The 105661-nt window shown below is 32.5% G+C and carries 100 protein-coding genes, 1 other RNA gene and 2 pseudogenes; 46 read left to right on the forward strand and 57 right to left on the reverse strand.

What is annotated here, in order from left to right; genetic code table 11:
• Positions 1–112: 112 nt before the first annotated feature.
• The 5 genes from KO494_RS08945 to typA all read right to left on the reverse strand — a co-directional run bounded on the left by KO494_RS08945 (position 113) and on the right by typA (position 6633).
• Positions 113–1603 carry a sulfatase-like hydrolase/transferase gene (locus KO494_RS08945; protein WP_215967263.1) on the reverse strand — a complete coding sequence of 497 codons (1491 nt, stop codon included), beginning with the start codon at positions 1601–1603 and terminating at the stop codon, positions 113–115.
• 9 nt (positions 1604–1612) lie between these two features.
• Positions 1613–3094: a sulfatase-like hydrolase/transferase gene (locus KO494_RS08950; RefSeq protein WP_215967264.1), complete on the reverse strand. Its 1482-nt coding sequence runs from the start codon at positions 3092–3094 to the stop codon at positions 1613–1615.
• A gap of 1 nt (position 3095) precedes the next feature.
• Entirely contained in the window at positions 3096–4484 is a 1389-nt protein-coding gene (locus KO494_RS08955; protein WP_215967680.1) for a class I SAM-dependent methyltransferase, read from the reverse strand.
• 6 nt (positions 4485–4490) lie between these two features.
• Entirely contained in the window at positions 4491–4685 is a 195-nt protein-coding gene (locus tag KO494_RS08960; RefSeq protein WP_215967265.1) for a hypothetical protein, read from the reverse strand.
• A gap of 148 nt (positions 4686–4833) precedes the next feature.
• Positions 4834–6633: a translational GTPase TypA gene (gene typA, locus KO494_RS08965; RefSeq protein WP_215967266.1), complete on the reverse strand. Its 1800-nt coding sequence runs from the start codon at positions 6631–6633 to the stop codon at positions 4834–4836.
• Positions 6634–6950: 317 nt separating this feature from the next.
• On the opposite strand from typA, the gene KO494_RS08970 reads away from it, so the two are divergent.
• The 3 genes from KO494_RS08970 to KO494_RS08980 are packed head-to-tail and all read left to right on the forward strand — an operon-like array spanning position 6951 to position 9041.
• Positions 6951–7310, forward strand: a complete 360-nt coding sequence (locus KO494_RS08970) for a hypothetical protein (protein WP_215967267.1) — start codon at positions 6951–6953, stop codon at positions 7308–7310.
• 33 nt (positions 7311–7343) lie between these two features.
• Positions 7344–8162, forward strand: a complete 819-nt coding sequence (gene kdsA / locus KO494_RS08975; protein ID WP_215967268.1) for a 3-deoxy-8-phosphooctulonate synthase — start codon at positions 7344–7346, stop codon at positions 8160–8162.
• Positions 8163–8183: 21 nt separating this feature from the next.
• Positions 8184–9041, forward strand: a complete 858-nt coding sequence (locus KO494_RS08980; protein ID WP_215967269.1) for a hypothetical protein — start codon at positions 8184–8186, stop codon at positions 9039–9041.
• 21 nt (positions 9042–9062) lie between these two features.
• Here KO494_RS08980 and KO494_RS08985 read toward each other — a convergent pair whose 3' ends face one another.
• Positions 9063–9431, reverse strand: coding sequence for a DUF1801 domain-containing protein (locus KO494_RS08985; RefSeq protein WP_215967270.1), 369 nt, complete (start codon positions 9429–9431; stop codon positions 9063–9065).
• A 26-nt stretch (positions 9432–9457) separates the two neighbouring features.
• Between KO494_RS08985 and KO494_RS08990 the strand changes: the two genes are divergently transcribed.
• The 10 genes from KO494_RS08990 (at position 9458) to KO494_RS09035 (ending at position 19205) form a co-directional block, all read left to right on the forward strand.
• Entirely contained in the window at positions 9458–10450 is a 993-nt protein-coding gene (locus tag KO494_RS08990; RefSeq protein ID WP_215967271.1) for a transglutaminase domain-containing protein, read from the forward strand.
• Between the two features lie 69 nt (positions 10451–10519).
• A complete protein-coding gene (locus KO494_RS08995) occupies positions 10520–11128 on the forward strand; it encodes a hypothetical protein (RefSeq protein ID WP_215967272.1) in 609 nt (202 codons plus the stop codon).
• Entirely contained in the window at positions 11125–11445 is a 321-nt protein-coding gene (locus KO494_RS09000; RefSeq protein WP_215967273.1) for a hypothetical protein, read from the forward strand. The genes KO494_RS08995 and KO494_RS09000 overlap by 4 nt, the downstream gene beginning before the upstream one ends.
• Positions 11446–11901: a hypothetical protein gene (locus KO494_RS09005; protein ID WP_215967274.1), complete on the forward strand. Its 456-nt coding sequence runs from the start codon at positions 11446–11448 to the stop codon at positions 11899–11901.
• Positions 11902–11936: 35 nt separating this feature from the next.
• Complete coding sequence (locus KO494_RS09010; protein WP_215967275.1) at positions 11937–12230, forward strand: transcriptional regulator; 294 nt, start codon at positions 11937–11939, stop codon at positions 12228–12230.
• 89 nt (positions 12231–12319) lie between these two features.
• A complete protein-coding gene (creD, locus tag KO494_RS09015) occupies positions 12320–13690 on the forward strand; it encodes a cell envelope integrity protein CreD (RefSeq protein ID WP_215967276.1) in 1371 nt (456 codons plus the stop codon).
• 458 nt (positions 13691–14148) lie between these two features.
• A complete protein-coding gene (locus KO494_RS09020; protein WP_215967277.1) occupies positions 14149–14556 on the forward strand; it encodes a DUF2809 domain-containing protein in 408 nt (135 codons plus the stop codon).
• Between the two features lie 176 nt (positions 14557–14732).
• Entirely contained in the window at positions 14733–16676 is a 1944-nt protein-coding gene (locus KO494_RS09025) for an adenylate/guanylate cyclase domain-containing protein (protein WP_215967278.1), read from the forward strand.
• Between the two features lie 41 nt (positions 16677–16717).
• Complete coding sequence (locus KO494_RS09030) at positions 16718–18283, forward strand: hypothetical protein (protein WP_215967279.1); 1566 nt, start codon at positions 16718–16720, stop codon at positions 18281–18283.
• 31 nt (positions 18284–18314) lie between these two features.
• A complete protein-coding gene (locus KO494_RS09035; RefSeq protein WP_215967280.1) occupies positions 18315–19205 on the forward strand; it encodes a YitT family protein in 891 nt (296 codons plus the stop codon).
• A 53-nt stretch (positions 19206–19258) separates the two neighbouring features.
• On the opposite strand, the gene KO494_RS09040 is transcribed toward KO494_RS09035, so the two are convergent.
• The 5 genes from KO494_RS09040 to KO494_RS09060 form a co-directional block, all read right to left on the reverse strand.
• The gene (locus KO494_RS09040) at positions 19259–20680 is read right to left on the reverse strand and encodes a Dyp-type peroxidase (protein ID WP_215967281.1); all 1422 of its coding nucleotides are present in this window, start codon (positions 20678–20680) and stop codon (positions 19259–19261) included.
• A 6-nt stretch (positions 20681–20686) separates the two neighbouring features.
• Positions 20687–22021, reverse strand: coding sequence for a hypothetical protein (locus KO494_RS09045; RefSeq protein ID WP_215967282.1), 1335 nt, complete (start codon positions 22019–22021; stop codon positions 20687–20689).
• Positions 22022–22037: 16 nt separating this feature from the next.
• Positions 22038–23024 carry a patatin-like phospholipase family protein gene (locus tag KO494_RS09050; RefSeq protein WP_215967283.1) on the reverse strand — a complete coding sequence of 329 codons (987 nt, stop codon included), beginning with the start codon at positions 23022–23024 and terminating at the stop codon, positions 22038–22040.
• Positions 23025–23162: 138 nt separating this feature from the next.
• Positions 23163–23945 carry an SDR family oxidoreductase gene (locus KO494_RS09055; protein ID WP_215967284.1) on the reverse strand — a complete coding sequence of 261 codons (783 nt, stop codon included), beginning with the start codon at positions 23943–23945 and terminating at the stop codon, positions 23163–23165.
• A gap of 18 nt (positions 23946–23963) precedes the next feature.
• Positions 23964–25166 carry an NAD(P)-dependent oxidoreductase gene (locus tag KO494_RS09060; protein ID WP_215967285.1) on the reverse strand — a complete coding sequence of 401 codons (1203 nt, stop codon included), beginning with the start codon at positions 25164–25166 and terminating at the stop codon, positions 23964–23966.
• Positions 25167–25498: 332 nt separating this feature from the next.
• Between KO494_RS09060 and ssrA the strand changes: the two genes are divergently transcribed.
• Positions 25499–25892: a transfer-messenger RNA gene (gene ssrA, locus KO494_RS09065) on the forward strand.
• Positions 25893–25934: 42 nt separating this feature from the next.
• Here the strand turns inward: ssrA and KO494_RS09070 are convergent.
• From KO494_RS09070 to KO494_RS09090, 5 genes are all read right to left on the reverse strand, one after another.
• A complete protein-coding gene (locus tag KO494_RS09070; RefSeq protein ID WP_215967286.1) occupies positions 25935–26390 on the reverse strand; it encodes an SHOCT domain-containing protein in 456 nt (151 codons plus the stop codon).
• A 136-nt stretch (positions 26391–26526) separates the two neighbouring features.
• Positions 26527–26919 carry a rhodanese-like domain-containing protein gene (locus KO494_RS09075; protein ID WP_215967287.1) on the reverse strand — a complete coding sequence of 131 codons (393 nt, stop codon included), beginning with the start codon at positions 26917–26919 and terminating at the stop codon, positions 26527–26529.
• A gap of 13 nt (positions 26920–26932) precedes the next feature.
• The gene (locus tag KO494_RS09080; protein WP_215967288.1) at positions 26933–27244 is read right to left on the reverse strand and encodes a rhodanese-like domain-containing protein; all 312 of its coding nucleotides are present in this window, start codon (positions 27242–27244) and stop codon (positions 26933–26935) included.
• A 102-nt stretch (positions 27245–27346) separates the two neighbouring features.
• The gene (locus tag KO494_RS09085) at positions 27347–27967 is read right to left on the reverse strand and encodes a thioredoxin family protein (protein ID WP_215967289.1); all 621 of its coding nucleotides are present in this window, start codon (positions 27965–27967) and stop codon (positions 27347–27349) included.
• 12 nt (positions 27968–27979) lie between these two features.
• A complete protein-coding gene (locus KO494_RS09090) occupies positions 27980–28513 on the reverse strand; it encodes a TlpA family protein disulfide reductase (protein ID WP_215967290.1) in 534 nt (177 codons plus the stop codon).
• 399 nt (positions 28514–28912) lie between these two features.
• Between KO494_RS09090 and KO494_RS09095 the strand changes: the two genes are divergently transcribed.
• The 9 genes from KO494_RS09095 (at position 28913) to KO494_RS09135 (ending at position 36585) form a co-directional block, all read left to right on the forward strand.
• Positions 28913–30322, forward strand: coding sequence for an anthranilate synthase component I family protein (locus KO494_RS09095; protein ID WP_215967291.1), 1410 nt, complete (start codon positions 28913–28915; stop codon positions 30320–30322).
• A complete protein-coding gene (locus KO494_RS09100) occupies positions 30319–30888 on the forward strand; it encodes an aminodeoxychorismate/anthranilate synthase component II (protein ID WP_215967292.1) in 570 nt (189 codons plus the stop codon). Before KO494_RS09095 ends, KO494_RS09100 begins: the two co-directional genes overlap by 4 nt.
• A gap of 328 nt (positions 30889–31216) precedes the next feature.
• Positions 31217–32209, forward strand: coding sequence for an anthranilate phosphoribosyltransferase (trpD, locus tag KO494_RS09105; protein WP_215967293.1), 993 nt, complete (start codon positions 31217–31219; stop codon positions 32207–32209).
• A gap of 58 nt (positions 32210–32267) precedes the next feature.
• Positions 32268–33053, forward strand: a complete 786-nt coding sequence (gene trpC / locus KO494_RS09110; RefSeq protein ID WP_215967681.1) for an indole-3-glycerol phosphate synthase TrpC — start codon at positions 32268–32270, stop codon at positions 33051–33053.
• A gap of 87 nt (positions 33054–33140) precedes the next feature.
• On the forward strand, positions 33141–33776 hold the full coding sequence (locus tag KO494_RS09115) for a phosphoribosylanthranilate isomerase (protein WP_215967294.1): 636 nt from the start codon (positions 33141–33143) through the stop codon (positions 33774–33776).
• 21 nt (positions 33777–33797) lie between these two features.
• Positions 33798–34979, forward strand: a complete 1182-nt coding sequence (gene trpB / locus KO494_RS09120) for a tryptophan synthase subunit beta (RefSeq protein WP_215967295.1) — start codon at positions 33798–33800, stop codon at positions 34977–34979.
• 171 nt (positions 34980–35150) lie between these two features.
• Entirely contained in the window at positions 35151–35915 is a 765-nt protein-coding gene (trpA, locus tag KO494_RS09125; protein WP_215967296.1) for a tryptophan synthase subunit alpha, read from the forward strand.
• A 3-nt stretch (positions 35916–35918) separates the two neighbouring features.
• Positions 35919–36143 carry a hypothetical protein gene (locus KO494_RS09130; RefSeq protein WP_215967297.1) on the forward strand — a complete coding sequence of 75 codons (225 nt, stop codon included), beginning with the start codon at positions 35919–35921 and terminating at the stop codon, positions 36141–36143.
• Positions 36133–36585 (forward strand): tRNA (cytidine(34)-2'-O)-methyltransferase, encoded by a 453-nt coding sequence (locus KO494_RS09135; protein ID WP_215967298.1) that lies wholly within the window; start codon positions 36133–36135, stop codon positions 36583–36585. Before KO494_RS09130 ends, KO494_RS09135 begins: the two co-directional genes overlap by 11 nt.
• A 69-nt stretch (positions 36586–36654) precedes the next feature.
• Here KO494_RS09135 and KO494_RS09140 read toward each other — a convergent pair whose 3' ends face one another.
• The 4 genes from KO494_RS09140 to KO494_RS09155 all read right to left on the reverse strand — a co-directional run bounded on the left by KO494_RS09140 (position 36655) and on the right by KO494_RS09155 (position 40022).
• A complete protein-coding gene (locus KO494_RS09140) occupies positions 36655–38205 on the reverse strand; it encodes a T9SS type A sorting domain-containing protein (protein WP_215967299.1) in 1551 nt (516 codons plus the stop codon).
• 96 nt (positions 38206–38301) lie between these two features.
• Complete coding sequence (lipB, locus tag KO494_RS09145) at positions 38302–39018, reverse strand: lipoyl(octanoyl) transferase LipB (RefSeq protein WP_215967300.1); 717 nt, start codon at positions 39016–39018, stop codon at positions 38302–38304.
• Between the two features lie 13 nt (positions 39019–39031).
• The gene (locus tag KO494_RS09150) at positions 39032–39817 is read right to left on the reverse strand and encodes a lipoprotein (RefSeq protein ID WP_215967301.1); all 786 of its coding nucleotides are present in this window, start codon (positions 39815–39817) and stop codon (positions 39032–39034) included.
• Positions 39818–39863: 46 nt separating this feature from the next.
• On the reverse strand, positions 39864–40022 hold the full coding sequence (locus tag KO494_RS09155; protein ID WP_215967682.1) for a YqaE/Pmp3 family membrane protein: 159 nt from the start codon (positions 40020–40022) through the stop codon (positions 39864–39866).
• 219 nt (positions 40023–40241) lie between these two features.
• On the opposite strand from KO494_RS09155, the gene lysS reads away from it, so the two are divergent.
• The 6 genes from lysS (at position 40242) to KO494_RS09185 (ending at position 46509) form a co-directional block, all read left to right on the forward strand.
• Positions 40242–41936, forward strand: a complete 1695-nt coding sequence (gene lysS, locus KO494_RS09160; protein ID WP_215967302.1) for a lysine--tRNA ligase — start codon at positions 40242–40244, stop codon at positions 41934–41936.
• A 211-nt stretch (positions 41937–42147) separates the two neighbouring features.
• Complete coding sequence (locus KO494_RS09165) at positions 42148–42672, forward strand: YceI family protein (protein WP_215967303.1); 525 nt, start codon at positions 42148–42150, stop codon at positions 42670–42672.
• Positions 42673–42736: 64 nt separating this feature from the next.
• Entirely contained in the window at positions 42737–43267 is a 531-nt protein-coding gene (locus KO494_RS09170; protein WP_215967304.1) for a YceI family protein, read from the forward strand.
• A 39-nt stretch (positions 43268–43306) separates the two neighbouring features.
• Positions 43307–44467, forward strand: a complete 1161-nt coding sequence (locus KO494_RS09175; protein ID WP_215967305.1) for a M28 family peptidase — start codon at positions 43307–43309, stop codon at positions 44465–44467.
• A gap of 113 nt (positions 44468–44580) precedes the next feature.
• Entirely contained in the window at positions 44581–45822 is a 1242-nt protein-coding gene (locus KO494_RS09180; RefSeq protein WP_215967306.1) for a fibronectin type III domain-containing protein, read from the forward strand.
• Between the two features lie 249 nt (positions 45823–46071).
• Positions 46072–46509: a hypothetical protein gene (locus KO494_RS09185; RefSeq protein ID WP_215967307.1), complete on the forward strand. Its 438-nt coding sequence runs from the start codon at positions 46072–46074 to the stop codon at positions 46507–46509.
• Between the two features lie 67 nt (positions 46510–46576).
• Here KO494_RS09185 and hemL read toward each other — a convergent pair whose 3' ends face one another.
• Genes hemL through KO494_RS09200 form a run of 3 tightly spaced genes read right to left on the reverse strand, consistent with a single transcriptional unit; the run spans position 46577 to position 49555 of the window.
• On the reverse strand, positions 46577–47863 hold the full coding sequence (gene hemL / locus KO494_RS09190; protein ID WP_215967308.1) for a glutamate-1-semialdehyde 2,1-aminomutase: 1287 nt from the start codon (positions 47861–47863) through the stop codon (positions 46577–46579).
• A complete protein-coding gene (locus KO494_RS09195; RefSeq protein ID WP_215967309.1) occupies positions 47864–48664 on the reverse strand; it encodes a glucosaminidase domain-containing protein in 801 nt (266 codons plus the stop codon).
• A 3-nt stretch (positions 48665–48667) separates the two neighbouring features.
• On the reverse strand, positions 48668–49555 hold the full coding sequence (locus tag KO494_RS09200) for a 1-aminocyclopropane-1-carboxylate deaminase/D-cysteine desulfhydrase (RefSeq protein WP_215967310.1): 888 nt from the start codon (positions 49553–49555) through the stop codon (positions 48668–48670).
• Between the two features lie 215 nt (positions 49556–49770).
• Between KO494_RS09200 and KO494_RS09205 the strand changes: the two genes are divergently transcribed.
• The 3 genes from KO494_RS09205 to KO494_RS09215 all read left to right on the forward strand — a co-directional run bounded on the left by KO494_RS09205 (position 49771) and on the right by KO494_RS09215 (position 60163).
• On the forward strand, positions 49771–50223 hold the full coding sequence (locus tag KO494_RS09205) for a hypothetical protein (RefSeq protein WP_215967311.1): 453 nt from the start codon (positions 49771–49773) through the stop codon (positions 50221–50223).
• Between the two features lie 15 nt (positions 50224–50238).
• Positions 50239–54699, forward strand: a complete 4461-nt coding sequence (locus KO494_RS09210; RefSeq protein WP_215967312.1) for a CUB domain-containing protein — start codon at positions 50239–50241, stop codon at positions 54697–54699.
• A 661-nt stretch (positions 54700–55360) separates the two neighbouring features.
• Positions 55361–60163: a GEVED domain-containing protein gene (locus KO494_RS09215; RefSeq protein WP_215967313.1), complete on the forward strand. Its 4803-nt coding sequence runs from the start codon at positions 55361–55363 to the stop codon at positions 60161–60163.
• Here the strand turns inward: KO494_RS09215 and KO494_RS09220 are convergent.
• Positions 60160–60483 (reverse strand): hypothetical protein, encoded by a 324-nt coding sequence (locus tag KO494_RS09220; RefSeq protein ID WP_215967314.1) that lies wholly within the window; start codon positions 60481–60483, stop codon positions 60160–60162. The genes KO494_RS09215 and KO494_RS09220 overlap by 4 nt on opposite strands.
• A 47-nt stretch (positions 60484–60530) precedes the next feature.
• Between KO494_RS09220 and KO494_RS09225 the strand changes: the two genes are divergently transcribed.
• The 3 genes from KO494_RS09225 to KO494_RS09235 are packed head-to-tail and all read left to right on the forward strand — an operon-like array spanning position 60531 to position 63292.
• Positions 60531–60704 (forward strand): DUF5522 domain-containing protein, encoded by a 174-nt coding sequence (locus KO494_RS09225; RefSeq protein ID WP_215967315.1) that lies wholly within the window; start codon positions 60531–60533, stop codon positions 60702–60704.
• Positions 60705–60718: 14 nt separating this feature from the next.
• Positions 60719–62737: a urocanate hydratase gene (locus KO494_RS09230; protein WP_215967316.1), complete on the forward strand. Its 2019-nt coding sequence runs from the start codon at positions 60719–60721 to the stop codon at positions 62735–62737.
• 21 nt (positions 62738–62758) lie between these two features.
• The gene (locus KO494_RS09235) at positions 62759–63292 is read left to right on the forward strand and encodes a DUF4136 domain-containing protein (protein ID WP_215967317.1); all 534 of its coding nucleotides are present in this window, start codon (positions 62759–62761) and stop codon (positions 63290–63292) included.
• Between the two features lie 54 nt (positions 63293–63346).
• Here the strand turns inward: KO494_RS09235 and KO494_RS09240 are convergent, their stop codons facing one another.
• Together KO494_RS09240 and KO494_RS09245 are read right to left on the reverse strand one after the other, a co-directional pair.
• Positions 63347–63694 carry a hypothetical protein gene (locus KO494_RS09240; RefSeq protein WP_215967318.1) on the reverse strand — a complete coding sequence of 116 codons (348 nt, stop codon included), beginning with the start codon at positions 63692–63694 and terminating at the stop codon, positions 63347–63349.
• Between the two features lie 160 nt (positions 63695–63854).
• Positions 63855–64148: pseudogene (locus tag KO494_RS09245) on the reverse strand (transketolase C-terminal domain-containing protein); the annotation flags it as partial.
• A 302-nt stretch (positions 64149–64450) separates the two neighbouring features.
• Between KO494_RS09245 and KO494_RS15995 the strand changes: the two are divergent.
• The 4 genes and pseudogenes from KO494_RS15995 to KO494_RS09260 form a co-directional block, all read left to right on the forward strand.
• Positions 64451–64554 (forward strand): annotated as a pseudogene (locus KO494_RS15995) (cold-shock protein); the annotation flags it as partial.
• Between the two features lie 92 nt (positions 64555–64646).
• Complete coding sequence (locus KO494_RS09250; protein ID WP_215967319.1) at positions 64647–65030, forward strand: hypothetical protein; 384 nt, start codon at positions 64647–64649, stop codon at positions 65028–65030.
• 12 nt (positions 65031–65042) lie between these two features.
• On the forward strand, positions 65043–67628 hold the full coding sequence (locus KO494_RS09255) for a DUF4132 domain-containing protein (protein WP_215967320.1): 2586 nt from the start codon (positions 65043–65045) through the stop codon (positions 67626–67628).
• Positions 67628–68323 (forward strand): HesA/MoeB/ThiF family protein, encoded by a 696-nt coding sequence (locus tag KO494_RS09260; protein ID WP_215967321.1) that lies wholly within the window; start codon positions 67628–67630, stop codon positions 68321–68323. The genes KO494_RS09255 and KO494_RS09260 overlap by 1 nt, the downstream gene beginning before the upstream one ends.
• A 1-nt stretch (position 68324) precedes the next feature.
• Here the strand turns inward: KO494_RS09260 and KO494_RS09265 are convergent, their stop codons facing one another.
• The 17 genes from KO494_RS09265 to KO494_RS09345 all read right to left on the reverse strand — a co-directional run bounded on the left by KO494_RS09265 (position 68325) and on the right by KO494_RS09345 (position 86169).
• On the reverse strand, positions 68325–70403 hold the full coding sequence (locus tag KO494_RS09265; RefSeq protein WP_215967322.1) for a thiamine pyrophosphate-dependent enzyme: 2079 nt from the start codon (positions 70401–70403) through the stop codon (positions 68325–68327).
• 223 nt (positions 70404–70626) lie between these two features.
• Positions 70627–71898, reverse strand: a complete 1272-nt coding sequence (locus tag KO494_RS09270; protein WP_252730362.1) for a 2-oxo acid dehydrogenase subunit E2 — start codon at positions 71896–71898, stop codon at positions 70627–70629.
• Between the two features lie 166 nt (positions 71899–72064).
• Positions 72065–72661, reverse strand: coding sequence for a transferase hexapeptide repeat family protein (locus KO494_RS09275; RefSeq protein ID WP_215967324.1), 597 nt, complete (start codon positions 72659–72661; stop codon positions 72065–72067).
• An 82-nt stretch (positions 72662–72743) separates the two neighbouring features.
• Entirely contained in the window at positions 72744–73496 is a 753-nt protein-coding gene (locus tag KO494_RS09280; protein WP_215967325.1) for an enoyl-CoA hydratase/isomerase family protein, read from the reverse strand.
• A gap of 94 nt (positions 73497–73590) precedes the next feature.
• On the reverse strand, positions 73591–76128 hold the full coding sequence (gene paaZ, locus KO494_RS09285; protein ID WP_215967683.1) for a phenylacetic acid degradation bifunctional protein PaaZ: 2538 nt from the start codon (positions 76126–76128) through the stop codon (positions 73591–73593).
• A gap of 162 nt (positions 76129–76290) precedes the next feature.
• Positions 76291–77505, reverse strand: coding sequence for a 3-oxoadipyl-CoA thiolase (pcaF, locus tag KO494_RS09290; RefSeq protein ID WP_215967326.1), 1215 nt, complete (start codon positions 77503–77505; stop codon positions 76291–76293).
• Between the two features lie 129 nt (positions 77506–77634).
• Positions 77635–78495 (reverse strand): neutral zinc metallopeptidase, encoded by an 861-nt coding sequence (locus tag KO494_RS09295; protein WP_215967327.1) that lies wholly within the window; start codon positions 78493–78495, stop codon positions 77635–77637.
• Positions 78496–78515: 20 nt separating this feature from the next.
• The gene (locus tag KO494_RS09300) at positions 78516–78926 is read right to left on the reverse strand and encodes a PaaI family thioesterase (protein WP_215967684.1); all 411 of its coding nucleotides are present in this window, start codon (positions 78924–78926) and stop codon (positions 78516–78518) included.
• 13 nt (positions 78927–78939) lie between these two features.
• Entirely contained in the window at positions 78940–79323 is a 384-nt protein-coding gene (locus KO494_RS09305; RefSeq protein WP_215967328.1) for a four helix bundle protein, read from the reverse strand.
• Positions 79324–79360: 37 nt separating this feature from the next.
• Positions 79361–80533, reverse strand: coding sequence for a 3-hydroxyacyl-CoA dehydrogenase NAD-binding domain-containing protein (locus KO494_RS09310; RefSeq protein WP_215967329.1), 1173 nt, complete (start codon positions 80531–80533; stop codon positions 79361–79363).
• A 98-nt stretch (positions 80534–80631) separates the two neighbouring features.
• The gene (locus KO494_RS09315) at positions 80632–81414 is read right to left on the reverse strand and encodes an enoyl-CoA hydratase-related protein (protein ID WP_215967330.1); all 783 of its coding nucleotides are present in this window, start codon (positions 81412–81414) and stop codon (positions 80632–80634) included.
• A gap of 151 nt (positions 81415–81565) precedes the next feature.
• On the reverse strand, positions 81566–82066 hold the full coding sequence (paaD, locus tag KO494_RS09320; RefSeq protein WP_215967331.1) for a 1,2-phenylacetyl-CoA epoxidase subunit PaaD: 501 nt from the start codon (positions 82064–82066) through the stop codon (positions 81566–81568).
• A gap of 103 nt (positions 82067–82169) precedes the next feature.
• Entirely contained in the window at positions 82170–82925 is a 756-nt protein-coding gene (paaC, locus tag KO494_RS09325) for a 1,2-phenylacetyl-CoA epoxidase subunit PaaC (RefSeq protein ID WP_215967332.1), read from the reverse strand.
• Positions 82926–83069: 144 nt separating this feature from the next.
• Positions 83070–83357 carry a 1,2-phenylacetyl-CoA epoxidase subunit PaaB gene (gene paaB / locus KO494_RS09330; protein ID WP_215967333.1) on the reverse strand — a complete coding sequence of 96 codons (288 nt, stop codon included), beginning with the start codon at positions 83355–83357 and terminating at the stop codon, positions 83070–83072.
• A 48-nt stretch (positions 83358–83405) separates the two neighbouring features.
• The gene (gene paaA / locus KO494_RS09335) at positions 83406–84362 is read right to left on the reverse strand and encodes a 1,2-phenylacetyl-CoA epoxidase subunit PaaA (protein ID WP_215967334.1); all 957 of its coding nucleotides are present in this window, start codon (positions 84360–84362) and stop codon (positions 83406–83408) included.
• Positions 84363–84457: 95 nt separating this feature from the next.
• The gene (locus KO494_RS09340) at positions 84458–85531 is read right to left on the reverse strand and encodes an FAD-binding oxidoreductase (RefSeq protein WP_215967335.1); all 1074 of its coding nucleotides are present in this window, start codon (positions 85529–85531) and stop codon (positions 84458–84460) included.
• Between the two features lie 68 nt (positions 85532–85599).
• On the reverse strand, positions 85600–86169 hold the full coding sequence (locus tag KO494_RS09345) for a TetR/AcrR family transcriptional regulator (protein WP_215967336.1): 570 nt from the start codon (positions 86167–86169) through the stop codon (positions 85600–85602).
• Between the two features lie 88 nt (positions 86170–86257).
• Here KO494_RS09345 and KO494_RS09350 point away from each other — a divergent pair, with 88 nt between their 5' ends.
• Complete coding sequence (locus tag KO494_RS09350) at positions 86258–86563, forward strand: rhodanese-like domain-containing protein (protein ID WP_215967337.1); 306 nt, start codon at positions 86258–86260, stop codon at positions 86561–86563.
• Between the two features lies 1 nt (position 86564).
• On the opposite strand, the gene KO494_RS09355 is transcribed toward KO494_RS09350, so the two are convergent.
• From KO494_RS09355 to alaS, 4 genes are all read right to left on the reverse strand, one after another.
• A complete protein-coding gene (locus KO494_RS09355; protein WP_215967338.1) occupies positions 86565–87170 on the reverse strand; it encodes a DUF4230 domain-containing protein in 606 nt (201 codons plus the stop codon).
• 185 nt (positions 87171–87355) lie between these two features.
• The gene (locus tag KO494_RS09360; protein ID WP_215967339.1) at positions 87356–88315 is read right to left on the reverse strand and encodes a GSCFA domain-containing protein; all 960 of its coding nucleotides are present in this window, start codon (positions 88313–88315) and stop codon (positions 87356–87358) included.
• Between the two features lie 2 nt (positions 88316–88317).
• A complete protein-coding gene (locus tag KO494_RS09365; RefSeq protein ID WP_215967340.1) occupies positions 88318–88695 on the reverse strand; it encodes a hypothetical protein in 378 nt (125 codons plus the stop codon).
• Between the two features lie 5 nt (positions 88696–88700).
• Positions 88701–91316 (reverse strand): alanine--tRNA ligase, encoded by a 2616-nt coding sequence (alaS, locus tag KO494_RS09370; RefSeq protein WP_215967341.1) that lies wholly within the window; start codon positions 91314–91316, stop codon positions 88701–88703.
• Positions 91317–91449: 133 nt separating this feature from the next.
• Between alaS and KO494_RS09375 the strand changes: the two genes are divergently transcribed.
• Genes KO494_RS09375 through KO494_RS09395 form a run of 5 tightly spaced genes read left to right on the forward strand, consistent with a single transcriptional unit; the run spans position 91450 to position 94619 of the window.
• Complete coding sequence (locus KO494_RS09375) at positions 91450–92421, forward strand: M23 family metallopeptidase (RefSeq protein ID WP_215967342.1); 972 nt, start codon at positions 91450–91452, stop codon at positions 92419–92421.
• Positions 92421–92750, forward strand: coding sequence for a MerR family transcriptional regulator (locus tag KO494_RS09380; protein WP_215967343.1), 330 nt, complete (start codon positions 92421–92423; stop codon positions 92748–92750). Before KO494_RS09375 ends, KO494_RS09380 begins: the two co-directional genes overlap by 1 nt.
• Before the next feature lie 11 nt (positions 92751–92761).
• Positions 92762–93361 (forward strand): LemA family protein, encoded by a 600-nt coding sequence (locus tag KO494_RS09385; RefSeq protein WP_215967344.1) that lies wholly within the window; start codon positions 92762–92764, stop codon positions 93359–93361.
• A gap of 5 nt (positions 93362–93366) precedes the next feature.
• The gene (locus KO494_RS09390) at positions 93367–93807 is read left to right on the forward strand and encodes a TPM domain-containing protein (RefSeq protein ID WP_215967345.1); all 441 of its coding nucleotides are present in this window, start codon (positions 93367–93369) and stop codon (positions 93805–93807) included.
• A complete protein-coding gene (locus KO494_RS09395; RefSeq protein WP_215967346.1) occupies positions 93807–94619 on the forward strand; it encodes a YgcG family protein in 813 nt (270 codons plus the stop codon). Before KO494_RS09390 ends, KO494_RS09395 begins: the two co-directional genes overlap by 1 nt.
• Positions 94620–94655: 36 nt before the next feature.
• On the opposite strand, the gene KO494_RS09400 is transcribed toward KO494_RS09395, so the two are convergent.
• A complete protein-coding gene (locus tag KO494_RS09400; protein ID WP_215967347.1) occupies positions 94656–95240 on the reverse strand; it encodes an OmpA family protein in 585 nt (194 codons plus the stop codon).
• Between the two features lie 137 nt (positions 95241–95377).
• Positions 95378–96691: a ribosome biogenesis GTPase Der gene (gene der, locus KO494_RS09405; protein WP_215967348.1), complete on the reverse strand. Its 1314-nt coding sequence runs from the start codon at positions 96689–96691 to the stop codon at positions 95378–95380.
• 241 nt (positions 96692–96932) lie between these two features.
• Between der and KO494_RS09410 the strand changes: the two genes are divergently transcribed.
• Positions 96933–97448, forward strand: a complete 516-nt coding sequence (locus KO494_RS09410) for a GTP-binding protein (protein WP_215967349.1) — start codon at positions 96933–96935, stop codon at positions 97446–97448.
• A gap of 240 nt (positions 97449–97688) precedes the next feature.
• On the opposite strand, the gene era is transcribed toward KO494_RS09410, so the two are convergent.
• The 8 genes from era to KO494_RS09450 form a co-directional block, all read right to left on the reverse strand.
• Positions 97689–98567 carry a GTPase Era gene (gene era, locus KO494_RS09415; RefSeq protein WP_215967350.1) on the reverse strand — a complete coding sequence of 293 codons (879 nt, stop codon included), beginning with the start codon at positions 98565–98567 and terminating at the stop codon, positions 97689–97691.
• A gap of 75 nt (positions 98568–98642) precedes the next feature.
• Complete coding sequence (locus KO494_RS09420) at positions 98643–99614, reverse strand: DUF3179 domain-containing (seleno)protein (protein ID WP_215967351.1); 972 nt, start codon at positions 99612–99614, stop codon at positions 98643–98645.
• 260 nt (positions 99615–99874) lie between these two features.
• Positions 99875–100333 carry an RNA methyltransferase gene (locus tag KO494_RS09425; protein ID WP_215967352.1) on the reverse strand — a complete coding sequence of 153 codons (459 nt, stop codon included), beginning with the start codon at positions 100331–100333 and terminating at the stop codon, positions 99875–99877.
• 36 nt (positions 100334–100369) lie between these two features.
• On the reverse strand, positions 100370–101149 hold the full coding sequence (locus tag KO494_RS09430; protein ID WP_215967353.1) for a patatin-like phospholipase family protein: 780 nt from the start codon (positions 101147–101149) through the stop codon (positions 100370–100372).
• Between the two features lie 42 nt (positions 101150–101191).
• Positions 101192–101782, reverse strand: a complete 591-nt coding sequence (locus KO494_RS09435) for a DUF6134 family protein (RefSeq protein WP_215967354.1) — start codon at positions 101780–101782, stop codon at positions 101192–101194.
• A gap of 187 nt (positions 101783–101969) precedes the next feature.
• Positions 101970–102623 (reverse strand): fructose-6-phosphate aldolase, encoded by a 654-nt coding sequence (gene fsa / locus KO494_RS09440; protein ID WP_215967355.1) that lies wholly within the window; start codon positions 102621–102623, stop codon positions 101970–101972.
• A gap of 10 nt (positions 102624–102633) precedes the next feature.
• Positions 102634–104670 (reverse strand): transketolase, encoded by a 2037-nt coding sequence (locus KO494_RS09445; RefSeq protein ID WP_215967356.1) that lies wholly within the window; start codon positions 104668–104670, stop codon positions 102634–102636.
• A 270-nt stretch (positions 104671–104940) separates the two neighbouring features.
• The coding region (locus KO494_RS09450) for a T9SS type A sorting domain-containing protein (RefSeq protein WP_215967357.1) at positions 104941–105661 on the reverse strand (721 nt) is incomplete at its 5' end.

Consider the following 105661-nt stretch of genomic DNA (forward strand, 5'->3'; position numbering starts at 1 on the left):
GCTTTGGCAACAAAGTTGTTCCAAAGTGCTTTATTTTCTGGACTATATTTATGGACTATAAAACTAATTTGATTTCTTTTTATAAGGCTGAAAGTACTAATTTTATTAGTATTTATTTAGATAATTCTTTAAAAACAACTTCTCCTTTTTCATTTATTAGTTCATAAACTCCAAAAGGCGCTCCTTTTTCAATAAAAGTATAGCTTTTATCTTCTTGCAAATTTTCTAAATAGGATTCATTTTCAGATAAATAGGAGAATAAAATTCTGAAAAGATTAACTGGCGTTTTTAATTTAGCGTCAAATTCAGGAGTATTTTCTGGCCATTTTATTGCTAATTGCGAAGTGAATATAGAATATACTAAATCTCTTTCTTCGCTTTTAACTAAACTCTCTTTTGTAGTATTCATACCTACAAAACCACCATGATCTGCTGCAATGATTATCAAACTATTTTTATCTTTTGCAGATATGTAATCTATAATTTGCTTTAGCCATATATTGGTTTCTTCAAGTTTAGACAAGTATTTTTCGCGTTCTGATTTTGCAATATCTCCAGGTTCTCTTCTATTAGTAATATGACTTGGCGACATTTGTTCTATAAAGTAGAAATTATTAGCTTCTTTATTAATAGACATATTTGTCTTAAAATCTTTTAAAACATCTTTGTTTACAGCTAACCATTTTGAAAAAAACGGTAGTTCCTTTAAGCTAATATTACAAGTATCATAAAACAATTTTGGCCTATTGTATAGCAAATAGGACTTATCTAGTAATAGATGTGTTTTATAATTATTGTTCTTTAATATTTTTAATACAGGATTTTCTCCAACAATAACATCTCTTGCATTATACAGTTCGGTAACCTTATTTACAGGAGCATTATGATAGTGATGTTTCATAGCAAACAAAGAACTATTAGAACTTAATGTAGAATAATAATTGCTTCTATAATCTGCATAAATTTTAAAATCTTTGTTTTGTAAATAAGTTTCAAATTGGCTGTTATCAAAATTATAATAACCTGTATTTAGTTCAGAAATATTAGCATAGCCATCTGGCTGAATTAAATAAATGTTTGGTTTTTTCTTAAAAACTACTTCTTCAATAGCATCTGGTTGTACAAGCCATTTTTGGGAATTCTTTACATTAAAAACGAAAAAATTCAAAAAAGAAATAGCACTTACAATTGCTAAAACAAATTGAAAAACGATTACTTTATTAAAGTATTTATAAAGCAAAAATGTAGCTAGCAAAACCAATAAAATTGAAATAAAAATTATTTTAATGCGAAACCCAATACTAACATGAATTAGCAAATAAGTTGCCCAAGAAAAATTTAAAAAAGGTAATGCAAACTTTTTTGCTGGTTTAAAAAAAGAAATTTTATTGCATAAAAGATATGCAAGTTTAAAAACAACAATTGGTATTACTAAAAAGTAGACTAAGAAATATAAAAACTGACTCCAAGAATTAATTAAAGTAAAGTTTCTGGAATAATAAAAAACGAACGGAAATAATCCTGCAGCTACAGCAGCAATAATAGGATATTCTATTTTGCTCTGCATAAAAGCAATAATTTTATTTCTTAAATTATTAATCATAAAAATTTATTACTTATTCTTTAAAGCTTTATAAACCACAGCACCTTCTTCATCTATTAATTTAAATACTCCTTTAGGATTATTTCTTCTTATTACTGTAAAGCTTTCATTGGGTTGTAAGTTTTTTAAAAGCGAATCATCTTCACTTAAATAAGAAAACAAGGTTCTAAATAGGTTTACAGAAGACTGTAATTCACTATCAAATTCTGGAGTTGTATCATTCCATTTTATTGCTAATGCAGCAGAAAACATAGAATACACAATATCTCTATCTGTTTGTTTTGCTTCGTTTTGCAACATCGAACTTAAACCAACATAACCACCATGATCTGAAACTATTAAAACAATAGCATCTTTATCTTCATTACTAATATAAGTTATTAAATCTGTAAGCCAAATATTTGCTTTTTGAAGCCTTTTTAAATATAATTCTCTTTCCTTTTCTATATTATTATTTGGATTGTCATGTGTAATTATATGACTTGGCAACATACTTTCTATAAAGAAAAAATTGGAAGTATTTTTATTTTCTTGAATTGCTGTTTTTACATCTTTACTTAAGTCTTTATCTTTACTAAATCCTCTTGCTATATAGGAAACTTCGTCTAAAGAAATATTACAGAAATCGAAATCTATTTTTGGTCTATTAACTAGCAAATATGGTGTTTGTAATAGTAAAAATGTTTTGTAATTATTATTCTTAAAAGTTCGTAAAACAGGATTATCTTCTACAATTTCATTTCTAGAATTATGAGAAGGATTAATACCTAAAGTACTGTTACCATAATAATGATGCTTCATACCAAACAAGGAACTATTTGAGCTTAATGTAGAAGTATAATTGCTTCGGTATTTTGGATAAAACGTGAATTTATTTTCTTTTAAAAAACCTTCAAAAATATGATTATCAAAATTATACAGCCTATTATTTAATTCTGAAAAATTCACATAACCATCAGGTTGTATCACATAAACATTTGGCTTCTTTTTAAAAACTGTTTGTTCAATTGCATCTGGTTGCTGCATCCAAGCATCAGAATAAAAAACCTCTCTATATATATCTGGAATTAATTTTGGAAGGATTAAAAAAGCAAGTATTAACTGAAATAGTATCACTTTATTTCTGTGCTTATAGAGAATAAAACCCAATAACAAACCAATAACTAAAGCTAGTAATAGTTTAATAAAATTAAATCCGAAAAGTGTTATTACAATGAATACTAAAAAAAAAGTGATGCTGAAAATAGTCGATAAAACAGCTTTTGCTTTTGCTGAAAAATTTATTTTTTTAGATAAAAAATGTAAACTACAAAATGCAATTAGCGGAATAATTATATAACTACAAACAAAAAAAACAAATTGCGATTTGGAGTTAATTAATGCAAAATTAAGATCGTAATAATATAGTAATGGATATAAACCTACAGCTATTGCAGCAAGAACAGGAAAGTCTTTTTTGCTAGTAAGAAAAGTAATTACCTTATTTTGCAAACTACTTAACATGTTTTGGTTTTAGTAAATACATTACGCGTTCACTATTGGCAATTGGCTTTTTTTCAATAACTTCAAAATAAGTTGTATAAGCTGTTTCAAAATTTTCTAAAGCATACCAATTAAAATGGTCTTTAAAATCTACTTTACTATTTAATAAACGTTGTACCCAAGAATCGTTTCGTTTAGGAAACTCAATAACCAAATGTTTTGAAAACGAAGCGAAAAATTTTGCAGACATATCAAAAGTTACATTGCCAGATAATGACATATGGTGAATTACTGCTAAAGCCAAAGTAACATCTGGAGCAAAATCTTTCATTCTATTAATAAAAGAATCACGTTCTGTATTTTGAAAACCAATTGCTGCAGAAGGGTTTAAAACATCTAAAACAAAAGGCGTAATAAAGCTTTCTTTGTTTTCCTTAATGGTTTTATAGTTAAAATCTACTGCGTTATTATCAATATCACAAACCAGAGCTTGTTCTAAGTTTGTATTTATTTTTCTAACAAAAGTGCCATCATTTCCACCAACATCAATTAATGTTTTTGCTTTTATATTTTCTATCCACGTATCAATTATTGCAGATTTTTGTACAAATGCATCGTTACTATAATTGGTTTTATCGTAATAATTTCCCCATTCGCTATGCTCTTTTAAAGTTAGTTTTTTAATATAATCATACAAAGATTGAATAATATTTAACTGTCCCTTTTTAGATAATACGGAAGCTTTAGACTCGCCTTTATAGTCTTCGTTATGCTTGTCTTCAAATTTGGCTAACAAATGAATATTAGAATACAAAAACGGATTCATTTTGGTTTTAAACGGAAGCATAGAAGCTAACATTTTAATAGGAATACCATCTATAAAATTGCTCATCAACTTTAAAGATTGTGCACCATGATAATGCGCTAAAACTAAAGGTGCTAAAAAATGTGTAATAAATTGCTTGTAAGCTCGCCAAGGTGTGTTCTCTTGATAAAAATCAAAAGAAAGCGTATCTATAAAAATAGCTTTTCCTTCATGAAAAGCAACATTAAAAGCTGTTGCATCTTTAAGAGTAAACCCTTTTTCTAAACTGTATTTTTGAAGCTTTAATGTTAATAACGCTGCTTCTTTATACATATTAAAACTCCATTCATAAGGATAGGTTATAAACGAAATATTCTCAGGTTGTATAACAATTTTATCTACCGCATTTGTAATTTCGCTATGCGGAATTAGAAGTTTGTTTTTAAATAAACTGTCAAAAAAACCAGAGGTTGTTAAAGCGTTGTATTGCTTAAAATATATAGGAAATATTGCACGCTTAATAACACCTTCTTCCGTAAAAATATAACCTGAAGGATCTCGAAAGGATGAAGCGTGCTTACTGTTATCTACCACCAACTATTATTTATTTTCTGTATCTTGATCTTTAATTTCAATATCATCAAACATGTCGTCTTCCTGATTTTTAGAGAAACCTAAAAGCGTTTTAATCTTATACATTAAACCTTTAGAGAATAATACAACTCCAGCAACTGCAGCTACAATTGCTTGCACTATCATAGCGCCTAAACCTGGATCGAAATATAAAAAATGCATATAAAAATTTTTGTAAATATACTAAACTTAAACTTTACAATTATGCTTAATCCTTAGATTTAATAGCTTACCTAATTCTGTAGTTTAAAAAACAAAAAAAAGGAACCCAAAATGGATTCCTTTTTAATATTATAATCAAAACTATTACTTAAACAATCTTGTTTCTTTTACGATCTGTTTCAGACAACCAAATTTTACGTAAACGTAAGTGGTTTGGTGTTACTTCAACATACTCATCTTTTTGTATGTACTCTAAAGCTTCTTCTAAGCTAAATTTAATAGCTGGTACAATTTTAGCTTTATCATCTGCTCCAGAACTACGTACATTACTTTGCTTTTTAGCTTTAGTAATATTTACAGCCATATCATCTTGACGAGAGTTTTCACCAATTACCTGACCTTCATAAACACTTTCTCCTGGCTCAATAAAGAACTTACCTCTATCTTGTAATTTATCAATAGAATAAGGAATAGCTGTTCCGTTTTCCATAGATATTAAAGAACCAGAAACACGTCCAGGAATTGCTCCTTTTAATGGTTGGTATTCTTTAAAACGGTGTGCCATAATAGCCTCTCCTGCAGTTGCAGTTAGTAATTGGTTACGTAAACCAATAATACCACGAGAAGGAATCATAAATTCACAGATCATACGCTCTCCTTTAGCTTCCATACTTAGTAACTCTCCTTTACGTAAAGTTACAAACTCAACAGCTCTACCAGAAACGGTTTCAGGAAGATCAATAGTTAATTCTTCTATTGGCTCACATTTAACACCATCAATTTCTTTAATGATTACTTGTGGTTGCCCAATTTGTAATTCATAACCTTCACGACGCATGGTTTCAATTAATACCGATAAGTGTAATACACCACGACCAAAAACCATAAACTTATCTGCAGTAGCAGTTTCTCCTAAACGAAGTGCTAAGTTTTTTTCTAATTCTTTTTCTAAACGATCTTTAATATGACGAGAAGTAACAAACTTACCATCTTTACCAAAGAAAGGAGAATCATTAATTGTAAACAACATACTCATTGTAGGCTCATCTATAGCAATAGATTTTAAACCTTCAGGATTTTCTAAATCTGAAATAGTATCTCCAATTTCAAATCCTTCAACACCAACAAGTGCACATATATCTCCTGTTTGTACGCTTTCTACTTTTTTACGTCCTAGACCTTCAAAAACAAAAACTTCTTTTACTTTACTTTTTATAACAGTTCCATCTCTTTTTACTAAAGCGATTTGTTGTCCTTCAACAATAGTTCCTCTCTGTACTCTACCAATTGCAATACGACCAGTAAAAGAAGAGAAATCTAAAGATGTAATTAACATTTGCGTTGTTCCTTCTTCAAAAACTGGAGTTGGTACATGCTCGATAACCATATCTAATAATGGTTCAATGTTATCGGTTTCGTTTTTCCAATCATCACTCATCCAGTTGTTCTTTGCAGAACCATATACTGTTGGAAAATCTAGTTGCCATTCTTCAGCACCTAATTCAAACATTAAATCAAAAACTTTTTCATGTACTTCGTCTGGTGTACAGTTTTCTTTATCTACTTTATTTACAACTACACAAGGCTTTAAACCTAAGTCAATCGCTTTTTGTAATACAAAACGCGTTTGTGGCATTGGGCCTTCAAAAGCATCTACTAACAATACTACACCATCAGCCATGTTTAATACACGCTCTACCTCTCCACCAAAATCGGCGTGACCAGGAGTATCTATAATATTTATTTTTGTGTCTTTATAAACTACAGATACGTTTTTTGAAGTAATTGTAATCCCTCTTTCTCTTTCTAAATCATTGTTATCTAGAATTAAATCACCTGTGTTTTGGTTTTCTCTAAAGAGTTGACAATGGTACATGATCTTATCTACTAATGTAGTTTTACCATGATCTACGTGTGCAATAATTGCAATGTTTTTAATATTAGCCATAATTGTGCCTTATTTTAAGCGTGCAAATGTACATTATTTTCTTGTAAAATACGCATCTTATAAAGTATTTATAATTTCAATAAAATAAACTGAATTTCAACCTGTTAATAATCAGCTCAAAAAAAAGCCTGATTTTACCATATTAAAAACCACCTACACATTCTTTTAACATATGTGTTATTTTTTAGTTAATTATTTGTTATAATTCAAAATCACTGTAATTTTTATTACTACATTTCGTTCTAATAAAAAGAATAAATAAGTATCAAATTAGATTATCAAATTGCAAATTCCCCCTAACTAAAAAATTGAACATTATGAACCTAATTAATAAGTATTCAAAATTTATCCCTTATCTATACTACCTAACAATAATAGCATATTGGTTTACCTATATTAATAAAAGTGAAGGTCTTTCGGCTTACCCTATTTTATTATTTGGTATTCCTTTTATATTACAAATACTAAAACCTAACAAAAGACTTAATTTTGGTTTAGGGATTACTTTTGTTTGCTTATCTTCTTACATGATAATAGCATACGTTTCTGATTTTTTACAAATTATACAATTTTCTAATGCAACAAAACAACTTTTAGTTAACAGTGGTTTAATTGCCGTTGCTAACTTTATTATGGCGTTATGGATTATGAGAAATAGTATGAAAAAAAGTTTTTAATTTGATTACCTTTGTCGCTTAAATTTTAAGTAGATGAATCTTCAAGATATTCCAAAGATAAAACACACTAATTCTAACAATTTCTTTCTTTTAGCAGGACCTTGTGCTATTGAAAGTGAAGAAATGGCTTTTCGTATTGCCGAAAAAGTAGTAGAAATCACAAATAAACTAGAAATTCCTTACATCTTTAAAGGAAGTTTTAAAAAAGCAAACCGAAGTAGAATTGACAGTTTTACAGGTATTGGAGACCAAAAAGCTTTAGAAATTTTAAAGAAAGTTTCTGAAAAATTTGATGTACCAACAGTAACCGACATTCATGAAGCTAGCGATGCTGCTTTTGCTGCAAAATATGTAGATGTTTTACAAATTCCTGCTTTTTTGGTGCGTCAAACAGATTTGGTAGTTGCTGCTGCTAAAACAGGCAAAGTGGTAAACTTAAAAAAAGGACAATTTATGAGTCCGGAAGCCATGAAACATGCTGTACAAAAAGTAAAAGATTCTGGAAGTGATAAAGCTTGGATTACAGACAGAGGTACTATGTTTGGTTACCAAGATATGATTGTTGATTTTAGAGGCATACCAACCATGCGTCAATACGCACCTACTGTTTTAGATGTAACACACTCTTTACAACAACCAAACCAAAGTGTTGGTGTAACAGGAGGTAGACCAGAAATGATAGAAACTATTGCCAGAGCTGGAATTGTAAATAATGTAGATGGTTTATTTATTGAAACCCATTTTGATCCTGCAAATGCTAAAAGTGATGGCGCAAATATGTTGCATCTAGACAATTTAGAAAAGCTACTTACCAACTTGGTTGCTATTAGAAAAACCATAAATACATTATAATTCCCCAAAATTTTACTTACCATGAAGATTGCAACGCTAAGAACATTAGCTATATTAAGTCTTACACTATTTTCAATAACAACACAAGCGCAAGAAAAAACAGAAAGATATACCGCAAACAATAAAGGCAAATTTTTTATAAGCTGGGGTGGAAACAGAGAAACCTTCTCTAAGTCTGATATAAGATTTAAAGGAGACGGCTATGATTTTACCATTCATGATGCTTCTGCTGTAGACAAACCTAAAGGTTGGCATATAGATTACATAAACCCAACCAGAATGACAATACCACAAACCAATTTTAAAATTGGTTATTTTATTTCTGACAAATACAATATTTCATTAGGTGTTGACCATATGAAGTATGTTATGAAAGAAGATTTATATAAAAATGTTAGTGGATATATTAATTTACCTGCAGAGGAAGAAGGCAGTATTTTTAATCAAGAGTTTACCGGAGATCCTTATTTTGTTTCTGAAGAGTTTTTACAATTTGAACACACTAATGGTTTAAACTATGTGTATCTAGAACTAAATAGGTTTGATGATATTTCTGGCCTATTTAAAGTTAGTAATACCGATAAATTTCAACTAAACCTTACCGAAGGTTTAGGAGCAGGAATTTTATACCCAAAAACAAATACTACCCTTTTACAAAAAGATAGGTATGACGAGTTTCATTTAGCAGGTTATGGTATTTCTGCAAATGTTGGTCTTAACTTCACCTTTTTTAAATACTTTTTTATGGAAAGCTCTTTAAAAGGTGGTTTTATTAATATGCCAGACATAAGAACCACAAGCAATACTAACGAAAGTGCTTCACAACATTTTTGGTTTTTACAACGTATAATTTCGTTTGGAGCAAGGTTTAGAGTATAAATCAAAAGCCGTACTTTAAAATTATGTATAAAAGCTTTTATCTTTATGTGCATACACCTCTTGAAGAATTGCTATAAAAACAGCATCCTCAATATCTACTAAGGTTTTATAGCGTAGAGACTTTACTAATTTACGGTTTTCACTAACTAAATAGCTTTCATATTTTTTAGATAAATAAGCCGAATGCCAAAAACCAACATCTACAAATGCTTTTTTGTGGCTTGCATTTAAATAACATATTGGTTTGTTATTAATATAATAACAAGGAATTCGCCATTTATATTTTAATTCTACTTCTGGCAATGTATGCTCTATAACTGCTTGCAAATGCATTAAAATAGAACGATACGGCTCTGGTTGATTAACTATATATTGTGCTGCAGGATTCATATTCTTATTTTTTGTAAATTGCTATTATGAAGTTACTAATATCTACATTTTTATTTCTAATTACTTTAGTATGTTATTCTAATGTATACGAATACAATCCTATTGACAAAAAAGTAGCAAGCTATCCAGCTTTTACAGACACTCAAACTTTAGCCATTAGAATTTCTAACGATTTTAAAACAGACATCGAAAAAGCTAGAGCTGTTTTCACCTGGATTGCATTAAATATAGAATACAATGATGACTATAACAGCATCTATAACAATAATATTTATAAGGTTTACTATTCAGACTATCAAAAAAGTAGAGAACTAAAGAAAAAAGAAATAAATATAATAGAATATGTTTTAAATTCTAAAACCGCAAACTGTTATGGATATTCCATTCTTTATAAAACAATATGCAATAAACTAAATATAGAATCTCAAATAATTTATGGTTTAACAAAATCAGATATAAACGATATTGGTATTGACAGAGTTATTAAAGATCACGCTTGGAATATTGTAAAAATAAATAACAAATGGGAGCTTATTGATGTCACCTGGTCTGCAGGTTATCAAGACATGCAAACTAAAAAATTTATTAAAAGTTTCAACGATTTCTATTTCTTTACTGCTCCAGACAAATTTATAAATCACCATTTCCCTGCAAAACAAGAATGGCAATTAACACAGAAACCAGTGAAGTTAAAAGATTTCTTCGCTACTCCTATCTTCTACTCGCATTATTTTGATTCAAACCTAAAAATAGCAAAACAACATAGTGGTATAATTTATACCTCTAAAGATCAAAAGACTATTACTTTATATTTTGACGAGGTACCAAAGAAACCAATCTTGCACTATTTATTAGATAAAGATTTAAATGCAAAAAAAATATTCCTTAGAAAAAGTAAAGACAATAAATATTTTACAACAATAAGAGTTAAAAACAAAAATGCCAAGAACTTAACCGTCTTTAGTAACACAGAAGCGTGTATTGGTTTTAAAATTGAAACACAAAACAACAATCCTTAAATCTTAACAAAAAATTATGTTGGTAGTTTCCTTTAATTATATTTACTTTGTATTTCAAAGTACTTTTATATGGAAGCTAAAGATTATTTAAAAGATATTAGTGAGATTAAAAACCTAATGAATAAATCGTCGCGGTTTATTTCATTAAGCGGTTTATCTGGAATATTAGCAGGTATTTACGCACTTATTGGTGCAACTATTGCCTATTGGTTGGTAAAGAACCATAGTTATGGCACATTACTTTTAGATGGTTGGGTGTTTAGAACCTGCCTTTTAATCTTAGCTTTGGTTGCATTGTTTAGTATTGTAACTGCAATTTTTTTAACCACTAGAAAAGCAAAAAAAAATAATGAGAAAATCTGGGATGGCACTTCTAGAAGACTCATTCTTAATTTTTTAATTCCGCTAGTTACAGGTGGTCTTTATATATTAATTATTTTAGCACAACAAAAATACGGACAAGCAGGAGCCTTGATGTTACTATTTTATGGTCTTGCGTTAGTAAATGCTTCCAAATACAGTATTGGAGACATTAGATATTTAGGTTTTATAGAAATTATTTTAGGCTTAATTGGTGCGTTGTTACCAGGTTATGGATTTATCCTTTGGGTACTTGGCTTTGGTGTATTACACATTATTTACGGAACCATCATGTATTTTAAATACGATAAAAAATGAGCAAAGCAATAAAAACAGGAGTAATTGCAACAATATTAGTTTATGTTCTTGGTGTAACCTATACCTATTATTCTAATCAAAAATTTAGTCAAACTTTTGAAAAATTTGATATAAACAAAAATGGTTCTATAGATACTAGTGAAAAATCGGTACAAGCAGAATTATACCTTAGCCAAATGGCGAAACGAAAAACAAGCAACCAAGCTATTATTATACTAATACCTGTTTCTATACTAATTGGCTTTATTTGTTTTGCAATGGCTATTCTTTTTAACAAGATGAAAACCATTGACGATAATGAAATTAATTACCAATAGATGAGCATTCTAATAATTCTGATTCTAGCTATTCCATCCTACTTTTTATCGAAGTGGGTTTTAAAAAAGCGAAATCTAGGAAACGATAAAAACAGAAAACTAATAGCCATAATTCCAGCTATATTTTTGAGTCCTATAATTTATTTGGGATTAATTTATTTATGGATATTTTCAGTTTCGTATTACCCTTCCAATGATTTTGATAAACAAGAATGGGAAACAAATATTGAGGAAAGATATAAAATGTCTGAAGATATCATTGAAAGTAAAATATTAATAGGAAAAACAAAAGAAGAAATAATCGAATTATTAGGAAAAGATTTTTACACGTACAACCAAAATCACATGGCGTATGTAATTGGATTTGTTCCCAGACTTTTTAATATAGATCCAGACGTATTAGACATCTATTTTAAAAATGGAAAAGTAACTAAAGTAACGCAACACCAAACGTAACTTAAATAAAAAACTCCTGCCTATACAGTAAATACATGAGCATAATAACCAACATAAATAAAGCATTTGACCATAGAATTAGATTAGGCATCATGTCTATTTTAATGGTAAATGATTATGCCGATTTTAAAATGCTTAAAGAACTTCTAGACGTTACAGATGGTAATTTAGCAAGCCATACCAAAGCGCTTGAAAAAGTAGACTACATAACAGTAGAAAAACAATTTATTGGCAGAAAACCAAACACACGTTATGCTACCACTAAACAAGGTAGATTAGCATTTAAAAAACATATTGAAGCACTAGAAAAATTAATTAACAAACAATAACTTCCCTCCTTTGAGGGTACAATAAAAAGGGTTTTCCTTTTTTTTAATCTTTTGCTTTGAAATTCAAAGTACTTTTAAAATAATTAACTATGGAAGAAACACAAAAACAAAACACAAACAGATTTGGTAATTGGATAAAAACCTCTATTACCGCTAGAATGCTCATGATTGGTTTTTTAAGCATCGTATTACTTATTCCGCTATCATTTATAGAAAGTTTAATTACAGAACGTTCCTTTAGGCAACAAGACGTTGTAAATGAGATAAATCAAAAATGGGGAAATCACGTTTTAGTTTATGGCCCAATTTTAAAACTTCCGTATAAAACCTACAGCGAAACAAAAACCTACAACGAAAAAACAAAAACCTACTTTAAAGAAACCCAAACACATATTAATTATGCCTATATTTTTCCCGAAAAACTTAACGCAAAAACAACAGTAGAGTCTAAAACACTAAACAGAGGAAACTTTGAATCTGCAGTATTTTCAACAAATATGGATTTCACAGGAAATTATATCCCTACAGATCTTACTGCAAAAGGAATAAAAAAAGAAGACATCCTTTTTAATAAAGCAAGCATCATCATTAAAACCTCTAACCTAAAAGGAATTAAAAGTGAAATACTTTTAAAACTAAACAACAATACCTATTCCTTTCAAACCAATTTTAATGATTCCAACAAAAATAACCATCTCGATGTTTTAGAATCTGGCTTTATAAAAGAAGAAGATATTACCAAAACCCAAAACACCAATTTTAGTATCTCCATGTCCTTTAATGGTAGTAAGCAAATAGAAATCATCCCGATTGGTAAAACTACAACCATGCACATGACTTCTAATTGGGCAGACCCTAGTTTTATTGGCAACTATTTACCTAATGACGAAACCAAAACCATTACCAAAGACGGTTTTAAAGCAGATTGGAAAATATTACACATTAACAGAGCATTCTCACAACAACACCTTAACAAAATACCAAACCTCAATGCTTTCGCCTTCGGAACCAAATTTATGGTCATGGTAGACGAGTACCAAAAATCACAGCGTTCTGCTAAATACGGCTTTCTAGTCATAGGCTTAACCTTTCTTATTTTCTTCCTCATACAAACCATGAGTAAAATAAACATTCACCCATTTCAATATTTAATGATTGGTATTGCACTCACCATGTTTTATACCTTACTCGTTTCCATTTCAGAACACAGCAACTTTTTAAAAGCTTATCTCATTGCAGGAATTTCGGTAATTGCCCTAATCACACTCTATGCTAAATCCATTCTAAAAACATTAAAATTCCCACTATTTATAGGTGTGTCATTAACCGCATTATACACCTTTATTTATGTAATTATTCAACTAGAAAACTATGCACTATTGGTTGGTAGCATTGGTTTATTCTTCATACTAGCAACAGTCATGTTTGTATCTAGAAAAATAGATTGGACCAACGGATAATAAAATAATAATAATTTTGGCGTTACCCGCTTTCGCGAAAAGCTTCAGAGGGTCGGGCTCTCACTACTCGCTTTTTTGTATGGCAACTTTAGCGTAATCCATGATCTTGTATCACAAAAAGAGCTCAAACAAACCGTTTCATCCCTAACGCAAATAGTAACAAACTAGAAGCTGCAGAACAAGAAAAACCACCTCCTATTCCATTTTCAAAAGAAAAACGGAATCCAATCCTTCCTTAAAAAAAGGAAGAGAATTAAAATTAGAAGTCTTATTTAAAATAGAAGAAAAACAAATACCAATGTTGTTCTAAAACAAAGAATTAAATAATAGAAATAAATCAAGAACAAAGTAACATCATAAACACCTTCCTTTTTTCAAGGGAAGGTGAATTTGATTTCTAAAAAGAAATCAAAGACGGAAAAACTCAAAAATTAAAAACTAACACATAGTGATGTAAAATGAAACTACAATTAAACAAAAACTACCTAATCGCTTCCATAATCTTTTTTATAATAGAAGCTTTAATTGCAATCTTTTTAAAAGAAGGCTTTATTCGCCATACTTTTGGAGATTATTTAGTCGTCATGCTTCTCTATTGTATATTTAAAAGTTTCCTTAAAACCAAGCCCTTTTACCTTGCAACAGTAGTTTTAATAATAGCATTTAGCATTGAGTTTTTACAACTAACAAGCTTTTTAACTATTTTAAAACTTCAAAATAACACTATAGCCAAACTAATTTTAGGAAGCACCTTTAGCGCATCAGACTTAATAGCCTATACACTTGGTGTAATTTCTATTCTTATTTATGAAAAGGCTGCTAATTTTAAAACATCATTTAAAAATATGTATACAAATCATTTTTAAAACCTATTGCATCATCAAACACAACTCTCCTTTTTATTAAATATATATTATAACTAGTTTTTACGTATATTTACATTGTATTGATTAATAGCAAATTATACCTCTATCTACTCGTAGACAAATTATTATGTTAGAATAAATTAAATAACAAATATTTAATTTAATCTATAATTTCTATGACCAATACCCTAACAAAAAAGAGACAACTAGCTTGTATCATGTTTACTGATATTGTTGGCTATACTTCATTAATGAGTAAAGATGAAGGCATAGCACTTAAAACACTTGATGAAAACAGAATAATTCATCGTTCAATAATTAAAAAATATGATGGCGAGTGGATTAAAGAGTTAGGAGATGGTATACTAGCTATCTTTTCTACTGCTACAGATGCCGTTTCTGCTGCTTCAGAAATACATATTGCCACAAAAAACAATCCAAACCTTAACATAAGAATTGGGTTACACCTAAGCGAAATTATTTATGAAAATGGCGATATTTTTGGAGATGGTGTTAATATAGCTTCCCGAGTAGAACCTACTGCTCCTTCTGGTGGCACACATATTACACATGCTGTACAAAGTAACCTCTACAACAAAAAAGGTATTGAAACCAAGTTTATTGGTGCGTTTAAATTAAAAAACGTCAAAGAAGACATAAAAATTTACCAAGTAGTAGTAACCGATGCTTTTGAAAGTAGCATCAATATACAAGCAGATGGTTTCTTTACAAATACCAACGACATATTAAAAAAAAGCATTGCTGTAATGCCTTTTACCAATATGACAAATGATCCTGATCAAGAATACTTTTGCGAAGGGATAGCAGAAGATATTTTAATTGTACTTTCTAACATAAAAGACTTAAAAATTACGGGAAGAAGTTCTTCTTTTAGATTTAAAAACAGTGAATTATCACAAAAAGAAATAAGTAAAATACTAAACGTTAACCATATTCTAGAAGGTAGCGTTAGAAGAAGCGGAAACAGACTCAGAATAAATGCTCACTTAATAAATGTACAGGAAAACAGTCAAATTTGGGCAGAACGCTATGATAGAGAATTAACCGATATTTTTGAAATACAAGATGATATCGCTAATAAAATTTCAAAAAATCTTAAAGTTACCTTATTAGAAAACACCAATAAAGTAAACCCTGTAAATATGGAAGCGTATGAAATGCTTTTAAAAGGCAGGTATTACGAAGAAAAATTTATTCAAGGTTTTGATAAAGCCCTTACCTGTTACTCCAGAGCCATAGAGCTAGAACCCAATTATGCAGAAGCCTATGCTGCTTTGGCAAATATTCATTTTCTATTTACTATGTATCTTATTCACTCTCCAAGAAATGGATTTAGTAAAGCGCAATATTATGCAGATAAAGCATTATCTATAAATAATGAAATTGCAGCAGCCCATTTTTTAATTGGTCAGATTAATTTTTGGTACCATTGGGATTTCCAGAAAGCAAAAGACCATTACATAAAAGCTTCACAAGCAAGTGTACCTTTTTATTTTACAGGTGTTGCTATAGACCCATGGTATCATGCCTTTGCTAAAGGAGATTTTGAAGCTGCTGTAAATGCAACGTTAACCATCATGGAAACCAACCCGCTTTCTTATTTCTATCAATTTTTATTAGGCTGCTTTTATACTTGGGGAAAACAAGCACATAAAGCTAGAAAAGTACTAGACAACTTGCTTTTAGCTATTCCTAACCACTCCGATGCCCAACGTTTATTAGCCTATAATAGCTTACTGGAAAACGATAGCAAAAGAGCTGTAACCGAAGCCAGAAAAGCTGCAGATTTAGCACACGGACTAGGGTGGTCGCAAATAACCTTAAGTATTGCATTAGCACAAAATGGAGACCATGAAGAATCAATAGCCATTTTAAACAATTTGCAATCTAACCAAGAACAAGTAAATATTTCTCCTCTAGGCATAGGACTTATTTACGCGTATTTAAACGATTTTGACAATGCCTTTTTATACCTCAACAAAGCAATTACATATAAAGACAGCTGGATAATTGCTTTAAAGTATGGTCCTGAATTTAATCCGCTACGTAGCGACGCAAGATTCGCTACCCTTTTAGAGCAAATTAATTATCCTAAATAGACCTATTGTAGATATAACAAGAATTATCAAGACATTGTATTATGACAAAGCTACCAACCAACCATTTAAAACTAGGACAGGAATATATTGCTGCAGATGAAGACGCTATCATTAAAGAAATGATAAATGAAATGCAAGCACAAATGAACAGATTGTATGCCAATAAAAAAATGCTACGCCAAATACACACCAAAATGCATGGCTGTGTTAAAGCTAAATTTATTATTGAACCAAACTTAGATACCAAGTATAAAGTTGGTGTTTTTAAAGAACCTAAAACCTTCGCTAGTTGGGTGCGTTTTTCTAATTCGCAATCACAACCTAAACCAGATAAGAAAAAAGATATTCGTGGTATAGCTATTAAACTAATGGGTGTTGCTGGTGAAAAAATACTTAATGATAAAAGACACGAAACAACGCATGATTTTTTATTAATGAGTAGCGAAACCTTTTTTTCAAAAAACATTAAAGAATTTAGAGGTACATTAAAAGCATCTACTGCCAAAAGCAAATTAAAACTCGCACTATACTTCTTAAATCCAAAACACTGGAGCATTCTTAAAAGACTCATGAAAACCTTTGTAAAATGTAACAACCCTTTAAGTATTCCGTATTGGAGCACACAGCCATATCGTTTTGGTCTAAAAAAGGAAACTGTTAAGTATTTTTTAAAACCATCTGCAGATAATATCTATATAAATGAAAATATAAAAGAGCCTGATTATTTAAAAATTAATATGGCACAAACTCTAAACAATCATGCAGCTAAATTTGATTTCTATGTGCAATTTCAAACAGATGCTACTAGCATGCCTATTGAAGACCCAACAGTACCATGGACTTCAGAATTTGTAAAACTAGCCACCTTAGAAATTGTACCTCAACAGTTTGACACCAACAAACAAATAAAATTTGGTGAAAACCTTTCTTTTAATAGCTGGCATGCACTACCAGAGCACAGACCTTTAGGTAGTTTTAATCGTGCTAGAAAGCGTGTGTATGAATACATGTCTGCTTATAGACATAGTAAAAACGGCGTTTTAGAAGTAGAACCCAAAGAAGATGCTTCTTTTTTTAAAGACACTTACAAACATAAAGAACATACTATTCCTCAAGAAATACCAAAGAAAAAGATATTAAAAAGATCTGCTCAAGTACTTGTAAACTGCTCTAAACCTGCTGCTTTTACATTTATTTCTAGCAATAACGAATTGCCTAACTGGTTAAAAAAATATGCTACCATTCCTGCTGTTATTAATACCGAAGTTATAAAAGGCCCTTACAATCAAATTGGAGCAAAACGAAAAGTTTTTTTTGACCATAAGCAGTCTACTATAGAAGAGCTTATAAAGTATAATCCTTATGCTAATTACGCTTATAGAATTACAGAATTTAATAACTCTATAAAACACTTTTCTAAACTAGCCTATGGCCAAATTTGGTTTGATACCATTGACGATAAAACTAGAATTACTTGGGATTATTCTTTTACCTATAAAAACATTTTTGCCAGAATAATGTTAAGCATCATACTCTCTCTTGTTTTCAAAAAATTTATGCAAGCAAGCTTGATACACGCTAAAGAATATATTGAAAATGGCGATTAAAAATTAATAATAATAATTAAATCTTTTTCCTATGAACAACTCTAAATCAAACACTATTAACCTAACAAATATCTTATCTTTAAAATCTTTACTTTGGAAAATATTTGGAGTAGTTTTTGCTGTTATTGCTATTAAAGGCTTTATGATTCCTAATCATTTTCTAGATGGAGGTTTGCTAGGAATCTCTATCTTGATTCATGAGTTTTATCATATTAATGTTGGTATACCTTTAATTCTTTTAAATATACCTTTTGTAATATTAAGCTATAAAAAAATAGGCAAAAATTTTGCAATACATTCATTATTATCTCTTTTCTTTCTGGGTATATTTCTAAGTGTTCTACCTGTTCCTGCAGTAACACATGACCATTTTTTAACCGCAGCCTTTGGAGGTGTTTTTGTTGGTCTTGGCATAGGTTTTGTAATTCGTGGTGGAGGTGTAATTGATGGTCTTGAAGTGTTGGCAGATTTTACACATAAAGAGTTTGGTTTAAGCACTTCAGAAATAATAATAGCCATTAACACTGTAGTGTTTTTAGTCATTGCCCTTTACTTAGGAATTGAAAAAGCAATGTACTCAATACTTACTTTTTTCACTGCTGTTAAAGTTTCGGATTATGTAGTAGATGGGTTTGAAAAACTAATTTCTTTAACTATAATTTCTCCTAACCCAGAAATAATAAAAAAACTTATAGTAAACGATTTTAATAAAGCTATAACTGTGTATAAAGGAGAGCGTGGTAATTTACCTGGCTCTTATGGTATAAAGCACGATTGTGACATTGTAGTTACTGTAGTAACAAGATTAGAAGTGCATAAAATAAAAAAGGCTATTAAACGCATAGACCCAAAAGCATTTATGTTTGTTTTAAACATTAAAGAAGTTGGTGGCGGAATTACCAGTAAAAAGAAACACCACTAAATAGTATAATATTATAAAGATAAAAAAAAGAACCTAGTATAAATTTAAGTAATTTACAAACTACAAATATAACGTATGCTTGTAATAGAAGGAAAGAAAAAATAAGCACCTCCTTTTATGGTTATAAATCTTTTTAAATTTTTTTCTGTTTTATTAATTGGATCTCCTTGCTGTGTAAATTGTTGCTCCTGGCCTTTCTTAGGGTTTTCAACCACACCAATTATAGGATCTGGATCACTATACAATTGTTTTATTTTTGGGTAATTAGACCAAGTGTATTGTAAAAACTCAAACTGCCTACTTATATCTGCACTAAAACAATTAAAGTATAAACCAACATCTCCTTTAGGTTTGTTATTTGTTGGTGTACCTATAATTTGATCTCCATACAATCTTGCTCTACGTATTAAACGATGACGATTACTTAATAACAGTGATTTTTTTGGCGTATCTGTTTCAAAACTATCTCTAGGATTCATTCTGCGTAAATGCGAGCCAAACGGACATTTTAAACCTTTAGGATCATCTTTAGCATATAAAAAATCATTTTCATCACTAGTACCACCAGGATCTTTATCTGGAAATTTAGAAAGAGGAGCACCACTTGGCCATCTACCTACCATTTTAGATGCCAGTTTTGTACTTTCTGCTTCGTTTATTGATCCATCTGCATTGCGTGTTCTATCATTCATAAAATTCCAAAAGCCTTCTACATCTTGTTGCATTTGCCTAATAATAAAATAGCTTCCGTTTTTACCTAAATCTTTTTTTCCTGTTTTTAAAGGGCTTGGTGGCAATAAATTCATATTCCCTTGAGGTTTTTCAATGGTTGGAGAATCTGGATATACCTTATAATTATTTTTATATCCTAAAACAAACTCACCAGGATTAACACTGTTGTGCTCTGGACCTATTCTTCCGCTTCCCTTAATTATTGGTTGCGCTATACCATCTCTAAAACCAAAATGCTCTTTATTATCTTTTAAAGTAAGTCCGTCTAAATTTCTATATTCTTCTAACCCATGAGACTCAAATTCATCTTTAAGCGAGTTATAATACGCTAAACAAGTGGCTTCATCTTTTCCAAAAACCAAAAGCACAAGTTGTACAGGTTCATTTTTTAATCCTCCCCAAAGCCAATTTTCTGGTGAACTACTATCAATATCACCTAACAAACTTGTTCTGTGTACCGTTGTCATACCTTCTTTAAAAGGAGGTGAAAAAGTGTTTATATTTTCTTGTGAAAGCCCTAATGCTGAAAGCCCGTTAGGAGCAAAAGCAATATTAAGACAAGTATCTGGCAATTCATCTTTTGCAACTATAGAGGCATTTGTAATTTGATTACAAATAGAGTTTATCCACTTTTTAGCAGCCTTAGGATTGTTTACTTTTAGTAAAGTAAATCTAGAATATTTCATATTACCATAGGCTCTAAAAATATACCCTTGCACGTCTTTTAATTCTATTGTTTGCATTTTTTTTTAAATTAGTTCGAATAGTTTTTTTGCTTTTTTATTATTCAGGTTTTTAGAAAACAATACTCTTATTTGGCTGTTATTATTTACATTTTTTATAGATAAACTTGGGTAGGCAGAATACCAAATTTGCGTTGGCAATTCAGAATCTCTACTCCATGCTAAAAAATGTTCTTCATCATAAGCGCCACCTGTTAACAAAAAGCGTGTTTTAGGAAACACTTTGGTATTAGAAAAAATACCTGTAAGTCCCCAGCCGCTTTGATCTATAAAATCTCCTAAGTATTGCTGCCAGCTACCATCAAAATTGCTAAAAAAGAGCACTCTTTTATTATCATCAAACAATACCCAACGTGCAAAATGTATAGTAGGAATACCCATAAGTTCTCCTTTTACAAACTTTATTGGTATTAAGGTTTTAGCAAAAAGCATCATTGCTTTAAAGGTTATTAAACGTACTGTACCTTCTTTCATTTCTACCAACTGCGAAAACTGATTTTGGTAATTAATTACTTTATCTTTTACTAAAACACCAGCTACAGATTGCTCTTCTTTACTTAAATCTTCACCACTAGTTAGGTCTTCATACTCTTCCAAGATTTTAATTTTATCTGCATTTAAATCACTTCTAGTTTTGGTATAATGTTGGTCTTTTCTTTCATAAGCAAACTCTACTATTAAAATCCAGACAATAATTAATGGCAATAAAGCAAGCAAAACAATTACTAGTAAAGCAAACTTAAACCAATTGGTTTTTGGCATACTGTACTTTGTATTAAGGATGGAAAAAGCCGCATTAGCACGCGTTTCCTTTTTTAATTGTTGATGAATTTGTTGTGCGGTTAAACCCTTCCAGTTTTCTGTATCTAATTTTTTTCGCAAATACATTCTTAAATCTTGCTCTTCTCTTATTTGTTTTAGGCTTCTACCTGGACTTCCTTTATAAAAAGCAGAAACTTTTATCATGTGTTTCTTAAAAAAAACAGCTCTTGTTTTTGGAGTACAATCCTTTGGTTCAGGATAACCTATACAACAAGAATATATTTCATCAATTAACTGGTGATCCATATCACTACTTAAATCAGTAATATGTGCTAATACCTTACCATCAAAATTAGAAGAAAAGACTAGTTTAGGGTTTCTTTTTGTTTCGTTAAAAAAAACAGTGTTTTTGTCATCTATAACCAACCACCTTAGGTAGTGTATGTTATTATTTTTTTCAAACAATTCATGTTCTCCTTTTTCTAACCTGTACTTCATATTAGAAAGCACTTTATACAATGCTGCCAGTTTTTCTGGTTTAATAGGCGTTACTAGAGTTAATGGATTTTGCTGGCTCATTTTAAAAGAACATTGGTTAGTTGTTAATTACTTCTTTGCTTTTTAAATATTCAAAATACCGTAAAGTTCCTTTGCTACCAGAATTTACAAGATTGGTTTTATCTTGATCTGTAAGGTTAAAATCTGTAGCAGAAATACCCAAATCATCAATAAAAACAGTTCTATCTACCAGATGGCTTTCTTCAAACAAATCAATATCTTGTGCATTCATTAAGGTGTCAAACAGGTGTTTTATATACCTAAATATCCACATGCCATATTTAAACTCTGCTTGATACATCATTTTTTTAAAGCCATGAATTTTTTCTGTGGCTAGTTTTTCTTCATTTTGGTTATCAAAACTTTCATATATTTTTTTAGGCTCTAAAAACAACCCTAAAGACTCTTGATGATATTCTACTGGGTTTTCATGAAAGCGAGGTTTATCAAAAAAAGATAAGGGATAATTAAAAATCACACCTCCATCTACATAAATATGATTGTTAGGAATATTATTAGAAAACTGCCAACCTTTAAAGAAAAAAGGAATAGACATAGAAGCTCTAATAGCTTCTGCAACAATACAATCTGGAGTTTTATAATTAGAAAATTCGCAAATATTTTTAGTATTTAAATCGGAAGCAAAAACAATAATTTCTTTGCATCCTGCTTTTTCAAAATCACTAAAAGTGGCTTTCTTAGGAAGACCTAACGAAGAAGCCGCATAGCATTTATAAATAAATTGAAGAATAGCATCACCTGTATACAAACCATATTTAGTAAAAATCCGTAAAGGATTCCAGCCATTTTTAAAAGATTTAAAATCTAACTGACGCATTAACGCTTCAATTTTAGCTGGAGATAATTGCAAAGCAATCATTAAAGCAACAATAGCTCCTGCTGAAGTTCCGGAGACACGTTTAATACCTTTATAAATACCTGCTTTGTCTAATTCTTTTAATGCACCTACATATGCAATACCTTTAACGCCTCCTCCTTTTAATGCTAAGTTGTTGATTTTCATACCTATAGTTTCAACTAAATTTACAATTTTTTATAATACAAATCATAAAAAAATAAATATAAACAACTAACAAACAGCTATTTACACGTATTTAGTCACTAGAAAGGCTATTAAATCGAAGGAAATATGTAGTAGCAATTAGTCTTTTCTATTCTTTTCTTGAATTTTTCTAACAATATTAGCAGCTACTTTTCTAGGCATCAGTCTTGGTAAAGTTGCTAAAAACTTATTAAAAACACCTGGAATAGCAACAGGTTTTCCTTTTAGCATAGCTTTATACCCATAAGCTGCAACTTCTTTTGCAGAGGCCATATTAAAGGTAATTTTATTTTCTTTAGCATCTTCTGAAACTGTTTCTTGAAAAGCTGTTTTGGTTGGTCCAGGACATAAAGCGGTAACCGTAACTTCTGTATCTTTTAACTCACAGGCAATGGCCTCAGAAAAAGAAAGCATATAGCCTTTAGAAGCATAATAAATAGACATTAATGGTCCTGGTTGAAATGCTGCCAACGAGGACATATTTAATATTTTACCAGAATTACGAGCAACCATACCTTTTAAAACTAGTTTCGTTAAATGAGTTGTGGTCATAACATGCACATGCAACATAGCAGATTCACGTTGCCAATTGGTTTCATAAAAATTGCCAAACAAACCAAAACCTGCATTATTTACAAGTACATCAATTGGAGTGTTATTTATATCATCCATGATTTCCTGGGCAATATTTGGAATACTTAAATCTTTAGCAAGTGTAATTACTTCAACTTTAAAATCATGTACTAACTGGGTTTTAACTTTAGCCAAACTATCTGCGTTAATATCTACTAAAATTAATTTATAGGCATCTTTGGCTAACAAAAGGGTTAATTCATAGCCTAATCCTGATGCTGCTCCTGTTATTAATGCGGTTTTGGTCATGTAATAATATAATATAAATTAATTTCCGTCTACATAATCCTGTAAATAGGAATATCTTTCTGTAAGTTTTTTGTTTTGGGTAATTCTTGCTCGTTTTAATCTACCACGTTTATCATTATTAAAAAATGCTGGAATTACATGTTCTAGAAACATTTCTCCAAAACCTTCACTGGCATCTTTTGGTAGTTCGCAAGGTAAATTATCTACAGCCATAACTGTTATTGCATTTGGTGCATCAAAGGCTACTTCTTTTTCGGTTTCTGCATCATAACCATAAAATGGATCTGCAATGGTAGATGCTTTTAATGTAGAAGCCACAGGACCATCTACATCACAAGATATATCTGCTACTAAATTAATACGGAAATCTGGTGATTTTGCATCTTCACGTGTAAATAAATATGGTGCATTATTACCATAAAAATGTCCTGCTATAAAATAATCGGTTTCTTTTGCGTAAGGCATAAAATTGCTTTCATAACCTGTTGGATCTTTATAAAAAGCCCATTTATCTCCTACTTTGCCATCTTTGCGTTTTGCATATTCCATAACATCTGCCATAACATAAACAGGCTCTGTAAATGCAGAAGTTAAATACAGTGCGTCACTTATTTGTTTTATTTTTAAATGGTCTAGTATTTCTTTTGCACCAAGAGCTACTTTTCCTGTTCCTGTAAGTAGTATTTTAATATTTGGTATGGTAATTTTATCTAATGCTGCTTTTACTGCATCTAGGTCTGCTAATGTTTCTACTTTGGGTAAGTTAAATAAACCATCGCGTAAACCTAATGCTCTAAAGCCATTGTAAGCACCTACTAATCCTGCATAACGACCAAAACCAATAAGTCTTGCTCCACTTTGTTTTACAATGGTTTCGTGGTCATACATTTCTATGTTTTTTTCTAGCATGGCTAAAAGTAACTTACGGTTGTATGGTTGCTTTTTTATGGTATGCGAAAAAAAGAAATACTTTTTATTGGGTATTAAATTTTCAATAGGTACTTCTTTTACTCCAATCATAACATCTGCATCTGACACGTCATCTGTTACTTCAAATCCTAATGCTTTGTATGCTGCATCTGGAAATACTCTAATATCACTTGATTCTACAACAAATTCTGCTTGAGGGAATTGTGCACGAGCTTCTGCTAGTTTTTCTGGTGAAAAAACAACACGTCTGTCTGGTGGGTTTTTTCGTTCTTTTATGATTGCGAATTTCATTGAAAATTTATTTTTTCATTCTCACGAAAGTGGGAACCTTATGGTTATACTATTGCATTTATTATTCCCATGAATTCACGAATATTTGTCAGGAATATATGGTTGGAATAATTTTTGCACTAAAGTAATAGGAATTGCAAGGTTATACAAACTTTTTAATAACTTTGCATTTGTAAACCGATGCTTTTGCTTAGGTTTGCTCGCGTTAAGGATGGAGGCATTGTTGAAGCTCTTTTTTGTTTTTTTCAAAAAAAAGCGACTGCCGAAAGCCTGACCTATTTTTGCCCTTAAAAGTAAAAATGGGTAACGCCCAAATTATCAGGATTAAAAACGGGGTCGACTGGTTTTGACAGCGAGATTAATGAAACGGTAAGCACGTCGAGTAATGAAATTATACTCGTAAATACTTATTTCAACTTTTTAAACGGCGAGAATAACTACGCTTTAGCTGCCTAATCTGAATTATAGTAAGATTAAGCCTCGTCCTACTAGGTAGGAAAGCTGAATGTCTCTTGAAAGCCTTGGTTAATGGCGTTCTTTTTGAGGCATCGTAAAAATTGACTATGATGGTGTAGCGCTTTGATGCACTTTCGAGATAAAAAAGATAAGTTGTAAGTGGGTTGTCTTTAACCAGCTTGCAATCGAAAACCCAAGAAAAGAATAAACGTGTAGAAAGCCCTTTGGTTACTTGTTTGGACGAGAGTTCGATTCTCTCCGACTCCACTTTTACAAGCCTTAACAATCTATAATACAGATAGTTGAGGCTTTTTACTGATTAAGGATTTTAGTTTTTTCCTTTTGATATTCTTCTTTAGTAATGGTACCATTATCAAGAAAATCTTTTAAAGTTTTTAAAAGTTCGTATTTTTTTTGAAATTTATTATTTGCTAATTCAAGTTTTACTTTAGGTATCAACTCATTATTTGCTAATGCATCATCAATATTTATATAAAACTCTTTTCTATATATTAAAAAAGATAAACTTACTGGATCAGAATTAGTATTGATACTTTTTACAACAACTTCTTTATCTATAAAATTTTTATTAGAAATCAATGTAGTTCTTTCTTTGTCTTTAAAAATAGCTTTCCAGCCTAAATGACTCAAAGGACTACCTATTCTTAATGTATCTCCTTCTTTAAATATAATTCCTGAAGTAGATTTATAACTTTCTTGACCGTAACTTAAAGAAACAAAAAGTAAGGCTATTATTAATTTATTCATATTAAATTGATTTAGATAAAACTAGTTATTTCTTTTGTAATACACCTGTTCTTCCTAGCCTACTTTTTTTATATTTAAAATATAATTAAGAAATTAAAATCCACAAAAAAACCTCTCCGTTTGGAGAGGCTTTTTACTATTCTGTAACTGTTAACCCTTGGTGTTTCCATCGAGAAATACCTCCTTGTAAATCATATATTTTTGTAAAACCTGCATCTTCTAGTTTCTTTGCGCATTTTGCGCTTCTTCCTCCAGAATGACAATATAATAAAACGGGTTTTTCTTTATCTAGTTTTAAGATATCCTGATCAAAAGTTGGTGACAAAAAGTCTATATTTTGTGCATTGGCTATATAACCACTTTTAAATTCTTTGGGTGTTCTTACATCTACCAATTGCACTTGATCCATCTTTAAAAGCGATTGCATTTCTTGCGTAGTAATTACTTTTATGTTTGTTGTATCTTTTTCTTTACAACTAAAACTTGTTAAAGCTAACACTGTTATTAATAGTATGGATATGCGTTTCATTGGTTTGTAATTTTTAATTAGTTACTTCTCCTGTCCAATCGTTAAATCCGCCAAGTAAATTATGTGTTTCTGTAAAACCTAACTGATTCATAATGGCACATGCTTGTGCACTTCTACCTCCTGATCTACAATATACGTAAAAGGTCTTACTTTTATCTAATGCTTCTACTTGATTTATAAATTCTTGTCCTTTATAAATATCAATTTTTATAGCATTAGGTATAATACCTTCATCGGTTTCCTCTTCGGTTCTTACATCTAATATTACTGCATTTTCATCTTTAGCTAATGCTTCTGCCCACTCTTCTTGTGTTAAATCTGCCATTTTTACTTTTTTTTTACAAAATTAATATTTCTTTAGTTACTAGACGAAAAAAAATCTGAAGTATTACTACTTCAGATTTTTTTTATTCACATAAAGCTACACTTATACTTTTATAGTACAACCTATTGCTCTTGTTTCTTTTTCTTCAACTTCTTTACCTAGTAATAAAGCATCTACGGCATTTTCAACATATTTTTTGCTAACCGAAGCTTCATCCTGGTAATTATCATCTATTGCACCAATATACTTTACTTGGTTTCCTTTTTTTGTTTTTTGAAGAACATATACATGCGGTGTTTTTGTTGCACCATATTGCGGATATATTTTTTGACCTTCATCTTTTAAGTACGGAAACGTAAATCCTTTTGCTTTAGCTCTTGCTTGCATTGCCTCCAGGCGATCTCCTGGCTGCACATCTGTATTGTTTGGCATAATTGCTATTACAGGATATCCTTTGTCTGCATATTTTTTATTTAAAGCCTCTATTCTATCTTCATAGGCTACTGCATAAGGACAAGTATTACATGTAAATATTACAATAAAGCCTTTAGCGTCTGTATAATCTGCCAAAGAAACCATTTTTCCATCAATGTTTTTTAAAGAAAAATCGGTAGCGATATCACCAATCTTATAACCCGAATGTACACTTACCTTACTTACAGTAAATGCACTTATTAGCAAAACTATTGCTAATGCAGAAACGATTTTAATTGCCTTTTTCATTTGTATGTTTTTTTAATTAATAAATCTATTGACTTCCGTTTTTAACTCCTCATAGTTAAATGATTGCTCATAAAACGCACGTTTTTCTTTATTATAAATAAGGGTTGCTGGTATTGCACCAGACCACTCTTCACTTACTTTAGGAATCCACGAATTTGAATCTGGATCGTTTAAAGCTACTACTTTAGATTTTAATTTATGCTTCTGCATAAATGGAATTAGTTTTTTTTGGTATTGCTTCGGAAAATCTAAACTTACCAATAACACGACTACATTTTTATTTTTATAATTTTCATGTATTGCTTCAAAATAAGGCAACTCTTTAATACAAGGTGCACACCAGGTAGCCCAAAAGTTTACTACATATACTTTATCGTCTTTAATATTTAAAAATTTTTCAAAAGCATTAAAGTCATATTCTTCTACAATTGGTTTATCTTCTAAAACATACTCCTTCTCTTTAGTAGAAGTAATTTCTTGGGGTTTGTTTTCATTTTTACAATTTAAAAACAAAACAAACACAATAAATAAAACTCTTATATTCATAACTATAAAAATATACATTAGTAAATAGAACCTACAGAGCTTTAACAAAAATTTAATGGAATGTGTAAGCTATTAGCTCCTTTACAGTATTGCTTTTTCAACAACTACTATTTTCGTGACTTTTTTTTTATAAAATATTGTTATTTAATATTTAGATTTATATATTTGACTCAAATTCATAACAATGAACATATTCTTAAATAATACTTGGTGGTGGAACTCTCGAAAAACAATCTTCGTGAACTAACGCTATACCGTATATTTAAATAAAAATACTTTAAAAGGCTTGTCATTCACGACAAGCCTTTTTTTATTCTAAACTTGTTTTTAGAATGTAATAAAAAAAACAAAAGATCTCTTAAAAAAAAGAGATACTGATATAAATTCAGCAAATAAAAAATGAAAACATTCAGTCTTTATACACATTATAAAAAAATATTGGCAGACACCATAACACCTGTAAGTATCTATCTTAAAATTAGAGATAAATACCCAAACAGTATATTGTTAGAGAGTAGTGATTATCACGCTAATGATAATAGTTTCTCCTATATTTGTTTTAACCCTATAGCTTCTATTAAAATTGAAAATGAAGAGATAGAACAACAATTTCCTGACGGGAGTTCTAAAAAAAACTACACCAAAAGCATTTCTGTAACCGAAGAGATTCATAAATTCACCCAGCGTTTTAAGGTAACCTCAGATAAACAATTCAAATTTATTAATAATGGTATTTTTGGCTATACGGCTTATGATGCTGTTAAGTATTTTGAAGACGTAGAAATCACTAAAAAACCAGATTCTTTAAACATTCCTGAGATTTACTATTCGGTATATCAAAACATTATTGCAATTAACCACTTTAAAAATGAAGCTTATATTTTTGCACATTGCTTTGATAATAACAACAATAATATTGATGAAATTCTACAACTCATAAAGGCAAAGAATTTTGCTTCCTATAAATTTACTGCTACAGGTGAAATTAGTTCAAACCTTACAGATAACGAATATAAAGAACATGTAGAACTCGCTAAAAAACATTGTGCTCGAGGAGATGTTTTTCAACTAGTATTATCTAAAAAATTTGCACAAAATTTTAAAGGAGACGAATTTAATGTATATCGTGCTTTACGAAGCGTCAATCCTTCGCCTTACCTCTTTTATTTTGATTACGGAAACTTTAAAATTTTTGGTAGCTCTCCAGAAGCACAACTTGTTGTTAATAATGGCCAAGCAGAAATTCACCCTATAGCTGGTACTTTTAAAAGAACAGGTAATGATGAAGAAGACCAAAAACTAGCCAAACAACTTGCTGCAGATGTTAAAGAAAATGCCGAGCATGTGATGCTGGTAGACTTAGCAAGAAATGACCTAAGCAGACATGGTAGCCAAGTACAAGTAGAAACCTATAGAGAGGCGCAGTTTTTCTCCCACGTTATTCACCTAGTAAGTAAAGTTACAGGTAAAGTACATGAAAACACACCAACCATGCAAGTGGTGGCTGACACGTTTCCTGCAGGTACCTTAAGTGGTGCTCCTAAACACAATGCTATGCAACTTATTGAAAAATATGAAAAAACAAGTCGTGCTTTTTATGGTGGCGCTATTGGTTTTATGGATTTTAAAGGTAATTATAACCACGCCATAATGATTAGAACATTTATGAGTAAAAACCACCAGCTACATTGGCAAGCTGGAGCAGGAATTGTTTCAAAATCTAGTCCTGAAAACGAATTACAAGAAGTATATAATAAATTAGGTGCATTAACAAAAGCTATTGAATTGGCAGAAAGAATTGACAGATGAAAACAAAAGTATTAGTAATAGATAATTATGACAGTTTTACCTACAATCTAGTGCATTACTTAGAGGATTTAGATTGCAAGGTAACCGTAAAAAGAAACGATAAACTTACCCTTGAAGAAGTAGCTGACTTTGATAAAATTGTTCTTTCTCCTGGACCAGGAATTCCAGACGAAGCAGGATTATTAAAAGAAATTATAAAAACCTATGCTTCAACAAAAAGTATTTTTGGTGTGTGCTTAGGGCTACAAGCAATTGGTGAAGTTTTTGGAGGTACTTTAGTTAATTTAGACCACGTATTTCATGGCGTTGCTTCAGAAGTTAAAGTAACCGTTGATGACGAAATACTTTTTAAAGGATTAAAAAAAACATTTCCTGTAGGAAGGTATCATTCTTGGGTGGTAGATGTAAACTTACCCGAAGTGTTAGAGGCTACTTCTTTTGATGAAAATGGTCAGGTCATGTCGCTTCGTCATAAAGTTTATGATGTACGTGCTGTACAATACCATCCAGAATCGGTTTTAACTCCTGACGGAAAGCAGATATTAGAGAATTGGGTTAACAACTAGTGTTCAGTTTGCAGTTTGCAGTTTGCAGTTAAAAAAAATAACAAAGTTAAAAGCCCAAAATCCATTCTCAGAATGGATTGCCAAGGCGAAGAATAGATAAAGAAAAGCTTCGGAAACAGGAGAATGCAGTTCGACGCGAAATTTTCAAATCGGTTTTCAGTTTACAAAACTGAAAAATTCCTTGACTTGGTCTTGATTTTTTGGTTCGTTTTGCATCAAGACAAAAGGAATAAAAAGAAAGAAGTATAATAAATTAAGTTTCTGAAAATAGTTCAGAAAGAAAATAAAGTTTAATTAAAAGAGATTCCCACTTATGCGGGAAGTGCACATGAAACAAATACTAAACAGACTAATAAACCACGAAAACATCTCTACCGAAGAAGCAAAACAGGTCTTGGTAAATATTTCAAAAGGCGATTACAACCAAAGCCAGATTGCCGCATTTTTAACGGTGTATATGATGCGAAGCATTACTATTGAAGAACTAAAAGGCTTTAGAGATGCTTTATTAGAGTTGTGCATTCCTATTGACCTATCTGCATATAATGCCATTGATTTGTGTGGTACAGGTGGAGACGGAAAAAACACCTTTAATATTTCAACACTAGCATCTTTTATTACTGCTGGTGCTGGTGTTAAGGTTGCTAAACATGGTAATTATGGAGTATCCTCTGCATCAGGATCTTCTAATGTTATGGAAGCTCTAGGTATAAAATTTTCAAACCAAGAAGATTTTTTAAAACAGTCTATAGAAAAAGCAGGAATTTGTGTGCTACACGCACCTTTATTTCACCCAGCAATGAAAAATGTAGCACCTATAAGAAAAGAACTTGGTGTTAAAACCTTCTTTAACATGTTAGGTCCAATGGTAAATCCTTCGTTTCCAAAAAATCAGCTAGTAGGTGTTTTTAATTTAGAATTACAACGTCTTTACGGATATTTATACCAGGAAACAGACAAAAACTATAGTATTGTTCATGCTCTAGATGGCTATGATGAAATTTCATTAACTAGTGATACCAAAATTATTTCTAACCATACAGAAACCATGCTTTCTCCAGCAGATTTACACCTAGATATAATTGAGCAAAGTGCTATTTTTGGCGGAAACACCGTAGAGTCTTCAGCAGAAATATTTATAAATGTTATTTCAGGAAATGGAACCGAAGCACAAAACAATGTAGTTTGCGCAAATGCAGGATTAGCAATTGCAACTACAAAACAGATAGACCACAAAACAGGATTTGAACTCGCTAAAGAATCACTATTAAGCGGAAAAGCAAAAGCAAGTTTAAATGCTTTAATTGCATTGAGTAAATAACAAAGCCACAGTATTCAGTAAGCATTTGAGCTGCAAACCGAAAATGAAAGACGTAATCATGGACATATTACAAAAAATAGTAACAGACAAACGCATAGAAGTTAACCTTCGTAAACAGTTAATTCCTAGCAAACAATTAGAGCAGTCTATTTTGTTTGAAAGAGAAACCATTTCTTTGGCCAACAAATTAAAAAATAGTCCAACGGGAATCATAGCAGAACACAAGCGTCGTTCCCCTTCAAAACAAGTAATAAATCACGACTTAAACGTTTTTGATGTGGCTAAAGGATATGAAAACGCAGGTGTTTGTGGCATGTCTGTTTTAACAGATGGTAAATACTTTGGAGGAAGCCTAGACGATTTACTAACAGCAAGAGCTAGTTGTAATTTACCTGTATTACGTAAAGAATTTATTATAGATACCTACCAAATACTTGAAGCAAAAGCCTACGGAGCAGATGTTATTTTACTAATAGCAGCTATTTTAACCAGAGCAGAAATAAAAACATTTTCAGAATTTGCAAAAAGCTTACATTTAGATGTACTTTTAGAAGTGCATAATCAAGAAGAATTGCAAAAAGCAATCATGCCTAGTTTAGATATGTTAGGTGTAAATAACCGAAACTTAAAAACCTTTGAAGTAAGCCTAGAAACCAGCAAAACACTTAGCGAACAAATACCTAATGATTTTGTAAAAGTATCAGAAAGTGGCATTAGTGCTGTTGCAGCAATTAAAGAACTAAAACCGTATGGTTATAAAGGTTTTTTAATTGGTGAAAACTTTATGAAAACAGAAAACGCAGGAGAAAGCGCAAAAACATTTATTAAAGAATTAAACAAATAGTTGGTCATTCCTGTGCAACCAGGAATCTATACTAAAAAAAACTAACAATAAAAAAGCTTCTGAATACCATTCAGAACAACAGAAATTATGAAACTAAAAGTATGCGGAATGAAATCCGAAAACAACATTTTAGATGTTGCAGAAATACAACCAGATTATCTAGGTTTTATATTTTACGAAAAATCACCTCGATACTTTAATACAGAAATGCCTGAATTACCAGAAAGCATCCAAAAAATTGGTGTTTTTGTAAATGCATCATTAGCATTTATTGTAGATAAAATAGAAACCTATCAATTAGATGGCGTACAATTACATGGTAATGAATCGCCAGAAATGTGTGCCCAATTAAAAGAATACAACATCGTTGTTATTAAGGTGTTTTCTGTAAAAAACCAATTTGATTTTAGCGTTCTTGAACCCTATGAAGACGTTTGCAATTATTTTCTTTTTGACACCAAAGGAAAAGAACCAGGAGGAAATGGATACCCTTTTAACTGGAATGTGTTTAAAAAATACCCTTCAAAAAAACCTTATATTTTAAGTGGTGGCATTGGTCCAGAACAAATAGAAGCATTACTACTATTTTTAAAAAGACCTGAATCTGATTTGTGCTGCACCTTAGACTTAAATAGCAAGTTTGAAAAACTACCAGGAGTAAAAGACCTAAGCAAACTAAAAGAATTTAAACACCAATTAGCCATCAATAATTATATACGCTAATTAAGAAAACAGTTATCAGTAATGAATTATAATATTAACGAAAAAGGATATTACGGAGAGTTTGGTGGAGCTTACATACCAGAAATGCTGTATCCTAATGTAGAAGAGTTACGCCAAAACTATCTTAAAGTTATGGCTGAACCTGAGTTTCAAAAAGAATTTAACCAACTGCTAAAAGACTATGTTGGTCGTCCTTCTCCATTATATTTTGCAAAACGTCTTTCAAAAAAATACAACACCAAAATATACTTAAAAAGAGAAGACTTAAACCATACAGGAGCACACAAAATCAATAACACCATTGGTCAGATATTAATGGCCAAGCGTTTGGGTAAACACAGAATTATTGCCGAAACAGGTGCAGGACAGCATGGTGTTGCCACAGCAACCGTTTGTGCCTTAATGGGTTTAGAGTGCATAGTATATATGGGCGAAATTGATATTGCACGTCAAGCACCAAACGTTGCCAGAATGAAAATGTTGGGCGCTTCAGTTATTCCTGCTTTATCAGGAAGCAGAACACTAAAAGACGCTACCAACGAAGCCATAAGAGATTGGATTAATAACCCTGTAGACACGCACTATATTATTGGTAGTGTGGTTGGTCCGCATCCTTATCCAGACATGGTTGCTCGTTTTCAAGCAGTCGTTTCAGAAGAAATACAATGGCAACTACAAGAACACGAAGGCAAAACCAAACCAGATTACGTAGTAGCTTGCGTTGGTGGTGGTAGCAATGCTGCTGGAGCCTATTACCATTTTTTAGAAGACACAGAAGTAAAACTTATTGCGGTTGAAGCTGCTGGTTTAGGCGTCGATTCGGGGGAAAGTGCAGCCACTTCCGTTTTAGGAAAAGAAGGTATTATTCATGGCAGTAAAACCTTATTGATGCAAACCAACGACGGACAAATCACAGAGCCATACTCTATTTCGGCAGGATTAGATTATCCAGGTGTTGGCCCAATGCATGCCCATTTATACAAAACAGGACGTGCCGAATTTATTGCCATTACAGATGACCAAGCCATGCAAGCAGGATTAGAATTATGCAAACTTGAAGGTATTATTCCAGCCATTGAAAGCTCGCATGCTTTAGCTGTTTTCAAACAGAAAAAGTTTCAACCAGAAGATGTTGTCGTGTTGAGCTTATCAGGTCGTGGCGATAAAGATTTACAGAATTATATAGACTATTTTAAATTTTAAAATAATAATTATGGCGTTACCACAAGGGTCAGGCTGTCTAGGCTCGCTATCAAAGATGAGCTCAAACAAACCTTTCCATCCTTAACGCAACCACAGTATTTATTATAAAAAGCATAACAAAAAAGAACACCATGTCACCTTGTTTTTCAAAATGACAAATAAAAAAATATTATGAATCGCATTCCAACAAAACTTAAAGAAAACAAGAAGTTACTTTCTATATATTTTACAGCAGGTTACCCAAGTATAGACAACACTACAACCATCATTCAAAATCTAGAAAAAAGTGGTGTAGACATGATAGAAATTGGCTTACCTTTTAGTGATCCTTTAGCAGATGGCCCAACCATTCAAGCAAGTTCTACACAAGCTCTTAAAAACGGAATGACCACAGAGCTGCTCTTTAACCAACTAAAAGATATTAGAAAAACCGTTTCTATCCCTTTAATCATCATGGGCTATTTTAACCCAATGTTACAATATGGTGTAGAAGCATTTTGTAAAAAATGTCAGGAAATTGGTATCGACGGATTAATAATTCCTGATTTACCTGTAGATGTGTACAACGAAGAGTACAAAGCTATTTTTGAAAAATACGGATTAATCAATGTGTTTTTAATCACGCCGCAAACCTCTGTAGAACGCATTAACTTTATAGATTCTATATCTAACGGTTTTATTTATATGGTAAGTAGCGCTAGCGTAACAGGTAGTAGTTCTGGTTTTGGTGAGGAACAAACCAAGTACTTTAAACGTATTGCAAACATGAAACTTAACAATCCGCAGATTATTGGTTTTGGTATTTCAAACAACGAAACATTTTCTCAAGCAACAACACATGCCAAAGGAGCAATAATTGGTTCTGCTTTTATAAAGCATCTTACCAATAAAGGAGTTTCAGAAATAAATAGCTTTGTTAAATCCATTTTAAACTAAACCATGAAAATAATAAACGACTGGAAAATAGTAATTGTTCTGTGCTTAACTTTAGGCTTAGCACCTTTTTTTCCAGAACCTCATATTGTTGGTAAATTAAAATGGCTATTGGGTGGTGCAGTTAATATGCAAGCTATGGATTGGTTTGATGTTATTTTGCATGGCTTTCCTTTTGTATTACTTTTACGCTTAATTATATTAAAAATAGTTTCAAAAAATGCCGCTTAACATAGTACTTATAGAACCAGAAATACCAAATAACACTGGAAATATTGGCAGATTAGCCTTAGCCTCTGGTGCTAATTTACACTTAGTAAAACCCTTTGGCTTTGAAATTACAGATACGCGTTTAAAACGTGCAGGATTAGATTATTGGCAGCATTTAAATCTTCATTACTACGATAATTTAGAAGATTTTTTAACCAAAAACAAAGAGGCCAATATGGTATTTCTATCCAGCCATGGCACAAAAAAACATTGGGATATTGACTTTAAAGACCATATGTTTTTGGTATTTGGTAAAGAGTCTGCAGGTTTACCTAAAGCACTTGTTGAAAATAACAAGGACAAGCTTTTTAAAATACCTTTATACAGTGAACATGTTAGAAGCCTAAACTTAGCAAATGCAGTAAGTATTGTTGTTTATGAAGGTTTGCGTGATTTACAATAAGCTACTACCATAAAAACAAAAAGCCTAAGTTTTACACTTAGGCTTTTTGTTTGGCTAATAATATGCTTTTTAATTTACTATAAATTTCTTTGCTTTTAGCAAGCCGTCTTTTTTAACTACCAATATATAATGTCCTGCAGTTAAACTAGAAACATCTAACTGTGTTTTATTATCTAGTAATTCTTTTTCTATTTCAAAAAGTTGTCTTCCTTGAATATCATATACTTTAACCTGTATTTCATGACCTTCAAAATTATATTGCGAAGCAAAGGCTAGATTTAAAATAGTATTTGCAGGATTAGGATATAAAGTAAAAGACTGTGTATTTAAACTTATATCATTCACACTAAGCTGTTGTGCATCTAAATAATCTGCTACACCATTTTCATTAATATCATCATCTGTAGGATCTCCATTGCCATTATAATCTTCATCTAGCGTAAGCACTCCATCTCCATCATCATCAAAATCTAAATGGTTATAAATACCATCGTTATCTGTGTCTAAAAATGTTGGCGTAGTATCTCTACCTCCAAAAACCAATTCAATATTAGTAACAACAGTATCACCATCATCATCATTATCTAAATAATTAGGAATACCATCTCCATCTGTATCGTCATCTGCTAAATTGCCATTATCGTTTACATCTTCCATTCCGTTTGGCAATCCATCAGCTTCTTGATCTCCTTCACAATCAACAAAAGATATATTTAAATCGAAACTCACATTATCTGTTGCTGGATTCATAACAATTGAATAGCTATTAATTCCTGCATTAATGCTTACTGTTCCTGTAACTTCTGTATTATTAGCATCTAAAATAGAAACTATATTTTCTGCTGGATCTAAATTAAATTGCTCTAATATAGTATTGGCATATACAGCAAAATCAAAATACTCTGTATTGTCATTATCGGCATCACAAACAACAACATTAAAACTTGTAGTTGGTATAAAACGCCAACCCTCTTCTGTTGCTTCCCATTGGCCTGTATTACGTCCTGGAGGAGCTATACCATGAATTTCTCCACCTACTTCTTTTTGTAATCCTATTACTGCGTTACCATTATTCCACGTTGCACATAAAGGTTTATTTTTTATATACACATCAATAATTCCTGAGGTTTCATGTAAAACAATTTGAGAAGTAGAAAGCATTTCATTACATGAAAATTGCGGAATATTATCAAATATAGTATAAAAACGTCTGTTAGGTGATTGACCAGAAACTCCTGTAAAAATCGTTCCTGCTACATCTGCAGTATTATTATCCATATCATGAAAAGGACCAAATATAGATGGATAAGGAAGTGCTGCTGAAGGAATAGCTTCATTAAAAGTCCAAGGAGCAAAATTATCTGCATTAGAAGTATCAAAAGAAATTGTTCCGTTAGAGCCAACAACTAACTGAGAGTAATTAGCATAATCTGAATAAAAATTAAAATCAAAAGGAATAGCGATAACAGATGAATAAATATCATCATAATTAAATACTACTTCGTCTATTTCTGAAAATTCTTGAAAAGGTATAGATTCTACCGTATATTCATAAGAGTTTTGTGCAGTAATTTTTAAACTAAAAAAAAGAACAGCAATTAAAATGTAATTTTTTGTCATAGTATCATTTGGTTTTACGCAAACAATTTACAATAATAATTTGTAAATATTGTAACCAAAATATTACATTTCAATAAACAAAAAAACCTTAAACTATTACAAACCAGAGACAGCGTACTTGAACTCTGCTTCAAAAAGAGCTGTAAAATGTTTTAATAGTTTTTCTTTAACCTCTTCAATACTTACTTCTTTTACACCAAGTTCTACGTTTAAAGAAGTAACTGCTTTACCACGAATACCGCAAGGAATCATATTATCAAAATACCCCAAATCTGCATTTACATTTAAAGCAAATCCATGCATGGTTACCCAACGAGAAGCACGAACTCCCATAGCACATATTTTTCTTGCAAATGGCGTACCTACGTCTAGCCAAACACCTGTTTCACCAGGACTACGCTCTGCTTTCACATTGTATTCTGCAAGTGTAAGAATAATCATTTCTTCTAAAAAACGAAGGTATTTATGTATGTCTGTAAAAAAGTTATCTAAATCTAAAATAGGATATCCTACAATTTGTCCTGGACCATGATAGGTAATATCACCACCTCTATTTACTTTGTAAAAACTAGCTCCTTTTTCGGCAAGCTGCTCTTCATTTACTAATAGGTTTGCCATGTCACCACTTTTACCTAAAGTATAGACATGTGGATGCTCTACAAATAAAAAATAGTTGGTAGTTGGTAGCGTTAACGCTTCTCTTCTATTTTTAATCTTAGCATCTACAACAGATTTAAATAAAGACTCTTGATAGTCCCAAGTATCTTTATAATCTTTTAATCCTAAATCCTGTAATTGTACTGTTTTATTCAAAACTAAACTGCTTTTAATCTTTTAATTCTACGTCTAAAGTCATTGCTTCTGGAGATTTTATCATTTCAATAAAATTCATTTTTAAGCTAACCGATTTTTTATCTGCACTTATTACAGCGTTTTTATTGGTAACAGATTCTATTTCTTTTGGAAAATGATACACTAACGTATAACTCATAGCTTCAAAAACTTCTTTAGATTCTCCCATTTCATTGATTTCTGCATCTAAAGATTCAATATCTTCAGTAGCTAACTCAAAATCTTTTTTAACAAATCTAGAAAAGGTTTTACCATCATAGGTAAAATCTATATACTCAAAAACATCTTCTGATGCTTTCGTTACAGCGCTTTCTCCTAATTGTCCGAATTGTGAATTGTTTTCTGAATTTAGCTTTTTAGCTTCATCAATTTTTTCTAAAGCTTCAGGTAATTCTTCTAAACTAGTAAATGTAGAACCAAACCCTATATCAAAAAGACCTTCTTCTTCATCCATCTTCATTTTAATAATGATACTCTCTAAAGACTTTAATTTTTCTTGTTCTTCTACAGGTAGCTTAGCAATACTATCGGCTTTTTCTACCAACATATCTTTAAAATACATGACGCTATCTAGTTTTACTTTTTCTTTAGTGTCGTCTTTTTTAGCTCCTCCCATTTCATCCATGGTTTTCATGATTTCACTCATGTCATAACGCATAACAAATTCTCCAGAACCATCTGGATTAAAGGTTATTTCTTCGGTAAAATTACAACTGGTTAATAAAAAAACGCTGACAAGAACTAGTAAAATTTGTTTCATTTATAAAGATTTTGTTTTTCTTAAATTAGAAACAAAGATACGCATTTTATCTTTCAGGATTGTTTAAAATTACTAGTGCTGCTATAACGCCGGGAACCCATCCGCAAAGCCATAAAATAAAAACTATTAGTATAGAGCCACAGCCTTTATCTAAGACAGCTAAAGGTGGACATATTATTGAAAGTAAGACTCTCCAAAAACTCATTTGATTTTGATTTAATTGATTGATGATACTAATTGGACGCATTTGTTTCTATTTTGTTACACTTTGCATTAGTGATAGAGCGCATGTTGGAGCTCCTTGCAAAGAGCGACTAGCGAAAGCACGGCTTTTTTTTTTAAGAAAAAGAATGCCCAAAAAAGCATTTTCTAATTACTAGCTTTAGTGTATCTTTGTGGCTTCTTAAAAAAACATAAAATTTACATGTCGCAATTATCTGAACAAGAATTAGTACGAAGAGATAAGTTAGCCAAATTACGCGAATTAGGTATTAACCCTTATCCAGCAGATTTATATCCTTTAACACACTTAACCAATAAAATAAAGAAGGATTTTAAAGAAGGAGATAAAGTAACTATTGCTGGACGTTTAATGTCTAGACGTATTCAAGGTAATGCAAGTTTTGCCGAACTACAGGATAGTGAAGGTAAAATACAAGTGTATTTTAATAGAGACGAAATTTGTACTGGTGAAGACAAAAGCAAGTACAACGATGTATATAAAAAATTACTAGATATTGGTGATTTTATAGGTATTGAAGGGGAATTGTTTACTACTAAAGTAGGGCAAAAAAGTGTTAGAGTTACAGACTTTACCTTATTAAGTAAGTCGTTAAAACCTTTACCATTACCAAAAGAAGATGCCGATGGTAATTTACACGATGCTTTTAACGACCCAGAATTACGTTACAGACAGCGTTATGCCGATTTAGTAGTAAACCCAAAAGTAAAAGAGGTTTTTGTAAAAAGAACCAAGCTTTTTAATGCCATGCGTGGTTTTTTTAATGACGCTGGATATTTTGAAGTAGAAACGCCAGTTTTACAACCAATTCCTGGTGGAGCTGCGGCAAGACCTTTTATTACGCACCACAACTCTTTAGACATTCCGTTATACATGCGAATTGCTAATGAGTTATACCTAAAACGCCTTATTGTTGGTGGTTTTGATGGTGTATATGAGTTTTCTAAAAACTTTAGAAACGAAGGAATGGACAGAACGCACAATCCGGAATTTACAGCCATGGAAATTTATGTGTCTTATAAAGACTATAACTGGATGATGGATTTTTGTGAACAACTACTAGAACATTGTGCTGTTGCAGTAAACGGAACAAGTAAAGCTACTTTTGGTGCACATGAAATAGACTTTAAAGCGCCTTACGCTAGAGTAACTATGGCAGATTCTATTAAGCATTTTACTGGTTTTGACATTACAGGAAAAAGTGAAGATGAAATTAGAGAGGCTGCAAAAGGCATGGGAATTGCTGTAGACGCAACCATGGGTAAAGGAAAACTTATTGATGAGATTTTTGGTGAAAAATGTGAAGGTAATTACATACAGCCAACCTTTATTACAGACTACCCAAAAGAGATGAGTCCGCTGTGTAAAGAGCATAGAGACAACCCAGAATTAACCGAGCGTTTTGAGTTAATGGTTTGTGGTAAAGAAATTGCAAATGCCTATTCTGAATTGAATGACCCAATAGACCAACGTGAGCGTTTTGAACACCAATTAAAACTAGCTGCTAAAGGAGATGATGAAGCTACAGAGTTTATAGATTATGACTTTTTACGTGCTTTAGAGTATGGTATGCCACCTACTTCTGGAATGGGAATTGGTATGGATAGATTAATCATGTTTTTAACCAATAACCAAAGTATACAAGAAGTTTTATTCTTTCCGCAAATGCGACCTGAAAAGAAAGCTTTAGCGATAAGTGAGGAAGCGAAAGAAGTTTTAAAAACGTTAAAAGCTGCTGAAAAATTAGAATTAAACGATTTAAAAGGAAAGTCTGGTTTAAGCAATAAAAAATGGGATAAAACCATAAAAGAACTTACTAAAAACAATCTTGCAAAAGTAGAGAAAACAGATGCTGGTTTGTTTGTAGAAATAGTATAAGACACCCTTTTCGCGAAGGCAAAATTTTATAACAAGTAACAGATTGCTTTGTTGCAATTGCAAGGACTTAAAAACAAAAAAGGAACTACAATTTGTAGTTCCTTTTTTTATTGAAAATATGTAGATACAATAATTTGATGCTTTTTCCTTATATTTAACATAAGATTACCCTAGAACAACAGCTGAATAAAAAAACCATAAAACTTTACAAATGAAAAAGTTACCCATTGTACTAGTGCTGTTATTTTTATTTCCTATTGTATTTCAAGCACAAAATGTAAACACCGAAAAATCTGTTGTTGATTTTAAAATTAACAATCTTGTTTTTAGTAATGTAAAAGGCACCTTTAAAGAAATGACAGGAACGCTAAATATGGATCCCGAAAACTTAAGCGATTCATTTATAAATGTGTGTATTTCTGCAAAATCTGTAAACACAGGAAATGATAAAAGAGACGCACATCTACGTTCTGAAGATTTTTTTTACGTAGCAAACAATCCTAATATTTGCTATGTTTCTACTACTATTTCAAGGTCAGAAGACGGTTTTACAACCACAGGAAAACTAACCATATTAGGAGTAAGTCGAGATGTTACTATTCCGTTTACCTATAAAAACAACACCTTTATTGGTGCATTTAAAATAAACAGAACAGACTATCATCTTGGTAAAAATGAAAACCCCTTTGTAATTGGTGAAATGGTAAAAATTAAAATAACATGTTTGGTTAGTTAAAGCTAATCTTACCCTAGTTTTTGACAAAACATGCATTGAAATATAACTTTTTAAACAGTAAAACATGAAAAAACGAATAGTAGGCTTCGCCTTATTTTTTATCACAATTTTTACTAGTCTGCACGCGCAACAAACTATAAATCAAGAAAAATCTGTAATCGATTTTCAAATTACAGGTGGAGGAATTTTTAAAGTAAAAGGTACTTTTACAGGAATGCAAGGCGACTTTAATTTAAATTCTAACGCATTAGAAAACGCCAATTTTGATATATGTGTAGACGCAGCATCCATAAATACAAAAAACAAAAAAAGAGACGACCATTTACGTAGTTCTGATTTTCTAGATATAGAAAAATTTAAAAACATTTGCTTTGTTTCTTCTGCTGTAACAAAAACAGAAAATGGTTTTAAAACCATAGGAAACCTGACTATTCATGGGGTTACAAAAATAGTAGAAATACCATTTACCTTTACTAACAATACATTTGTAGGCCATTTAACAGTCAACAGGTTTGACTATAATATAGGGGATGATTTTAGCACCATAAGAGTTGGTAAAGAAGCTACAGTCACCATAACCTGTATTATTAACTAACAAATTAATTTAGCTTACTTTTGCAAAAACTAGTTTTAAATGAAATCTAACTTTACAAAACTTATAATTTGTTTCTTTATAAGTATTTCTACTTATGCACAAACCCATAACAGTTACTACCAAAGTGTTGTAGATAATGTTTCTGCAACCAACATACTTACAGATTTAACTAGTTTTGAAAATTTTGGAGTTAAAGAAGTAGGTACTTCTGCATTAAGCAATACGGAAAACTGGATTACTTCACGCTATACCAGCTTAGGCTATACAGATATAGAATTACAACCTTTTACATATGCCGCTGGTACAAGTAACAATATAATTATTACCAAAACAGGAACTGTTTATCCAGACACGTATATAATTATTGATGCGCATTATGATACTATTAATGGTCCTGGCACCAATGACAATGGTAGTGGCACCGTTTTATTATTAGAAATAGCAAGGTTACTTACCAATATAAACACAGAGTATTCTATAAAAATCATCCATTTTAGTGGGGAAGAAGATGGTTTAATAGGAAGTAATTATTATGTAAACAACACCGTAAATCCTGAAAACTTAGATATTCATTTGGTGTTTAATTTAGATCAAGTAGGAGGAGTTAATGGAGCAACAAATAACACTATCACTTGTGAAGAAGACAGAAGCAACCCTCCTGCTAACAATAGTGAATCTTCTGTTATAACCAATATTCTTGCTAATTGTATAGAATTATACTCTAATTTAAATACGCAAATCTCTTATGCCTATGCTTCAGATTATGTTCCTTTTGAAAATAATGGTGAAATCATAACAGGTTTATATGAAACAAACGAAACTACTCACGCACATACACCTACAGACTTATTAATAAATATGGATCCTGCTTACCTAACAGAAGTTACTAAAGGGGCTTTAGGTGCTTTGCTAGAATTTGCTGTAAGCACAAATGCTTTAAGTACTAATGAAAACATTCAAGACCCCATTAGCATCTATCCAAACCCTAGTAATAATGGTGTTTTAAATCTTAATTTTTTAAATGCTACTAGCACAAATAGGTCTTTAAAAATTTATGATGTTTTAGGAAAAGAAATTTACACCAAATCTAATTTACAAGTTTCAGAAACCATACCACTAAAAGGTTTACAAAAAGGAATGTATATTGTTGTTCTTAAAACAGACAACAAATCCATCACTAAAAAATGGATCATTAATTAACAATAAAACTATTTATCTTTAACGCAAACCATAGTAAAACTTAATTTTCAATAAAAAATTCTTCATTTTAATAGCAATTTCATTAATTTAACAACGGCTATTAATTTTATATTATGAAGAATTTATTATTCACCCTTCTATTTGCATGCACGTTAACCTCTTGCTTTAATGATCCAGATGATGAATTTATAGAACAGTGTTTAACACCTATAAATATTCAGTTAAGTAATACCACACAGGAAAGTACAACCATTACTTGGGAAGACAGTAATACTTTTACTACTTACACTATAGAATATGGCGTTTCTGGTTTTACATTAGGTTTTGGCGAAACCTTGACAACTACAGATACCAACATCACTTTAGTGGGTTTAGAAGCAAACACATCTTATGATTTTTACATACAATCTATTTGCAGTGATAATGTTAGCATGCTAACCAACGTTTTTAGTTTTACTACAACTGCACCTATAGTAGTTTCTCAATTTGTAAACAATCTATCAGACATGCATATTTACTCTGGAAATCTTGAAGATTTAAATCCTAGTCCATACGCTTTTGAATATGATTTAATTTCACCTTTATTTACAGATTACGCATACAAACAGCGTATAATTGCATTGCCTTCTGGCGAAGCAATGCAGTATGTAGATAATGGGTTACCAATATTTCCTGACAATACCGTTATTGCTAAAACATTCTACTATTTTAATGATGAACGCGATATTACTTTAGGAAAAAAAATCATGGAAACCAGAATTTTAATAAAACAAAATGGCTCTTGGGTTACCGGAAATTACAAATGGAACGAAGCACAAACCGAAGCTACTTTAGACCCTAACGGTAGTGTTGTAGCTTACAATTATGTAAATAATGCAGGAGAACCAAAAAGCGTAAATTATGAAATTCCATCAAACACAGATTGTTTTACTTGCCATAGTAACAATAGCATCCTTACACCAATTGGTCCAAAATTACGATCGATGCATTTTAACAATCAACTACAATCTTTTGTAGACCAAAACCTACTTTCTAATATCACAGATGTTTCCAACATAACCATGCTACCAGATTGGAAAAACGACAGAGACTACTCCTTAATGCAAAGAGCAAGAGCGTATTTTGATGTTAACTGTGCGCATTGCCACTCTCCAGGAGGAACTTGTGACACTACCTCTATTTTAGACTTTAGTTTTGAAAGACCTTTTGATGAAACAAATATATACTTACAACGATTTACTATTCAAGCAAGAACTCAAAATTATACAAACGACTATTCAATGCCTTTAATTGGCACCACAATGATTCATGCAGAAGGCTACGCGCTAATTGAAGCATTTGTAGACTCCTTATAATTACATCTGTTAAGTCGCATATTTTTCATGAATTTAAAGAGAGAAATTTGAACAGAGAAAAAGAAAAACACAAGCTACACAAAACAGGATTCCGTTAATCAAGAAGCCTGTTTTTACTTATAAACCACTATTTTTAATAGCTAAAAAACAACTAATAAATATGTTAACATACAGTTAAAAACATTTTAACAATTAAACTATTTAACATTTACAATGTCATAGAAGCAAATAACAATAAAAACAAAAAAGATGAAAAAATTATTAGTAATAGCATTAGCCTTAGTAACTATTCAAGTTAGTGCGCAAGAGAAAAGAGAAGGAAGACAAAGAAAAGCAGATTTTTCACCAGAAGAAATAGCGCAATTACAAACAAAACAAATGACCTTAGATTTAGATCTAACAGATGAGCAACAAGAAAAAATAGGAGCCATTAATCTAGAGAATGCCATAGCTAGAAAAGCAAAAATGGAAGCTAGAAAAAAATCTGATGAAAAACCTAGCAAAGAAGAAATGCTAAAGATGAAAAATGAAAGATTAGATGCTCAAATTGAAACAAAAAGAAAAATGAAAAGCATCTTAAACGAAGAGCAATATGCTAAATGGGAAAAAACACAAGGTAAAAGAAGCCATATGCAAAGAAAAGGGAAAAAAGAAATGAGAGATGGAGAACCTAAAGATGATGAATAGGTAAAAGTTAGTTTTAGTTTTTTTTAAAGCACCTTAAAAGAGTACTCTTTTAAGGTGCTTTTATACTTTATAAGGTTTTAGCAACTGTATGTACAGCACGAATTGTTTTATCTAAATCTGCATAACTTAAAGCATCTGTTATAAACCAAGTTTCAAAAGCACTAGGAGCAATATAAACACCTTGATTTAACATACCATGAAAGAATTTTTTAAAAGTATCATTATTTCCTTTTGCCGAAGTTTCAAAATTTAAAACTTCGTCTGCAGTAAAATGTACAGAAATCATAGACCCTACGCTATTTATAGTATGTGTAATATTATTTTCGTTTAAAGCATCAGCAATTCCATGATGTAAATATTCGGTTTTTTCCGCCAAACGATTATAAATCGCTGTATCTTTATTTAACTCCTGCAACATGGCTAAACCTGCAGCCATTGCTAACGGGTTTCCACTTAAAGTTCCTGCTTGATACACAGGCCCAAGAGGTGCTAGATGACTCATAATTTCTTTATTCGCAGCAAATGCTCCAACAGGTAATCCGCCTCCAATAACTTTACCAAAACAAACAATATCTGCTTTAATATTAAACAACTCTTGCGCACCACCTTTTGCAAGTCTAAACCCTGTCATTACCTCATCAAAAATTAAAAGAATCTTATTGTCTGTACACAATTCTCTTAATTGTTGTAAAAAATTATTTTTTGGAGGAATACATCCCATATTTCCTGCAACAGGCTCAATAATAACACAAGCTATTTCGCCCTTATTAGCTGCAATAATTTGTTTTACATTTTCAATATCATTATAAACAGCCAGCAAAGTATCTTTTGCTGTACCCTGTGTTACTCCCGGACTATTAGGTGCCCCAAAAGTTACAGCGCCACTTCCTGCTTGTATTAAAAAAGAGTCACTATGCCCATGATAACAGCCAGCAAATTTTATAATTTTATCTTTTCCTGTATACCCACGAGCAAGACGAACAGCACTCATACAAGCTTCTGTTCCTGAATTTACAAAACGAATCATTTCAATATTAGGCACCATAGAAACAGCCAATGCGGCAATTTTCGTTTCAATTTCTGTTGGTGTACCAAAAGAAGTTCCTTTTTTGGTTTTTTCAACTACAGCATCTACTACTGGCTGATATGCGTGACCAAGTATCATTGGTCCCCAAGAATTTATATAATCTATATATTCATTATTATCTTCATCTGTTAAATAAGCTCCTTTTGCTTCTTTAATAAATATTGGTGTTCCTCCTACAGCTTTAAAAGCTCTTACAGGAGAGTTCACTCCTCCAGGAATTACTTTTTCTGCTTGTGCAAATAATGCACTACTACGTGTATAACTCATTTAATAATCTTTAGGCATTGGTTTAACAAAAAGTACTTGACCTACAAATAAGCCTGTATCCTCTAAACCATTTAGTTCTTGAAGTTCTTTAACCGTTAATTTATATTTTTTTGAAATAGAATATAAAGTATCTCCTTTAATAACGGTATGTTTATCATTATTAGTAGCGTTCTTACCTAAAACCTCAGCATCAAACCTATGTAATTGGTAACGCTCTATTAAGCTAATTAATTTATTTGGGTATTTTCTATCTGTTGCATAACCTGCTGATCGTAAACCTTTTGCCCAAGATTCATAATCATCTTGTTCAAAATCAAACAAAGCACTGTAACGCTTTCTTCCTGTTAAAAAAAGCGAATGATCTCTAAACGAGTATTTAGAGTTGTTATATTTTCTAAAACATTCTTGCGATGCATCATCATCATGATAAATTCTTGCTCCAGTCCAGTCGTGACATTTTATACCAAAATGGTTATTAGCCTCTACAGAAAGTCTTCCTTTTCCAGAAGCAGACTCTAAAATACCTTGCGCTAGAGTAATACTAGCCGGAATACCATATGCACGCATTTCATCTTGAGCAATATCACTATAAATAGCAATATATTCTTCGGTTGCATTTGCATATACCTCAGGAGTATTTTGAGTAATTTCTGGCGTAACTACCACCTCTGTTGCTTCCGCCTTCTTTTCTTTTCGCTTATCTACTATAACTGTTTTATTTTTTTTAGTAGTCACTTTTTTACTAGAGCCACAGCTAAACATAAAAACCGCTAAGCAACTTAAAATTATTATTTTCTTCATTTTTTATTGAATCAATGGTAAATTTTTCTTTTTCAAAACAGTATTCATACCAGGAATACCTTGCAATCCTCCTGTATGAATAATGAGTATTTTGGAGCCCTTCGGGAAAAACCCTTTGCTTATTAAATCCCGAATTCCAAACAGCATTTTTCCTGTATAAACAGGGTCTAACGGTATATTGTTTTGTTTTTTAAACTGATTTATAAAATCTATTAATTCAGCATTTACTTTAGCATAACCTCCAAAATGATAATCTGTAATAAGCTCCCAATTTGTTTTGGTTGTAAATTTACTAATTTCTTCTTGTAAAAAGTCTCCTTTTAACGCCGGAAATCCAAGAATTTTTTGATGCGCAAAGCTAGCATTTATAATTCCTGAAATTGTTCCTCCTGTTCCTACAGGACAACAAATATAATCATACACTTCATCTTCTTTTTCAAGAATTTCTTCACAACCTTTCACAGCTAGAATATTTGTACCTCCTTCTGGAATTAAATAAAAATCGCCAAACTCTTTTTTTAAGTTTTCCAAAAAACAATCTGTTGTTTTATTTCTATACTCCTCTCGGGTTATAAATTTAAATTGCATACCTGACTCTTGTGAAAACAGTAAAGTAGGATTTTCATTTATTTTAGAATGCAACTCTTCTCCTCTAATAACACCAATTGTTTTAAAACCATTTTCTTTTCCTGCTACTGCTACTGCCGCAATATGGTTAGAATATGCACCACCAAAGGTAACTAAAGTTGTTTTCTTTAGATTTTTAGCTTCTAAAATATTATACTTAAGCTTACTTAATTTATTCCCAGAAATAAAAGTATGATTCAAATAGGTTTTTTTTACACAAACCTGATAACCAGAATCTAAGAAAACACTACCCGTTAAACTCATTTTTAAATGAAAATGATTTATTATTAAAATATTTTAAACTATATTAGCTTAAAGCGTTAATTATTTACTTATAATACAACAAAAACATTAAATCTATTAATATTTTTGTGATTTTTCTATAGATTCCCTAAATCTACTCTTTATAGCACCTATAATGTCTTTTGACATAAACTTATGTTCCAAATTTAAAGTTTATGATGAAAAAACTACACATTATGCTATTAAAAAAAAATTTCCCATCCATTAAACTATGTCACACTATTCTTCTTTTCTTCTTTTTCAGCATTCCTGCACTAGCTCAAGAAATAGAAACCCCTAACAACTGCAGCACTGGTTACACTTTTGAAACAAAATCAGTATATGAAAGTAGCGATATTACCAAAGACATTGAAGTTTCATGGAATTTCTTACAAGCAAATAATAAAGAACACCTAGATCTTATTATTGAAATACAACCTCTAAACGCATGTTGGCAAGGAGTTAACGCAACAAATCGTTCAGAAAAAACCAGTATACCTATTGAAAACTTCAGACAATCTTACAAAGGAGAACTAATGTTTACATTTTCGCAATTAAATAGTAAATGCATTAAATGGAGAGCCAAAATAATTAATTCAAGGAATAATTGTACAAATTATACTCCTTGGACATTTTCTAGCCTTCTTTAATTATTAAAAACTACTATGATGAAAAAAATTACACTAATCTTTATATTAAGTCTTTTTTTAAACAATAGCTATTCACAAGGCATAGACATTCTTTCTGCAGAACAATTCTGTTCAGGAACAACCGAACTTACATTTCCTAATAATTATGGAGGAAGCGACCTAACTGAAGTAGGCTGTTTAGGCTCCATCCCTAATGCTTCATATTTCTTTATGGAAATAGACAATCCTGGAAATTTAATTTTCACAATATCACAAGAAACAACTCCCGGAGGAGTACCAATTGACGTTGATTTTATTGCTTGGGGACCTTTTGTAGATATAAATGATGCAAATGCTAGCATCTCATATACAGATTGCCCAACTTGCCCTAACAACACAACAGACCCAACATTTTATCCGTATGCACCAGATCAAATTACCGATTGTAGTTTTGATATTGCCCCTACTGAAACCATGACTATTACTGGCGCTCTTCAAGGGGAGATTTATGTAGTTTTAATAACAAATTTTAACGGAGCACAAGGAAATATTACTTTTCAACAAACTGGAGGAATAGGCACTACAACTTGTAACGCTCCTATTTGTGGTGGTAATTTTTACGACACAGGTGGTATTGGAGGAAACTACAGCAACAACGAAACAGAAACCACCACTATTTACCCATATTTTACAGGAGGAACTGTAACTGTAGACTTCTCCTCTTTTTCTGTTGCTCCAGGAGATATATTAAACGTTTACAATGGACCAGACGCCACCTACGATTTAATAGGCACAGTAACAGGTGCTCCATCTTCATTCTCCTCAACAACCGCATCAACTACTCCTAACCCTTCAGGAGCTATAACATTTGTTTTTAATAGTAACACATCTTCTGTATCTAATGGTTGGGAAAGCGATATTACATGCTCTCCGCCTCCAACACCTGTTTCCTGTGGAACACAATTTACAGACAGCGGAGGAGCAGCAGGCGACTATTCTGCATACGAAACACAAACCTCTACCTTTTACCCTACCAATACTGGTGATGTTATTACAGTAACCTTCACTTCTTTTGATACAGAAAATAATTATGACGAACTAACTGTTCATAATGGCCCCGACACAACATATCCTATAATAGGAATATATTCAGGTGCAGGAATACCTGGACCAATACAATCTTCAGACCCTTCTGGCGCATTAACCTTTGTTTTTAATAGCGATAGTTCTTTTCAATATTCGGGTTGGACTGCAGACATTACTTGCTCTCCTTATATAACCCCAACTATATGTGGTTCTACTTTTTTTGATTCAGGAGGAGCTAGTACCGATTATTCTAGCAATGAATTAATCACAACAACCTTACTTCCAGACATACCAGGAACTGCTGTAATGACAACATTTACAAGTTTCAACACAGAAACTGATTATGACACATTATCTGTCTACGATGGTCCAGACGCTACATACCCTTTACTTGGCACTTTTTCAGGAACTGCAATTCCAGGACCATTTACCTCATCAGACCCTTCTGGTGCATTAACATTTGTTTTTGACAGTGATGGTTCTTTACAATATACCGGTTGGGCTGCAGACATTACTTGTGTTACTAATACTCCTTCCTGTGGAGAGACATTTTATGATAGCGGAGGAGCCGGAGGAGACTATTCCAATAATGAAAACGAAACAACAATAATTTCCCCAACCAATTCTGGCGATACAGTAACTACAACTTTTACAGTTTTTAATCTTGCTACAGGAGACACTTTAGAAATTTTTGACGGAGCAACTTCCCTAGGTGTATTTACAGGAACTACAATTCCTGGCCCTTTTACAGCTACAAATCCTTCTGGAGAACTAACTTTTACTTTTACTAGTAATGGCACAGGCACGCAATCTGGCTGGGCTGCAGATATTACTTGTAGTGTACTTTGTAATTTAATAATTACGGATACAGTTTTTCCTATTGGAGCAGATTCATGTAATTTAGACTACACAACTTTAACAACAAATGCTATTGGTACAACTTTACCTAGCAACATTTTATCTGAATCTTTTGATAATGCTAGTTTACCCACTGGTTGGGCAATAAATAATGGATCTGGAGACGGCTCTTGGTCTATCACAAACTCTTCAAATGCCGGTGGAACACCACGAGAAGCTACATTATCTGGAGGCTACAACTCTTCCGCAAGTGGAACTAGAACCTTAACATCTCCTGCCATTAACATAACAGGAGCTACAAATTTACAATTAGATTTCAAACAATATTTATGGCACTATAGTAGCGCTTATAATTATTCTATTTCCATTCAAACTAATACAGACAATGCTGGCTGGGTAAACCAATACACAGTAAACAATGTAAATAACGACATCGCTACCGAGACTCGAACTATTGATTTATCAGCAATATCAGGAAACAGTTTAAGATTCCGTTACCGCTTAAACGGCAACCCTTTTGGCTTATTTTATTGGTATATAGACGACATTCAATTAACAGCGGATAGCACTACAACACCTCCACAAATTACATGGTCACCTAATACCGAACTTTACACAGACTCCACCCTAACAACACCTTATTCTGGAGGTTATTCTGAGACAGTTTACGCTGCTCCAAGCGGTACTCAAACATACACTGCTACAGACCAAAATGGATGTACAAACACAGTCACTATAACAAACAACAAAAAAACCTGGATGGGCTACATAGATAACAATTGGTATATAGATGGTAATTGGGAACCTAACGGAGTACCAACTTCTAGCGATTGTGTTCTTATACCAGATGTTGCCGTTTCTAATTTTGATGAACCAATAGCAGACATTATAAATTTAATACCATTACCACCTCTACCAGCTTATGCACTAAACTTAACAGTAGCACCAACAGCAAACCTTGAAATCGCTCCTGAAACAACTCTAGTGGTAACAGACTGGATTGCACTAGAAGGAACAATCGATATAAGAGATTCAGGAAGTTTAATTCAAATCACAGATGGCGCTACAAATGTCAATAATAATACTGGTAGCGGTAATATTAATATGCAGCGCACTGCAACAATTTCAAGTACTTATGATTACGTTTACTGGGCATCACCAGTTGAAGGGTTTAATGTTTCGCAAGTTTCACCTGGCTCTTCATTAATTTACGAATGGATTCCTACAATAGCTGGAAATGGAATTGGAAACTATGGAAATTGGCAAGCAACCAGCGAAAACATGATTAATGGAAAAGGATATATTATAAGAAATGTTATAGGAACACCTACACCTTCAACTCCTGAGTTTGTTGGCAAACCCAACAATGGAGTTATCACAAAAGCCATAACCAGAGGCACCTACAATGTAGCTTCACCAGGCGGAGATTATACAGGTGGAGGAACCACAATTGCCACAAGATTAGATGATAACTGGAATTTAGTCGGAAACCCATATCCTTCAGCAATTTCTGCAGACACTTTTATTGCTGTAAACGCTTCTAGCATAACAGATGACACAGACTCTTCTATTTCAGGAACCATATATCTATGGAGGCACCTAAACACACCAAGTAATGCAGTAAATGACCCTTTTTATGATGGATTTGTTTATAATTATAATCCTAATGATTATATCGCTTATAATAGTACAGGTTCTAACCCTTCAGGATTTGGAGGAGGTATCGCTGCAGGACAAGCATTTTTTGTTCTTATGGAACATACAGCTCCTATAAATTCAAATGTTACATTTAACAATACTATGCGAAATGAAACATTAGATAATAGTCAGTTTTATAGAACAAACGAAACCTCACAACAAACATCAAATATAGAAAAACATAGAATTTGGTTAGATTTAATTTCACCAAATAACAATGCTAACTCTACATTAGTTGGTTATGTTGAAGGAGCTACAAATGCGCAGGATAGATTATTTGACGGCTTTGAGCTAAGCGAAAACAACACGCGTTTTTATTCTTTAATCAATGATAACGAATTTGCCATTCAAGGTAAAGCTTTGCCTTTTCATGATACTGACACAGTACCTCTAGGCATTGAAATTCCTCAAAACGGAAATTACACCATTGCTATTAACAACCTAGACGGTTTATTTGAAACCACAAATCAACCCATATTTATTGAAGACACCTATACCAACAACATACATAATTTACGTGTAAATCCGTATAGCTTCAATATAACTGCTGGCACCTATAACGATAGGTTTATATTAAGGTATACAGAGCCATCTTTAAGTATAAATGATTATGAATATTCTGGATTAGAAATTGCTGCACCTAATAATTCTTTTATAAAAGTAAAATCTGAAACTAGTACCATCAAAACAGTGGTAGTTTATGATCTTTTAGGAAGAGCACTAATTAACAAAACGGAAATTAATGCTTCAGAGATTAGTTTTAATAATCACAATTTTGCAGAAGGAACTTATATTGTTAAAGCAATACTTGCTAACGCAAAACAAAAAATCCAGAAAGTGGTTTTAAAACTTTAATACCTATTCTTTTTCTGTTAAATAATTCACTAAAAAATTGCAAACTAAAAACCTTCTATTTTTAGTTTGCAGTTTTTCGTCTTTAACCTTACTCTTAATTGTATAACAAAAATTACAACAACAGAAAGGTTATAAAAAACCCCAATATATCCTCCATTTTTTAGCTTAAAAAAAAAACCTTAAACCTACTTATTTACCATCCATTACCACATACATAGTTCAAACATAATTTTCTTACAAAAACCTAACAATCAGACTAAAATCAATTTTGTCAGTTAAATCGGTCGTTTTAACGAAAAATTATTTTTATTAAAAAACTTTAAACTATTTTCGGGTTTTAAGTTAATTAGCTAAATATTCTCTAACAAAAAAAACAGAAAACCACTTAAAATTGAGAATTCAAAAACCTATAATATACTTCGTTTATTTATTCTCCTTTTTTTTTTAAGGAAAATAAATCTATAACTAAAGTTTATAACACCAAAATTAGGCACTAAGAAAAGCGTATTTTAATAAGGTTTTTATTTTTTTCTAAACCTTTTATTTTAAAAAACAGAAGCACAAAAAAAAAAAAAAAAAATGACCCAAATCAAAACAGTAAGCAACCATATCTAAAAAAATCTTTCCAACTATTCAACAGCTATTAATATCAATTACATTCATGAAAAAACAACCAATTTTCACAACGCTACTCCTATTTTTAATTACTAGTACTTTTTATGGGCAAACCATAATAAAAAGCCAGAGTTTTGACTCTGGAGCTTCTGGTTATTCTGATGATTTAACCTATACAGTATCTGGTACTACATCTATTACAAATGTCTCCTCAGAATCTGCACCTTACGCTTTTAAGTTAAATGGTAACAATTCTAATATAACATTTGAAAATGTAGATATATCTTCCTTTTCCAATGTAACCGCAACGGTTTCCTTTTCTTCTGTAAATGCAAATGATAATAGAGATTTATATTTAGATGTTTCATATAACGATGGGACTAGTTGGAACGCAATTAAATTAATTGATGGTGAAAATGGCGCTGGCGGAGAAGATTGGCCTTGGGGAACACCAGATAATGATGGTGGAGCGGTAAACTCAAACCCATATACATTTAGTATTCCAGATACAGAAAACAATGTTAAAATAAGACTTAGAGCTAATCAAGCGGACAATTCTAGATTTTTCTATGTAGATAACATTATAATTCAAGAAGCTTGCACAAACACCTATTGTACTACAACTTATACGTCAGCTGTAGAAGCAATTACCAATGTTACTTTTGGAGGTATTAATAACACCACAGGAGCTAACACAGCAGGTGGAAGCCATGAAATTTTCTGTACACCAACCGGATCTGTAACTGCAGGGTCAAGTTATACAATTTCTTTAAATGGAGATACAGAAGGTTCGTACACTAATTCTTTTACTGCATTTTTTGATTGGGACCAAGACGGTACTTTTAATAACACTACCGAACGCTATGAAATTGGTACAATATATAATAACAATGGAACTGGAACACCTGCCACCAACAACATTGCTGTACCTACAGGAGCAACACCAGGAACAACAACCATGCGTATTATAAAAAAATTCTTAACAAATTATGCTACTGACGGTTGCACACCTGGAAGCGGGTATGGTCAAACGGAAGATTATTTAATAAATGTTACAGCAGCAACGCCATGTACCGAACCAACAGCTCAAGCAACAGCTTTAACTTTTGGTACAGTAACAGATACTAGTATTATAGGTAATTTTACTGCTGCATCTCCAGCACCAGATAACTATTTAGTATTAATGAACACCACTGGCACAGCTCCTTCGCCTGCTCCAGCAGACACTAACACCTATGCTATAGGTGACACTGTAGGCGGAGCAACAGTTATAGATACAGATGCTAATACAACTTTTACTGCTACAGGTTTATCACCAACAACAACCTATTACTTTTATGTATATAGTTTTAATAGTGCTTGCAGTGGTGGTCCAGATTATTATACTACTGCGCCATTATCAGGCAATGAAACAACAGATTCGGCTAGTTATTGTGAACCTACCTCTTGGGATCCTGATGGCTTATATATTAATAGTTTGGCTTTTGTAGGTACACTTGCAGACCCTGCAGAAAACACCTCTACCTTTAACGCCACAGGGTATCAAGACTTTACAGGCTTATCACCAATTGCAATACAAGCGCAAGGAGAAGGAGTAAATATAGTAGCAAATGCTACCGGTAACTACTATTATAGAGGAACTTGGAAAGCTTGGGTAGACTGGAATAAAGATGGTGATTTTAATAATACAAACGAGTTAGTTTACGACATTTACGGCCAAGTAAGTGCTAATGTAACATTTGGATTTGAAATCCCTGCTGCTGCTGCGGCTGGTGATTACACGATGCGTATTAGAGTAAATAACGGATTTGACAGTTGGTTTGGATGGGAAACTTACGGATTCGATTTTGATGCCTGCGATGATTTTGATGAATATGCCTCTTACGATTTTTCGATTGAAGACTACGGTGAAACAGAAGACTATTTATTTACCGTTATTGAAAGTTGTGATGCTAATATTGCAACAATAACTGATGGTGAAAGTTGTGGTGCCGGAACCGTAGATATAAGTGCTACTGGAACCACTGGAGTTACAGGTTTTAATATCTACACAGCCGAAACCGGAGGAACAGCATTATCGCCTGCTCCTACATTTACTACTCCTGGAGGTGTACCAACCGCAAGCTGGACATCTCCTTCACTTACAACTACAACCACATATTGGATAACTGCCACAAATGGTAGTTGCGAATCTTTAGTAAGAACTCCTATTGTAGCAGAAATAAGCCCTACACCAACCGTTACTTTTAATCCTGCTTCACCTACTATTTGTGGTGACAACGAAATTATTCAGCTTACCGCAGAAGGAGATATAGAAACCGTATACTTAATTAAAGAAGATTTTGAGACTGGAGACTTAGGTGTATTTACAACTAATAATATCATAAACAACGGAGGTTCAATTAATAACAAAACACAATGGCAAAACCAAACAAGCGTATTTATTCCTAATGAACAAAGTTGGTTTCCTGCTATTTCCTCTGGTTTTGGAGACAATAAATTTGTTATATCTACTTCTGATGTAGGTTCATATACTACACATAATGAACTAATTTCACCTACAATAAATGCCACAGACTTTTTAGATCTTACCTTAGATTTCAAAATATACCATTCCCGTTATTATACAGATGACACTAATGCAACACTAGAAAATGTCAACATTGAAATTTCTACAGATGGCGGAACAACTTATACAACGTTACCTTCAGGAACAATACTAACAGATATTGCTTCAGGTTCTAGTTTTGACACCTTATCTTATAATTTAAATGCGTATATTAATGAAGCTTCTTTAAGATTACGCATTGTATATTACGCAGAGTGGTGTGATGGTGTTGCTATAGATGATATTAACTTATATGGTGAAAAACCGGTGAACACAGCCTTTAATTATGACACTACAACGGTAGATGCATATACAGATGCATCGGGAACAATTAGCTATACACCAAACACTCCTGCTACAACTATATATATAAAACCAACACTTTCACAGCTAGAAAATGCAACTTTTACAATTCCTGTAAGCGCAACTTTATCTAATGGTTGTTCTGCTACTGGTAATGCAGTAGTCACCAATAACACTAAAGTATTTAAAGGAGGGGGCACAGACTGGAATGATGCTACTAGCTGGAAACCTGCTGGTGTACCAACACTAGATAATTGTGTAATTATTCCTGATGGAGAAACATGTAAACTACCTAACAACACAACCATACCATTTCCTCCTATTGGTTACCAAGCATACGCTAAAAACCTAACGGTTCAAAACACAGGGGCTTTAGAGATAGTAACAGATAACTTTCTAACAGTTACAGATTGGGTAAATGTACAAACAGGTGGTGACTTAACTGTTAAGTCTGGAGGTAGCCTGATTCAAGAAACAGATGTAACTTCCAACAATAACACAGGAAATATTACCATGGAAAGAACCGCTACTATAGCTAGTTCTTATGACTATATCTATTGGTCTTCTCCTGTTGAAGATTTTAATGTTACCAATGTATCTCCTGGATCTTCTAATATTTATGAATGGATTCCTACCATTGGTGGTAATTATGGTGATTGGTCTGCAACTTCTGAAAATATGATTCCTGGTAAAGGATATATCATTAGAAATATAAGCGGCACTCCAACTCCTTCAACTCCAGAGTTTGTTGGTACTCCTAATAATGGTATAATAACCAAAGCTATTACAAGAGGTACATATAATGGCGCTGATTATCCTGGAGGTGGCTCTACAATGGCAACCAAACTAGACGATAACTGGAACTTAATTGGTAACCCTTATCCTTCAGCAATTTCAGCAGACACTTTTATAGCAACAAATGCTGCAGCAATTGGTGATGACATAGATAACACTATTCAAGGAACCGTATACCTTTGGAGACATATACAAACTCCTAGCAACGCAATAAACGATCCCTTTTACCAAGACTATGTTTACAATTATAACCCTAACGACTATGTTGCATATAATAGCACAGGTTCTAATCCTTCAGGATTTGATGGTAAAATAGCTTCCGGACAAGCCTTTTTTGTACTCATGGAGCATACAGCACCTGTAAATTCTAATGTTACATTTAACAATACCATGCGTAATGAAACCTTAAACAACAGTCAGTTTTATAGAACAACAGAAGCTTCGCAACGCACATCAGACACAGAAAAACATAGAATTTGGTTAGATTTAATTACACCTAATAATACTGCTAACTCTATTTTAGTTGGTTATGTGGAAGGTGCTACCAATAACAAAGACAAATTATATGATGCTTATGAGTTAAGTGAAACTAGTGCACGATTCTATTCTATAATTGAGGATGAAGAAATGGCTATACAAGGAAAAGCGCTACCTTTTCAAGACACCGATACGGTACCTTTAGGTATTGAAATTCCTCAAAACGGAAACTACACTATAGCAATCAATAGCGTAGATGGGTTATTTGAAACCACAAATCAAACCATATTTCTAGAAGACACCTATACTAATACCATACACAATTTACGTATTAATCCGTATAGTTTCAATATAAATACAGGAATATATAATGATAGATTTATATTAAGATATACAGACCAATCTTTAAGCACTAATGATTTTGATTTAAACGCACTTGAAATTTTAGCGCCAAACAATAAATATATTAAGGTAAAATCTGGAAATAACACAATAGAAACCGTTATAGTATATGACCTTTTAGGAAGAGCCTTAATTAATAACCAAAATGTTAATGCCAATGAATTTATTATTAACAATTTTAAATTTTCTGAAGGTGCTCATATTGTAAAAGTGATACTCCTAAACGGAAAACAAAAAATTCAAAAAGTAATTTTAAAACATTAAAAGTATTTTAAAAAACTATAAAAAGACCTTGATTTTAAATAATTAAGGTCTTTTTCATTGGTATAAGCCTCACGTTCAAACGAAATATTTCTATATGCATGATACCAATTACGGCAAACCAATAAGCGAATAAAAAACTCAAAAACATACAAAACATAAAAAGGAATAATTAACAATTCTATTTGCTGTTTATAATGAATTTTTTCATGATTTATTAAAATTTTATTCTGCTTTAAACTACTATGTTTTAAAAACACAAAAGGAAAAACAGCAATTCCTGTATATCCCTTTGGAACCATATATTTGGAAATAAAAATCATATTTTATACCATTCAAAAATCAATCCAAATTACATTATATTTGTGATATGAAGAAATTTATACCTCTTGAAGAAGGCGATTATTACCTAACACCCGAAGGCTACAGATGCTTCACAGAGCAATACCATTTAAAACGTGGATACTGTTGCGAAAGTGGTTGCAGACATTGTCCTTATGGTTATAACGCATCCACAACACGTAAAACAATTAAAAAAAAGTAAATTTTTTAACAAACATGACATTTAAAGAGCAAATATTGCAAGGCATTCCTGATATCTTACCACAACCAAAACCATTTGAAACAGAGATAAATCACGCACCTAAACGTAAAGCTATTTTATCTGATGAAGAAAAAAAACTAGCATTGCGTAATGCCTTACGTTATTTTGATAAAAAACAGCATACAGAGCTGCTTCCAGAATTTAAAAAAGAATTAGAAACCTACGGAAGAATATACATGTATCGCTTACGTCCTGACTACAAAATGTACGCAAGACCAATAGACGCATATCCTGCAAAAACAAAACAAGCTGCAGCTATCATGCTCATGATTCAGAACAACCTAGATTATGCGGTAGCACAACATCCGCATGAATTAATTACCTATGGTGGTAATGGTGGTGTTTTTTCTAATTGGGCACAATACAGACTAACCATGAAGTATTTGGCAGAAATGAATGAGGAACAAACCCTTGTAATGTACTCTGGCCATCCTATGGGTTTATTTCCTAGCCACAAAAACGCTCCAAGAGTTGTAGTAACAAACGGAATGATGATTCCTAATTACTCCAAACCAGATGACTGGGAAAAATTCAATGCTCTTGGTGTAACACAATACGGACAAATGACAGCAGGAAGCTATATGTATATAGGACCTCAAGGTATTGTTCACGGAACAACCATAACCGTTTTAAATGGCTTTAGAAAAATAAAAAAAGAACCTAAGGGAAACCTTTTTGTAACCTCTGGTTTAGGAGGAATGTCTGGAGCACAACCTAAAGCAGGAAACATTGCTGGCTGTATTACCGTTTGCGCAGAGGTAAACCCTAAAATTACACAAGTACGTTTAGACCAAGGTTGGATAGATGAAAAAATAACCGACTTAAACGAATTAGTATCTCGTGTAAATAAAGCAAAAGCAGAAAAAGAAACCATATCTATAGCTTACCTAGGAAACATAGTAGAGGTATGGGAAAAATTTGATGAAGCAAACATACATATAGACTTAGGAAGCGACCAAACTTCGCTTCATAACCCTTGGGCAGGAGGATACTATCCTGTAGACATCTCTTTTGAAGACGCTAATGATATGATGGCCAATAACCCAAAACTTTTTAAAGAAAAAGTACAAGAAACATTGCGTCGCCATGCAAAAGCCATTAATAAACACACTGCAAAAGGAACCTATTTCTTTGACTACGGAAACGCTTTTCTTTTAGAAGCTTCTCGTGCAGGAGCAACTGTTTATAAAAATAATAAAGGAAAATACTGCAGTAAAAGTGAAGCTAAAATGAGTGGCGAAGCTTTTGCCTACCCAAGCTATGTACAAGACATTATGGGACCAATGTGTTTTGATTATGGTTTTGGGCCATTTCGTTGGGTTTGTGCCTCAGGAAAACCAGAAGACTTAGCAAAAACAGACGCTATTGCATGTAGTGTTTTAGAAGAAATAAAAAAGAACTCTCCTATAGAAATCCAGCAACAAATGGCTGATAATATTCAATGGATAAAAGGAGCGCAAGAAAACAAATTAGTAGTAGGCTCACAAGCAAGAATATTATATGCTGATGCAGAAGGAAGAATGAAAATTGCCCAAGCCTTTAATGATGCTATTGCTAACAAAGAAATAGGCTATGTAGTTTTAGGTCGTGATCATCATGATGTTTCAGGTACAGACTCTCCTTATAGAGAAACTAGTAATATTTATGATGGCTCGCGTTTTACTGCAGATATGGCTATACAAAATGTAATTGGAGATAGCTTTAGAGGCGCAACCTGGGTTAGTATTCATAATGGTGGTGGCGTTGGCTGGGGAGAAGTTATTAATGGTGGATTTGGTATGGTTCTTGATGGTACTATAGAAGCATCTAAACGTTTAAAAGCCATGCTTTTCTGGGATGTAAACAACGGAATATCAAGAAGAAGCTGGGCAAGAAATTCTGGAGCAGAATTTGCTATTAAACGTGCTATGGAAGTAGAACCTAACTTAAAAGTAACACTACCAAATCATGTTGATGATGCTTTACTAAATTGAAAATTTAAAAAAATTGCAATTATGAAAAACCTATTCACTATCACATCTGTACTACTCTTATTAGTAGTAACTACTTCATGTAGCTCTGTAAGAGTTGCATCAGATTATGACAAACAAGCAAATTTTAATGATTTTAAAACCTTTGCTTTTTATAAAACCGGAATTGATAAAGCTGAAATTAACGACTTAGATAAGCGTAGAATTTTACGTGCTATTGAAGCAGAGTTAATAGCTAAAGGATTTACAAAATCTGAAAACCCAGATTTACTGGTTAGTATTTTCACTAAATCTAGAGAAAAAGTAAATGTATATAATAATGGTTTTGGCCCTTACGGTTATGGTTGGGGATGGAGTCCTTGGTACTGGAATAGTTACAATACAGTATCTACCTCTACAGAAGGAATTCTTTATATAGATTTAATTGACGCTAACAAAAAAGAACTGGTATGGCAAGGACAAGGCACAGGCTACCTATCTCAAAATAAAAAAGAAGAGCGAATTAAAGAATTTGTTACTAAAATCATGGAGAAATATCCTCCAGGTGTAGAAAATTAATTGTAAAAAAAAACCACTCTAATTAGAGTGGTTTTTTTATAGATGTAACTGTATTTATTTTTTTAGAGAAGCTAAATATGCATCATATTGTTCTGCATTTAAAATACTTTTCAATTTCATACTAGCTCTTTCTAATAAAGCAGCTTTTGCTCTCTGTACTTCTGTAACATTGGTATTATCTTTTAAACCTTTATAATTTTGTTGTAAATCAACTAACACCTTGTACGCTTCAGTTTGCTGTTCTCCTGTAAGAGCAACTGTTTGGTGTAATTCATGTAATTGTTTTTTAGCAATTGCTTCAGGAAACTCAGCCTCTACTACTCTAGAGTCTTGTGCTTGTGCCTGTTGCATACCAACAAAAAAGATAGCTATTAAGCTTAAAAGTGTAATATACTTTTTCATGTTAATTATTTTATAATGATTAAAAAATTTTAATGATACAATATACAATTATTTTTTAAATTTCATTTTTTTTACACTTTCATTTTAACTTAATTTCACCCCCTTACAACCAACAAAAACAGTAGCTTTAACCTGCACCACACCGCTCTTAAACAACTACCTAATAACCTATTAACTTTAATATCTTATCTTTCACTTTTTCTGTGGAAGGAATCATGGTTTCTTCTAAAATAGAATTTAAAGGTATAGCAGGCATATTTTCACTACCAATAGTCATAACTGGAGCATCTAAATATTTAAAACATTCTTCCTGAATTTTCCCTGATAATGCTCTTGCAAAACTATTATTTGAAGGCTCTTCAGTGACTACCAAACATTTTCCTGTTTTCTTTACAGATTTCATAATCGTGTCTTCATCTAAAGGAAACAAGGTACGTAAATCCATCATCTGCATAGGCAGAAAATATAACAGTCTTTACTTCTTCCATAGAAAATCCTGTACCTAACAAAATTATTGTTTTATAACAAGACAAAGGTCATGAGAGTGTGCTTCATCCAAATCATCACAATACCATTTCATTCATACACTAGATATATGAAGATTTATTGTAAAAAACTTTGGCATGAACTAAAATCGACCATCATTCTTCTTGAAGAGTTTTTATAACTTTTTCGATTGCTTTATAACTTCCCTAAAGTTGGCTCCATCAATAGAAATGGCTTTCAATCTATAAGACCCTTACACATATTCAAATGCATTTTGTACATATTTCGGGTTTAGTCGATGAGATTAGAGAAAACGATACTATTGAACTCGATTTAGTAGAAGAAAAAAGGGATTAAACGTAGTTAATGTATAAGTACAACAACCTATCTTTTAAAATTTAACCTAAAAAAGACAGACCTCCATTATAATTTTAATAACTTAACCTCTTAAATAAATTTCCTTTTTATGAACACAATAACAATTCAAGATGAAAGTGCTGCTGGTGATATATTAAATGAAATAACACTGAAATTCAATGAAGAATATATTACCGTTTCTGAGGTTATTAAGGCTCGAATAGAATTGGAGATTTCGCGGTATAATAACAATGTAGAATCCTATAAAAAAGGTCTAGTTATACCAGATCAATTAGAGTCTAGACTCAATAACAAAAAAAGTAAGTCTATAGATGTAGAAAAGCAATTATACATTGCTTTAGACGCTTTTAAAACTAATGGTTTTATTTTACTTGTTGATGATCAGCAAGTGGAAAATATAAATCAAAAAGTACTTGTCGATAAGTCTACAACCGTATCATTCATTAAATTAACACCATTAGTTGGTGGGTAAATCATCATAGAAATGTTTAATATTTTCAAGAAAAAAACAACTTCATCAAAATTCAAATATATTGATGATATTATTACAAAAATTAATTCTTCATTAAATTATGTTTACAGTTCTAATGATATTTCTGGAAATTCCGAATATGAGAATTTAAAAAAAGAATCTAAGACCTACCAAAAACAATATATCATAGATAGTGTCAATTACATTGAAGAAATTCTCAACAAAGAATTTGAAAACCAACAAAAATTAATAAAAAAGAGAGACAATAATATCTACAGGTATCGCTTAACTGCATTTGCAATATTAAATGGGTTAATGCGCAGAAATCTTGACTATACGGAGAAAGAATGGATAAGTTTATTTGAATTAGTCAATGAAAAAATTAAAACTTTAAATAGAGACTCCTATGGTTTCTCATTAAATGATTTCCCTGTAAATTATGCTATTCAACAAATTGAGCGTACCATTAAAAAAGTAGGCCTATCTGATGAATTATCTACATTTATAAAAAGCATGTTAGAATGGAATACCTTAATCGATACTAATAATAGTTATTGGGGAAGTGATTTAAAGAAATCAGTTTCTAAACTGAGTAAAATAATTCAAACCGATGGTGAATTTGTTCCCTTTGTTTTAAAAACAAATGATATTGGAGACGAAGTAAACTCAATTGTTAAAATAAAGGACAAAAATGTAAATGAACTTCATCAATTATTATACTTAACATATGATGCTACAAGCTCTAAACCTTCTAAAAAGTTTCAAACACAAACAGAAAAACTAATAAACGCTATTGGAAAAAATAAGTATAGAAAAATTGCTCAAGAGATTCTTTCTATTGCTATAAGTCATCCTATTTCAGAAAAAACAGAGACTTACACCTATTCAAATGAAGTAAGAGAGTATAAACAATATTCATATTTGTGTGACCCAAGTAAACAATTTATAAAAGGAATTGTTTGGACTATGTCACCGTTTTCAGATAAAGAAACTTTACAGATATTGAGTAAACTCCTTGAAAAATCTTATACAAAAATGCCTGGAGTTGGTCCTGCAGCAGCAGCAATTGGTAACGCATGCATATATGTTATGGGCAACATGAGAGGAAAAGATGGATTGGGTGCTTTATCAAGAATAAAATTAAAACTAAAACAAAATAACGTTAAAAAAAGCATTGACAAGTATCTTGTAGAAGGCGCAAAAAAATATAACGTTTCGGTTGAAGAACTTAAAGAAATGGCTGTGCCTGATTTTCAATTAGAAAATGGTGTTAAATCCGTTTCATTTGAAGATTATAGTCTCAATATATTTATTGCAGAAAGTAAGATCAACCAACAATGGATAAAACCCGATGGTAATAGCATAAAATCTGTACCATCAACCGTTAAAAACTCTACAAAACTAACCAATCAACTTAAAGATATACGTAAGGAAGTCAAAGAAATCCAAAAAGTATATTCAGCTCAAAAACAAAGAATTGACAATCAATTTATACTAAATCGAAGTTGGGATTTTCCTTCTTTTAAAAAATACTATTTAAACCATGGTTTAGTTACCCCTATTGCAACAAAACTTATTTGGACTTTTCAAAATGAAACGCAATCTATCTCTGTTTTATGGATAGATAATACATGGCAAAATGCTCATGGTGAAATTATAGATTGGGTTGATGATAAGTGTACCGTTCAACTATGGCACCCTGTATTTGCTACTGAAAAAGAAATTGTTGATTGGCGAGACAAAATTATAGCCTTAGAATTAAAACAACCTATTAAGCAAGCTTTTCGGGAGCTTTATATTTTAACAGACGCCGAAATTAATACGCAAACCTATTCTAACAGAATGGCTGCTCATATTTTAAAACAACACCAATTTAATGCACTCGCAGGACTTCGTGGTTGGAAATATTCATTAATGGGAGCTTATGATGATGGGCGTGATGACGAATTGTGTTCTAAATATTTACCTGAACACCAAATTACCGCAGAATATTGGATTGATGAACTAAATGACCACGATGCTTTTAACGATGCTGGCATTTGGCTATATGTTGCAACAGATCAAGTAAAGTTTAAAAATGCCGATGGCCATATCATGAATTTAATTGATGTTCCAAAAATTGTTTTTTCAGAAATCATGCGCGATGTAGATTTGTTTGTTGGTGTATGCAGTGTTGGTAATGACCCAGAATGGCAAGATAATAATGGAGATAGGCAAATGCATAGAGATTATTGGACCTCCTATTCTTTCGGTGATTTAACAGAAATTGCAAAAACACGAAAATCTATTCTAGAAAGATTACTTCCAAGGCTAAATAAAATTAAAGATAAAACGACTATAGATGGTAAATTTTTAATAGTTCAAGGAACAATTAGAACCTACAAGATACATATTGGTAGTGGAAATATTTTGATGGAACCTAACGATCAATATTTATGTATTGTACCTTCTAGGTCACCTAACAAATCAACTGAGAAGTTATTTATTCCTTTTGAAGGTGATAAAGGTTTATCTATTGTTTTAAGCAAGGCTTTCCTTTTAGCTGAAGACACCAAAATAACTGACCCAACAATATTAAGCCAAATTACTAGAAACTAATGACCTCATTTTTTGAAGTACATGAAAAATGTATAGGCAAAGAAAAAATGCATCAGCTAAAAAATTCTAGAATTGCTATTATAGGACTTGGTGGATTAGGCTGTTCTGTTGCTACGGGATTAACCCGATTAGGAATCAACAAATTAATATTAGTTGATAATGACAACATAGAACAGTCTAACATAGCGCGACAAATTCTATTTACAAAGTCTAACATAGGAGCATCAAAAGTTAAAACTGCTAAAGATGCTTTAACAGCGATTTTTGATAATCTAGATATCACATGTATTCAAGATTACATAACAGTTAAGAACGGCGTTAACTTCTTAGAAAAAACAGATATTATTGTTGACTGTACCGACAATTATATGGCACGTTATGCTATTAGTAAAACTTGTAAATCTATTAACAAACCTATGATTTTTGGTGGAGTACAAGGGTATGAAGGACAAGTTGGTGTTTTCAATTATAAAAACAGTAAACCCTTTCACCATATATTCCCAAATATGAACTCGTTATTAAAAGTTGAAAACTGCGAAGCCTCTGGAGTACTCCCTTTTGTAGTTCAAACCGTTGCGAATTTTCAAGTTATAGAATGTTATAAAATTATTTGTAACAAAAATAATGTCCTAAACAATAAACTGTTATGCATTAATACAATTTCAAATAAAAGTAGAATTCTAAATTTAGAATAAATCAATAATCTAACAACATATTAATTTTACGTATCACTTTTTCTGTGGAAGGAATCATGGTTTCTTCTAAAATAGAATTTAAAGGTATAGCAGGCATATTTTCACTACCAATAGTCATAACTGGAGCATCTAAATATTTAAAACATTCTTCCTGAATTTTCCCTGATAATGCTCTTGCAAAACTATTATTTGAAGGCTCTTCAGTGACTACCAAACATTTTCCTGTTTTCTTTACAGACTTCATAATCGAGTCTTCATCTAAAGGAAACAAGGTACGTAAATCAATAATTTCAATTTGATCACGCATTCCTAATTCTCCTGAGGCATTGTATGCCCAATGTACTCCCATTCCGTAAGTAACAATCGTTATTGTTTCTACATTTTCTTGCTTCCAAATTTCTTGTAACACCCATGCTTTTCCTAAAGGCAACACATAATCTTCACTTGGCTCTACAGAAGTTGCTGTTAATGTTCCTGGTACTTTAGACCAATACAAGCCTTTATGTTCTAAAATCACTACAGGGTTTGGGTCATAATAAGCAGCTTTCATTAATCCTTTTAAATCGGCCCCATTACTTGGGTAGGCAATTTTAATACCTCGAATATTAGTAATCACAGATTCTACCGAAGAAGAATGGTAAGGTCCTCCACTTCCATATGCACCAATTGGTACACGTAAAATCATAGAAACTGGCCATTTCCCATTACTTAAATAACAACTTCTACTCACTTCTGTAAATAATTGATTTAATCCTGGCCAAATATAATCGGCAAACTGCACCTCAACAATGGGTTTTAATCCTACTGCACTCATTCCAACTGTTGAACCTACTATAAACGCCTCCTGTATTGGTGTGTTAAAAACGCGGTCGTCTCCAAACTTTTGCGCTAAGGTTGCTGCTTCTCTAAAAACACCACCAAGTCTACCACCAACATCTTGACCGTAAAGCAAACATTCTTTATGCTTTTTCATCAGTTCTTCAACGGCAAACAAAGCGCAATCTACCATCACTACTTTTTCGGCACCTTCTGGAGCACGTGTTCCTTGTTCCTCGGTAATTGGTGTTGGCACAAAATCATTAGTAAATAAATCTTCAGGTTTTGGGTCTTCGGCTTGTAAAGCTTTTTCAAAGTCAGATTGTACTTTCGCTTTCGCGGAATTTTCTATTGCTTTAATTTCAGCTTCCGTAAATCCATGAACTTGTAATTGTTGTTTTAAAACAGGATAGGGATCTCGAGAACGTGCTTCTTCTAAATCATCACGATACCATTCCATTCTAACACCAGAAGTATGGTGGTTTAACAACGGAACTTTGGCATGTACTAAAAAAGGTCTTCGTTCTTTACGAATGGTTTCTATAACCTTTTCTAGTGCTTCATAACTTTCTATAAAATTGGCGCCATCTATAGAAACCGCTTCTAAGCCTTTAAAGCCTTTTGCATATTCAAAGGCGCTTTGTGCTCTTGTTTCTGCAGCATTTGCACTAATATCCCAACCATTATCTTGTACCAAATACAAAATTGGCATTTGCTTTAAAGCTGCCATCTGGAAAGCTTCTGCTATTTCACCTTCGGTTACTGAAGCGTCTCCTAAACTACAAACTGTTATTGGTTTTAGAGATTCTTGTCTATCGTTTTGAATGACATTAGTATTGCTAATTTCTTGTAATTCTATATACTGCATTCCCATAGCAACTCCTGTAGCAGGAATAGTTTGCATTCCTGTTGCGGAAGATTGGTGTGGTATTTTAGGTTTATCAACATCCTTTAAACTGGGATGTGAATAATAGGTTCTACCTCCTGAAAATGGATCGTCTTTTTTTGCTAGTAATTGCAACATGAGATCATAAGGCTCTAAACCAAAAGATAATAACATAGCATCATCTCTATAATACGGAAATGCATAATCTTGTGGTAATAACTGTAAACCTAAAGCAATCTGAATTGCTTCATGACCACGAGATGTTGCATGCACATATTTTGAAACTTGTTTAAAATTAGCTTCGTATAATTCTGCCATTGCTTTGGCTGTACAGAGTTTTAAAAACCCTTTTTTTAGTATGTCTTTTTTCATATTCATGCTGAATTTATTTCAGTACCTATGCCCGCGAAAACGGCTATTTTTTTTATCATTCCTGAAAAAGCAGGAATCTATTTTAATTATTTGATTGTTATGGATTCCTGCCTTCGCAGGAATGACAGCGCATTTTTTTATGCTTTCCCTAAACATCATTTGTGATATGTAGTCTTTTACTTTTTATTTTCTGTTTTACAAATAAGGTTCCTGCCTACACAGGAATTTGCTATATTGTTCTATTGGTATCAAACTGTTCAAAATAGTCTGCTACACGACGTACGAAGCTTCCTCCTAAAAATCCATCTACAACGCGATGATCAAAAGAAAGAGATAAGTACATCATACTACGAATAGCAATTTCATCTCCTTTTTCTGTGGTGATTACTTCTGGTCTTTTTTTAATAATTCCTAAAGCAAGAATAGCAACTTCGGGTTGGTTTATTATTGGTGTTCCCATCACGCTTCCAAAAGTTCCTACATTAGAAATAGTGAACGTACTACCTTTAATATCGTCTCCTGCTAATTGATTTCCTCTTGCCTTGCCTGCTAAAACATTTACCTCGCTTGCTATGGTTTTTAAATCTTTGGTGTCTGCATTTTTTACTACAGGAACAATTAAGTTTCCGCTAGGTAATGCTGTTGCCATACCAATGTTTATATCTTCTTTTACAATAATTGTATTGCCATCTACAGAAGCATTAATATTCGGAAAATCTTTCACTGCTTTAGCTACAGCTTCTACAAATAATGGTGTAAAGGTTAAACGTTCTCCATATTTTTCTTGAAAAGCGACTTTGTTTGCATTACGCCAATTTACCATACTCGTCATATCTGCTTCCACATAAGCGGTTACGTGAGGTGATGTATGTTTAGAATATACCATATGATCGGCAATCATTTGGCGCATTCTATCCATTTCTATAACTTTTCCTTTGCCTTTATCGAATTGTAATTGTGGTATACGATACGCTGTTGGATCTTTCTCAGCAATTGGTTGTGCAAATTTGTATGGTCTACCATCTTCTATATATTGAAACACATCGCTTTTGCGTAATCTGCCTTCGTGTCCTGTTGCAGGAATACGTGCGAGCTCTTCAAAACTAATGTGGTGTTCTTTGGCTATTTTTATAATTAAAGGTGAAAAGAAAGTGTTTGCGTTTGAAATACTGAATTTTTCTATTGAAGAATTCTGAGGAGTTTTTGGTCTTTTTACTTCTTTTTTCTTGTTCTGAGATTTTTCGCTATCACTCGGAATCACTTTTTTCTTGTTTGAAGATTTCACCTCTTGCGAGACTTCTAAAACCGCTATAACTTCACCAACAGGAACAACGTCTTTTGTTTGAAACAGTATTTTATTTAAAGTTCCAGAAGCTGGTGCTGGTACTTCGTTATCTACTTTATCGGTTGCTACTTCTAGAATAATATCTCCTTCATCAAAGGTATCTCCTTCATTTATCAACCAATTGATAATGGTTCCTTCTGTTATGCTTTCGCCCATTTTGGGCATTTTTAATTCAAATTTCGACATCTTTATTAACTAGCGTTTGTTAGTTTGTTCTTTCTTTATTTTTACCGCAATTTGCGTTAGCGATTGAAACGGCATCCTTTTTTATTTTTCTTAAAAAAGATATAGTGTAAAGCGCGACCCTTGTGGTAACGCCCAACTATTTCTTAAAGGTATCTCTTAACGTTTTATAGGTCTCTTCTTGCGTTTTCATATTTTTTGGTACTTCTCTTAAAGGCTCCACTGCTTTTAAACTTTTATGACAATCTGCAGGTAGTTGCTGATATAATTGTGTGCCTTTGGTTTTCCAGGCTATCATTTCATCACTTACTTGCTTAATCACTTTTGCTGGGTTACCAACCACTAAACTTCGGTACGGAATTTTAGTTTCTGCTTTTACAAACGACATGGCTCCAATGATGCATTCGTCACCAATTTCGGCATCATCCATAATTACGGTATTCATTCCTATTAAGCAATTTTTACCCAAATTAGCGCCATGAATAATAGCGCCATGACCTACGTGAGCGCTTTCTTTAAGCGTGATAGACTTGCCTGGAAACATGTGTATGGTACAGTTTTCTTGCACATTGACTCCATCTTCTAAAATGATTTGTCCCCAATCTCCACGAATGGCTGCTCCTGGACCAATGTAGCAGTTTTTGCCAATAATGACATTTCCTGTTACTGCAGCTAAGGGATGCACAAAACTGGATTTGTGAACGACTGGAATAAAACCATTAAATGAATATATCATAATAATTAATTAGGTCATTGTGAAGACGAAGAACATAGCAATCTTTTAATGAGATTCTTCGACTTGCTAAGAATGACAACTTTTATTTGTATGTTTTCAATTTCTCTTTTGTAAATTCTGAAAGCACAAGTTTACCACTTGTTGCTGCGCGCTCTGCTAAAAGCACATCCCAATGATCGGTACCTTGCCAGAATACTTTTTTCATTTCAAGCATAGCTTCAGGGTTGTAGGTACATAAATGTTCTGCTGTTGCTTTTACAGCGGCATCTAATTCTTGAGTAGTTTCATAAACCTGTGTAAACAACCCTTTTTGTTTAGCGAATTCTGGTGTATAAAACGTATTGGCATCAATGGCAATTTGCGACATGGCGCTTAATCCCATTTTACGTTCAATAGCTGGTCCTACAACAAATGGTCCAATACCAATATTAAGCTCACTTAACTTAATTGCTGCAAACTTGGTTGCCATACAATAATCGGTTGCTGCGGCTAATCCTACGCCACCACCAACGGTTTTTCCTTGCACACGACCAATAATAAATTTTGGACATTTACGCATCGCGTTGATTACGTTTGCGAAACCTGAAAAGAATACTTTTCCTGTTGCTTCGTCGTTAATATTTATTAATTCATTAAAACTTGCTCCAGCACAAAAGGTTCTGTCTCCGCCACTTTTTAATACAATTACTTTTATGTCATCATGTGCTCCTGCTTCAGTAATTGTATTTGCAAGTTTTGCTAATACATCTCCTGGTAGTGAGTTGTGTGCAGGATGGAAAAATTCTATATATCCTACTTGATTTATTATTTCTAGTTTAACATAAGGTTCACTCATATTTTTTTTATTTTAATGTCATTCCTGCGAAGGCAGGAATCTATTTTTAAATTATTCTACTTTACTGGATTCCTGCCTACGCAGGAATGACAAACTATATTAATCCGAACTGTTCAAAATGATGATTCAAGTGTTTTCTTTCTAAAAGATACGCTTCGTATTTATTTAATTCACCGAAGACTAAATTCTTCAATTTAACATCTGGATTTTCTTTATAATATTCAATATACTTTTCTCTTTGCTCTTTAAACTTTTCGATTGCTGTTTCTAAATCAGAATGTACTAAATCGCCTAATGTATCCTTTTCTAACTGTGGAAACTGACTGTTTTTTGGAAACTTTCTATAATTATACAAACTATGATGTACCTTCTCTAAAATCTTTTCTGGTGTAGCAATTTCAAAATCTTGAATGTCACCTGAAGCAATTTTATAGGTATATTCTAAATGCTCAATCATGTGTTGAGGTGTCATAATTCCCCATTTTGGTTTAGCATCTGCTTTTAAATTTGAAAGACATTCGTTTATTTTTTCCGAAGTCATCTCAATAAAGGTTTCTTGCTTTTTTTCAACCATCGTTAAAATGGTGGCTACAGCTACTAACGGACTATCTTTTTCTGTTTTCTGACTTTCTGGACGGTTTTCAAAATTAGCATCAAACACCTCAACATGCCATTTTACAATACCACTTGGGTGTTCTGCGGAAGCGACATCTCTATCTACTTTTTCTTTACAAGTTAAACGTACATAAATAGTATCATTATGATATAAAGGTCTTAAAAAACGAATACTATCTAAACCATAATTTGCTGCTACAGGTCCTTTGTTTGGATACACAAATAATCCTGCTGCTGCTGAAATTATAAAATAACCATGCGCTGTTCTCTTTTCGAAAATGCTTCCATCTAAAGACGTAATATCGGTATGTGCATAAAAATGATCCCAAGTTAAATTGGCAAAATTCTGAATATCATTATCTGTAATAGTACGCTTATGGGTTTTTAACGACATTCCTGGTTGAATATCTTCCCAATGGTATTGAAACGGATGCTGTTCTGCTTCCTTGTATTTTGCATTTTGCTGATATATTCCTGTAATTTCGGTAATGGTTGTTGGCGAACCTTGAATGGCTGTACGTTGTAAATAATGTTTAATACCACGCATGCCACCCATTTCTTCACCTCCACCAGCACGTCCTGGACCACCATGCACTAAATATGGTAATGGTGAACCATGCCCCGTACTTTGCTTGGCGCTTTCTCTATTTAAGACTAAAATTCTACCATGATGACTTGCTGCATTGATAACATAGTCTTTGGCAATTTTATCGTTGTTAGTTGCAATAGAAGACACTAGAGAACCTTTACCCATTTGCGCCAAAGTAATGGCTTCATCTAAGTTTTTATAAGGCATAATGGTACTTACTGGCCCAAAGGCTTCACGCTCATGAATGACTGTATTTTGAAATGGATTGTCTGCTCTTAATACAATTGGACTAATAAATGCGCCTTTTTTGGCATCTGCTCCAATGGTATTAATTTCGTCTAAATTACCATACACAATTTGTGCTTCTTTTGACAAATCGTTTACTGAATCTCGAACTGCTTGCACTTGTTGATGACTGACTAAAGAACCCATTCTCACCTCTTTTAATCTTGGATCACCAATAGTTACTTTATCAAGTTGTTTTGCTAATGCTGTTTGTACATCATCAACTAATTTTTCCGGAACGATGATGCGTCTAATCGCAGTACATTTTTGACCTGCTTTAACGGTCATTTCTTTTCTAATTTCTTTAATAAACAAGTCGAATTCTGGTGTTCCAGGAACAGCATCTTCTCCTAAAATAGATGCATTTAAAGAATCGGCTTCCATAGTAAACGGTACAGATTCTTGAATCAATCTTGGGTGCGCTTTTAATAAGCGTCCGGTTTGTGCAGAACCTGTAAAGGTTACTACATCTTGAGATTCAACCGTATCTAAAATGGTTTTAACCGTTCCGTTAATGATTTGTAAAGCACCTTCTGGTAAAATTCCAGAATCTATAATGGTTCTTGCAACTGCTTCTGCTAAATAGGATGATGAAGGTGCTGGTAACACCACAGCAGGAACTCCTGCCATCCAGTTTACCGCACATTTTTCTAACATTCCCCAAACCGGGAAATTAAAAGCATTAATATGCACAGCAACGCCTTTTTTTGGCACCATAATATGATGTGCCATAAAGCGTCCACCACGAGATAAATCGATAGCATCGCCTTCTACGTGATAGGGTTGATTAGGAAACAATTTTCGTAACGACGCGTTTGCAAACAGGTTACCAAAACCACCTTCAATATCTATCCAACTATCTACTTTAGTTGCTCCTGTTCTGTAACTTAAATCGTAAAAAGCATCTTTTCTTTTAGTAAGGTATAAAGCTAGTTTTTTAAGCATGTTTCCACGCTCTTGAAAGGTCATTTTACGAAGTACTTCGCCTCCTTTTGTTCTTCCATAATTTAATATTTCAGGAATGTCTAAACCTTCAGTTGCGATGCTCGTAAATGCTTCGCCTGTTACTGCATCTAGAATTGGTGTTCCTTCTTCTTTTCCTGTTGTCCAATTTCCTTGAACGTAGTGTTCTATTTTTTTCATCATTTTTACTTTATAGTGGATTCCTGCCTTCGCAGGAATGACAAAACTTTAATTAATCACTAATCTTTGCTGACAGATGCGTTAGCGATTGAGGCTTTGTTGAAGCTCCTCGCAGAGAGCGACTGCCGAAAGCGCGACCCTTGTGGTAACGCCCAAACTATATTACACATTCACATTTTCAATTATTGCTGCGTAACCTTGACCAACTCCTATACACATCGTAATCAACGCATATTTCTTATTCTGCTCCTGCAATTCTAAAGCCGCAGAATACGCTACTCTTGCTCCTGTAACGCCAAGTGGATGACCAATAGCAATGGCGCCTCCATTTGGATTGATTCTTGGGTCGTTATCTGCAAGTCCCCAAGCGCGAATGCATGCCAAGGCTTGTGCTGCAAAGGCTTCGTTAAGCTCAATGATATCGATATCACCCATAGTTAATCCTGCTTTTGCTAATGCTTTGTTAGACGCTTGCACAGGACCAATGCCCATAATTCGTGGTTCTACGCCTACCACTGCAGAACTTACAATTCTTGCTAATGGTTTTAAGTTGTATTTTTTTACTGCATCTTCACTTGCTATGATGGTTGCTGCTGCGCCATCGTTTAATCCTGAAGAATTTCCTGCGGTTACGCTTCCGCCTTCTTTTTTAAAGGCTGCTCTTAGTTTTCCTAAAACTTCTAAGGAAGAGCTTGGTTTTATAAACTCATCTTTTGAAAATTGAATGGGGTCTTTTTTACGTTGCGGAATTTCAACTGTTACAATTTCTTTTGCTAAACGTCCGTTTTCTTGTGCTTTGGTTGCCTTTTGCTGACTCCAAAGTGCAAATTTATCTTGGTCTTCGCGAGAGATATTATACTTTTCTACTAGGTTTTCGGCGGTCATTCCCATGCCGTCTGTTCCATACATTTCGTGCATTTTCGGGTTTACAAATCGCCATCCGAAAGTAGAATCATACATTTTAGAATCACCTCCAAATGCGGATGATGGTTTTGCCATAACGTATGGTCCACGTGTCATGTTTTCTACGCCTCCAGAAATAAAAACATCTCCATCGCCTGTTTTTATGGCACGATTTGCGTGGATAATTGCTGACAATCCTGAACTACAAAGTCGGTTAACCGTTTCACCAGGAACTGTAAATGGTAATCCTGCTAGTAATGCTGCCATTCGTGCAACATTACGATTGTCTTCTCCTGCCTGGTTAGCGCAACCCATTATCACATCATCGTAAGCTTCCTTTGGGATGTTTGGGTTTCGTTTTACAATTTCTTGAATCACTAATGCTCCTAAATCATCTGTTCTCACTGCAGATAATGTGCCTTTGTAGTTTCCTATTGGTGTTCTAATGCCGTCTATTATGTATGCTTGTTTCATTTTTGAAATTGATATTGAAATTGAATTTTCTATTTCAAATTAATATTTTACTCTTATTGTGGATTCCTGCCTACGCAGGAATGACAAATTGTTATAAACAATAGATTGTCTTTTTTTAGCAGGAATTGGTTAATTTAAAAGTGCAGAAAACGTATCTCCATTTCTAATATCACCTGTATTATAGCCTTTCATGAACCACTCCATACGTTGCTCAGATGTGCCATGGGTAAAACTATCGGAATTGACGCTTCCACTCATTCGTTTTTGAATAGCGTCATCACCAACAGCATTGGCTGCACTTAGTGCTTCTTCTATATCTCCCGCTTGTAAATATTCTTTATTATGGTGTGCCCAAACGCCTGCGTAAAAATCAGCTTGCAACTCTTGTGCTACCGATAATTTATTGGCTCCTGTTTGGTTGGTTTGACTTTGTAATTGTCTTACTTTGTTAGATATGCCAAGAATGGTTTGGATATGATGTCCTACTTCATGCGCAGTAACGTAAGCGATTGCAAAATCGCCTCCTTTCGCTCCGAATCTTGTTTTTAACTCATCGAAAAACTCCAAATCCATATATAATTTTTGGTCACCTGGACAATAAAAAGGACCTGAAGCTGAAGTGGCACTTCCGCATGCTGTATTCACTGTATCTGTAAATAACACCATTTTTGGTTCTTTGTAGTTTCCTAAGTTGTTTTCTGTAAAAATAGTGTTCCACACATCTTCGGTATCTGCTAAAACGGTTGCCATAAATTCACCCATTTCAACTTCTTCGCTTGTTAACTCTCGTTCTTGTACCTGTTGTGTGGTTTGACTATTGGCAACCTGTTCTATAATTGGTGCTATTTGTTGGCCTGTTTCACCACCAAAGAGTTGCAACAAAATCACAACTACGGCAATAACACCACCTCCTGCAGCTAATTTACCTTTGCTTCCCATACCTCTCTGGTCTTCTAGGTTGCCACTTTGTCTTCTACCTTTCCATTTCATCTTTTAATATTTTAGTTTTTTTATTCCCAATCTTTTTGTGTGCGATACACGACGCCTTTAAAAAGAGCTACTAATTCGTCTCCACGTTTAACTTCAACAATATTGAAACCTAATCTGTTTTTAACGCTTTCAATCACCGATTCTGCTACAATATAATCCCCTTCATTTAATGCTTCAATATGATTAATGCTTGTTTCTATGGATACGGCATATTTACCATGCGTGTTTGCTGCAAATCCGAAAGCTGTATCTGCTAAGGAATAACTTATACCACCATGGGCTTTACCCATACTATTTAGCATTTCTTTTCTAATGGTCATTCCGACTTTACAGCGACCGATTTCGCATTCTAGAATTTCGATGCCTAGCCAAGTACTGTAGGCGTCTTGGGATAGCATTTTATGTGGGATTTGTTCTCCGGTTAAAGGCATTAGGAATTTGGTATTAGGGATTAGTCTTATTTCGTTCAATAATTTTATTTCTTAATGATGACATCATTTTAGTTAATTCAGAAATTAATTTTCTATTATTTTCATTCTGTTCAAAACTAACATACTTTCTTCTTTTAGCTTTAGTACTACAGCTTACACATTCATTAGCACTATGAATAGTATGATTAATATGTTTAACAAATTGAGCATCAGAACCAGGATATCCTTCTGCAAGGTTTAAAGCAATAGAATCTGCTGCTCTTCTAAATTGCGAAGACAAAGCATATAATTCGTGATTAGAAAATTGTTTTACTTGTTCATCTACCACTTCACCAAAATTCATAGCTTTTTGATATACTATTAAATCCTCAAATTTAAAATGGTAATTACTTTTCATACTAATGCCTATTTCCTAATCCCTAATTCCTCTTTAATTAAAAAAACGTTCTATCCTCTCTGTTTAATTTTCGTAATAACGGACTGCAACGGTATCTATCTTCATGGTACTCTTTATATAATTCGTCTAATTTAGATACACACCAATCGATACCTTTTTCATCTGCCCAAGCTAGTAAGCCTTTTGGGTAGTTCACTCCTTTGGTCATGGCATTATCTATATCTTCAGCGGATGCGATGTTTAAAAATAAGGCATCTGCTGCTTCATTGATAAGCATGACTAACACGCGGTTGAAAATGGTTTCTGAAATAGACGTCTCGACTGCGCTCGACGAGATAGGTGTTCGCTCTATTTTTCTTCCATTTTCATCATAATCATAATAGCCTTTTCCTGATTTTCGACCTAAATAACCGGCTTCTGCAAAACGCTTTTGTGTAAATGATGGCTTATATCTTGGATCGAAATAGAACGCGGTAAACACCGTTTCGGTTACCGTGTAATTCACGTCGTTACCTATGAAATCCATCAGCTCGAATGGTCCCATTCGGAAACCTCCTAAAGATTTTAAACTGTGGTCTATGGTTGCAAAATCAGCTAGACCTTCTTCATATATTCTTAACGCTTCACCGTAAAAAGGTCTTGCCACTCGATTGACTATAAAGCCTGGTGTGTCTTTAGCTACTGCAACGACTTTCTTCCAATCTTTAATCGTTTGTATGGTTATTTCAAGGACTTCTTTTGACGTTTGAATGGCAGGAATAACCTCTACCAATTGCATTAAGGGCGCTGGATTAAAAAAGTGAATCCCTACACAGCGCTCTGGTTTATTCAGCGATGCCGCAATGGATGCTATGGATAAACTGGATGTGTTTGAGGCGATAATACAATCATCAGCCACATAGCTTTCTAATTCTGAAAACACTTTTTTCTTGATGTCAAGATTTTCAATAATAGCTTCAATCGTTAAATTGGAATCGGCTAAATCTTTTAGATGATTAACGTAAGTGATATTGTCTTGAATTCTATTTTTTTCAGCAGCATTTATGCGTTCTTTTTCAATTAAACGATTTAAAATTTTCTCTAAAGCCGCTTTAGCTTTATCTAAAGCCGCTTGATTGGTATCGTATAATTTTACTTTACAACCAGAAGTTGCAGCAACTTGTGCGATACCGCTTCCCATGGTTCCAGAACCTATAATTCCTATATTCATGTTTTTTACTTTTATTGTGGATTCCTGCCTACGCAGGAATGACAAAACTGATTCATTTTTTATAAGATCCCGAAACTAATTCGGGACAAAGTCAATTTTTAATTGCCTATGAATTCTGGTTTTCTTTTTTCTATAAATGCTGCAACACCTTCTGCATAATCCTTACTTTGGGCAGCTTCTATTTGTAACTTAGACTCTAAAGCCAGTTGTGCATCTAAATCGTTAGTCATGGATTTGTTGAATAATTCTTTAATCAACCCTAATGCTTTTGTTGGCATGTTTGCTAATTTTAAAGCTAGCTTGTTTACCTCATCTTCAAAGCTTTCTAAAGGAATCATTTTATAAATCATGCCCATTTTTTCTGCTTCTTCTGCTGAAATTTTATCACCTAACATCGCTAGAGCTAATGCTTTTTGAAAACCAATAAGTCTTGGTAAAAAGAATGTACCTGCACTATCTGGAACTAAGCCTATTAAACTAAATGCTTGAATAAAGCTCACTTTTTCATGTGCAACAACAATATCACAAGCTAAAGCGATGTTTGCTCCTGCTCCAGCTGCGACACCATTTACTGCTGCAATAATTGGCTTTTTAATGGCTCTAATTCTAGTAATAATGGGATTATAATGTTCTTCTAGTATTTTTTTAAATCCAGGATTTAATTCAGGATCTGTCACTTCTTTTAAATCTTGACCTGCACAAAATGCTTTTCCGTTTCCTGTAAGCACAATGGCTCTAACTTCATGATTTGCTTCACAAGCATCTAAAATATCGTGAAGTAAAAATGCCATTTCACGATTAAAACTATTAAAGACCTCTGGTCTGTTTAGCGTGATGGTTGCTATTTGGTTTTCTATTATTAATTGTATGCTTTTGCTCATGTTTTTTCTTTTATTGTGGATTCCTGCCTTCGCAGGAATGACAAAACATTATTATTTTTGGTCTTCGATAAAAATTGTAAAAAAGCAATTTCACTCGAACTGATGTTATCTTTTATTTCATGAGATTCTTTGCTATGCTCTGAATGCCATTTTATTTTAAACATTTAAAATAATCAAAAGGTTCCTGGCAGTCGTCACACTGAAATTGTGCTTTGCATGCTGTAGAACCAAACTGACTTACTAATCTGGTATTTGTGGAACCGCATTGCGGACACTTCACCATTTTTTTTCCTTCTAACAACACACTTTTATCTGCTTCTGCGTTTAAAGGTGCTGCAATACCATAATCTTCTAGTGCTTTTCTACCTCTTGGCGTTATCCAATCGGTGGTCCAAGCTGGCGCAAGAATTAATTCGATTTCAGAATTATAACCTGCGGCTTTTAAGGCTGCTTTAATATCGTCACCAATAACATCCATTGCTGGGCAGCCACTATAGGTTGGTGTTATTTGCACCTTTACTATATTGTTTTCTATGACAGCTTTACGAACAACTCCCATATCCATAATAGACAATACTGGAATTTCTGGATCAGAAACTTTTTCCAGAATTGGAATTAGTATTGTATCTATATTTTGTTCTATTGTTGTCATGTTTATTATGAGATTCTTCGCTTTGCTCTGAATGACATTTTGTTTTAATTTATAAGATTAGCTTCGCTGAACCCAAAGGTTTATCTGGCTTCTCAGGAATTTGTTACCATTCCATATTAGGATAAGCACGTTGCATGTATTGCAGTTCTGCTAATAAATACCCCATGTATTCTGTATGAATGCCTTGTTTTCCTCCTTTTTGAAAATATTTAGATTCTGGAATTTCTAAAGTTGCTTCGCTTAAAATTTCGTTAACCTTTTTATAATAGGTTTCTTTTAGCGCTGTAACATCTACTCCGATTCCTTCATGCACCATAGCTTTATCTGCTTCGGTTTGGTGAAAAAGCTCATCTGTATAGGTCCATAAACCATCCATAGCGTCCTGCATTTTTTGATGACTTTCTGTTGTTCCATCTCCCAAACGTTTAACCCAATCGGAAGAAAAACGCAAATGATAACGCACTTCTTTTATAGATTTATTGGCTATTGCAGCCAATGTTAAGTCCTTACTTTTCTGTAATTCTTGTAAAAAAAGCAGGTGATAGACATCAAATAAAAACTGACGTGCCATGGTATAGGCAAAATTTCTATTAGGTTGTTCTACCAATAAAACATTGACATAGTCTCTTTCTTTACGAAGCATTGCAATAGTATCTTCGGTTCTATCATCTCCAGCAATTTTTGCTGCGTATTGAAAATAGCTACGTACTTGTCCAAATAAATCTAATGACATATTGGTGCAGGCAATATCGGTTTCAAGACTTGGGCCATGACCTGTGAGTTCTCCTAGTCTTTGACCGAGGATTAAACTGTTATCTGCGATGCCTAGTATGTATTTGTATAGGGTTTCGTTTTTCATCGATAAATTTATTTATCGTTCCCGTAAAAACGGGAATCATTTAATAATAGAGACTCTTCGACAAGCTCAGAGCGACATTGGATTTTAATTTATAATTTACTTTCAATAATGAGATCCCGAAACAAGTTCGGGATGACGCAAGCGTCACATATGTTTTACTTCGTCTGGTAAATCGTAAAATGTAGGATGACGATAGACTTTATCTTGAGCAGGCTCAAATAGTTCGCCATTATGTTCTGGATTGGATGCTGTGATGTGTTTAGATTCTACTACCCAAATACTAACGCCTTCACTACGTCTTGTGTAGACATCACGTGCGTTTTCTAATGCCATTTCTTCATCTGCTGCATGTAAACTTCCGCAGTGACGATGTTCTAATCCGTTTTTACTTCTTACGAAGACTTCCCATAAGGGCCAATTTTTTGTTGACATAATATTTATAGCTAATACCTACAAGGTTTTGAAAACCTTGCAGGATAATTAAATTGCTTGTTTTTCTTTTCTTTCTTGTTTCTTTTCGGCATAAGCCATTGCTGCATCACGAACCCATTGACCTTCTTCCCAAGCATCAACTCTGGCTTTCATGCGTTCTTTATTCATTGGTCCATGGCCTTTTACTACTTGCCAAAACTCGTCCCAATCAATTTCTCCAAAATCATAACTACCACGTTCTTCGTTCCATTTTAAATCGGGATCAGGAATAGTTAAACCTATTAAATCTGCTTGTGGAACGGTTTGGTCTATGAATTGCTGACGTAAATCATCATTAGACTTACGTTTTAATTTCCATTTCATAGATTGTTCGGTATGAATAGATTCTGCATCTGTAGGACCTAACATCATTAAACTTGGCCACCACCAACGGTTTAATGCATCTTGTGCCATTTCTTTTTGTTCTGGTGTACCATTAGCCAATTTCATCATGATTTCATAGCCTTGGCGTTGGTGAAAACTTTCTTCTTTACATACGCGAACCATGGCTCTTGCATATGGTCCATAAGAAGTATTACACAATGGCACTTGATTGATAATAGCTGCTCCATCTACCAACCAACCTATGGCTCCCATATCTGCCCAAGTAATGGTTGGGTAATTAAATATAGAGGAGTATTTAGCTTTTCCGGAGTGCAGTTGCTCATAAAGTTCTTCGCGAGAAACACCTAAGGTTTCGCAGGCAGAATACAAATATAAACCGTGTCCTGCTTCGTCTTGTACTTTTGCCAATAAGGCAACTTTTCGACGTAAGGAAGGTGCGCGTGTAATCCAATTGCCTTCTGGAAGCATCCCTACAATTTCGGAATGTGCGTGTTGCGACATTTGCCTAATATGCGTTTTACGATATTTTTCTGGCATCCAATCTTTAGGTTCAATTTTCTCGTCGCGTGCAATACGTTCCTCGAATTGCTTTTCTAGATTTTTTACTTGTTCTTCACTCATAATTTATAGTTGTTAGTGAATAGTTATTAGTTTATAGTGGATTCCTGCCTACGCAGAAATGACTAATTAATGATATTCCTTTTTATAAAGGGGTTTTAGACGTCGAAATCGACCACGACTTTCTCTGATGTTGGTACTGCTTGACAGCTTAGCACCAGGTTTTGTGATACTTCTTTATCATCTAATGCATAATTTATTTTCATTTCAACGCTTCCTTCTTTGACTTGGCATTTGCAGGTACTACAAACGCCTCCTTTGCATGCAAATGGCAGGTCTGCTCCTGCGCCTAAGGCGGCATCGAGAATATTATCGTAGGCTTTGGTCATGGTGAAGGTGAATTCTTTTCCGCCATCTACAATAACCACTTCTGTTCCTTCTACATTTTGCTGTGCTAATCGTTCTGCTCTTTTAATATCTTCTTCTGAGAGTCCGGTTACAAAAAGTTCAAAATGCACTAATTCTTTTGGCAATCCTGCCTTTATGAGATAGTCACTAACATAGTTTACCATTTTTTCTGGTCCGCATAAAAACACTTCACTTGTATCTGGAATATCGATAAAAGTTTTTGTGAGTATTTGCATTTTCTCGTCGTCGAATCTTCCGTTAAACAACTCGATATCTCTTCGTTCTTTGGTTAAGAAATAATAAATTTCTAGGCGACCAAAAAAGGTGTTACGTAATTGTTCTAGCTCTTCTTTAAAGATAATGGATTTTGCGGTTTTATTTACATAAAATAGCTTACAAGTTGCATTAGGCTCTGCTTTTAAATGTGTTTTAATCATAGATAAAACTGGCGTAACGCCACTTCCTGCAGCAAAAAACAAGTAGTTTTTAGAAGCTTCAGGTTGTGTTGAAACTCCAAAATTACCACTTGGAGCCATAACTTCTAGCACATCTCCTGTTTTTAAACTTTGGTTTACATAGGTTGAAAACTTACCTCCAGGAATTAGCTTTACTGCTACTTGCCATTGGTTATCTATAGGACTAGAACAAAGGGAATAGGAACGACGAACATCTTCGCCATTAATATCTGCTTTTAGTGTTAAATGTTGTCCTTGACGGAATTTAAATGCGTCATGTAACTCTTCAGGAATATGGAAGGTTATCACTGAGGTGTCTTCGGTTTCCTTGTAAATATCTTTTATTTTAAGGGTATAAAATTGTGCCATATGTATTTTTAAAACACTAAACTAACACTTGTTAGTTTGTTGCACAAAGTTAAGAAATAATTTATAAATTATTTGTTAATTCCTTGAATTAGGATAGCACTAAGATTATTTGCTAAATCGTTTGCGTTAAGTGCTTCCTTTTTTGGTATCCAAAGAAATAAGGAACGTAATGTGGAAAGCATAGAAAACATAATGGTTTCTGGATTAAGATTCTTGATTTCTGAAGCTGAAATTCCTTCTTTAATAATGCTTAAAAAAATAGCTTCGTAGTTATTTCTTAATTTTAAATAATAGGCTAATTGATCTTCTAAATGCATCCAATCATTATTTAAGGAAGCCATACCTGAAGTATTATTGGTTGTAATTTTTACGTGAAGCGCAATAATTTGACTTAATTTATCCAAACTATTGCTATTAGAATTATAGATTACTTCAATGCCTTCTGTAAATTCCTCTGCTAATGAAATAATAATTTCTTTTAAAATTTCTTGTTTTGAACTTATGTGATTATATAGACTTGCAGCTTTCATCCCCATTGCTGTAGCTAAATCACGCATGGTTACAGCACTATATCCTTTTTCTTTAAAAAGGGTTGCAGCCGTTTTAATTATTTCTTCTTTTCTTGTTTCTGTTTTCATATAGGTATGGAAGATAAAAAAAATATGTTGTAACTATTGTTACTTATCTTTTGAAATAATTGCTTGAAATTTGTGTAAAAATAAAATTATGGGGTTATTAGACACGTTATTTGGAAATAAAAAAGATAAAATTAAAGATTTTCAATCTAGGAATGCTATTATAATAGACGTAAGAACAACAGGAGAATATAGTCAAGGTGCTATTCCGGGTTCAAAAAATATTCCGTTACAAATAATTAACAGTAAAATAAAAGAGATAAAAAAACTAAACAAACCAGTAATTACTTGTTGTGCAAGTGGTATGCGTTCTGGTAGTGCGGCTAGTATTTTAAAAGCACAAGGTATTGAAGCTATAAATGGTGGAGGTTGGTTAAGTTTAAGTAAAAAATTATAGATTAAAACTTAAATTTCTCTGGATTATTAATAGGAGTTTCGTTGTATTTTAAAGTCCAACCTAAAGAATTAGTCAGGATATAAAACTTAGACAGCTCACTTATTAATCTGTTTTTTGCATTTTCTTTAAGACCTGAAGCTTCTAATTTTTTCATTAAAGACTTCTTTATTGTGTGTTTAATATCATTATAATCTTTTGCTTGAAAGGGATTAAAATAATCTGCTTGTACATCATAATACTCAAGATCTGGACTTAATTTAATTTCAGCTTCAGGAATACTTAAAATGGTAAGTGTTTTGGTTGCTTGGTCTACTTTAAATTCTATTTTACTTAAATCATAAGCGATAGTGACGTCTGCATTAACAACTACAAGCGCTTTTTTATCTGATGTGAAGTATTGCCCGAAAATTTCTTTAGAGTTGTTATAATTAAAGACTTCACTAAAATGGCCTTCGGTTACTACAAGTTTCCCTACGTTTTTTATTTGTTCTTGAATTAATAAAGAACTTTCTTGAAGTACAATTTTGTCTTCTTTTTGCTCATTGTAATATTTGAAGGCTACAAACACTACAAGTGCTATAACAATACCTAGAATAATTTTTCGCATATTTCAAAAATACACATAAAAAAACATCAACAACAAATACTTATAATGAATAAGTTTGTGGCTGATGTTTAACAAATAACTGATTAATAGCATTATAAATATAGTACATATAAATCAATTTGTACTACTTTTTCGACTAAACGAAAATTAAAAAGACCACATGTAAATACTCATCTTGTTTGTAATCAAAAGCTTACAAAGCCATGTTTAGCTTTAATGCTTTGTATTTTTTGCTCTAGTGTATCTAAAAATTGAAGATGTGCTTTAGCTTTTGGATTAAATGGCTTATGCAACAACCCTTTTTGTATCGTGTCAATCTCTTGCATTGTCTTTTTAGCTTCATTAGAAATCCAGACTTGCTGAAATTTATTCCATATATAACTTACTGCTAACTTATTAGGATGCAACATATCTTCCTTATAAAAGCGATAATCTCTAAGTTCATCTAGCATAATTTCATAACTTGGAAAATATGTTACATTTAAAGATTGCTCTTGAAGTGACAATAATTGATGAATTGCGGTAATTAAATGCGATTTACTTAATGTGTTTTCTATAAAACCATCTTTAATATGTCTTACAGGAGAAACAGTAAAAATTACAGAAGTATTAGCGTTTACTTGATTAATTTTAGAAACTATATTTTTTAAAGAAACTAAAATTTCATCTACAGTAAGCAATTGTTTTGTAAACGATTTTTGTGGTACTTTATGGCAGTTAGCAACAATAGTATTGGTTTCAATATATTTATAAACCCAAGCAGTACCTAAGGTAATGATAATATGTGTTGCCTTTGCTAGTTGTTTATTGGTAGTTTGTATTGTAGTATTTAAATCTTCTAGCAACTTTGTTTTAGAAGCATTACTTAATTTAGAATGTACATCAAAACAATGCCACTGCTCATTATGAAAGAAGACATCTTTATCTGTGTACTCTTTTAAATCTATAGCATTTTCAACTACGGTTTCCATAGCTTGTGGATGAAATAAAATACCAAAAGGATTTACTAAAGATTGAAACTTAAAATAAGTGAATTTTTTTCCTATATTTTCTGAAAAACAAGAACCTAAAAGCAAGAGTTTTGCATTATAATCTATAAGATTATGCTGTTCTTGCTTTAGTGGTATTTGCGTTTGTAGTTTCAATATTACTTTTTAACAGCTTTTTTCTTTTCTTTATATTTTGCTTTTAATACAGATTGGGTATCTGGTAAGACATAAGGATAGTTTCCTAAAGCATTATCTTTATTAAACAAAGCTAATTCGCGTTTGGTTTGCACATCTAAAACTCCTGTTTTAATTACACTATAGTCTAAAAAAAGAAGTTGTTGCTGTATCTTACTTATTTGTTTCTTGTTAAGACTTTTAACAGTCTTAACCCAATGTTCTTTTCCGTTTTCATCTACATAATGACAAAGCATGGAAGTATTTTCACCAGTACTTTTTGGTTTTAATATTGGTAATGTCTGCGCATGTATGGCAGACATTAACATAATCATAAAAAACACCAATACATACCTTTTCATTAACACTAACTTATATAGTTTTTACTCTCCTTAAGTGCCAACTCTATTCCTTCAGGATTTTTCCCTCCTGCAGTTGCAAAGAAAGGCTGTCCTCCTCCTCCTCCTTGAATAAACTTACCAAGCTCTCTAACTACAGTTCCAGCATTTAAACCTTTTTCTGCTACTAATTCTTTAGAAATATAGCAAGAAAGCAATGCTTTTCCGTTTTGCTCTGTTGCAAATAATAAAAATATATTGGTTTGATTTTGACCTAAATTAAAACAAGCATCTTTAATACCTCCAGCATCTAAATCTATTTTTTTAGCTAAAAACTGAACACCATTAACTTCTGTTATTTCATTTTTAAGATCACTAATTATATTTTTAGCTTTATCTTTTAACAAGCTTTCTATTTGCTTTTTTAATTCGGTATTTTCAGTTTGTAAATTCTGTAGAGCTTTAACAGGTTCTTTAGCGTTATTTAACAAGTCTTTCATTTCAAAATACGCTCTATTATTTTCAAAATAAAAGTCTTTTACTGCATCATTAGTTATAGCTTCAATTCTACGTACTCCAGCTGCTACTGCTCCTTCAGACACAATTTTAAAATGCCAGATATCTGCAGTGTTTTTTACATGTGTTCCTCCACAAAGCTCAATAGATTGTCCAAAACGAATGGTACGAACTGCATCTCCATATTTTTCACCAAAAAGAGCCATTGCACCTTCTTCTAGTGCTTTTTCCATAGACACATTTCTATTTTCTTGTAAAGCTAGTTTACCATCAATTCTAGCATTTACAAAGTTTTCTACATCACGTAACTCTTCTACTGTTAATTTAGAAAAATGCGAAAAATCAAATCGCAAATATTTAGAATGTACCGCAGAACCCTTTTGCTCTACATGTTCTCCTAAAACTTCACGTAAAGCCTGATGCAATAAATGTGTTGCAGTATGATTACATTCTGTTCTGTAACGCTGTTTAGCATCTACAGTAGCATCAAACACTTGTTCTACATCATTAGGTAATTCTTTTGTTATGTGAATAATGACATTATTTTCTTTTTTAGTATCAACTATGTAAAATATGTTTCCGTTACTAGATTCTATATATCCTTTATCACCAACTTGACCTCCTCCTTCTGCATAAAATGGCGTTAAATTAAATACCAATTGGTATAATGTGCCTTCTTTTTTAGAAACTACTTTACGGTATTTAGTAATTTTCACTTTCGCTTTTAATTGGTCATAACCAATAAACTCTTGCTCTTCATCTTCTATTAAAACCGTCCAATCATCAGACTTTAATTCAGATGCTTCACGACCTCTACCTTGTTGTTCTTTTAAGCGTTTATTAAATTCACCTTTGTTATAAGAAAAACCTTTTTCACGTAATATTAAATCGGTTAAATCTTCAGGAAAACCATACGTATCTTTAAGTTCAAAAACCTTAGATCCTGACACTTGCTTATCTGTTGCGTTAGCAACTATACGATCTAAAATAGCCAAACCTTGATCTAATGTTCTTAAAAACGAAGCTTCTTCTTCTTTAATTACATTTTCAATAAGTTGTTTTTGTGCTTTTATTTCAGGGAAAGCCTCTCCCATTTTTTTACTTAATACATCAACTAATCTAAAAATAAATGGTTCTTTTTTATCTAAAAATGTAAAACCATAACGTACAGCACGACGTAAAATTCTACGTATTACGTATCCTGCTCCAGTATTACTTGGTAATTGACCATCTGCAATAGAAAAAGCTACAGCACGAACGTGGTCTGAAATTACACGAATAGCAACATCTACCTTTTCATCTTTACCATAATCTTTATCTGTAATTGTTTCAATTTCGCGAATTATTGGTGTAAACACATCAGTATCATAATTAGACTGTACATTTTGTAACACCATACAAAGGCGTTCAAAACCCATTCCTGTATCGATATGTTTGTTTGGTAAAATTTCTAAAGAACCGTTTGCTTTTCGGTTGTATTGCATAAATACAAGGTTCCAGATTTCTACCACTTGCGGATGATCCATATTCACTAAAGACTTACCATCTACTTTGGCTTTTTCTTCTGCCGAGCGTATATCTACATGAATTTCACTACAAGGTCCACAAGGTCCTTGTTCTCCCATTTCCCAAAAGTTATCTTTTTTATTACCTTTTAAAATGCGGTCTTCAGAGATATATTGCTTCCAAATATCATAAGCTTCGGTATCCATTTCAAGCTTATCATCGTCATCGCTACCTTCAAAAACAGTAACATATAAAATATCTTTATCTATTTTATACACATCTACTAAAAGCTCCCAAGCCCAAGCAATAGCTTCTTTTTTAAAATAATCACCAAAAGACCAGTTTCCTAACATTTCAAAAAGAGTGTGATGATAGGTATCATACCCAACCTCTTCTAAATCATTATGTTTACCAGAAACTCGCAAGCATTTTTGACTATCGGTAAGTCTCGAATTTTTAGGTTCTGCATTTCCTAAAAAGTATTCTTTAAAAGGAGCCATTCCAGAATTTACAAACATTAATGTTGGGTCATCTTTTAAAACCATTGGTGCAGATGGTACGATGCTATGTTTTTTTTCTTCGAAAAAACTTAAAAATTTTGAGCGAATATCTTGAGATTTCATTTCTATTTTAAATAATCTTTGGTGTTATTAAATTGTCTTAATTGCAAAACAATTTTTATCTTTGGTCGTTAGCTATTAAGTATTAAATAGAACTTCTATTTATTTTTCATACAAAAATAGTATAAATTATAGAATGAGTAAGGTAAAATATTATTATGATTCTGAAACGCTTTCTTATAGAAAGATAGAGCGTAAAAAAAGACGTACTTTAAAATACATTACACTATTTTTAAGTGCAGCAGCTTTGTTTGGTTTCTTTTTTGTTTTTATAGCAAGTCAATACTTTGAATCTCCTAAAGAAAAAGCATTAAATAGAGAGCTACAGAATTTAAAATTAAATTTTGAGCTCTTAAATAAAAAGTTTGATGAAGCCGAAGCTGTTTTGGCAAATGTAGAAGATAGAGACAACAATATATACAGACTCTATTTTGAAGCAAACCCAATTCCTGAAGAACAACGCAAGGCTGGTTTTGGTGGTATTAATAGATATAAAAGTTTTGAAGGCTATGACAATTCAAAACTTATTATAGAAAGTAACAAACGTATAGACAGACTACAAAAACGTATTGTTGTACAATCTAAATCTTTAGATGAAATAGCAATTTTAGCAAAAGAAAAAGAAAAACTTTTAGCTTCTATTCCTGCAATACAACCTATACGAAACGAAGACTTAACACGTATGGCTTCTGGTTATGGCATGCGTACAGACCCCTTTACTAAAGCAAGAAAAATGCATTGGGGAATGGATTTTACTGCTCCAAGAGGAACACCAATTTATGCTTCTGGAGATGGCGTTGTTGAACGTGCAGATAATGGTGCTGCTGGTTACGGAAACCATATTAGAATAAATCATGGCTATGGCTATGTTTCATTATACGCACATATGTACAAATATAATGTTAGAAAAAACCAAAAAGTAAATCGTGGAGATTTAATAGGCTTTGTAGGTAGTACAGGCCGAAGTGAAGCACCTCATTTACACTATGAAGTTTTTAAAGACGGTCAACGTATTAACCCAATAAACTTTTATTATGGTAGTTTAACTGCAGAAGAATTTAATGAATTATTAAAACACGCTTCATTAGAAAACCAATCACTAGATTAATGTTTATAGATTTACCTGAAAAACGATATTATAGTATTGGAGAGGTTGCCAAAGCGTTTAACGTAAACACCTCACTTATTCGCTTTTGGGAAAAGGAATTTGATGCCCTAAAACCAAAAAAAAATGCAAAAGGCAACAGAAAATTTACTCCAGAAGACATAACTAACCTTAAACTAATTTACCATTTAGTAAAAGAAAGAGGCTTTACTCTTGAAGGAGCAAAAACACATTTAAAAGAAGAAAAAAAGCAAACACTCTCTAATTTCGATATTATTAGTAAATTAGAAGGAATAAAAAACCAATTAATTAAACTAAAAGAACAACTTTAAACTAACTAATTATGAAAAAGTGGCTTATACCATTAATAGTCCTAGGTGTTATTGCTTTTGCAATATTTTCTTGGGGAAAGAATTTTAATAACACAGCAGTTACCTTACAAGAATCTGCAACAAAAACCTGGGGAAACGTTGAAAGTTCTTACCAACGTAGAAATGACCTTATTGGTAATTTAATTAAAACCGTTCAAGGTGCTGCAGATTTTGAAAGAACCACATTAAGAGAGGTAATTGAAGCTCGTGCAAAAGCGACTTCAACAACTATTAATGCTAATGATTTAACAGCAGAAAACATGGCACAATTTCAACAAGCCCAAAGTGGTTTAAGTGGTGCACTATCTAAGTTATTAGTATCTGTAGAGCGTTATCCAGAATTAAAAGCCAACCAAAACTTTTTAGAATTACAAAGTCAATTAGAAGGAACAGAAAACAGAATTAATGTTGCCAGAGATAGGTTTAATGAAGCTGTAGAACCGTATAACAAGCACATTAAAACTTTTCCGAATAATTTATTAGCAGGATTTTTAAATTTTGAACCTATGGATTACTACAAAGCAGATGCTGGTAGTGAAAATGCTCCAGACGTAGATTTTGATTTTAACTAATAAACATGTCTAATAAAGTTGAAGAATTTTTAAGCGCCATTGAAGAACAAGAAGTTGTTGAAGCTATACGTTTAGCAGAAAAAAACACTTCTGGTGAAATACGTGTGCATATTGAAAACACTTTTAAAGGCGACATAGAAAGTCGTGCTTTAGAAGTGTTTTCTGTTTTAAAAATGCATAATACCAGATTACAAAATGGCGTTTTAATTTATGTTGCTGTACAAAACAAAGCATTTGCTATTTATGGAGACAAAGGCATACACGAATTAGTTGCTGCTAACTTTTGGAATGACACCAAAACAACTATAGAAAAACATTTTAAATCTGGAAACTTTAAGCAAGGCTTGGTTGAAGGTATTTTACACGCAGGAGAACAACTAAAAAAATATTTTCCTTTTAGTGATTTAGACCAAAACGAGCTAGCAAACGAAATATCAAAAAGTTAATGCAAAAACTAAAACAATTATTAATTCTTTTCTGCTGTTTTGGGTTTTTTCAAACCGTTAGTGCGCAATTTGATATTCCTGAAACACCAGAGTTTCAAACCAGTGTATACGATTATATTAGCATGCTTTCTTCTAATGAAAAAACTTCATTAGAAAACAAACTCATAAAATATGCTGACACTACCTCTACACAAATTGTAATATCTATTATTGCTACAACAAAAGGAGAAAACATTATGTACTTAGCGACACAATGGGCTCACAAATGGGGAATTGGAGGCAGTAAAGAAAAAGACAATGGTGTTTTTGTATTACTAGCTAGAAACGACAGAAAAATTGCCATAGCAACAGGATATGGTGTAGAGCATTTACTTACAGATGCTATGTCTAGACGCATTATTGAAAGAGATATAATACCTTACTTTAAACAAAACGATTATTACGGAGGATTAAACAGAGGCGCAGATGCTATTTTTGAAGTATTAAATGGCGAATATCAAGGCACAAGACAATCAAACTCTAGTGAATTTCCTGTAGGTTTTGTAATACTTCTTTTTATCATATTTATCATCATTTTAATTTCTATTTCTAAAAGTAGAGGAGGCGGAAACGGTACCGATCATTTTGGTGGAAAAAGAAACACAACACGAGACATTCTAGAAGCTATAATACTTAGCAACTCTGGACGTGGAGGATACAGAAGTGGATCTGGTGGCTTTGGTGGTGGTTTTGGCGGAAGTTCTGGTGGTGGCTTTGGAGGTGGCTTCGGTGGAGGTGGCTTTGGAGGTGGAGGAGCTTCTGGAGGTTGGTAATAATAAGCAGCAAACAAGCAGTGTTAGTTAAAACATTTATTCCTTAGATTTCAACCAATAATACGTTCCTGTATTTTCATTATACATATATTTATGTCCTTTTGTTGGTTCACCTGCAGAAACTACTTTATAGGTAATTTTGCTATTTTCAAGGTATAGCTTATCACAGTTTGATGTATTATTTACACATTTATTTTTAGCCTTTGCATTGCCAAAATAATTAATCCATACCATTTCTTTTGGTATATCAAGCCCTTCTAAATATGCAGAAATTAGCTGCGCTTTTTTATTAGATATATCTTTATTTATAATATCACTTTTCTTAGAATCATGATGTACTTCTATTAACACCACAAAATCTTTTTTAATAAGCTTTACAATTTTTCTATCTATTATCTTTTTATCTCTTTTAGAAATCTCTTCAGTATTTGGAGTAATATTAATTGACAATTCATTGTTTTTAGATAATAAATCACATGAAATTGTTTTCCAATCTAAAACCCCTTCATTAATACATCTTATATAGCATTTTCCAGGCTGCGGATTTTTAGGTAAATTATTGTTTTGAGACAAACAGTTAGCAGAAAAGATGAAAAACAAACACGTAATAATTTTATACATAAAGAATAATTTTAAACCTAAGTTACTAAAAAAGAGAAGTGTTTAAAACATTATTTATAGATACTTTAAAATAAAAAAGGCATAACACAAAAGAATCTTCTTTTATATTATGCCTTTACATATTACTATGCTTTTTATTATTTTTTACGCATATATACACTAATAGGAACACCATGAAAATTAAATTTTTCACGTAATTTATTTTCTAAGAAACGTTTATAAGGTTCTTTTACATATTGTGGTAAATTACAGAAAAATGCAAATTGTGGTTGTGGTGTTGGCAATTGCATGATGTATTTAATCTTTACAAATTTTGCTTTAAGTGCTGGTGGAGGATAGTTTTCTATAATAGGCAACATTACCTCATTAAGCTCGCTTGTTTTAATACGCTTGCTTCTGTTTTTGTATACCTCTACAGCAGTTTCTATTGCTTTGTAAATACGTTGTTTGTTAAGTACAGAAATAAATACAATTGGCACATCTGTAAAAGGTTCCATTTGTTTTTTTATAGCACGCTCAAATTCTTTAATGGTATTACTACCTTTATCTTCAATTAAATCCCATTTATTAACTAGAATAACAATACCTTTTCTGTTACGTTCTGCTAGCCAAAATATATTTTGTACTTGACCATCAAAACCACGAGTAGCATCTAAAACTACAAGACACACATCACAATGCTCAATAGCTCTTACGCTTCGCATTACTGAGTAAAACTCTAAATCTTCTTTAACTTTTGATTTTTTTCTAATTCCTGCAGTATCTACAAGATTAAATTCAAATCCAAAACGGTTGTATTTTGTATCAATAGAGTCTCTGGTAGTTCCTGCAATATCTGTAACAATATATCTGTCTTCACCAATTAATGCATTTATAAAAGAAGATTTTCCTGCATTTGGGCGACCAACAACAGCAAAACGAGGTAAGTCTTCTTCTAGCTCTTCTTCCTCTTCATTTTCTGGTAAAGCTTCAACAAGCGCGTCTAACAAATCTCCTGTACCACTACCATTTATACTTGCAACTGTATAATATTCACCTAAACCTAAAGCGTAAAACTCTACAGCATCTTCGGCACGTTTACCATTATCTACTTTATTTACTACTAAAAAAACAGGTTTTGTAACTTTACGAAGTAGTTTTGCTACATCTTCATCCATTCCTGTAACACCAGATTCTACATCTACCATAAAGATAATGGCATCTGCTTCATCGATAGCTAACTCTACTTGCTTGTCAATTTCTGCTTCAAAAATATCATCGCTTCCTTTAACATATCCTCCTGTGTCTATAAGAGAAAATTCTTTTCCGTTCCAGTCACTTTTACCGTAATGTCTATCTCTGGTTACACCACTTACTGCATCTACAATGGCTTCTCTACGTTGAATTAATCGGTTAAAAAATGTTGATTTTCCAACATTTGGTCTTCCTACAATAGCTACTATATTACTCATATTTTTTGTTTTAATCTGCCTTACATATCCTGTAAGCGTCTGCAAAGGTAGTGTTTAGTTATAGAATTCGTTGTTGTTTTTTTAAAATTAGCTAATAAATTGTTTTTTCGAGTACTTTTTTCTTCTTAATTTCTATTTAAAAGAGCAGCAAAACCCTTCAATCACCTATCAATTATTGGTTTTCAATTTTCTAAAAAAGTTTAAATAAAAAACTGTACATTGAAACATTAAATGATATTAAATGGCATTAACCAATGAAATAGTATTAAGACCGCGTTTTAAACTAGATATAAAATTAGACAAAGAAACGTTGTTAAACCTTTTTGAAGACACTAAAAACACACAAAGTGATTTTATAGTTTCTAGGGTTGATGATCATGTTTTTATTAAAATACCAAAAGCAAAACAGCACTTTTGGTCGCCACAATTACATCTAGAAATCAACAAAAAAGAAAACGACAACAACAGCTATATCTATGGTTTGTTTGGACCAAACCCTACCGTTTGGACCATGTTTATGTTTCTGCACTTTATAGTGATTTGCTTATTTTTCGCTTTTGGTGTTTGGGCTTACACCAATTGGTCTTTAAACACAAACTATGCTATACAATTATTTGTAACCTTGTTTATGATAGTAGTTTGGTTTGCGCTTTATTTTGGCGGAAGAATAGGAAAAAAAACAGGAACAGCACAAATGCATGAACTGCATAATTTTATGCGTGAAACCTTAAAGAGCAAAGGTATTGATACTATGTAAACCTAGAGCAACAACAACCACACTTACAAACACGAAATAAAAAAAGCCTTAGCAAAAACTAAGGCTTTTAATTTTATTATAGATTAATAAAATACCTTTTTATAAAACCAACCCTTCTGTTGTCTTTATTAAAAACTACTAATAAACCGGTTATTGTTGGTTAAGTAGCCTTTGTAATATTATAAACCATTACTTGTTGCATGCTCAAAATCTACAAAAAGAGACTACTAGCAGAAGCTATTATTGATTGTAACCAAAACGTTTTAGCTGACGTTGATTGCTTCGCCAATTTTTATTCACTTTTACATACAGCTCTAAGTGAATTTGCTTACCAAAGAATTTTTCTAAATCTTTTCTAGCTTCTACACCTACGCGTTTTAAAGCAGCTCCTTTATGCCCAATAATAATTCCTTTTTGGGTTTCTCTTTCTACCATGATTACAGAACGAATACGAATAATTTTTTCTTCTTCAAAAAACTCTTCGGTATCTACCTCAACAGCATAAGGAATTTCCTTTTTGTAATGCATTAAGATTTTTTCTCTAATGTTTTCGTTTATAAAAAAACGTTCTGGTTTATCTGTAAGTTGGTCTTTTGGATAAAATGCTGGAGACTCTGGAAGTAAACTTATAATTCTATCAAACACCTCTTTTACATTAAACCCTTCTAAAGCTGAAATAGGAAATATTTCGGCATTAGGCACTTTTGCTTGCCAAGTTTGCACTTGCTCTTCAAGTTGTGCTTGGTCTGATTTATCTATTTTATTTAAAAGTAATAAAACAGGTATTTTTGAATTGGTTATTTTATTAAAGAAGGCTTCGTCTTTTAGCTCTTTTTCACCAATTTCTACCATATAGATTAGCACATCTGCATCTTCAAAAGCAGATTTTACAAAATCCATCATAGAAGCTTGTAACTCATATGCTGGTTTTATAATTCCTGGTGTATCAGAAAGTACTACCTGAAAATCTTCACCATTAACAATACCTAAAATTCTATGACGCGTTGTTTGCGCTTTAGATGTAATGATAGAAAGTTTCTCGCCTACAAAGGCATTCATAAGTGTAGACTTACCAACGTTTGGATTTCCAATAATATTTACAAAACCTGCTTTGTGCATTTAAAAAGTATTTGCTGCAAAGGTACTGTAAAAGTTACTTATACGAATAACAACAATAAAATTTTTACATTTTACTTATTCATTAGGATAAAAAGAATAGCCACCAAAAAAATCGCGCCATGCAAACCAAGCGGCAACATATGCAAATTGAGGTTTTTCTAAATTAGCTCCTCCTGTGCTATTGCCTAAAATATCATATTTAACATTATTAGATTTTAACACTTTTGGGAACTCATCATCTTCTAACAGTTGAAAACTATCAAAATCACTTACTTTAAAAGCATTAATAACTCTCTTGGTTGCATTACCATACACAATATATTTTTGCCCTTGAATGATAATATCTTTTCTTTTAGAGTTTTGAAAATCATCATATTTAAAAAAATGCACGCTATATAAATTGGATTCTACTATGCCATAGATTAACTCTTCAGCAAATGGTAGCTCAATATCATCATTATCATCAGAAGGTTCTTGAGGTCTGCTAAAATCAGTATTAAATTTTAAAACCCGAGCGTTTGGGTATGCACTTTTTGCGGTACTCCATGTAGTTTCAAGAACAGGAATTTTTTGTAAAACGTTATTAATTCGTTCTCCATTAATTCCTTTTCCTAACATTTGTGACCAAATGGTTTCAGTGGTTTCATCCCAAGGTGTCATATTATCTTTTAACAAATAACCAGAAGCTCTAAAGATTCCCTCTCTTTGAAAAGCAATAGCACTTTTTGTTATAGGACAATAGGAAAAAGCATAATCTCTACCATTAAAACTTGTGTTTATAATTTCATATCGCAGCACATAAGCATAAGGAAAAATTCTTACCGAAGAACCAGAAGAAACAATACCAACAAGACTGTTGTTAGTTAAATCTGTATTTGAAACGGAAACAAATTCTGGATCTAAGGATAAAGGAAATAAACTAAAGATACCAGAAATATCATTTTCATCTACTAACCATTCGCTGCCATCTAAGGTTCCGTTTTTAGAATCATCAGAAGCGCAATAAAAAAGTGTTAAAACAAACAATAATAGTATTACCTTTTTCATAGCATATAGATTTTACACTATATAAGTCGCTAAAAAACAGCATACTTACAAATTTTAACATATTAAAAAACCTTAAAAAAATCTTGAGATTGTAATAAATGTGTATTAAAATCTTTTAAACACCTTTGGTTTTACAGTATAACTTTACTATAAATTCTTTTAAATTGAAGTGTTTTATTAGTGTAGATTTACCAAAACACTGCACTTTTTAGACTATTTACCAAAACCTATTTATATTACCTTTTAATAATTATAAAAAATCAAGACCTTGGTTTGTTTATTCCTCTATCATACATCACAATACTTCCTGCAACAGATACATTTAAGCTTAATTGTGATTTAAATTTTACTAAAAAATGACTTTTTTCTATAGCTTGCTTAGACAATCCGTGATCTTCTGCGCCTAATAAATACACACAACGTCTAGGATGATGAAAGGTTTCTAAAGCTACGGCAGACGCGTCTAACTCTACACCAACCAATCTTGCACCTTTAGGAATATTGTTAAAAAAATCATCAAAAGTAGCATAATGAAAATATGGCATTGCTTTTACAGCATTGTGCGTATCGCAAGCTTGTTTAGCATATCTATTTCCTATTGTAAAAATATAACTCGCTCCTAAATTTTGAGCTGTTCGCCAAAGCATGCCTAGGTTTTCTGGGGTTTTTCCGTTTTGAATTCCGATTCCGAAATATTCATTTTCAAAATTATCTACCATTTTACAAAAGTAAAATTTTATAGATATATTAGAAAATTAACTTTCAATAATACCTTTTACTATAGACGCATTATTTTCTAACGCTTCTTTGGTACTATTATAACCAAGACTAAAAACAGCATCCATACTTTTCATATTAAAAGTACCATATTTTACTAATCCTTTAGGAGAGACAACAATATCACAATCTGAAAATTTTGCTAAAGATCCAGAAGCAGCCATAATTTTATACGCTCTATCTAAGACCGAAAAAGAATGTTTTAAATCTTTTATTTTTACAGATGTTAAAGGGTTTACATATACTCCAATAATTTTTTCACAATGTGGCATTAATGGTTCTGTTGGAAAATTATTAAGTACACCACCATCAATATAATACGAATTTTTAATTTTTACAGGAGTAAAAACACCAGGAAAAGAAGCTGATGCTAATATTGGTTTTATTAATTCTCCAGAACTAAATATTTTTAATTTACCTGTTTCTACATTAGTAGCAGCAACAAAAAGCGGCTTTTTTAAACTACTAAAATCATCTTCATTAAAACAAACATAAAACTCATTTGCTAGTTTTTCGGTATCAATAAATCCTGGTTTGTTTAGGGCAAATTTACTGGTTCTAAAAATGGGTATGGTTTTAAAAAAATGAAGAATCTCTTGCCAACTCATTCCTGCTGCATAAAGAGAACCTACTATTGCACCTGCACTTGTACCTGCTATATGAGTAGGATATATTCCTGCTTCTTCTAATGCTTTAATTGCACCTATATGCGCAACACCTCTTACTCCTCCTCCAGATAAAACTAAGCCTATTTTCATTTTATTGCGATTGTGTTTAATATAAAAAACAAGTATTGTAAGCTATTGGGTAATTATTTGAAAACTAACTAACCCTCCATCAATTTCTGCTTTAATAAGCTTTCCGTTTTTATAATAATATATGTTTTCTTTTCCTTTAGCATTTATTTTCTTGTAGGTATGGTTACCTAAAGGTACAATAGTATTGATACTTCCATCTTCTTCAGAAAAACAATAACTTATATTTTCGGGCTCTTGAAAATACATAAGTATTGTACTATAATGAATTGGATCTTTAATAGATTTCTCTTTCTTATTATTTTGAGTAATTATATACTGGTTCTGCAACCACTCTGTATTTGTTTCTGCATGAGGTTTATTATTTACAGTTATATGTACATCTGCTTTTTTTAAATTATTATTATTAAAGACTACATTATAATTATAATTAACATTAATTTCTGTAATAATTCTTGTTGTAATATTGGTAGCGCTGTGATAATGAATTTTAGAATCTTTAATACGCTTTGTTGTTTCTAACTGCCCAATAATTTTATCTTTTAAAACGATATCAAATTTTAAATGCGAAGTATTTGTATTTGCTTCAAACTCTTGAAAGGATAGAATCTGGAATAGTATTAGGTACCAAATCATTTGAGACAACATTTAGAATTAGACTACAAATTAACAAATTTAATTTACTTAAAAACTACTAACACCTTATAATCTCTATTAATTATAGCACTTTTATAAAATAAAAAAAGTAGGCTGTATAATATTACAACCTACTTTTTAAAGTACATATTATTACATTCTGCTTGTATAAAACAGAATATTTTTTTTAGTTTCCTTTGTTATAGTCTTCTAAAAACTTAGCTAAACCACTATCTGTTAAAGGGTGTTTTAATAATCCTGTAATAGAAGATAAAGGTCCTGTCATTACATCTGCACCTAATTTAGCACAGTTAATAACATGCATAGTGTGACGAATAGATGCTGCTAAAATTTCTGTTCTGAAACCATAATTATCATAAATCATTCTAATTTCATCGATAAGGTTTAACCCATCTGTAGAGATATCATCTAATCTTCCTAAGAATGGAGAAACATACGTTGCACCAGCTTTAGCTGCTAACAAAGCTTGTCCTGCAGAAAAAACTAAGGTTACGTTAGTTTTAATTCCTTTATCTGAAAAATATTTACACGCTTTTACACCATCTGCAATCATAGGAAGTTTTACAACTATTTGCGGATGCAATGCTGCTAACGCTTCTCCTTCTTTAACCATACCATCAAAATCTGTAGCAATAACTTCGGCAGAAACATCTCCTTCAACTAATTCGCAAATCTTTTTGTAATGGTTTAAAATATTTTCTGCTCCAGTAATTCCTTCTTTAGCCATTAAAGATGGATTGGTTGTTACACCATCTAAAACACCTAAATCTTGTGCTTCTTTAATTTGTTCTAGGTTTGCTGTGTCAATAAAAAATTTCATATCTATTATTTTATACTGTTTGTAAATATTCTAATACTTGTTTGCTTACTTTTTCGCCAGTGAAGCCAAATTTTTCGTCTAATACTTTTGCTGGTGCAGAATAGCCAAAGTGATCTAAACCAAAAACGCTACCATTATCACCAACTAAACCTTGTAAGTTTACTGGTAAACCTGCTGTTAAACCAAATAATGGTTTGTTTTTAGGAATTACACTGTTTTGGTACTCTTTAGATTGTAATCTAAAAACACCTTCTGAAATTACAGAAGCGATATTTACTTTTAAGTTATTTTCTTTTTCTAAGATTTCTGCTGCTGCAAAAAGTGTAGAAACTTCAGATCCGTTTGCAATTAATACCACATCTGGATTTTCAACTTCTTTTACTAAATAACCCCCTTTTTCGGCAGCTAACGCTTCGTTATATCTAGAATCTCCTTGAGGTTCTACATCTTTAATTCCTTGTCTAGAAAGAATTAAACCAGTAGGTCTACTTTTGTTTTCTAAAGCCATTTTCCATGCAACACTAGTTTCAGCAGAATCTGCAGGACGTAATGCTAAGAAGCTTGGGTCACCACTGTGATTTTTTAATTTTTCTAATAAACGTATTTGCGCTTCTTGCTCTATTGGTTGGTGTGTTGGTCCATCTTCACCTACTCTAAATGCATCATGTGTCCAAACATATTTGACACCTAATTCTTGTAATGCACTTAAACGAATTGCTGGTTTCATATAATCTGAAAACACAAAAAATGTTGCTACTACAGGAATAACTCCACCATGTAAGGCAAGTCCGTTAGCAATACAAGCCATTGTTAACTCTGCTACTCCTGCTTGTAAGAAAGAACCTGTAAAATCTCCTTTTTGTATGGCGTGTGTTTTCTTTAAGAAACCATCTGTTTTATCAGAGTTTGATAAATCTGCAGAAGAAACAATCATGTTTTCTACGTTTTCAGCTAAGTAACCTAATACACCAGAAGAAGCAGCTCTAGTTGCTAATCCTGCTTTATGTTGTATAGTAGAAAAATCTAACTCTGGTAATTCACCAGACAAGAAGAAATCTAATTTTGCTGCTAAGGCTTCGTTTTCTTTTCTCCAAGCAGCAATTTCTACTTTCTTTTTAGCTGCTTGCGCTGTTTTTTCTTCTACAAGATTTTTATAAAATGTTTGCACATCTTCATAAACATCAAAAGGACTTTCAGGATTTGCACCTAAGTTTAATAATGTTTGTTCGTAATCTGCTCCAGTATTACTAATTGGTTGCCCATGTAACTCACAGTAACCTTCAAACATTTTCCCTTCTGCAGTAACAGAACCTTTACCCATTATTGTTTTACCAATGATAAGGGTTGGTTTTTCTGTTTCGTTATTGGCATCTGTTAATGCTTTTCTAATAGCATCATGATCATGCCCATCAATAGTTACTACTTTCCATCCCCAAGCTTCGTACTTCATGGCAGTATCTTCTGTAGTTACCTCATCTGTAGAAGTTGAAAGTTGAATATCATTAGAATCAAAGAACATGATAAAGTTATTTAAACCTAAATGACCAGCAATTCTACCTGCTCCTTGTGAGATTTCTTCCTGCACACCACCATCAGAAATAAAACCATATACTTTATGGTTCATCCAATCACCAAAACGTGCTTTTAAAAATTTAGCAGCAATTGCAGCACCAACACCCATGGTATGTCCTTGACCTAAAGGTCCTGAAGTATTTTCAATACCTCTGGCAACATCTACTTCTGGGTGACCAGGAGTAATAGAACCCCATTGTCTAAAGTTTGCAACATCGTCTTTTTTGTAATTACCTAAAAGATAATATTGCGCATACATTAGTGTAGATAGGTGACCTGCATCCATAAAAAAACGATCTCTAAAAGGCCATGTCATGTCTGAAGGATCGTAATTGAAGAATTCGGAATAAAGAATATGCATAAAATCTGCACCTCCCATTGGACCACCTGGATGACCAGAATTGGCTTTTTCTACCATGGCTACTGCCAATGCTCTAATGTTATCTGCTGCTTGTTGGTCAATTTGCTTGTTCATTTTTTATATTTTGATACGTTTAATAAACTTTTTTTATTTTTATTATAAATTAACATTGCAAAGATGCTGATTATTTTACAAAACCTATAGATAATTTGGGGTTAAAATTGTTTTATTATTCACAATTAACAGGTGTTTATTAACTTTTTAAAAGTTTACTGATTTCGTTTTCACGTACTATTAGTATAGGTTCTATAAAATAAATTATACACATAAAAAAAAGAGCTGTAATATTTATTACAGCTCTTGAACAATTATATTATTTTATAATTAGTTTTTCAATAATTTAATGGTTTGTTTATTCTCTCCTTGCGTAATATTTAAAAAGTATAAACCTGTTTTAAGGTTATTACCAAAAGAAAATTCTTCGTTTGGATTATATTCTTCTGTCAATAAAAGTTTTCCGCTAAAATCAAACAGTTCTAATTTAAAACTTTCATTTGACACTGAATTCACCATTTTTAAATTAAACATATTTTGACTAGGATTTGGCCAAATTTGCGCTTGAAAACTATTTTTAAGTTTATTTGTGTTTCCTGCTTTTATTTCTCCAACCATTCTTGTAGGACCTCCACATCCATTTATTCCTGATACATTACCCTCCATATCTGTATAGCCAATAACTACTATGCCTCCATCAAAAGTATCTCCTAAAATGTCTTGCGAACAAGAGGTATGAATTTCTGCGGTATCTGAACCGTTAGATAGCTCTAAGTTTTTTTCCAGTTTATTACCATTATCATAAATAGTATAGGTACCATCACCATTATCTGTTACTGTGCCTGAATTTGATACTAAAGCTGTACCTGATCCTCCACTATACGAGACAATTAATTGTTCTAATCCTCCTTTGCATTCGCATTCTACTGCTGGCACACATCCATCAAGACCTGTTACGTTACCCTCCATATCTGTATAGCCAATAACTACTATGCCTCCATCAAAAGTATCTCCTAAAATGTCTTGAGAGCAAGAGGTATGAATTTCTGCG

Origin of the sequence: Lacinutrix sp. C3R15 (assembly GCF_018860825.1) — a bacterium.
Taxonomy (GTDB): Bacteria; Bacteroidota; Bacteroidia; order Flavobacteriales; family Flavobacteriaceae; genus Oceanihabitans.

What these genes read in the sequence shown, in the direction of transcription:
- KO494_RS08945 (WP_215967263.1), bottom strand. Translation starts at nt 1,603, where the DNA reads ATGATTAATAATTTAAGAAATAAAATTATTGCTTTTATGCAGAGCAAA.
- KO494_RS08960 (WP_215967265.1), bottom strand. Translation starts at nt 4,685, where the DNA reads ATGCATTTTTTATATTTCGATCCAGGTTTAGGCGCTATGATAGTGCAA.
- typA (WP_215967266.1), bottom strand. Translation starts at nt 6,633, where the DNA reads ATGGCTAATATTAAAAACATTGCAATTATTGCACACGTAGATCATGGT.
- KO494_RS08970 (WP_215967267.1), top strand. Translation starts at nt 6,951, where the DNA reads ATGAACCTAATTAATAAGTATTCAAAATTTATCCCTTATCTATACTAC.
- kdsA (WP_215967268.1), top strand. Translation starts at nt 7,344, where the DNA reads ATGAATCTTCAAGATATTCCAAAGATAAAACACACTAATTCTAACAAT.
- KO494_RS08980 (WP_215967269.1), top strand. Translation starts at nt 8,184, where the DNA reads ATGAAGATTGCAACGCTAAGAACATTAGCTATATTAAGTCTTACACTA.
- KO494_RS08985 (WP_215967270.1), bottom strand. Translation starts at nt 9,431, where the DNA reads ATGAATCCTGCAGCACAATATATAGTTAATCAACCAGAGCCGTATCGT.
- KO494_RS08990 (WP_215967271.1), top strand. Translation starts at nt 9,458, where the DNA reads ATGAAGTTACTAATATCTACATTTTTATTTCTAATTACTTTAGTATGT.
- KO494_RS08995 (WP_215967272.1), top strand. Translation starts at nt 10,520, where the DNA reads ATGGAAGCTAAAGATTATTTAAAAGATATTAGTGAGATTAAAAACCTA.
- KO494_RS09000 (WP_215967273.1), top strand. Translation starts at nt 11,125, where the DNA reads ATGAGCAAAGCAATAAAAACAGGAGTAATTGCAACAATATTAGTTTAT.
- KO494_RS09005 (WP_215967274.1), top strand. Translation starts at nt 11,446, where the DNA reads ATGAGCATTCTAATAATTCTGATTCTAGCTATTCCATCCTACTTTTTA.
- KO494_RS09010 (WP_215967275.1), top strand. Translation starts at nt 11,937, where the DNA reads ATGAGCATAATAACCAACATAAATAAAGCATTTGACCATAGAATTAGA.
- creD (WP_215967276.1), top strand. Translation starts at nt 12,320, where the DNA reads ATGGAAGAAACACAAAAACAAAACACAAACAGATTTGGTAATTGGATA.
- KO494_RS09020 (WP_215967277.1), top strand. Translation starts at nt 14,149, where the DNA reads ATGAAACTACAATTAAACAAAAACTACCTAATCGCTTCCATAATCTTT.
- KO494_RS09025 (WP_215967278.1), top strand. Translation starts at nt 14,733, where the DNA reads ATGACCAATACCCTAACAAAAAAGAGACAACTAGCTTGTATCATGTTT.
- KO494_RS09030 (WP_215967279.1), top strand. Translation starts at nt 16,718, where the DNA reads ATGACAAAGCTACCAACCAACCATTTAAAACTAGGACAGGAATATATT.
- KO494_RS09035 (WP_215967280.1), top strand. Translation starts at nt 18,315, where the DNA reads ATGAACAACTCTAAATCAAACACTATTAACCTAACAAATATCTTATCT.
- KO494_RS09040 (WP_215967281.1), bottom strand. Translation starts at nt 20,680, where the DNA reads ATGCAAACAATAGAATTAAAAGACGTGCAAGGGTATATTTTTAGAGCC.
- KO494_RS09045 (WP_215967282.1), bottom strand. Translation starts at nt 22,021, where the DNA reads ATGAGCCAGCAAAATCCATTAACTCTAGTAACGCCTATTAAACCAGAA.
- KO494_RS09050 (WP_215967283.1), bottom strand. Translation starts at nt 23,024, where the DNA reads ATGAAAATCAACAACTTAGCATTAAAAGGAGGAGGCGTTAAAGGTATT.
- KO494_RS09055 (WP_215967284.1), bottom strand. Translation starts at nt 23,945, where the DNA reads ATGACCAAAACCGCATTAATAACAGGAGCAGCATCAGGATTAGGCTAT.
- KO494_RS09060 (WP_215967285.1), bottom strand. Translation starts at nt 25,166, where the DNA reads ATGAAATTCGCAATCATAAAAGAACGAAAAAACCCACCAGACAGACGT.
- KO494_RS09070 (WP_215967286.1), bottom strand. Translation starts at nt 26,390, where the DNA reads ATGAATAAATTAATAATAGCCTTACTTTTTGTTTCTTTAAGTTACGGT.
- KO494_RS09075 (WP_215967287.1), bottom strand. Translation starts at nt 26,919, where the DNA reads ATGAAACGCATATCCATACTATTAATAACAGTGTTAGCTTTAACAAGT.
- KO494_RS09080 (WP_215967288.1), bottom strand. Translation starts at nt 27,244, where the DNA reads ATGGCAGATTTAACACAAGAAGAGTGGGCAGAAGCATTAGCTAAAGAT.
- KO494_RS09085 (WP_215967289.1), bottom strand. Translation starts at nt 27,967, where the DNA reads ATGAAAAAGGCAATTAAAATCGTTTCTGCATTAGCAATAGTTTTGCTA.
- KO494_RS09090 (WP_215967290.1), bottom strand. Translation starts at nt 28,513, where the DNA reads ATGAATATAAGAGTTTTATTTATTGTGTTTGTTTTGTTTTTAAATTGT.
- KO494_RS09095 (WP_215967291.1), top strand. Translation starts at nt 28,913, where the DNA reads ATGAAAACATTCAGTCTTTATACACATTATAAAAAAATATTGGCAGAC.
- KO494_RS09100 (WP_215967292.1), top strand. Translation starts at nt 30,319, where the DNA reads ATGAAAACAAAAGTATTAGTAATAGATAATTATGACAGTTTTACCTAC.
- trpD (WP_215967293.1), top strand. Translation starts at nt 31,217, where the DNA reads ATGAAACAAATACTAAACAGACTAATAAACCACGAAAACATCTCTACC.
- trpC (WP_215967681.1), top strand. Translation starts at nt 32,268, where the DNA reads ATGGACATATTACAAAAAATAGTAACAGACAAACGCATAGAAGTTAAC.
- KO494_RS09115 (WP_215967294.1), top strand. Translation starts at nt 33,141, where the DNA reads ATGAAACTAAAAGTATGCGGAATGAAATCCGAAAACAACATTTTAGAT.
- trpB (WP_215967295.1), top strand. Translation starts at nt 33,798, where the DNA reads ATGAATTATAATATTAACGAAAAAGGATATTACGGAGAGTTTGGTGGA.
- trpA (WP_215967296.1), top strand. Translation starts at nt 35,151, where the DNA reads ATGAATCGCATTCCAACAAAACTTAAAGAAAACAAGAAGTTACTTTCT.
- KO494_RS09130 (WP_215967297.1), top strand. Translation starts at nt 35,919, where the DNA reads ATGAAAATAATAAACGACTGGAAAATAGTAATTGTTCTGTGCTTAACT.
- KO494_RS09135 (WP_215967298.1), top strand. Translation starts at nt 36,133, where the DNA reads ATGCCGCTTAACATAGTACTTATAGAACCAGAAATACCAAATAACACT.
- KO494_RS09140 (WP_215967299.1), bottom strand. Translation starts at nt 38,205, where the DNA reads ATGACAAAAAATTACATTTTAATTGCTGTTCTTTTTTTTAGTTTAAAA.
- KO494_RS09150 (WP_215967301.1), bottom strand. Translation starts at nt 39,817, where the DNA reads ATGAAACAAATTTTACTAGTTCTTGTCAGCGTTTTTTTATTAACCAGT.
- KO494_RS09155 (WP_215967682.1), bottom strand. Translation starts at nt 40,022, where the DNA reads ATGAGTTTTTGGAGAGTCTTACTTTCAATAATATGTCCACCTTTAGCT.
- lysS (WP_215967302.1), top strand. Translation starts at nt 40,242, where the DNA reads ATGTCGCAATTATCTGAACAAGAATTAGTACGAAGAGATAAGTTAGCC.
- KO494_RS09165 (WP_215967303.1), top strand. Translation starts at nt 42,148, where the DNA reads ATGAAAAAGTTACCCATTGTACTAGTGCTGTTATTTTTATTTCCTATT.
- KO494_RS09170 (WP_215967304.1), top strand. Translation starts at nt 42,737, where the DNA reads ATGAAAAAACGAATAGTAGGCTTCGCCTTATTTTTTATCACAATTTTT.
- KO494_RS09175 (WP_215967305.1), top strand. Translation starts at nt 43,307, where the DNA reads ATGAAATCTAACTTTACAAAACTTATAATTTGTTTCTTTATAAGTATT.
- KO494_RS09180 (WP_215967306.1), top strand. Translation starts at nt 44,581, where the DNA reads ATGAAGAATTTATTATTCACCCTTCTATTTGCATGCACGTTAACCTCT.
- KO494_RS09185 (WP_215967307.1), top strand. Translation starts at nt 46,072, where the DNA reads ATGAAAAAATTATTAGTAATAGCATTAGCCTTAGTAACTATTCAAGTT.
- hemL (WP_215967308.1), bottom strand. Translation starts at nt 47,863, where the DNA reads ATGAGTTATACACGTAGTAGTGCATTATTTGCACAAGCAGAAAAAGTA.
- KO494_RS09195 (WP_215967309.1), bottom strand. Translation starts at nt 48,664, where the DNA reads ATGAAGAAAATAATAATTTTAAGTTGCTTAGCGGTTTTTATGTTTAGC.
- KO494_RS09200 (WP_215967310.1), bottom strand. Translation starts at nt 49,555, where the DNA reads ATGAGTTTAACGGGTAGTGTTTTCTTAGATTCTGGTTATCAGGTTTGT.
- KO494_RS09205 (WP_215967311.1), top strand. Translation starts at nt 49,771, where the DNA reads ATGCTATTAAAAAAAAATTTCCCATCCATTAAACTATGTCACACTATT.
- KO494_RS09210 (WP_215967312.1), top strand. Translation starts at nt 50,239, where the DNA reads ATGATGAAAAAAATTACACTAATCTTTATATTAAGTCTTTTTTTAAAC.
- KO494_RS09215 (WP_215967313.1), top strand. Translation starts at nt 55,361, where the DNA reads ATGAAAAAACAACCAATTTTCACAACGCTACTCCTATTTTTAATTACT.
- KO494_RS09220 (WP_215967314.1), bottom strand. Translation starts at nt 60,483, where the DNA reads ATGATTTTTATTTCCAAATATATGGTTCCAAAGGGATATACAGGAATT.
- KO494_RS09225 (WP_215967315.1), top strand. Translation starts at nt 60,531, where the DNA reads ATGAAGAAATTTATACCTCTTGAAGAAGGCGATTATTACCTAACACCC.
- KO494_RS09230 (WP_215967316.1), top strand. Translation starts at nt 60,719, where the DNA reads ATGACATTTAAAGAGCAAATATTGCAAGGCATTCCTGATATCTTACCA.
- KO494_RS09235 (WP_215967317.1), top strand. Translation starts at nt 62,759, where the DNA reads ATGAAAAACCTATTCACTATCACATCTGTACTACTCTTATTAGTAGTA.
- KO494_RS09240 (WP_215967318.1), bottom strand. Translation starts at nt 63,694, where the DNA reads ATGAAAAAGTATATTACACTTTTAAGCTTAATAGCTATCTTTTTTGTT.
- KO494_RS09250 (WP_215967319.1), top strand. Translation starts at nt 64,647, where the DNA reads ATGAACACAATAACAATTCAAGATGAAAGTGCTGCTGGTGATATATTA.
- KO494_RS09255 (WP_215967320.1), top strand. Translation starts at nt 65,043, where the DNA reads ATGTTTAATATTTTCAAGAAAAAAACAACTTCATCAAAATTCAAATAT.
- KO494_RS09260 (WP_215967321.1), top strand. Translation starts at nt 67,628, where the DNA reads ATGACCTCATTTTTTGAAGTACATGAAAAATGTATAGGCAAAGAAAAA.
- KO494_RS09265 (WP_215967322.1), bottom strand. Translation starts at nt 70,403, where the DNA reads ATGAATATGAAAAAAGACATACTAAAAAAAGGGTTTTTAAAACTCTGT.
- KO494_RS09270 (WP_252730362.1), bottom strand. Translation starts at nt 71,898, where the DNA reads ATGGGCGAAAGCATAACAGAAGGAACCATTATCAATTGGTTGATAAAT.
- KO494_RS09275 (WP_215967324.1), bottom strand. Translation starts at nt 72,661, where the DNA reads ATGATATATTCATTTAATGGTTTTATTCCAGTCGTTCACAAATCCAGT.
- KO494_RS09280 (WP_215967325.1), bottom strand. Translation starts at nt 73,496, where the DNA reads ATGAGTGAACCTTATGTTAAACTAGAAATAATAAATCAAGTAGGATAT.
- paaZ (WP_215967683.1), bottom strand. Translation starts at nt 76,128, where the DNA reads ATGAAAAAAATAGAACACTACGTTCAAGGAAATTGGACAACAGGAAAA.
- pcaF (WP_215967326.1), bottom strand. Translation starts at nt 77,505, where the DNA reads ATGAAACAAGCATACATAATAGACGGCATTAGAACACCAATAGGAAAC.
- KO494_RS09295 (WP_215967327.1), bottom strand. Translation starts at nt 78,495, where the DNA reads ATGAAATGGAAAGGTAGAAGACAAAGTGGCAACCTAGAAGACCAGAGA.
- KO494_RS09300 (WP_215967684.1), bottom strand. Translation starts at nt 78,926, where the DNA reads ATGCCTTTAACCGGAGAACAAATCCCACATAAAATGCTATCCCAAGAC.
- KO494_RS09305 (WP_215967328.1), bottom strand. Translation starts at nt 79,323, where the DNA reads ATGAAAAGTAATTACCATTTTAAATTTGAGGATTTAATAGTATATCAA.
- KO494_RS09310 (WP_215967329.1), bottom strand. Translation starts at nt 80,533, where the DNA reads ATGAATATAGGAATTATAGGTTCTGGAACCATGGGAAGCGGTATCGCA.
- KO494_RS09315 (WP_215967330.1), bottom strand. Translation starts at nt 81,414, where the DNA reads ATGAGCAAAAGCATACAATTAATAATAGAAAACCAAATAGCAACCATC.
- paaD (WP_215967331.1), bottom strand. Translation starts at nt 82,066, where the DNA reads ATGACAACAATAGAACAAAATATAGATACAATACTAATTCCAATTCTG.
- paaC (WP_215967332.1), bottom strand. Translation starts at nt 82,925, where the DNA reads ATGAAAAACGAAACCCTATACAAATACATACTAGGCATCGCAGATAAC.
- paaB (WP_215967333.1), bottom strand. Translation starts at nt 83,357, where the DNA reads ATGTCAACAAAAAATTGGCCCTTATGGGAAGTCTTCGTAAGAAGTAAA.
- paaA (WP_215967334.1), bottom strand. Translation starts at nt 84,362, where the DNA reads ATGAGTGAAGAACAAGTAAAAAATCTAGAAAAGCAATTCGAGGAACGT.
- KO494_RS09340 (WP_215967335.1), bottom strand. Translation starts at nt 85,531, where the DNA reads ATGGCACAATTTTATACCCTTAAAATAAAAGATATTTACAAGGAAACC.
- KO494_RS09345 (WP_215967336.1), bottom strand. Translation starts at nt 86,169, where the DNA reads ATGAAAACAGAAACAAGAAAAGAAGAAATAATTAAAACGGCTGCAACC.
- KO494_RS09350 (WP_215967337.1), top strand. Translation starts at nt 86,258, where the DNA reads ATGGGGTTATTAGACACGTTATTTGGAAATAAAAAAGATAAAATTAAA.
- KO494_RS09355 (WP_215967338.1), bottom strand. Translation starts at nt 87,170, where the DNA reads ATGCGAAAAATTATTCTAGGTATTGTTATAGCACTTGTAGTGTTTGTA.
- KO494_RS09365 (WP_215967340.1), bottom strand. Translation starts at nt 88,695, where the DNA reads ATGAAAAGGTATGTATTGGTGTTTTTTATGATTATGTTAATGTCTGCC.
- alaS (WP_215967341.1), bottom strand. Translation starts at nt 91,316, where the DNA reads ATGAAATCTCAAGATATTCGCTCAAAATTTTTAAGTTTTTTCGAAGAA.
- KO494_RS09375 (WP_215967342.1), top strand. Translation starts at nt 91,450, where the DNA reads ATGAGTAAGGTAAAATATTATTATGATTCTGAAACGCTTTCTTATAGA.
- KO494_RS09380 (WP_215967343.1), top strand. Translation starts at nt 92,421, where the DNA reads ATGTTTATAGATTTACCTGAAAAACGATATTATAGTATTGGAGAGGTT.
- KO494_RS09385 (WP_215967344.1), top strand. Translation starts at nt 92,762, where the DNA reads ATGAAAAAGTGGCTTATACCATTAATAGTCCTAGGTGTTATTGCTTTT.
- KO494_RS09390 (WP_215967345.1), top strand. Translation starts at nt 93,367, where the DNA reads ATGTCTAATAAAGTTGAAGAATTTTTAAGCGCCATTGAAGAACAAGAA.
- KO494_RS09395 (WP_215967346.1), top strand. Translation starts at nt 93,807, where the DNA reads ATGCAAAAACTAAAACAATTATTAATTCTTTTCTGCTGTTTTGGGTTT.
- KO494_RS09400 (WP_215967347.1), bottom strand. Translation starts at nt 95,240, where the DNA reads ATGTATAAAATTATTACGTGTTTGTTTTTCATCTTTTCTGCTAACTGT.
- der (WP_215967348.1), bottom strand. Translation starts at nt 96,691, where the DNA reads ATGAGTAATATAGTAGCTATTGTAGGAAGACCAAATGTTGGAAAATCA.
- KO494_RS09410 (WP_215967349.1), top strand. Translation starts at nt 96,933, where the DNA reads ATGGCATTAACCAATGAAATAGTATTAAGACCGCGTTTTAAACTAGAT.
- era (WP_215967350.1), bottom strand. Translation starts at nt 98,567, where the DNA reads ATGCACAAAGCAGGTTTTGTAAATATTATTGGAAATCCAAACGTTGGT.
- KO494_RS09420 (WP_215967351.1), bottom strand. Translation starts at nt 99,614, where the DNA reads ATGAAAAAGGTAATACTATTATTGTTTGTTTTAACACTTTTTTATTGC.
- KO494_RS09425 (WP_215967352.1), bottom strand. Translation starts at nt 100,333, where the DNA reads ATGGTAGATAATTTTGAAAATGAATATTTCGGAATCGGAATTCAAAAC.
- KO494_RS09430 (WP_215967353.1), bottom strand. Translation starts at nt 101,149, where the DNA reads ATGAAAATAGGCTTAGTTTTATCTGGAGGAGGAGTAAGAGGTGTTGCG.
- KO494_RS09435 (WP_215967354.1), bottom strand. Translation starts at nt 101,782, where the DNA reads ATGATTTGGTACCTAATACTATTCCAGATTCTATCCTTTCAAGAGTTT.
- fsa (WP_215967355.1), bottom strand. Translation starts at nt 102,623, where the DNA reads ATGAAATTTTTTATTGACACAGCAAACCTAGAACAAATTAAAGAAGCA.
- KO494_RS09445 (WP_215967356.1), bottom strand. Translation starts at nt 104,670, where the DNA reads ATGAACAAGCAAATTGACCAACAAGCAGCAGATAACATTAGAGCATTG.